The 115343-nt window shown below is 40.0% G+C and carries 97 protein-coding genes, 5 tRNA genes and 1 pseudogene (1 of these 103 only partly in view); 74 read left to right on the top strand and 29 right to left on the bottom strand.

What is annotated here, in order from left to right:
• From JWR61_RS12690 to JWR61_RS12670, 5 genes are all read left to right on the top strand, one after another.
• Positions 1-96 carry the final stretch of a GNAT family N-acetyltransferase gene (locus JWR61_RS12690; protein ID WP_301928217.1) on the top strand. 354 nt of this gene lie to the left of the window's left edge, so only the last 96 of its 450 coding nucleotides appear in the window; its start codon lies beyond the left edge, outside the window; it ends in the stop codon at positions 94-96.
• A gap of 167 nt (positions 97-263) precedes the next feature.
• Positions 264-1352 carry a chorismate mutase gene (locus tag JWR61_RS12685; RefSeq protein WP_301928155.1) on the top strand — a complete coding sequence of 363 codons (1089 nt, stop codon included), beginning with the start codon at positions 264-266 and terminating at the stop codon, positions 1350-1352.
• Between the two features lie 101 nt (positions 1353-1453).
• Entirely contained in the window at positions 1454-2506 is a 1053-nt protein-coding gene (gene aroB / locus JWR61_RS12680) for a 3-dehydroquinate synthase (protein ID WP_301928154.1), read from the top strand.
• A gap of 68 nt (positions 2507-2574) precedes the next feature.
• Complete coding sequence (gene aroA / locus JWR61_RS12675) at positions 2575-3855, top strand: 3-phosphoshikimate 1-carboxyvinyltransferase (protein WP_301928153.1); 1281 nt, start codon at positions 2575-2577, stop codon at positions 3853-3855.
• 74 nt (positions 3856-3929) lie between these two features.
• Positions 3930-4919 (top strand): chorismate synthase, encoded by a 990-nt coding sequence (locus JWR61_RS12670; RefSeq protein WP_301928152.1) that lies wholly within the window; start codon positions 3930-3932, stop codon positions 4917-4919.
• Between the two features lie 40 nt (positions 4920-4959).
• Here JWR61_RS12670 and JWR61_RS12665 read toward each other — a convergent pair whose 3' ends face one another.
• Positions 4960-6033, bottom strand: a complete 1074-nt coding sequence (locus JWR61_RS12665) for a bifunctional 2-polyprenyl-6-hydroxyphenol methylase/3-demethylubiquinol 3-O-methyltransferase UbiG (RefSeq protein ID WP_301928151.1) — start codon at positions 6031-6033, stop codon at positions 4960-4962.
• 633 nt (positions 6034-6666) lie between these two features.
• Here JWR61_RS12665 and JWR61_RS12660 point away from each other — a divergent pair.
• The 4 genes from JWR61_RS12660 to dnaK all read left to right on the top strand — a co-directional run bounded on the left by JWR61_RS12660 (position 6667) and on the right by dnaK (position 12211).
• Positions 6667-8250, top strand: a complete 1584-nt coding sequence (locus JWR61_RS12660; RefSeq protein ID WP_301928150.1) for a murein L,D-transpeptidase — start codon at positions 6667-6669, stop codon at positions 8248-8250.
• Positions 8251-8292: 42 nt separating this feature from the next.
• Complete coding sequence (locus tag JWR61_RS12655) at positions 8293-8721, top strand: septal ring lytic transglycosylase RlpA family protein (RefSeq protein WP_301928149.1); 429 nt, start codon at positions 8293-8295, stop codon at positions 8719-8721.
• An 83-nt stretch (positions 8722-8804) separates the two neighbouring features.
• On the top strand, positions 8805-10133 hold the full coding sequence (locus JWR61_RS12650) for an OmpA family protein (protein WP_301928148.1): 1329 nt from the start codon (positions 8805-8807) through the stop codon (positions 10131-10133).
• 218 nt (positions 10134-10351) lie between these two features.
• Entirely contained in the window at positions 10352-12211 is a 1860-nt protein-coding gene (gene dnaK / locus JWR61_RS12645) for a molecular chaperone DnaK (protein ID WP_301928147.1), read from the top strand.
• A gap of 4 nt (positions 12212-12215) precedes the next feature.
• Here dnaK and JWR61_RS12640 read toward each other — a convergent pair whose 3' ends face one another.
• From JWR61_RS12640 to JWR61_RS12630, 3 genes are all read right to left on the bottom strand, one after another.
• On the bottom strand, positions 12216-13175 hold the full coding sequence (locus tag JWR61_RS12640; RefSeq protein WP_301928146.1) for a hypothetical protein: 960 nt from the start codon (positions 13173-13175) through the stop codon (positions 12216-12218).
• Between the two features lie 3 nt (positions 13176-13178).
• A complete protein-coding gene (locus JWR61_RS12635) occupies positions 13179-14402 on the bottom strand; it encodes an MBOAT family protein (protein ID WP_301928145.1) in 1224 nt (407 codons plus the stop codon).
• A gap of 396 nt (positions 14403-14798) precedes the next feature.
• Positions 14799-16898, bottom strand: a complete 2100-nt coding sequence (locus JWR61_RS12630) for a hypothetical protein (RefSeq protein WP_301928144.1) — start codon at positions 16896-16898, stop codon at positions 14799-14801.
• A 28-nt stretch (positions 16899-16926) separates the two neighbouring features.
• On the opposite strand from JWR61_RS12630, the gene JWR61_RS12625 reads away from it, so the two are divergent.
• On the top strand, positions 16927-17625 hold the full coding sequence (locus tag JWR61_RS12625) for a class I SAM-dependent methyltransferase (RefSeq protein ID WP_301928143.1): 699 nt from the start codon (positions 16927-16929) through the stop codon (positions 17623-17625).
• Here JWR61_RS12625 and JWR61_RS12620 read toward each other — a convergent pair whose 3' ends face one another.
• Complete coding sequence (locus JWR61_RS12620; RefSeq protein WP_301928142.1) at positions 17626-18543, bottom strand: glycosyltransferase family 2 protein; 918 nt, start codon at positions 18541-18543, stop codon at positions 17626-17628.
• A gap of 86 nt (positions 18544-18629) precedes the next feature.
• Complete coding sequence (locus JWR61_RS12615) at positions 18630-19217, bottom strand: riboflavin synthase (protein ID WP_301928141.1); 588 nt, start codon at positions 19215-19217, stop codon at positions 18630-18632.
• Positions 19218-19315: 98 nt separating this feature from the next.
• Here JWR61_RS12615 and rpsU point away from each other — a divergent pair, with 98 nt between their 5' ends.
• The 15 genes from rpsU (at position 19316) to rplL (ending at position 26626) form a co-directional block, all read left to right on the top strand.
• Positions 19316-19513, top strand: coding sequence for a 30S ribosomal protein S21 (rpsU, locus tag JWR61_RS12610; protein WP_290336147.1), 198 nt, complete (start codon positions 19316-19318; stop codon positions 19511-19513).
• Positions 19514-19578: 65 nt separating this feature from the next.
• Entirely contained in the window at positions 19579-20481 is a 903-nt protein-coding gene (locus JWR61_RS12605) for a tyrosine-type recombinase/integrase (protein ID WP_301928140.1), read from the top strand.
• A 197-nt stretch (positions 20482-20678) separates the two neighbouring features.
• Positions 20679-20978, top strand: a complete 300-nt coding sequence (locus JWR61_RS12600; protein WP_290336145.1) for an HPF/RaiA family ribosome-associated protein — start codon at positions 20679-20681, stop codon at positions 20976-20978.
• A gap of 283 nt (positions 20979-21261) precedes the next feature.
• A tRNA-Thr gene (locus JWR61_RS12595) sits at positions 21262-21334 on the top strand.
• Positions 21335-21378: 44 nt separating this feature from the next.
• Positions 21379-21461, top strand: a tRNA-Tyr gene (locus tag JWR61_RS12590).
• Positions 21462-21574: 113 nt separating this feature from the next.
• Positions 21575-21647 (top strand) — tRNA-Gly (locus tag JWR61_RS12585).
• A 27-nt stretch (positions 21648-21674) separates the two neighbouring features.
• Positions 21675-21746, top strand: a tRNA-Thr gene (locus JWR61_RS12580).
• Between the two features lie 171 nt (positions 21747-21917).
• A complete protein-coding gene (gene tuf / locus JWR61_RS12575) occupies positions 21918-23105 on the top strand; it encodes an elongation factor Tu (RefSeq protein ID WP_290336144.1) in 1188 nt (395 codons plus the stop codon).
• Between the two features lie 70 nt (positions 23106-23175).
• Positions 23176-23247, top strand: a tRNA-Trp gene (locus tag JWR61_RS12570).
• A gap of 100 nt (positions 23248-23347) precedes the next feature.
• Complete coding sequence (secE, locus tag JWR61_RS12565; protein ID WP_290336143.1) at positions 23348-23548, top strand: preprotein translocase subunit SecE; 201 nt, start codon at positions 23348-23350, stop codon at positions 23546-23548.
• 2 nt (positions 23549-23550) lie between these two features.
• A complete protein-coding gene (nusG, locus tag JWR61_RS12560) occupies positions 23551-24135 on the top strand; it encodes a transcription termination/antitermination protein NusG (RefSeq protein ID WP_290336142.1) in 585 nt (194 codons plus the stop codon).
• 199 nt (positions 24136-24334) lie between these two features.
• Positions 24335-24778 carry a 50S ribosomal protein L11 gene (rplK, locus tag JWR61_RS12555; RefSeq protein ID WP_290336141.1) on the top strand — a complete coding sequence of 148 codons (444 nt, stop codon included), beginning with the start codon at positions 24335-24337 and terminating at the stop codon, positions 24776-24778.
• A gap of 25 nt (positions 24779-24803) precedes the next feature.
• Positions 24804-25493, top strand: coding sequence for a 50S ribosomal protein L1 (gene rplA / locus JWR61_RS12550; protein ID WP_290336140.1), 690 nt, complete (start codon positions 24804-24806; stop codon positions 25491-25493).
• 47 nt (positions 25494-25540) lie between these two features.
• Positions 25541-26128 (top strand): 50S ribosomal protein L10, encoded by a 588-nt coding sequence (gene rplJ / locus JWR61_RS12545; protein WP_301928139.1) that lies wholly within the window; start codon positions 25541-25543, stop codon positions 26126-26128.
• 126 nt (positions 26129-26254) lie between these two features.
• Positions 26255-26626, top strand: coding sequence for a 50S ribosomal protein L7/L12 (gene rplL, locus JWR61_RS12540; protein WP_301928216.1), 372 nt, complete (start codon positions 26255-26257; stop codon positions 26624-26626).
• A gap of 78 nt (positions 26627-26704) precedes the next feature.
• Here the strand turns inward: rplL and JWR61_RS12535 are convergent, their stop codons facing one another.
• Positions 26705-27565 (bottom strand): T9SS type A sorting domain-containing protein, encoded by an 861-nt coding sequence (locus JWR61_RS12535; protein ID WP_301928138.1) that lies wholly within the window; start codon positions 27563-27565, stop codon positions 26705-26707.
• A 419-nt stretch (positions 27566-27984) separates the two neighbouring features.
• Between JWR61_RS12535 and rpoB the strand changes: the two genes are divergently transcribed.
• From rpoB to JWR61_RS12500, 7 genes are all read left to right on the top strand, one after another.
• Positions 27985-31794, top strand: a complete 3810-nt coding sequence (rpoB, locus tag JWR61_RS12530; RefSeq protein ID WP_301928137.1) for a DNA-directed RNA polymerase subunit beta — start codon at positions 27985-27987, stop codon at positions 31792-31794.
• A 180-nt stretch (positions 31795-31974) separates the two neighbouring features.
• Entirely contained in the window at positions 31975-36267 is a 4293-nt protein-coding gene (gene rpoC / locus JWR61_RS12525) for a DNA-directed RNA polymerase subunit beta' (protein ID WP_290336136.1), read from the top strand.
• A gap of 236 nt (positions 36268-36503) precedes the next feature.
• Positions 36504-38258, top strand: coding sequence for an ABC transporter ATP-binding protein (locus JWR61_RS12520; RefSeq protein WP_301928136.1), 1755 nt, complete (start codon positions 36504-36506; stop codon positions 38256-38258).
• Positions 38239-39999, top strand: a complete 1761-nt coding sequence (locus tag JWR61_RS12515) for an ABC transporter ATP-binding protein (RefSeq protein ID WP_301928135.1) — start codon at positions 38239-38241, stop codon at positions 39997-39999. The genes JWR61_RS12520 and JWR61_RS12515 overlap by 20 nt, the downstream gene beginning before the upstream one ends.
• 355 nt (positions 40000-40354) lie before the next feature.
• The gene (locus JWR61_RS12510) at positions 40355-41464 is read left to right on the top strand and encodes an alkaline phosphatase family protein (RefSeq protein WP_301928134.1); all 1110 of its coding nucleotides are present in this window, start codon (positions 40355-40357) and stop codon (positions 41462-41464) included.
• Positions 41464-41838, top strand: coding sequence for a GtrA family protein (locus tag JWR61_RS12505; protein WP_301928133.1), 375 nt, complete (start codon positions 41464-41466; stop codon positions 41836-41838). The genes JWR61_RS12510 and JWR61_RS12505 overlap by 1 nt, the downstream gene beginning before the upstream one ends.
• 103 nt (positions 41839-41941) lie before the next feature.
• The gene (locus JWR61_RS12500; protein ID WP_301928132.1) at positions 41942-42577 is read left to right on the top strand and encodes a LysE family translocator; all 636 of its coding nucleotides are present in this window, start codon (positions 41942-41944) and stop codon (positions 42575-42577) included.
• 101 nt (positions 42578-42678) lie between these two features.
• Here the strand turns inward: JWR61_RS12500 and nudK are convergent, their stop codons facing one another.
• The 4 genes from nudK to JWR61_RS12480 form a co-directional block, all read right to left on the bottom strand.
• Complete coding sequence (nudK, locus tag JWR61_RS12495; protein WP_301928131.1) at positions 42679-43260, bottom strand: GDP-mannose pyrophosphatase NudK; 582 nt, start codon at positions 43258-43260, stop codon at positions 42679-42681.
• Entirely contained in the window at positions 43250-43606 is a 357-nt protein-coding gene (locus JWR61_RS12490; protein WP_301928130.1) for a hypothetical protein, read from the bottom strand. Before JWR61_RS12490 ends, nudK begins: the two co-directional genes overlap by 11 nt.
• 66 nt (positions 43607-43672) lie before the next feature.
• Entirely contained in the window at positions 43673-44254 is a 582-nt protein-coding gene (locus tag JWR61_RS12485; protein ID WP_301928129.1) for a Crp/Fnr family transcriptional regulator, read from the bottom strand.
• Between the two features lie 232 nt (positions 44255-44486).
• Positions 44487-45818 carry a Gfo/Idh/MocA family protein gene (locus JWR61_RS12480; RefSeq protein ID WP_301928128.1) on the bottom strand — a complete coding sequence of 444 codons (1332 nt, stop codon included), beginning with the start codon at positions 45816-45818 and terminating at the stop codon, positions 44487-44489.
• A gap of 319 nt (positions 45819-46137) precedes the next feature.
• On the opposite strand from JWR61_RS12480, the gene JWR61_RS12475 reads away from it, so the two are divergent.
• Positions 46138-47409, top strand: coding sequence for a serine hydrolase (locus JWR61_RS12475; protein WP_301928127.1), 1272 nt, complete (start codon positions 46138-46140; stop codon positions 47407-47409).
• Positions 47410-47613: 204 nt separating this feature from the next.
• On the opposite strand, the gene JWR61_RS12470 is transcribed toward JWR61_RS12475, so the two are convergent.
• The gene (locus JWR61_RS12470) at positions 47614-48285 is read right to left on the bottom strand and encodes a gluconate 2-dehydrogenase subunit 3 family protein (RefSeq protein WP_301928126.1); all 672 of its coding nucleotides are present in this window, start codon (positions 48283-48285) and stop codon (positions 47614-47616) included.
• Positions 48286-48428: 143 nt separating this feature from the next.
• Positions 48429-50168 carry a GMC family oxidoreductase gene (locus tag JWR61_RS12465; protein WP_290336124.1) on the bottom strand — a complete coding sequence of 580 codons (1740 nt, stop codon included), beginning with the start codon at positions 50166-50168 and terminating at the stop codon, positions 48429-48431.
• A gap of 436 nt (positions 50169-50604) precedes the next feature.
• Between JWR61_RS12465 and JWR61_RS12460 the strand changes: the two genes are divergently transcribed.
• Together JWR61_RS12460 and JWR61_RS12455 are read left to right on the top strand one after the other, a co-directional pair.
• On the top strand, positions 50605-51948 hold the full coding sequence (locus JWR61_RS12460) for an alpha-amylase family glycosyl hydrolase (protein ID WP_301928125.1): 1344 nt from the start codon (positions 50605-50607) through the stop codon (positions 51946-51948).
• A 245-nt stretch (positions 51949-52193) separates the two neighbouring features.
• Positions 52194-52487 (top strand): protease inhibitor I42 family protein, encoded by a 294-nt coding sequence (locus JWR61_RS12455; protein ID WP_301928124.1) that lies wholly within the window; start codon positions 52194-52196, stop codon positions 52485-52487.
• A gap of 96 nt (positions 52488-52583) precedes the next feature.
• On the opposite strand, the gene JWR61_RS12450 is transcribed toward JWR61_RS12455, so the two are convergent.
• A complete protein-coding gene (locus JWR61_RS12450) occupies positions 52584-54749 on the bottom strand; it encodes a M43 family zinc metalloprotease (protein ID WP_301928123.1) in 2166 nt (721 codons plus the stop codon).
• A 184-nt stretch (positions 54750-54933) separates the two neighbouring features.
• A complete protein-coding gene (locus tag JWR61_RS12445) occupies positions 54934-56082 on the bottom strand; it encodes a T9SS type A sorting domain-containing protein (RefSeq protein WP_301928122.1) in 1149 nt (382 codons plus the stop codon).
• Positions 56083-56439: 357 nt separating this feature from the next.
• Here JWR61_RS12445 and JWR61_RS12440 point away from each other — a divergent pair, with 357 nt between their 5' ends.
• From JWR61_RS12440 to JWR61_RS12425, 4 genes are all read left to right on the top strand, one after another.
• Positions 56440-58302, top strand: a complete 1863-nt coding sequence (locus JWR61_RS12440; protein WP_301928121.1) for a phosphoenolpyruvate carboxykinase (GTP) — start codon at positions 56440-56442, stop codon at positions 58300-58302.
• A 263-nt stretch (positions 58303-58565) separates the two neighbouring features.
• Positions 58566-60233, top strand: coding sequence for a putative transporter (locus JWR61_RS12435; RefSeq protein WP_301928120.1), 1668 nt, complete (start codon positions 58566-58568; stop codon positions 60231-60233).
• Positions 60234-60322: 89 nt separating this feature from the next.
• Positions 60323-61087 (top strand): DUF2490 domain-containing protein, encoded by a 765-nt coding sequence (locus JWR61_RS12430; protein WP_301928119.1) that lies wholly within the window; start codon positions 60323-60325, stop codon positions 61085-61087.
• A 96-nt stretch (positions 61088-61183) separates the two neighbouring features.
• Positions 61184-62296: a hypothetical protein gene (locus JWR61_RS12425; protein ID WP_301928118.1), complete on the top strand. Its 1113-nt coding sequence runs from the start codon at positions 61184-61186 to the stop codon at positions 62294-62296.
• A gap of 58 nt (positions 62297-62354) precedes the next feature.
• On the opposite strand, the gene JWR61_RS12420 is transcribed toward JWR61_RS12425, so the two are convergent.
• On the bottom strand, positions 62355-64553 hold the full coding sequence (locus JWR61_RS12420; protein ID WP_301928117.1) for a TonB-dependent receptor: 2199 nt from the start codon (positions 64551-64553) through the stop codon (positions 62355-62357).
• 70 nt (positions 64554-64623) lie between these two features.
• Entirely contained in the window at positions 64624-65082 is a 459-nt protein-coding gene (locus JWR61_RS12415) for a hypothetical protein (RefSeq protein WP_301928116.1), read from the bottom strand.
• Between the two features lie 229 nt (positions 65083-65311).
• Here JWR61_RS12415 and JWR61_RS12410 point away from each other — a divergent pair, with 229 nt between their 5' ends.
• The 3 genes from JWR61_RS12410 to JWR61_RS12400 all read left to right on the top strand — a co-directional run bounded on the left by JWR61_RS12410 (position 65312) and on the right by JWR61_RS12400 (position 66828).
• Positions 65312-66043: a sulfite exporter TauE/SafE family protein gene (locus tag JWR61_RS12410; protein WP_290336113.1), complete on the top strand. Its 732-nt coding sequence runs from the start codon at positions 65312-65314 to the stop codon at positions 66041-66043.
• Between the two features lie 222 nt (positions 66044-66265).
• Entirely contained in the window at positions 66266-66493 is a 228-nt protein-coding gene (locus JWR61_RS12405) for a DUF433 domain-containing protein (RefSeq protein WP_290336112.1), read from the top strand.
• Complete coding sequence (locus tag JWR61_RS12400) at positions 66493-66828, top strand: DUF5615 family PIN-like protein (RefSeq protein ID WP_301928115.1); 336 nt, start codon at positions 66493-66495, stop codon at positions 66826-66828. Before JWR61_RS12405 ends, JWR61_RS12400 begins: the two co-directional genes overlap by 1 nt.
• 139 nt (positions 66829-66967) lie before the next feature.
• Here JWR61_RS12400 and JWR61_RS12395 read toward each other — a convergent pair whose 3' ends face one another.
• Positions 66968-67819 carry a universal stress protein gene (locus JWR61_RS12395; protein WP_301928114.1) on the bottom strand — a complete coding sequence of 284 codons (852 nt, stop codon included), beginning with the start codon at positions 67817-67819 and terminating at the stop codon, positions 66968-66970.
• A gap of 180 nt (positions 67820-67999) precedes the next feature.
• On the opposite strand from JWR61_RS12395, the gene JWR61_RS12390 reads away from it, so the two are divergent.
• The 9 genes and pseudogenes from JWR61_RS12390 to JWR61_RS12350 all read left to right on the top strand — a co-directional run bounded on the left by JWR61_RS12390 (position 68000) and on the right by JWR61_RS12350 (position 80424).
• The gene (locus JWR61_RS12390; RefSeq protein ID WP_301928113.1) at positions 68000-69205 is read left to right on the top strand and encodes a phosphatidylserine/phosphatidylglycerophosphate/cardiolipin synthase family protein; all 1206 of its coding nucleotides are present in this window, start codon (positions 68000-68002) and stop codon (positions 69203-69205) included.
• Between the two features lie 202 nt (positions 69206-69407).
• A complete protein-coding gene (locus JWR61_RS12385) occupies positions 69408-69806 on the top strand; it encodes a hypothetical protein (RefSeq protein WP_301928112.1) in 399 nt (132 codons plus the stop codon).
• A 104-nt stretch (positions 69807-69910) separates the two neighbouring features.
• Complete coding sequence (locus JWR61_RS12380) at positions 69911-70261, top strand: heavy metal-binding domain-containing protein (protein WP_301928111.1); 351 nt, start codon at positions 69911-69913, stop codon at positions 70259-70261.
• 21 nt (positions 70262-70282) lie between these two features.
• Positions 70283-70915, top strand: coding sequence for a DUF3347 domain-containing protein (locus tag JWR61_RS12375; RefSeq protein WP_301928110.1), 633 nt, complete (start codon positions 70283-70285; stop codon positions 70913-70915).
• A gap of 24 nt (positions 70916-70939) precedes the next feature.
• Positions 70940-74164, top strand: a pseudogene (locus JWR61_RS12370) (efflux RND transporter permease subunit).
• A gap of 119 nt (positions 74165-74283) precedes the next feature.
• Positions 74284-75534 carry a TolC family protein gene (locus tag JWR61_RS12365; RefSeq protein WP_301928109.1) on the top strand — a complete coding sequence of 417 codons (1251 nt, stop codon included), beginning with the start codon at positions 74284-74286 and terminating at the stop codon, positions 75532-75534.
• An 11-nt stretch (positions 75535-75545) separates the two neighbouring features.
• Positions 75546-76931: an efflux RND transporter periplasmic adaptor subunit gene (locus tag JWR61_RS12360; protein WP_301928108.1), complete on the top strand. Its 1386-nt coding sequence runs from the start codon at positions 75546-75548 to the stop codon at positions 76929-76931.
• A 5-nt stretch (positions 76932-76936) separates the two neighbouring features.
• Entirely contained in the window at positions 76937-78139 is a 1203-nt protein-coding gene (locus JWR61_RS12355; protein ID WP_301928107.1) for an efflux RND transporter periplasmic adaptor subunit, read from the top strand.
• Between the two features lie 170 nt (positions 78140-78309).
• Positions 78310-80424 (top strand): copper-translocating P-type ATPase, encoded by a 2115-nt coding sequence (locus tag JWR61_RS12350; protein WP_301928106.1) that lies wholly within the window; start codon positions 78310-78312, stop codon positions 80422-80424.
• A gap of 155 nt (positions 80425-80579) precedes the next feature.
• Here JWR61_RS12350 and JWR61_RS12345 read toward each other — a convergent pair whose 3' ends face one another.
• Entirely contained in the window at positions 80580-81680 is a 1101-nt protein-coding gene (locus JWR61_RS12345; RefSeq protein WP_301928105.1) for a histidinol-phosphate transaminase, read from the bottom strand.
• Between the two features lie 161 nt (positions 81681-81841).
• Between JWR61_RS12345 and JWR61_RS12340 the strand changes: the two genes are divergently transcribed.
• Positions 81842-82039: a hypothetical protein gene (locus JWR61_RS12340; protein ID WP_301928104.1), complete on the top strand. Its 198-nt coding sequence runs from the start codon at positions 81842-81844 to the stop codon at positions 82037-82039.
• A 119-nt stretch (positions 82040-82158) separates the two neighbouring features.
• Positions 82159-82614 (top strand): CAP domain-containing protein, encoded by a 456-nt coding sequence (locus tag JWR61_RS12335; protein ID WP_301928103.1) that lies wholly within the window; start codon positions 82159-82161, stop codon positions 82612-82614.
• A 4-nt stretch (positions 82615-82618) separates the two neighbouring features.
• On the opposite strand, the gene JWR61_RS12330 is transcribed toward JWR61_RS12335, so the two are convergent.
• Positions 82619-82999 carry a DUF1801 domain-containing protein gene (locus tag JWR61_RS12330; protein ID WP_301928102.1) on the bottom strand — a complete coding sequence of 127 codons (381 nt, stop codon included), beginning with the start codon at positions 82997-82999 and terminating at the stop codon, positions 82619-82621.
• Between the two features lie 136 nt (positions 83000-83135).
• Positions 83136-83621 (bottom strand): hypothetical protein, encoded by a 486-nt coding sequence (locus JWR61_RS12325; protein ID WP_301928101.1) that lies wholly within the window; start codon positions 83619-83621, stop codon positions 83136-83138.
• Positions 83622-84594: 973 nt separating this feature from the next.
• On the opposite strand from JWR61_RS12325, the gene JWR61_RS12320 reads away from it, so the two are divergent.
• Positions 84595-85242 (top strand): fibrobacter succinogenes major paralogous domain-containing protein, encoded by a 648-nt coding sequence (locus JWR61_RS12320; RefSeq protein WP_301928100.1) that lies wholly within the window; start codon positions 84595-84597, stop codon positions 85240-85242.
• A gap of 12 nt (positions 85243-85254) precedes the next feature.
• On the opposite strand, the gene JWR61_RS12315 is transcribed toward JWR61_RS12320, so the two are convergent.
• Positions 85255-86460, bottom strand: a complete 1206-nt coding sequence (locus JWR61_RS12315; RefSeq protein ID WP_301928099.1) for a cytochrome-c peroxidase — start codon at positions 86458-86460, stop codon at positions 85255-85257.
• Between the two features lie 420 nt (positions 86461-86880).
• Between JWR61_RS12315 and JWR61_RS12310 the strand changes: the two genes are divergently transcribed.
• The 13 genes from JWR61_RS12310 to holA all read left to right on the top strand — a co-directional run bounded on the left by JWR61_RS12310 (position 86881) and on the right by holA (position 100302).
• Positions 86881-88020 (top strand): hypothetical protein, encoded by a 1140-nt coding sequence (locus JWR61_RS12310; RefSeq protein ID WP_301928098.1) that lies wholly within the window; start codon positions 86881-86883, stop codon positions 88018-88020.
• A gap of 17 nt (positions 88021-88037) precedes the next feature.
• Positions 88038-89468, top strand: coding sequence for an SET domain-containing protein-lysine N-methyltransferase (locus JWR61_RS12305; protein WP_301928097.1), 1431 nt, complete (start codon positions 88038-88040; stop codon positions 89466-89468).
• 92 nt (positions 89469-89560) lie between these two features.
• Positions 89561-90487 (top strand): ABC transporter six-transmembrane domain-containing protein, encoded by a 927-nt coding sequence (locus JWR61_RS12300; protein WP_301928096.1) that lies wholly within the window; start codon positions 89561-89563, stop codon positions 90485-90487.
• 152 nt (positions 90488-90639) lie between these two features.
• The gene (locus tag JWR61_RS12295) at positions 90640-91194 is read left to right on the top strand and encodes a hypothetical protein (protein WP_301928095.1); all 555 of its coding nucleotides are present in this window, start codon (positions 90640-90642) and stop codon (positions 91192-91194) included.
• 150 nt (positions 91195-91344) lie between these two features.
• Entirely contained in the window at positions 91345-91647 is a 303-nt protein-coding gene (locus tag JWR61_RS12290) for a hypothetical protein (protein ID WP_290336090.1), read from the top strand.
• Positions 91648-91868: 221 nt separating this feature from the next.
• Positions 91869-92153, top strand: a complete 285-nt coding sequence (locus tag JWR61_RS12285) for a hypothetical protein (RefSeq protein ID WP_301928094.1) — start codon at positions 91869-91871, stop codon at positions 92151-92153.
• 69 nt (positions 92154-92222) lie between these two features.
• Positions 92223-92690 carry a DUF805 domain-containing protein gene (locus tag JWR61_RS12280; RefSeq protein ID WP_301928093.1) on the top strand — a complete coding sequence of 156 codons (468 nt, stop codon included), beginning with the start codon at positions 92223-92225 and terminating at the stop codon, positions 92688-92690.
• Between the two features lie 163 nt (positions 92691-92853).
• Positions 92854-93549, top strand: a complete 696-nt coding sequence (locus JWR61_RS12275; protein ID WP_301928092.1) for a hypothetical protein — start codon at positions 92854-92856, stop codon at positions 93547-93549.
• A gap of 485 nt (positions 93550-94034) precedes the next feature.
• Positions 94035-97550 (top strand): chromosome segregation protein SMC, encoded by a 3516-nt coding sequence (gene smc, locus JWR61_RS12270; RefSeq protein WP_301928091.1) that lies wholly within the window; start codon positions 94035-94037, stop codon positions 97548-97550.
• Positions 97551-97833: 283 nt separating this feature from the next.
• On the top strand, positions 97834-98094 hold the full coding sequence (locus tag JWR61_RS12265; protein WP_290336085.1) for a GlsB/YeaQ/YmgE family stress response membrane protein: 261 nt from the start codon (positions 97834-97836) through the stop codon (positions 98092-98094).
• Between the two features lie 261 nt (positions 98095-98355).
• Complete coding sequence (locus tag JWR61_RS12260) at positions 98356-98613, top strand: hypothetical protein (RefSeq protein WP_290336084.1); 258 nt, start codon at positions 98356-98358, stop codon at positions 98611-98613.
• 87 nt (positions 98614-98700) lie between these two features.
• Entirely contained in the window at positions 98701-98949 is a 249-nt protein-coding gene (locus tag JWR61_RS12255) for a hypothetical protein (RefSeq protein ID WP_290336083.1), read from the top strand.
• A 354-nt stretch (positions 98950-99303) separates the two neighbouring features.
• A complete protein-coding gene (holA, locus tag JWR61_RS12250) occupies positions 99304-100302 on the top strand; it encodes a DNA polymerase III subunit delta (RefSeq protein WP_301928090.1) in 999 nt (332 codons plus the stop codon).
• 252 nt (positions 100303-100554) lie between these two features.
• On the opposite strand, the gene JWR61_RS12245 is transcribed toward holA, so the two are convergent.
• Positions 100555-101493 carry a bifunctional riboflavin kinase/FAD synthetase gene (locus JWR61_RS12245; RefSeq protein WP_301928089.1) on the bottom strand — a complete coding sequence of 313 codons (939 nt, stop codon included), beginning with the start codon at positions 101491-101493 and terminating at the stop codon, positions 100555-100557.
• Positions 101494-101574: 81 nt separating this feature from the next.
• Between JWR61_RS12245 and JWR61_RS12240 the strand changes: the two genes are divergently transcribed.
• Complete coding sequence (locus tag JWR61_RS12240) at positions 101575-102756, top strand: AIR synthase related protein (RefSeq protein ID WP_301928088.1); 1182 nt, start codon at positions 101575-101577, stop codon at positions 102754-102756.
• A 68-nt stretch (positions 102757-102824) separates the two neighbouring features.
• Here the strand turns inward: JWR61_RS12240 and JWR61_RS28260 are convergent, their stop codons facing one another.
• The 3 genes from JWR61_RS28260 to JWR61_RS12230 all read right to left on the bottom strand — a co-directional run bounded on the left by JWR61_RS28260 (position 102825) and on the right by JWR61_RS12230 (position 105882).
• A complete protein-coding gene (locus JWR61_RS28260) occupies positions 102825-103022 on the bottom strand; it encodes an energy transducer TonB (protein WP_367881800.1) in 198 nt (65 codons plus the stop codon).
• On the bottom strand, positions 103019-105403 hold the full coding sequence (locus JWR61_RS12235) for an N-acetylmuramoyl-L-alanine amidase (RefSeq protein WP_301928087.1): 2385 nt from the start codon (positions 105401-105403) through the stop codon (positions 103019-103021). The genes JWR61_RS28260 and JWR61_RS12235 overlap by 4 nt, the downstream gene beginning before the upstream one ends.
• A 122-nt stretch (positions 105404-105525) precedes the next feature.
• Positions 105526-105882: a BlaI/MecI/CopY family transcriptional regulator gene (locus tag JWR61_RS12230; protein WP_290336077.1), complete on the bottom strand. Its 357-nt coding sequence runs from the start codon at positions 105880-105882 to the stop codon at positions 105526-105528.
• Positions 105883-106202: 320 nt separating this feature from the next.
• Between JWR61_RS12230 and JWR61_RS12225 the strand changes: the two genes are divergently transcribed.
• A complete protein-coding gene (locus JWR61_RS12225; RefSeq protein ID WP_301928086.1) occupies positions 106203-106889 on the top strand; it encodes a cell division ATP-binding protein FtsE in 687 nt (228 codons plus the stop codon).
• 11 nt (positions 106890-106900) lie between these two features.
• Here the strand turns inward: JWR61_RS12225 and JWR61_RS12220 are convergent, their stop codons facing one another.
• The 3 genes from JWR61_RS12220 to JWR61_RS12210 all read right to left on the bottom strand — a co-directional run bounded on the left by JWR61_RS12220 (position 106901) and on the right by JWR61_RS12210 (position 110244).
• A complete protein-coding gene (locus tag JWR61_RS12220) occupies positions 106901-108034 on the bottom strand; it encodes a glycosyltransferase (RefSeq protein ID WP_301928085.1) in 1134 nt (377 codons plus the stop codon).
• Positions 108035-108036: 2 nt separating this feature from the next.
• Positions 108037-109182: a glycosyltransferase family 4 protein gene (locus JWR61_RS12215; protein ID WP_301928084.1), complete on the bottom strand. Its 1146-nt coding sequence runs from the start codon at positions 109180-109182 to the stop codon at positions 108037-108039.
• 69 nt (positions 109183-109251) lie between these two features.
• Positions 109252-110244 carry a Gfo/Idh/MocA family protein gene (locus JWR61_RS12210; RefSeq protein WP_301928083.1) on the bottom strand — a complete coding sequence of 331 codons (993 nt, stop codon included), beginning with the start codon at positions 110242-110244 and terminating at the stop codon, positions 109252-109254.
• Between the two features lie 101 nt (positions 110245-110345).
• Between JWR61_RS12210 and JWR61_RS12205 the strand changes: the two genes are divergently transcribed.
• From JWR61_RS12205 to plsY, 5 genes are all read left to right on the top strand, one after another.
• Positions 110346-110837, top strand: a complete 492-nt coding sequence (locus JWR61_RS12205) for a hypothetical protein (RefSeq protein WP_290336070.1) — start codon at positions 110346-110348, stop codon at positions 110835-110837.
• Between the two features lie 212 nt (positions 110838-111049).
• Positions 111050-111322, top strand: a complete 273-nt coding sequence (gene rpsO / locus JWR61_RS12200; protein WP_290336069.1) for a 30S ribosomal protein S15 — start codon at positions 111050-111052, stop codon at positions 111320-111322.
• A 129-nt stretch (positions 111323-111451) separates the two neighbouring features.
• Positions 111452-113581: a polyribonucleotide nucleotidyltransferase gene (gene pnp, locus JWR61_RS12195; protein WP_301928082.1), complete on the top strand. Its 2130-nt coding sequence runs from the start codon at positions 111452-111454 to the stop codon at positions 113579-113581.
• 185 nt (positions 113582-113766) lie between these two features.
• Positions 113767-114582: a 50S ribosomal protein L11 methyltransferase gene (prmA, locus tag JWR61_RS12190; protein ID WP_301928081.1), complete on the top strand. Its 816-nt coding sequence runs from the start codon at positions 113767-113769 to the stop codon at positions 114580-114582.
• Between the two features lie 84 nt (positions 114583-114666).
• Positions 114667-115314 (top strand): glycerol-3-phosphate 1-O-acyltransferase PlsY, encoded by a 648-nt coding sequence (plsY, locus tag JWR61_RS12185; protein WP_290336066.1) that lies wholly within the window; start codon positions 114667-114669, stop codon positions 115312-115314.
• Positions 115315-115343 lie beyond the last annotated feature (29 nt).

Raw genomic sequence — 115343 nt, 5'->3', positions numbered from 1 at the left:
CTGCAGGGCTGGAAAGAAACAGGATTGCACGGAACTAAAGAAATAAAATTTGAATTGAGTTTTAAAGATTGGAAGATCCGGCAGGCCGGAAGTTGAATCAGCGATAAGCAGAGTTACTATTATGGGAGAATGGTATTAATGAGGGAGGACACAAAGGGTATTGACTGTGAATTGACGGAGTTTACGATAAAAGAGAATGGTTACAATTAGAGTAACTGTACAAATAGGACGAATAAATGTTGGTAACAAAAACTAATTTTACAATGCAAACAGAAAACAAGACAATGAAACAGTTAATGCAGGAAAAATGGACCAAGCGCCCATTAATTATTAGTGGCCCGTGCAGTGCCGAAACAGAAGAGCAGGTGATTGAAACTGCTACCCGGCTTGCTAAAACAGGTAAGGTAGATGTACTACGTGCAGGCATCTGGAAACCCCGCACAAAGCCAGGTTTATTTGAAGGAATTGGCGCAAAAGGCTTATCGTGGATGGCCCAGGCGAAAAAAATTACGGGCATGCCAACTACTGTGGAAGTTGCTACCGCAAAACATGTGGAAGATGCATTGCATTTTGATACTGACATGCTTTGGATTGGTGCAAGAACAACCGTAAATCCTTTTAGTGTGCAGGAAGTAGCAGATGCCCTGCGTGGTGTTGATGTACCTGTGCTGATTAAAAATCCCATTAATCCTGATCTTGAACTGTGGACTGGAGCTATTGAGCGCATACAGAAAGCAGGAATTAAACAAGTTGGTATGATACACCGGGGATTTTCAAACTACGGAAACACAGAGTACCGTAACGCTCCTATGTGGCATTTGCCCATCGAAATGAAGCGTCGTTTTCCGGAAATGATTTTAATCTGCGATCCTTCTCATATCTGTGGTAACAGAACTAATCTGCAGTCAATTTCTCAAAAAAGTATTGACCTTGATTTTGATGGCGTGATGATTGAAAGCCATATTGATCCTGATAATGCGTGGAGTGATGCAAAACAACAAATAACCCCCGAACGCTTATCTGAAATGCTGGATGCATTGATCTGGCGTTCCGAAGCAACAGACAAGCAGGAGTTCATTACCGCCCTTGCCACACTTCGTGAGCAAATCAATCATGTAGATGATGAGTTGCTTGCATTGATTGCGCAGCGCATGAAAATTGCTGATAAAATTGGTGAATATAAAAGAGCGAATAACATAACCATTTTGCAAACCAACCGATGGAATGATATTTTGCAGAAGGCGATTAACAAAGGCGATAAACTGGGGTTAAGCCAGGACTTTATCACCAAATATTTTGATGCAGTGCATTTGGAAAGTATCAACCATCAAAACAAGGTGATGAATAGTTAAAAAGTTGGAGAAATTATTTTTGCAATTAACAAAGAATTTTTGATTTGATTGAGAGGAGTAAGACATTACTCAGGATGCTAATTTTTTATTAAGGTTGTTGTATGAAAATTATAAAGGTTTCCTCATTGTCAGGTTCTGCCGAGGCGTTACCCGCTGGTGGAAATTTTGATGGTGTATATTATTTTGACGCCACGTTTGCTCATCTTGAACAGGTTGTAAGCAGACAAAAAACTGTCTTAATTACAGATAGCAATGTTTTTCAGAGCCATCAAACATTATTTGATGGCTGGCAGACCATTGTGCTGCCGGCAGGTGAAGAGCATAAACAGCAGTCAACGGTTGATTTCATCGTGAAAGAACTGATAGCAAAAAATGCAGACAGAAACACTTTTATTGTGGGCGTTGGTGGTGGTGTGGTAACAGATATTACGGGCTATGCCGCCAGTATCTACATGCGGGGTGTAAAGTTTGGTTTTGTACCAACTACTATTCTTGCAATGGTTGATGCTTCAATTGGTGGTAAAAACGGGGTGGATGTTGGCATATATAAAAACCTGGTGGGGCTGATAAAACAACCAGAGTTTTTATTATTCGATTATGCGCTTTTGCAAACCTTGCCCACAGACCAATGGATCAATGGCTTTGCTGAAGTAATTAAACATGCCTGTATAAAAGATACCGCTTTATTTGAATTGCTGCAAAAGGAGTCAATCGAAAGTTTTAAATCCGATGCAAATAAACTGGCAGCACTTATTGAAAAAAATGTTCAGATAAAAACAGCCGTGGTAGTAAATGATGAGTTTGAACAGGGCGACCGTAAGCTCTTAAATTTTGGCCATACACTGGGGCATGCTATCGAAAATATGTACCAGCTTCCACATGGACATGCTGTAAGTATTGGCATGATGGCCGCTACAGATATTTCAGTATCTGTAAATAATTTTTCTACTTCCGAAGCCAACCAAATAAAAGAGTTGCTGGAACAATATCAGCTACCAACACAATTTGACTTTGATAAAGAAAAGATTTGGGAAATACTAAAAATGGATAAAAAGCGGTCTAGCAATACAATGAATTTCATCCTGCTGAATAAAATAGGGCAGGCTATGATTCAACCTATTGGCATGAACGAACTGGAAAATTTGATCCGTTAAACAGAACCTGTTATGGAACTAATTACACACATACGTTCCCTAACTTTTGCAAAGACTTAAGTATAATCATGACTGTAACCATTCAACCTTCTGCTGTTTCAGGAATTATTAGTGCGCCCACATCCAAGAGTTCTATGCAGCGTGCTTGTGCCGCTGCCCTGTTGAATAAGGGTAAAACAATTATTGAAAATCCGGGTAAAAGCAATGATGACCTTGCGGCGTTGGAAGTAATTCAACTACTTGGGGCCACTATCGCATCTGCTGCTGATAATTATATAACTGTTGACAGTAACGGAGTTCAGCCATCAGGCAGTGAAATAAACTGCGGCGAAAGTGGTTTAGGTATCCGTATGTTTGCACCTATTGCCGCGTTAAGCCAAAACCCAATTCGTATCAATGGCACTGGCAGCCTGTTGACGAGGCCAATGAATTTTTTTGATGACATCTTTCCGCAACTGGATATTGCCATTCAATCAAACAACGGCAAACTGCCCATTGAAATAACCGGCCCGTTGCAGCCCAAAGACATTACCATTGATGGATCGCTGAGTTCTCAATTTTTAACGGGCTTGTTGATGGCGTATGGAAATGCTGCCAGCGAGTCGGTAACCATCAAAGTAACCGGGTTAAAAAGCAAACCATACATCGATCTTACCTTGCAGGTGATGCATCATTTCGGGTATGATGTTGTTAACAACAATTATGAATCGTTTGTGGTGAACCCAGTAAGAAATGAAACCGGTAAACTCATTAAATATACGGTTGAAGGGGATTGGAGCGGCGGAGCTTTTTTATTGGTGGCAGGCGCAGTTGCAGGTAAGATAACCGTAGAAGGATTAGATACTCATTCTACGCAGGCAGATAAAGCAATTTTGAAGGCGTTAATTGATTGCGGTAGCAGCATTTCCATACAAGAAAAGCAGATAGAAATTGGTTTGCCGGCAACAGGCAGCAGCGGCTTAAAAGCTTTTCACTTTGATGCTAGCGATTGTCCCGATTTATTTCCGCCGCTTGTTGCATTAGCCGCGTATTGTAACGGTACTACTGCAATTGAAGGCGTTAGGCGTTTAGCACATAAAGAAAGTAACCGGGGATTAACCTTACAGGAAGAGTTTGGTAAAATGGGGATTAAAATAACATTGCAGGATGATTTGATGTTAATAGAGGGTGGTCATGGTGTTCATGGCGCTTCCGTTTATTCTCATCATGATCACAGGATTGCGATGGCCTGCGCAGTTGCGGGTTTAAAAGCAAGGGGAGTAACCACCATCAAGGATGCGGAGGCAATTGATAAATCCTATCCCGGCTTTTATCAACACTTAAGGCAATTAGGTGCAGCGGTTAATTAGCAGCGGTTCAATTAAGTTTAGTATAAACAATAAAGCCTGTTGAAATGAAGTGACAGGGTAACCAGATAACATTTATGAACAGTTTCGGAAGAATATTCAGGGTAAGCATTTTTGGAGAATCGCACGGCGAATGTGTGGGTATTAATATTGATGGGTGCCCTGCAGGTATGCCATTGGCTGTGGATGATTTTACCGCTGACATTGAAAGAAGAAAAGCAGGAGCTAAAGGAACCACACCCCGTAAGGAAGCCGACCTGCCGAGGATTATGAATGGCGTGTATAACGGTAAAACGACCGGCGCTCCCATCACCATCCTGTTCGACAATACCAATACCCGCAGCGGCGATTATGAAAAGCAACGGGCGGTACCAAGACCCGGACATGCAGATTTTGTTGCTACAAAAAAGTTTGGCGGCTTTGAAGATTACAGGGGCGGAGGCCATTTCAGCGGAAGGCTTACCGTTTGCCTGGTTGCTGCAGGCGTGGTAGCGAAGAAATTATTAACTAACATCAGCATCGTATCCACCATACTTGAAATAGGTGGCGAAACAGATATGGAAGCTGGTCTGCAAAAAGCCATTGATGCGAAAGATACTATTGGAGGCATTGTGGAATGTAAAGTAAATGGCTTACCCGTTGGTTTGGGCGAACCATTTTTTGATTCAGCAGAATCGATGATTGGCCACGCTGTTTTTGCAATACCTGCGGTAAGAGGGATTGAATTTGGAACCGGGTTTGCGGCCGCCCGCATGTACGGCAGTGAGCACAATGATGCCATTGCTGACAGTAGCGGAAAAACTGTGACCAATCACGCAGGTGGCATTGTTGGTGGCATTAGCAATAGCAACGAACTGGTATTCCGGATAGCTATCAAACCCACATCTTCCACTCCAAAAATTCAACACACGCTCAATATAGAAACTGGCGAAACTGAAGATTTTTCCGTAAAAGGCAGACATGATCTTTGCATCGCGTTAAGGGTGCCAGTTGTGTTGGAAGCAGTAACAGCCTTTGTTTTAGCTGATTTGATGATGCTGGAACAGAATATCCGCCGCATAGTTTAAAAAACTTACCCACCTTGCTGGCGCAATTGTTTCTTTCCCATTATTTAGGGGTAGGTATTGAATCATTGCGTAATTTAATTTGCCTGTTTATCGGGTAACCTACAATCACGATATATGGAGCAATTGTATTGCCTGCAATAGCGATAGCCGCATTCAGCATTTTTTTTAAATATTTTTTGATACCGCCGTCATATACATTGTAAAAGCCATTGTAGAATTGAATGCTAAAGCCGAAGGCGTTATAAATGCGGGTATACTCCTCCAGGGACAATATTCTTTCAGTCCAGCTGCCGCTGATGGGGTTACAGGTATTTGTACCTGTGGGTGGTAAAGGCATCTTTCCAGATACGCTGAATTCTTTAACTGCCCCTGCAATATCAAGTTCGTTTTTACCCCTTGTAGCTTTCGCCAGCTCCTTAACAATAACACAGTTTAAGCCACTGCTATATTTCCCGATAATTGCTTCCCGTATTTTTATAAAAGGTTGCAAGGCAGTTTCCCCAAATAAAACATCGTCATCGGGCGTTCCTCCTTCCAGTTCGTCTTTTAGCTGCAGCTTTTTTAAACTATTAACTTTTAAAAAATTAGCAGGGTTGGATGCAGTTGTAAAAACTGTGATCATCAATTGGTTCATTTGCTGAATACAGGCGAAGAATTCTTCCAGGCTATAGATATGTTCAATTACATCTGTCCCTGCAACCGCATCCGGCGCTTCATTTTTAAAATGGGCTTTTACAGCGTTGATATCGCCAGGTATATACCCATCCATTTTAATTTCCAGTTGCTCAGCAAGGCGTCTGGCAGCATGTACAAACTTCTCATCAATGTCGTTGACAAAAACTTTTTTAAATCCACAGAATTTTCCAAATAGGCCCAACAGCCCATTACCCGCTCCAAAATCTACCAATACAATATTTGCCTTGTCTTGTACACCATGCCGGACCACTTTTTGCAACACATCCGCATAAATGGACAGGTAATATTTTTTATGTTTTAAAAGATGCGCCAAATATTTTTTGCAGTACAATTCGGGGGAAATATCATTAATTATAACATGATCAAGCCTGGCTTCAAAAGCGGTAATGTATTCTTTAAAATTATCGGACTCCTTCATTAAAAGCGGGGATTAGATCACAATATAAACAAATATGCCGTGGCTATCATTTCAATGGTAACAGGCTTTTGCATTTTTTATAGTACCAAAAAACTTCTGCCTGAATACAATAACCCATGAATATTTTTGGCCCGGGTACAAATGTATTTTAAAGAATGGTGTACAGAGGTGATGCTGTGCTTGTATAAACGCTTGCAGGTACTGGCAAATTACGGGTGTGCAAAATCATCAATTGTAGGGTATTGCAGTTTAAGCTGTAAGGTTCTATCAATTTTTTTTATACTTTCTATTTTTAATGCAAGGATGTGTTACGTTGTAATATCACTACTTTATCACAGTTACAATAATTAGCTGCAGGCGCATTTTATACTACTGAATCTTGTGGGACACATAAAAAGGAGGCAGTAAACTACCGCTATATTAATGCTATTTGTTATCTTGTATCGCAATTATATGACTTTAGTTTTTCCTGAGAATATCCGTTTCCAAAAATTAGCAATATTTACCTTATATATGAACCATCTCAAGAATAACCTTTTATCACTTCTTTGTGTCTTCGTGTTTTTTTTCGTAAGCGGTTGTCACAATAGGAAAGCTCACAATGAGCCGATTATAGTTAGTACGCCGGAAAAAATGGATAAGCAAACCAGCCAGACTATTCAAGATGTGCTAGAGTATGCATTGCAGCACAATGGCGATATCGGCGACACTATTCATTTGCAGTTTACCGGACCCGTAAATAGTTTTTATGCAGGGAATGATTTTAATAATATATGGAGTCACAAAGAAAAGTGGGAGCCGCTGGCAGATTCATTGTATTATTTTATTGAACATGCTGCGTGGCAGGGCTTGTTTCCTAATGACTATCATTTTAAAAAACTCCAAAAAATCAAAGCTTCACTGGATAATGATTCCATGAAGCGAATGGATGCCAATCTATGGACAAAGGCCGACCTGATGCTGACCGATGGTTTTATACATCTTGTAAAGGATTTAAAGCAGGGGCATTTAAGCAAGGACAGTATTTCGTTTAATAAGAAAGAATTGACAGACACATTTTATTCAGCCACGCTTGCAAACTTATTATCTGCAGGGCAACTTACAAATGCACTGAATGCATTGCAACCTGCCAATGAGGGCTACCGGGCATTAAAGGACTGTATACCTCGGTTTTTAGACAGTATGGACAAGCGCACCTATACCTACGTTACATATCCTTTTAAAACCAACGATGAAAAAGATTCTTTATCTTTTATAAAAAAATTGCAGAAACGGCTTAGCGAAAGCAAGTGTATTGAACCTGGGACTTCCCTACCGGACACTGTGCAATTAAAGGCCGCTATTAAAAAATTTCAGCATCTTAAAGGAATCAAACAGGATGGAATGATTTCTGCCGGCCTGATCAAAACGTTGAACAACAATGATGCTGAACGCTTTAAAAGAATCGCCATTACATTGGACAGGTACAGGCAGTTACCTGACTCAATGCCTGAAAAATATATCTGGGTAAATCTACCTGCCTACTACATGCAGTTGATAGATCATGATACAATTGTGATACAATCTAAAATTATTTGTGGCAAGCCTGCTACCCGTACACCCTTGCTCAATAGCTACATCACAGATATGGTTACGTACCCAACATGGACGGTACCCAATAGTATTATTGTAAAGCAGTATTTACCCAAACTCAAAACTAATCCCAACTACTTAGATGGAATTGGGCTTCACCTGGTAAACGATAAAGGTGAAACTGTAAACGGCAGCGATGTAAAATGGAGCAAATACACCAAAGGCATTCCATATAAAATTATGCAGGGAAGCGGGGATGATAATGCACTGGGTATTATGAAATTTAATTTTAGTAATGCCTATGCCGTATACTTACATGACACCAATCAGCGTTACTTATTTAAGAATGCTACCAGGGCGTTGAGTCACGGTTGTGTGAGAGTACAGGAATGGCAGAAACTGGCTTTTTATATTGCAAGAAATGATAGCATGAATGTAAAGCCAGGCGAAACTTTACGTTACACTACCGATTCGATTATGAGCTGGCTTGACAGAAAAGAGAATAAAAGAATCGGGGTGAAGAATAAAATATCATTATTCATCCGGTATTTTACCTGCGAGGCCAGGAATGGTAAAATAAAATTTTATGACGATATTTATGGTGAAGACAAGATAATCAGAGAAAAATATTTTACTGATAAATAACCAATAACTCCAATCCCTTAACCAACGATTCAATTTCCTTGCATGAAAAACTTTTACCCTACAGTAAGGTCTGTTATTATTATGTTCTTTTGTCTGCATCAATATACTGGCACCTTCGCCCAGTCAACCGCAAAAGAAAGCAAGCCCGTTCATGCCTCCAGGCGGATTTTATATGGTACTGCAAGTTTTTATGCCAACAAGTTCAACGGCCGACAAACAGCAAGTGGCGAAATTTTTAGCCAGGACAAATTAACATGCGCTTGTAACATATTACCTTTCGGCACCTGGATAAAAGTAACCAATGTAAAAAATGGCAACTCCGCCATTGTAAAAGTCAATGACAGGATGCATCCGAAAATGAAACGTATTGTTGACCTTACAAGGGCAACAGCAATTTCACTTGGTTACAAATCACAGGGTATTGTAAAAGTAAAAGTAGAAGTGCTTGGAAAGACAAGGCCACAGCTGTAATAGCACAGAAACAAGTGTCGGTAATTAATTTTAAGATTTAATCCTAAGCAGTTACTTTTGTCTTCAGCAAAACTGCACTTCATATGAAAAAATTCATTGTATACTTGTCAGCCGTTATTTTGACTGCTACTACATACGGCCAAACGGATTACACCAGGCAACCTTCATTTGCAATTCATTTGTTGAAAAACGATTTTCAAACAGCTTCAGAAATCAGGTCTTCGGGATTGGCTACGGCATTAAAAAATTATTCTGCCAGTGGCAGGTTAAAAGGAGGTATCGGGCTTAGCTACATACAGGGCTTAAGTGAACACGCAGATTTTGTTGCAACGGCTGCCGGATCTTTTCTCAACTATCCAGTTCCCGGAGCGCCCGTTTCGATCAATGAAAGTTTTTTAATGGAAGTAGCTGCTACCGTAAATGTAAAACTGCTGACTGATAAATATTTTGTTTCTCCTTTTCTTACCAGTGGTGTGGGTGCATCTAAATATAGAGGTTATTACGGTGCTTTTATCCCCCTGGGAGTAGGTTTGCAGTTCAATATTGCCAAGGATGCTTTTGTTATTTTAAACTCGCAATACCGGATGCGGGTGACTGAAACAGTTAACTATCATTTCTACCATAGTATTGGAATTGGAGGTAATCTTTTTCCGAAAAAAGAGGTTGCCCCAAAACAATTGCCTGTTCCGGTAGCTGCGCCGGTGAAAGACAGGGATGGCGATGGTATTGTAGATTCCCTGGATAGATGTCCTGATGTAGCGGGCGTTGTTTCTTTGCAGGGATGCCCTGATAAAGACGGTGATGGTATTACTGATGCGGATGATAAATGTCCGGACGTAGCCGGTCTTGCACGTTATAATGGTTGCCCTGTACCCGATGCCGATCATGACGGCATCAATGACGAAAACGATAAATGCCCTGCTGTTGCCGGTGTAGCCCGCTACCAGGGTTGTCCTGTACCGGATACAGACGGGGATGGAGTAAATGATGAAGATGACAAATGTCCCAATGAAGTGGGTACGGCAGATAATTTTGGTTGCCCTGTAATTGATAAAAAGGTGATTGAAAAAATCAACGTGGCAGCGAAAAATATTTTCTTTTCTACCGGCAGTTCCAAACTGTTACCAAAGTCATTCAAATCATTGAATGAGGTGGCAAAAATTTTAGCTGATAATCCATCTTATAAATTAGCTATTGATGGGCATACAGATAATACAGGTAAGGCAGATAAGAACCAACTTTTAAGCGAAAGCCGGGCTAAAGCAGTGGCTGCGTATATAGAAAGTAAAAAGATTGATGCAGCCAGGCTAACAGCCAATGGTTACGGCCAGGATAAACCGGTAGCGGACAATAAAACAGCTGCCGGACGAGCTAAAAATCGCCGGGTAGAGCTCAGTGTCAAAAATTATTAAGCAATCAACGTACTAAAATAGAATTGGATCCCCTCGCATTTGCGGGGGGATTTTTTTGTACGGTAAATAGTTAATCCGTCACTCTGCAAGGAGATCTGTTAGGATGTCATTTTAAATTACCGATCTCGCAAATGAACAACAGTTCCTGATCAAATGAGCCCTTCATTATTTGTTACTTTTGCAGCAAATACATTTATTCAACCAGGCAGAAAAATATTATGGCAAAAATTGGTATCAATATAGCAACGGGTAGTTTGCAGCAGGAAGAAATAATAGTGGGGATAGATCTCGGCACTACCAATAGTTTGGTGGCAATCATACATCCGGAAACTAAACAGCCGGTTGCGTTGAAGGAGCACAACAGTAGTTCACTGGTTCCGTCTGTAATACATTTTGATGAATTTGGCAATGTTACTGTTGGAGAAGAAGCAAAAAAATATTTAATTACCGAACCTCAAAATACCATTTTTTCTGCCAAGCGGTTAATGGGTAAATCATATAACGATATAAAAGACAACGCCTCTTTTTTTTCTTATAAGGTAATTGATGATGCCAGCCAGGCGATGGTAAAAGTGCAGGCTGGCAGCAAGTTTTATACCCCCGCAGAGCTGTCTTCTTTTATTTTAAAAGAATTAAAAAAGCGGGCAGAGCACATTTTAAAAACACCTGTTAATAAGGCCGTAATAACTGTGCCGGCTTATTTTAACGATGCGCAAAGGCAAGCCACAAGAGACGCGGGAAAATTGGCGGGCCTGGATGTTTTAAGAATTGTGAATGAACCCACGGCCGCCAGCCTGGCTTATGGACTTGGTTTACATAAAGACAGTGGAGATAAAACAATCGCAGTGTATGATTTAGGCGGCGGAACTTTCGATATCTCGATTTTAAAAATAAGCAATGGAATTTTTGAAGTATTATCTACTAACGGTGATACTTATCTTGGGGGCGATGATATTGACAACAGCATTGTGCAATACTGGTTGCAGCAGGCAGGTGTAAGTGAAGATGAATTAAGAACCAACAGGGAGTTTGCCCAGGGCATTCGTTTGCAAGCCGAGGCGGCAAAAATATTTCTTTCGACCAATGGTGTTTTTGACACAACTTTTAATGGCGATTCGCTAACCATTACAAAGCAGGTGCTCGAAACACTTGTACAGCCATTGGTTGACAAAACAATTGTATGTTGTACAAATGCTTTAAAAGATGCTGGATTAAAAAAGGAAGCAATAGATGTCGTTGTGATGGTGGGAGGCTCTACCAGGGTTCCGCTGGTAAAGGAAAGCGTTAGCCGGTTTTTTGGCAAACCTGTAAACGACACTGTTAATCCGGATGAAGTGGTGGCACTGGGAGCCGCAATACAGGCCGATATTTTGGCGGGTAATAATAAAGATGTGTTGCTGCTAGATATCACACCATTATCATTAGGGATAGAGACAATGGGCGGATTGATGGATGTATTAATACCCCGAAATTCAAAAATACCCAATAAAGCTTCCAGGCAATATACCACGCATAAAGACGGGCAGAGCGGAATGAAAATTTCAGTTTACCAGGGTGAAAGAGATATGGTAAAAGATAATCGTAAATTATCGGAATTTAATTTAACCGGCATACCCGCTATGCCCGCTGGCCTTGCTAAAGTAGAAGTAAGCTTTTTGATAAATGCAGATGGTATTTTGGTAGTAAAGGCAAAAGAGTTAAGAAGCGGCGTTGAGCAAAGCATTGAGGTAAAAGCGCAGCAGGATTTAACAGATGCAGAACTGGAAAAAATGTTGCTTGATTCAATTACCCATGCCAGTGAAGATATTGCTACAAGAGCATTGGTTGAAGCAAGAACAGAAGGAGAGCAGCTATTGGCAACTACAGAAAAATTTATCCAAAAAAATATTACTCATCTTAGCAATGAAGAAATGGCTCAAACGGCTACCGCAATGCAGGCACTACAGTTAGCGCTTACTATGACGGATAAAGATTTGATTCATTCAAAAGTAGAAGAACTGAATGAGATTTCGAGGCCCTATGCTGAGCGCATTATGGATCAGGCTATTTCGATGGCAATGAGAGGAAAAACAGTATAAAATATTAAAGTGGAGATTGTCTGATATTTGGATAAAGTCTTGCGATAGAGTCAGCAAGTTGGCTTGAATAAATTCTTGTGCCTGGTTCATTCAGATGGATATCATCCACAAAATAATCATCCGTAAAATTGAGATCGTTTTCAAAGTGTATTATTTGCAAATGATTCTTTATAGCAATATTGTTGAAAATTGACGCTGCTTTTGCAGTAATGGGCTCTTTCCTGTTTGGAGAAGGTATTCTTTCCGGCGGATAAACAAACAGTATGTCACATCCCTTTTTTTGTAATTCCATTACGGTTTGCTGCAGGTAAATTACAGCAGGACACCAAACCTTCATTGCTTTCTTTTCGGTATTGTACAACCCATCTACAGTTGTTTTTGTAAACTGGTGAATATTTAAAAACCCCCGGTAAATATTATGGTCGAAGACGGGATAAGGCTTTCCCCGTACAAATAAGGATGTGCGGTTGTACTCGTCAAAGAAGCTGTATTTAGTAAACGGGAATATTTTTATTATGTCTGTCGGAAAGCCTGCCCTTTGCATGTGTTTATTGATGGTATCATTCTGCAGGTAAAAGAGATAGTGAAACCTTGTCTTTAAAATGGTGTTTTCAAATAGCATGCCCGCATCTAAAGATATAACCACCAGTTTAGGAGCTGCGTGTGTTTGCAAATAAAGATCTGAAGTTACCATAATATCTTCCGCATCTGCACCTCCGGTTCCAAAATTATAACTGTTCAGCTTTGTTACCGAATCAATATAATAAGGGTTTATACCAAAGTGAACCCTCGAATTCCCAAGGAATATAATATCATAATTAGTGTTTCCTTTTATCAGTTCATCGGTTTTGGCAAAGTACAATTGTAACCATCTTTTTTTATACATATTATCAAGGAGCATTCCTGTAAGGCAGGCTGTCAGCCAGGTGATGCAACACAGAATCAATATTTTTTTTAAGTACATTAATTAAAATTGAAAGTAGATAAAACTTGATTTTTGAAATATCCCAAAAAAAATGATCAATAAAATGGTGCCTGCAAATACCCCCGTCTCCACTATTGTTTTTGAATATGGGTTCAGTAGTTTTGGCGTTGTGAATTTTTCAATTATAAACATGTAAGTAATGACGCACATGGAAAATGCCATCGTAAAATTACCGAACTCTAAACCGGATTCGGGAACAGAAAGGATGTTACCAAAGGAAATGTCAGCGACTTTACTGCCGCGGGATATAACCGTTAATGCATTCGCTAGTGACGAAGCCCTGAAAAATATCCATGCAAAGCCAACGCAGCAGCAGGTAATAAACCATGCGATTCGGTCGGGTATTTTAATTGTTGAAAACCGGGCATTAAAAAAATCATATATCAACATGTAGGTGCCATGTAAAAAGCCCCATACAATAAACGTCCAACCTGCCCCGTGCCACAATGCACTAAGGATAAATGTTATTAATAAATTCAGATTTTTTCTGCGCTTTCCTTTTCGGCTGCCACCAAGCGGGATATAAACATAGTCCCGGAACCAGCTTGAAAGTGAGATATGCCAGCGCTTCCAGAATGCTCTTATATTGGTGGACTGGTAGGGCCTGTTGAAGTTGATGCAGAGATCAATGCCCATGCACCTGGCTGCCCCAATAGCAATGTCTGAGTAGCCGGAGAAATCGGCATAAATCTGTATGCTGAAAAAGAATACTGCCAGCCATATTTGCATTGGCTCCAGATGCGCCGGGTGCTTAAATACGGCATCGGCATATAACCCGATTCTGTCTGCAATCACTACTTTTTTAAAAAAGCCCCAGGCCATTAACCGCAGGCCTTCATACAATTTTTGAGAAGAAAATTTTTGGTGAATAAAAAATTGCGGAAGCAGGTGCTGGGGCCGTTCTATTGGTCCTGCTACAAGTTGCGGATAGAACATTACATACAATGCAAAGTACCCGGGGTGCCTCACAGCTTTTTGTCTGCCGTAATAAACTTCGATTGTATAACTGAGTGACTGGAATGTATGGAAGGAAAGTCCTATGGGCAGTATCAGGTTCAACATTATTAAATTGCTGCCCGTAAGCTCATTGATGTTGGTGACAAAGAAATTATAGTATTTAAATAATCCCAGCAATGAAATATTTGATAGGATACTTACTGTAAGCCAAAATTTTTTGTTCCTTTCCTTTTCTATCAGGATGCCCATTGTATAATCAATGGCAATCAGAAAAAAAAGAATCAGTAAATAAGATGGTATAAAGGCAGCGTAAAAAATGCAACTCGCCAGCAAGAGATGCGCCCACCGTAACTTGTGCGGGATTAAAAAGTACAGAATGGTGCAGAGCGGGAAAAAAATAAGAAATTCAAGCGAATTAAAAAGCATAGCTGTTAATACCGTTAGAGTTAGTAAACATAAAGAAGTTTTGTTACAGAAACCGAATAGAAAAATAATTTACATGATGAACACCGGCGCACAAATAAATAATTAAAACGACCGCAACATGCAATAGTGTAAAGCTAATTTATTATAGATACAAAACTACTTTCAGGCATCAAAGCTAACCTGCAGATGAAACCGCTTATTAAGGTTGTAGCAATGTAATCATGTTTTCTTTTTGTTTGGCTGAAATGGCAGCGGTAAAAGTAATAGCAAACACAAGGCAGTAAATGTTATGACACTTAGCAACATCGCACGTTTTACCAAAGTGGGTTCAAAAGTAAAAACAATATTATTTTCTCCTTTATTTAGTGGTGCTTTCATAAAATTTATTCCGGCACTATCAACCAAGCCTTTTTGCCGGCCATTTTTAAAGAACCAATGCGGGTAATAATTTTGCTGTAAAACAATGCTGGAAGGATTATCTGCTGTGACGCTTAAAGCGATCTTGTCAGGAGCAAAAGATTGTATAACTATTGACCTGCTATTTTGAGACCCGTCAACAAACAGGAAAGGATGGTTTAAAAAATTACGGCCAGGATAACGTTCATTCGTTTCAAAATATGCACGCATATTTTTTAAAACAATGGGGTAAGCAACTTCTTCCTTTACGCCGATTTGCTTGTTGTATATGCTCCAGTCGCCGATTATTTCTTTTACATTTACCTGCAGCGTATCAATTTTATTAATGGGTTGCAGGATTGGAATTGGGATTCCCTGAGGGGATTGATTTAACAGATTTTGTATAGTAGCAACAGAAGTTTTACCTACACCCGTAAACGGAATGTTTAGCAAACTTGCAATTATCAAATCTGCTACTACCAATGATCTCAGCAAATTAAAATTACGGGATATTAATGCCCGCCTGATAACCAACCAGATTATCAACTGGATACAGCCTTGTATCCAAAGCGTATCATAAAAACTAACGGCATCTACAAGTGTTTTTAATTTTTCGGCAAGTGTATACTGTTGCGTTATTCTGCTCAAAACAAAAACAAAAGAATCTTTGCCGCTTATTGCAAAGTATAAACCACAAAAAATACAGCCGATAAATATCAGGAATATCGCGTAATAACTCCATTGTATAAAGCCGGAAAAACTTTCTTTTTGTTGAATAAACTTATTTAAATGAATGGCAGCAACTATGATAAAACATAAGAGCGCAAAAATGCTAAATTCACCATTCAATCTTACATAGCCAATTAATGGGATGAATTTGTACGCAAAGGTTTTAAAAATACCACCAGCTGATAAAAAAGAAAATAAAACCCCGGCGACCAGTAAAAACTTTTGCCAGTTATTTTTTTTGCTAAAGCAGGCCTGCAGAAAAAATAACAAAAGTGCCAAACTAAAATAATTATTACGCATTGAAATGTCAGTCTGGTAAAGGCTGTCATTCTTTACAGTAGCCAGCGGCAGCAGGGCACTGATCCAACTTGGAAAACTGGTTGGGTTACCAAGAGAAGCCGTCACGCTAATCTTTTCTCCTCTTACAAAAAAAGGTAGTATATCCAGGTACCCTGCTATCATCCCTGCACAGAGTAATACAAACAATAACAACAATCCAGCATGCATCAGGAACAGTTGTTTAATTTGTTGGGTACGATTTATATTTTCTCTTTTATTTATAATATAAAAAACAAGCACAGCCGAAAAGAAATAAATGGCACTGATAATAATTCCCGGGTGGGCAGATGAAACCAAAAAATAAAAAAGAAGGACAGTCAGTACAAAGCGATTTTTTGAAAATTGTTTAAGCAATGAAAGGTAGCTCCATAAACACCAGGGTAAAAAAGCAGCACCACTGATCCAATTAAAATGTTGCAGGTGGCCAACGATATAACCACTGCACATAAATGCTACACCCGCAATCTCACGTACTCTTTTATCCATGTTCCAAAAGCCAGTTAGCTTATACATGCCGATGCCACCCAACAATATATAGAACAATACTTCCAACGTTAGAGTGTATGCGTTGTAGCCGGCAGTTGATGCGATTATCCAGGTTATGGGGCTCCAAAATCCGCCGCTCATATCTCCGTATTGGGGAAATCCGAAATTGATGTATGGATTCCAGAGTGGGAGATGGCCAGCATGAATACTTTCGCTCATAAAAAACTTGGGAGGGAAATAACCTGCAAAAGCATCATTCTTTAAGAAAAATAAAAAAGAAGAGATGGGTAAAAATGCAATCAAAAGAATAATAAAAAAAAAGAGAATCTTTTTTAAAGATGCCCAGTTTGAATTTGCGTAAACTTGCATGGATTAAAAATACACAATTCCCTAAAAAATGAGCCAAAGAACTTTTGATGACTTCGATGAGTTTGCAAATAACTACCGTGACATTCATAGCCAAAATTTGAAATTGGCAGGTGCCGATAGTTTTTATTTTGCGGAAATGAAAGTAAGGATGCTTCGGCCTTTTGAAAAGAATGAAAACCTGCAAGTGCTGGATATTGGATGTGGTGATGGCACAACGGAAGTATTTATGCAGCGATATTTTTCAGCCTGGCAGCTGGCAGGTATTGATGTTTCTGAAAAAAGTATTGTTGCAGCAAAAGAGAAGAATCTGTCGGGTGTTAATTTCTCATTGTACAATGGCTCAGCAATTTCGTTGATCGATGAAAGTGTAGATGTAGTTTTTATCGCCGGTGTGTTGCATCACGTTGCATTTAGTTTGCACTATGCCCTTATAAAAGAAATTGCAAGAGTTTTAAAGAAAGGAGGGCGGCTGTATGTTTTTGAACACAATCCATTAAACCCTTTGACAAGGCATTTAGTAAATACCTGTATGTTTGATTCAAATGCAAAATTGCTTCGAAGTAACTATGCCATGCGATTGCTTCGTCAAAATAAATTCAAAATTCAAAGTAAAAAATTCATCATTTTTTTTCCAAGGAAAAAAATATTTTCGGGTATGATTTTTTTGGAGAAGTATTTAGAATGGCTTCCGTTAGGTGGACAATATTTTATAAGGGCGCTGAAGTAATCAGGCAATATTTAATTTTTTTTCAACCAGGTAAAGCGGTCTGTGTTTGGCTTCTGTAAACAGACTGGCAATGTATTCTCCCAACAGACCGATCGCCAATAATTGGGTACCACCCAGGAACATGATTGCAATAATAATGGATGCCCATCCCGGTACAGTGTTTCCCTTAAAGTAGGAGATTAGGGCAAAAACCCCAAAGGCAAAAGCAAACAACGAAATAAAACTGCCCACAAGCAACGCCACCCGAAGTGGCTTAAAACTGAAAGAGGTAGTGCCTTTTAATGCCAGCTTAAGCATTTTTCCAAAAGAATATTTCGTCTTTCCAAACTTTCGTGCTGGTGCATCAAAATTGATGGTGGAAGTTTTATAGCCAATCCAGCTAAAAATGCCGCGAAGAAAAAGATCTCTCTCTTTAAATTGTAAAATACTCGTCAATACTTTGCTATTAAAAGCTTTAAAATCGGCGACATTGGCCTCTATTTTTGTGTCGGAAATAATGTTGATAAATGAATAAAACAGGGAGGCCATTATTTTTTTCACAGGGCCTATATTCTCTGTTTTATTTCTTTTGGTTACTACTAAATCAAATCCATTATCCAACTGTCGCGCCATTAACGGAATCAACGAAGGAGGGTGCTGAAGATCGCCGTCCATGATTATGATTTTTTGTCCTGCGGCGTGTGCCATACCTGCCATCAGAGCATTTTGGTGCCCGAAGTTTCTGCTCAATGAAAGGCATTTAAAACATTTATTATTATTGATTATTTTTTCAATTTCAGCCAGCGTATTATCTGTACTGCCATCATTTACAAAAATTACCTCATAATCGCCTCCGCAATGAAGCACCAGTTCAGTACACAAAAGATGTATGTTCTCTTCTTCATTATAAACGGGAATGATGATGCTTAGTAGTGTCACTTTTTGGTGTAGAAACTTTTGGTGAAGTTTAAAAGTAGAATTTAATTTTTAAAAGAGGTGTAGAGATCTCACTATGGATCAGTACATTACTTCAATTGTAAAAAGCGATTAACATACTTACCTATCATATCAAACTCAATATTTACGGCGTCTCCTTTTTTGAGGTACTGCATACAGGTATGGTGATAAGTGTAGGGAATAATAGCTACTGTAAATCCATTTTTTGTTACATTAAAAATGGTAAGGCTGGTTCCATTTAAAGCAATGGATCCTTTTTCTATTATCAGCGGGCCAAACTGCGGGTCAAACTCAAATTCGTATTCCCAGCTGCCATCTTTAGCAATTGTATTGATGCAGGTGGCGATGGTATCAACGTGGCCCTGTACGATATGGCCATCAATTCTTCCATTCATTTGCATACATCTTTCGATATTTACAGTGGTGTTCATTTTCCAGGATGATAGATTGGTTTTCTGCAATGTTTCGTCAATGGCTGTCACACGATGTGTGTTATTTTGAATCTCTTCTACCGTAAGGCAGACTCCGTTATGCGTAACACTCTGATCTATTGAGAACTGGTTCGACACCGGCGACTCTACCCAGAATGTTTTATTGGTTCCTGAAGCAATAATTTGCTTTATTGTGCCTGTAGTTTCTATTATTCCTGTAAACATGGATCAAAAATACTTTTTTTATCATTTTGAATTTTGAATTTTAAATAATTCTGTTATCTTTGCGCTTCTAAAAAAAACTACCAAAGGAGGTATATCAAATGTTAATAATAGATTCAAAAGATTGCGAAAACATCGACAAGGCGTTAAAGAAGTATAAAAAGAAATTCGAAAAAAGCCGCGTGTTGCTGCAGTTAAGGGAAAGACAGGCTTTTATCAAGCCATCCATCAGGCGCCGCACACAAGTGTTAAAAGCAGTGTACAAACAGAACATAGCAAGTGGTAAAATAGACGTTTAGTCATTTAACCAATAATTGATATTTTTAAAACTGATAACCATGTAACTTTGGTTATCAGTTTTTTTATGCCCATCCATCAACAATTTTATATACAGGGTTTCTTAGATTACCTTAAGTTTCAAAAACGGTATTCACAACATACCATTATTTCTTACGGGAATGATCTTACCGGTTTTTTTGATTTTATCCAGCTACAATTTGCAGCTGAATCTATTGGCGACATCACATCATCTTTTGTACGCAGCTGGCTGGCATCATTGAAAGAGAAAGGAGTAGATTCAAAAACTATCAACCGTAAGATATCATCCCTGAAATCTTTTTTTAAATACCAGCTAAAAGAAGGCGCCCTGCAAAAAAGTCCAATGGCTACCATTGTTTCCGCCAAAGTCAAGAAGAGATTGCCCCAGTTTGTCGCAGAAGCAGATACGGGAACTTTGTTTAATTACCTGGAATTTCCCGATGACTGGAATGGGAAAACTGATCGCCTGATATTTCACTTATTGTACAATACTGGTATCAGGCAAGCGGAACTCATCAGTCTCAGGATGGCCCATATTGATGCAGGAAATAATACCATTAAAGTATTGGGGAAAGGCAACAAAGAAAGGATATTGCCGGTAAGCAGTCAGCTCTCGCAAATAATCAAAAGCTACATCACCGACAAAAAAGCAAATTTACAGGGGACTGATACGGATGTACTGCTGGTAAATGAGAAAGGGAAAAAATTGTATCCCAAATATGTATACAGTGTGGTGAAAAAATATCTGTCCGGCGTTACAACAATAGATAAGAAAAGTCCGCACGTGATGCGCCATACTTTTGCCACCCATTTAATGAATAATGGTGCTGATATAAATGCGGTTAAGGAATTGCTGGGACATAGCAGCCTGGCCGCAACCCAGGTCTATACGCATAACACGATTGAAAAATTAAAAGAGGTATATAAAAAAGCGCATCCGAAGGCTTAAATCTGGATATTGAACAATAAAACAGCAGGTTATAAGTTTTACAAAACAACAGAGATTTATTTTGGAATTTACACCCGCAAGAACTAACTTGAATTTGAAAAATAACCTCACTTAAACCCCTGTAACTTTCGCCTATGAGTTAATTGTTTACCCGAATTTTTTCACATATTTGTTCACTGATTAAAAATTAGATTGCTATGAACGTAAACATTCAGACTGTGCATTTTGACGCAGATGTAAAATTGAAATCCTATATTGAAAAAAAGCTTTCCAAGCTTTTACAAGTTCATGACAGGATTACAAAAGTTGATGTGTATTTAAAACTAGACAATGTTGTACACACGATTAAGGATAAAGTAGCTGAAATAAAAGTGCATGTTCCAAAGTATGATTTTTTTGTTAAGCATTCCTCCAAATCGTTTGAAGAAAGTTTTGATGAAGCGTTGGATTCTGTGATATTACAGATAAAACGAAAAAAAGAAAAGCTCGCAGCTTAAACAGATATAAAACCCCCGAAAAACGGGGGTTTTTTTATTGTCTTTTGCGCTTATGCACATTTTTATTTTTAAAGTGTAAAAAAATCTTTTACAAAGTTTTTGTATTAATCAAATATACTTACCTTTGCCATCCCAAAAATAGTAATGCAACACAGCAGTGATATTTTTGAAAAAGTTCTTTAAATAAATAAACCAAAACAACTCCGTTGATAGAGCATCGCCGGTACCAATCGGAAAGGTCGAATGCCCCACATTCTATCAATGGTTGTTAATGGTGAAAAACGCCGAAATAGCTCAGTTGGTAGAGCAACTGATTTGTAATCAGTAGGTCGCTGGTTCGACTCCAGTTTTCGGCTCTGAACCGTTGAAATATATTGAAAATTATATTTCTTGTTTTTTTGGGTAGATGGCCGAGTGGTTAAAGGCGACAGACTGTAAATCTGTTCACGTAAGTGTACGTAGGTTCGAACCCTACTCTGCCCACTTTTAAAAATTAGCTGGTTAGCCAATGGGCTGATCAGCTAATTTTAAGTTCTTTTAATTTTTGGAGTGTTCTTTATTTCTTCATTTAATGAATTGTATAAACACATTTTTAAGCGGAAGTAGCTCATTTGGTAGAGCGATAGCCTTCCAAGCTATAGGTGGCGAGTTCGAGCCTCGTCTTCCGCTCTTTGTTGCCTTGGGGCAATGGTTTAAGCCTTTGTAGCTCAGGGGTAGAGCACTTCCTTGGTAGGGAAGAGGTCGTGAGTTCGATTCTCACCAACGGCTCTAAAAGAAGATATTTGGAAAGTTAGGAACAAGTAGCTCAATAATGAGATGATTGCTCAAGGCGCTAAAAATATTGAATGGTACAGGGAAGATAGAAGTAAATTAATAAGGTCGATGGTTACAGACAATAAATGAAAACCAATTTTCAAAACAATTATTAAAAATTAAACAATGGCAAAAGAATCTTTCAAGAGGGATAAACCCCACTTAAACGTTGGTACTATCGGTCACGTGGATCATGGTAAAACAACACTAACAGCCGCTATAACCGATGTTTTGTCAAAAAGAGGTTTAGCGGAGAAAAAAAATTATGATGATATTGATGGTGCTCCTGAAGAAAAAGAAAGGGGTATTACAATTAATACAGCACACGTTGAGTATGCTACCAATACACGTCACTATGCACACGTTGACTGTCCGGGTCACGCTGATTATGTAAAGAACATGATCACTGGTGCTGCGCAAATGGACGGTGCTATCCTGGTAGTTGCTGCTACTGACGGACCAATGCCTCAAACTAAAGAACACATCTTGTTGGCCCGCCAGGTAGGTGTACCTCAAATTGTTGTTTTTATGAACAAGGTTGATCTGGTAGATGATCCTGAATTATTGGAATTGGTTGAAATGGAGATCCGTGAGTTGTTAACTTCTTACGGTTTTGATGGCGATAACACACCAATTATTCAGGGTTCTGCAACTGGTGCTTTGGCCGGTGATGAAAAATGGGTTGCAAAAATCAATGAGTTGATGGATGCAGTTGACAGCTATATTCCTTTACCTCCAAGATTAGTTGACTTGCCATTCCTGATGAGTGTTGAGGACGTATTCTCTATCACTGGTCGTGGTACAGTTGCTACTGGTCGTATCGAAAGAGGTCGTATCAAGGTTGGTGAACCAGTTGAAATTGTTGGTTTAATGGAAAAAGCACTGACTTCTACTTGTACTGGTGTTGAAATGTTTAAGAAATTACTGGACGAAGGTGAGGCCGGTGATAATGCAGGTCTTTTATTACGTGGTATTGAAAAAACTCAAATCCGTCGTGGTATGGTGCTTTGCAAACCAGGTTCTATTACTCCGCACACTGAATTCAAAGGCGAAGTTTATGTATTGAGCAAAGAAGAAGGTGGACGTCATACTCCATTCTTCAACAAATATCGTCCTCAGTTCTATTTCCGTACTACGGATGTAACTGGTGAAGTTACTTTGAATGCTGGTACTGAAATGGTTATGCCTGGCGATAACACTTCATTGAATGTTGTGTTGATTCAGCCTATTGCGATGGAAAAAGGTTTGAAATTTGCGATTCGTGAAGGTGGCCGTACAGTAGGTGCTGGTCAGGTTACTGAAATTGTAAAATAAGATAATCATTAGTATCTTTGAGATAGAATTAGCTAATCGGCCAAATTTGCTGATTAGCTAATTCCTTTATACGGGCATGGTGCAACGGCTAGCATACGGGTCTCCAACACCCTTGATCTGGGTTCGAATCCTAGTGCCCGTGCTAATTAATTTAATGCGAAAATTGCTCAATGTGAAAAGGGCTCAGTTTGAGGGGCAATTAATTTTACATTGAGTAATTTTCAAATTTTCAAATTGGAATTATGAACAAGCTGACAGCATATTTAAGAGACTCTTACAAGGAATTGGTTGAAAAAGTAACCTGGCCTAACTGGGAACAGTTACAGCAATCCACAATGGTTGTGCTTGGAGCTACCTTATTAATTACTGCTGTAGTGGCTTTAATGGATTTTGTTGCCAATGGAAGTTTAAAATTTATTTACTCTTTATTTAAGTCAAACTAACAATGGAAGAAACTATCGTACAGGATAAGGAAAGTAAGTGGTATGTACTTCGTGTTGTAAGTGGCAAGGAGCGTAAAATTAAAGAATACCTTGATAAGGATATCGTACGCAATGGATGGGTTGATATTATTAAGCAGGTTTTTTTACCCGTTGAAAAAGTGTATAAAGTTCAGGCAGGTAAAAAGGTAATGAGGGAAAGAAACTTTTATCCTGGTTATGTAATGATAGAGGTGGCTGATAATAAGCTGAACGATGATATGGTGCAGCACATCAGCAATATTAGTAACGTAATGCATTTTTTAACCGATGGTAAAGGCAGTAAGGGAAATATTATTTCCTTGCGTAAAGCGGAAGTTAATAAGATGCTGGGTAAAGTAGATGAATTAGGCGAAGGTGGAGGAATGACAATGAGCGAGCCTTTCATTATTGGTGAAACAATTAAAATTATCGATGGACCATTTAATGATTTCAATGGAATGGTAGAAGAAGTAAATGATGAGAAGAAGAAATTAAAAGTACAGGTGAAGATTTTCGGACGGGCAACACCAGTAGAATTGAACTACATGCAGGTTGAGAAAATAGTTTAATGAAATAAAATAATGTAACAATATTCAAGCTACCTAAATTGGGTAGCTTTTTTGTTTTAAAGGATGATAATATTTACTTACGATGTTCAATAATTAAAAATTATTCTCTACCTTTGCCGCCCCAAATAGTTCTTTATAGAATTTATTGAATTGGGAGTTGTGCTCATTGGCCCAACGTTATCACCAAAAAAAATTAAACATGGCAAAAGAAATTACCGCCTACGTCAAGCTCCAGTGTAAAGGAGGACAGGCAAATCCGGCACCGCCAATCGGACCTGCATTAGGTTCCAAAGGTGTAAACATCATGGAGTTCTGCAAGCAGTTCAACGCAAGAACCCAGGATAAACCAGGGAAAATCCTTCCCGTTCTTATCACAGTTTATGCTGATAAGTCTTTCGAATTTATTATTAAAACTCCTCCAGCCGCAGTTCAGTTAATGGAAGCAGCAAAAATTACCAGTGGCAGTAAAGAGCCTAACAGGGTAAAGGTTGGCAAAGTAACCTGGGCACAGGTAGAAGATATTGCCAAAGATAAAATGGCAGATCTGAACGCTTTCACCCTCAATAGTGCAATGAGCATGGTTGCAGGTACAGCACGCAGCATGGGTTTAACTGTTGACGGAAAAGCTCCATGGGAAAATTAATTATCAACCACAAAAATTTTAGAAAATGATTACTAAAAAAAGAAAATTAGCAAACGCTAAGGTTGATGTTAATAAAACATACTCCTTAAAAGAAGCTTCAAGTTTAGTTAAAGAAATAAATACAACCAAATTCGACAGTTCTGTTGATTTGCATATCAAATTGGGCGTAGATCCAAAGAAAGCTGACCAGGCTATCCGTGGTACAGTTTCTTTGCCTCACGGTACAGGTAAAACCAAAAAAGTATTGGTGCTTTGTACACCTGATAAAGAAGAAGCTGCAAAAGGCGCTGGCGCTGATTATGTAGGTTTGGATGAATTCATTGCAAAAATTGAAGGTGGGTGGACAGATATTGATGTAATTATCGCAACTCCGGCAGTAATGCCTAAGATAGGTCGTTTAGGTAAAGTGTTAGGGCCACGTAACTTAATGCCAAATCCTAAAACTGGTACTGTTACCAACGACGTTGCAGGTGCAGTAAATGAAGTAAAAGGCGGTAAAATTGCTTTTAAAGTTGATAAGGTAGGAATTATTCATGCTTCTATCGGTCGTGTAAGTTTTAGTGTTGAAAAAATTGCTGAAAACAGTCAGGAATTGATCAATGCAATTATAAGACTGAAGCCACCAACTTCTAAAGGAACTTATCTTAAAGGAGTAAGCATGGCCAGCACGATGAGTCCGGGTATTATTGTTGATACCAAATCTGTTCAAAATTAATCAATGTAAAAAGGCAGGTCACTGCGGTTTTACTTAAAATATTTGTTATGACAAAACAGGAAAAAAACGACGTAATAGAAGTACTGAAAGGCAAGTTTAGCCAGTACAATAATTTTTACGTTACCAATACAGAAAGCTTAACGGTAGCACAGATCAGCAAGTTGCGCAGCCATTGCTTTGATAAGCAGGTTGAAATGCGTGTTGCAAAAAATACGCTTATTAAGAAAGCGCTTGAAAGTTTAGGAAGTGAAAAATATGCGGGTGTATTTGATTCTTTAAATAATGTAACTGCATTACTTTTCAGCGAAAATCCAAAAGAACCAGCGTTAATTTTAACAGGGTTCAGAAAAGAAAGTAAAGGAGAAAAACCTGAACTGAAAGCTGCATTCATCAATGGTGATGTATTTGTTGGCGACAACCAGCTAAAAGCTTTAACCCAGATTAAAACTAAGAACGAACTGATAGGCGAAGTAATTGGATTGCTGCAATCTCCTATACAGCGCGTGTTAGGTGCTTTGCAAAATAAGGATGCAGCAAAAGCGGCGGAAGCAGAAGTAGCAGTTGAAGCAGCTCCCGTTGCAGAAGCAGCAGCTCCGGCGGCTGACAGTGCAGCGCCTGAAGCTCCGACAGCTTAACAAATTAGTTATCCTTTATGGATTTACATAATTAACCTGGCCGGACGGTATAAATAAAGGCACAAACAATTTTTTTTAAACTCCGCCGGAGTGAAACACAATGAAGGCGGGAAAAAAGTAACTATTATGGCAGACGTAAAAGCACTAGCTGAAAACCTTGTAGGTTTAACAGTAAAAGAAGTTCAGGAATTAGCTGAATTTTTAAAATCAGAGTATGGTATTGAACCAGCTGCAGCTGCAGTTGTTGTAAGCGCAGGCGGCGGCGAAGCTGCTGTTGTTGAAGAGAAGACATCATTTAATGTTATCCTGAAAGCAGCCGGCCCTAACAAATTAGCAATCGTAAAGATTGTTAAAGAATTAACAGGATTGGGATTGAAAGAAGCTAAGGATTTAGTAGACGGAGCTCCAAAGCCAGTTAAAGAAGGTGTTGATAAAGCAACTGCAGAAGAATTGAAAACTAAGTTAACTGAAGCAGGTGCTGAAGTTGAAGTAGCTTAAGTTTAATGTACAAATAGTTTAAAGGCCGGAGAGAAATCTTCGGCTTTTTCTTTTGAAATGACCAAAAAATGCCAGGATTTATTTTATCAGCAAAGTCTGCGTGATTGAAGCATTGTTACTACCAGTAATTCTTACGGCATAAATTCCCTTTGTAAACCGGCGACTTACAAACATAGAAGATTGCAGGGTGGAAGCAGTGTATATTGCTTGTCCTTCAGCATTGTAGATAATAATCTTTGCCGGTAAATATGGAGAAGGAATAGTTATTTTAAAATCACCTTCGGCAGGATTAGGGTAAATGCTTGCGCCGAAATTACCCTGATTTTTTATCAATGCAATTTCCGAGTAACTGATTTTTCCGCTGGGTTCGGTAATTTTGATTCTGAAATATTGTGTTCCGGTTTCGATGTTGTTATCAGTCAAGGAATATTTGTTGGTTGCTTTTCCATAACCAGTTAACAAAGCGATATCCTTAAAGTCGCGGGAATTAGAACTTCGCTGAATGGTAAAAATAGTGCCGGGGTTCTCGCTGTAGGTAGTCCATTTTATCTGGCAGCTGTTGCTGCCATTTGTAGACAAAGACAAGTCTGTAAGCTTTACCGGCGTAGTAAAACCTCCTATAATTACACAGCCATTGGAAGCGTTAGGTGTAATAGAGGCGAAAATCAAGGGAATACTACAATTCACACACAAATAGGCACTTCCCTTACCTGGTCCGCCATACGTACCAGGAATTTTTACTGAGTCAATTACTTTTACAGGCGTAGCCCTGAATATGTATACAGTCACCCCCTCCGGCCAGTTATATAATAACACACCACAACCTTTTGGACAGTTGGGATCAGCATTTAAAAAAGCACCTGCTCCTGATGGACATTGGGATTTTACGGACTGTAAAAGGGCCGCTATTACCAAAACCAGTAGAAAATATTTTTTCATGTCAGAAGATATTGAGACTGTACTGCCTTAACGCTAAAGGGGCAGCTATTAGTATAAAAACTTGCAGTTAATCGTATATTAAATACTACCCCGCAGCAAATTTTGAAAAATGCATGTAAAATCAACATTCAGCGTCTTAAATGTGAGAGGATTAGCCCGGCAAACAAGCATAAATTGGGGAAACCAAAATAAGACAGGCCATCACTAAAAAGAGATAAACAATATTTCCCCAATAAAATTGTTAAAACCCTCTCTTTTATCAAAAATCAATCCAGAAAGTATAAAAAATGGTGACAATATGCTTGTAATTGAATAGTATGTCGTACATTTGCCATCCTTTAATTTCGGGTTAGTGGCATTAGTTCTATTTAGCCTGAAAATAGAGAACCTTCTCAGCTTTAAAACGTTTTAATTACAATATGTCTGCAACAAAATCACCCGCTGCCCAGCGTATCAATTTCGGAAAAGTTGAACTTCTGGCAGAACAGCCCGATTTGCTCGGAATTCAGATTCAGTCGTTTAAAGATTACTTTCAGTTGGAAACTACGCCCGATAAGCGTAACAATGAAGGACTGTTCCGTGTATTTAAGGAAAATTTTCCTATTACTGATACACGAAATATCTTTGTACTGGAGTTTTTAGACTATTTCGTAGATCCCCCACGCTACACCATTGATGAGTGTATTGAAAGAGGTTTAACTTACGCTGTTCCATTAAAAGCAAAATTAAGATTGAGCTGCAATGATGAAGAACACGTAGACTTTCAAACCATCGTTCAGGATGTGTTTTTGGGCAACATTCCCTATATGACTCCTCGCGGTACTTTTGTTATCAATGGTGCTGAAAGGGTAGTAGTATCCCAGTTGCACAGGTCCCCTGGTGTATTCTTCGGACAATCTGTTCATCCAAACGGAACAAAAATTTACTCTGCCAGGGTAATTCCTTTCAAGGGAGCCTGGATGGAGTTTGCAACAGACATCAACAATGTAATGTATGCATATATCGATCGTAAGAAGAAATTCCCGGTAACAACTTTGTTACGTTCTATCGGTTTTGAAACTGACAAAGATATTCTGGAATTGTTCGGTATGGCCGATGAAGTAAAAGTTGATAAAAAGTCTTTACAAAAATATATAGGCAAAAGGCTTGCTGCCCGTGTATTGCGTACATGGGTTGAAGATTTTGTAGACGAAGATACCGGTGAAGTAGTAAGTATCGAGCGCAATGAAATTGTGTTAGAACGTGATACGGTATTGGATGAAAGCAATATTGATATGATTGCTGACATGGATGTGAAGAGTGTGTTTGTTCAAAAAGAAGAGGTGAGTGGTGACTATGCGATTATTTACAATACCTTAAATAAGGACACTTCTAACAGTGAACTGGAAGCCGTACAGCATATTTACCGTCAGTTACGCGGTGCGGATGCTCCGGATAATGAAACAGCACGCGGTATCATTGATAAATTATTCTTCAGTGATAAACGTTATGATCTTGGTGAAGTTGGTCGTTATAAGATCAACCGTCGCTTAGGGCTGAATTTCCCGATTGAAAAGAAGGTATTGACTAAAGACGATATCATCGCCATCATTAAAACACTGGTGCAATTAACCAATGGTAAAAGTGAAGTAGATGATATTGACCATTTAAGCAATCGTCGTGTACGTACAGTGGGAGAGCAGTTATATGCTCAGTTCGGTGTTGGTCTGGCCCGTATGGCCCGTACCATCCGTGAAAGAATGAACGTTCGTGATAATGAAGTATTTACTCCGGTTGATCTGATCAATGCAAGAACATTGTCTTCAGTTATCAATTCATTTTTTGGTACATCGCAGTTATCTCAGTTCTTAGATCAAACCAATCCTTTAAGTGAGATCACGCATAAGCGTCGTATCTCCGCACTTGGACCGGGCGGTTTAAGTCGTGAAAGAGCTGGTTTTGAGGTGCGTGACGTTCACTACTCTCACTATGGCCGTCTTTGTACAATTGAAACTCCTGAAGGACCCAACATTGGTTTGATATCTACACTTTGTGTACATGCCAAGATCAATGACATGGGCTTTATTGAAACACCTTACCGCAAAGTAACCGACGGTAAAGTGGATATGAAAAAAACTATTTTCCTGAGTGCGGAAGAAGAAGATACTGCGAAGATTGCTCAGGCAAATATTGATATGGATGAAAAAGGAAACTTTATTGAAGATAAGATCAAGAGCCGCCAGACGGGTGATTTCCCGATCTTAGATAAACATGAAGTAGAATACATGGATGTGGCGCCAAACCAGATCGTTGGTTTAAGTGCTTCTATGATTCCATTCCTTGAGCATGATGATGCTAACCGTGCGTTGATGGGATCAAACATGCAACGTCAAGCCGTACCGTTGATTCGTTTGGAATCTCCGATTGTAGGTACTGGTTTGGAAGGAAAAGCAGCCCGTGATGCAAGGATTCAGTTACATGCTGAAGGAACCGGCGTTGTGGAGTATGTGGATGGTAATGAAATTCATGTTCGTTACAACCGCAGTGAAATGCAGCAGCTGGTTAGCTTTGAAGATGATCTGAAGATATATAAAGTAACTAAATTTATCCGCACCAACCAGGAAACATGTATCAACTTACGTCCGGCTGTTGTTAAAGGACAGAAGGTGGTTGAAGGCGATTTCTTAACCGAAGGATATGCAACCAAAGGTGGTGAAATGGCATTGGGCCGTAACCTGAAAGTGGCATTTATGCCATGGAAAGGGTATAACTTTGAAGATGCGATCGTGATTTCTGAGAAGGTAGTTAAAGAAGATTTATTTACGTCTATCCATATCAGTGAGTTTGAAACGGAAGTTCGTGATACTAAATTGGGTGAAGAAGAACTAACTCCGGATATTCCGAACGTTAGTGAAGAAGCTACCAAAGATCTGGATCAGAATGGTATTATCCGTATCGGAGCTCATATTAAAGAAGGTGACATCATCATTGGAAAAATTACTCCAAAAGGTGAAAGTGATCCAACTCCTGAAGAGAAGTTGTTGCGTGCTATCTTCGGAGATAAAGCAGGTGATGCTAAAGATGCTTCTTTGAAAGCGCCAAGTGGAACAGAAGGTGTTGTAATTAATAAGAAATTATTCCAGCGTGCCAAAAAGGATAAGAATGCGAAAGTAAGAGAGAAAGCAAGTTTGGATAAGATTGAGAAAACGCATGAGAAGAATGAAAATGACATCCTGGAAATGCTCGTTAATAAACTGCAGACTTTATTGAAAGAAAAGAGTTCTGCAGGTGTTAGCAACAATTTTGGTGAAACATTGATTGGCAAAGGAGCTAAGTTCAATCAAAAGAATTTATCCAATATTGATTACCTGAACGTGAATCCTTTGGGATGGACAGGTGATGCAAAAACTGATGATCTGATCAACGTATTACTGCACAACTATAGTATCAAGTTCAACGAAGAGTTAGGCCGTTATAAGAGAGAGAAATTCAACATTAGTATTGGTGATGAATTACCGGCAGGCGTATTGAAATTAGCGAAGGTTTACTTAGCTGTAAAACGCAAGCTGAAAGTGGGAGATAAGATGGCGGGACGTCACGGTAATAAAGGTATTGTTGCCAAGATTGTTCGTCAGGAAGATATGCCTTTCTTAGAGGATGGAACTCCGGTTGATATCGTATTAAATCCATTGGGCGTACCTAGTCGTATGAATCTTGGACAGATTTATGAAACAGTATTGGGTTGGGCCGGTGAAAAGCTGGGTGTAAAGTTTGCAACGCCAATTTTTGATGGTGCAAGTGTAGACCAGATTGCCGGATACATTAAAGATGCTAACCTGCCAACTTTCGGACATACTTATTTATATGATGGAGAAACTGGTGATCGTTTTGATCAGAAAGCAACGGTGGGTATTATCTACATCATTAAACTACATCATATGGTGGATGATAAAATGCATGCCCGTTCAATCGGACCATACAGTTTGATCACTCAGCAGCCTTTGGGTGGTAAAGCTCAGTTCGGTGGACAAAGATTTGGTGAGATGGAGGTTTGGGCACTGGAAGCATACGGAGCCTCTAACATATTGCAGGAATTGTTGACGCTTAAATCGGATGATATCATCGGAAGGGCTAAAACTTACGAAGCAATTGTGAAAGGTGAAAATATTCCAAGGCCAGGTGTTCCGGAGTCATTCAATGTATTGGTTCATGAATTAAGAGGTTTAGGATTAGACTTAACTTTCGAATAATATACTCAATGGTCAATGGTGAATAGTCAATATTTCACCATTGACCATTCACCATTCGTATGCTGGTTGCTCATAGCTGAAAATGTACAAGTGAGTGACACAACGATGTTGAGTTAAGGTTAAATGATCGTTCCAAAGGAATTATCAATTATCAATTAAAAAATTATCAATTAGCAAAATATGGCATTCAAAAAAGAAAATCGTCCCAGATCAACTTTTTCTCAAATCACTATTGGTTTGGCTTCTCCCGACAGCATTTTGGAAAAAAGCTTCGGTGAAGTGTTGAAACCTGAGACCATTAACTATCGTACCTACAAGCCCGAAAGAGATGGTTTGTTTTGCGAGAGAATTTTTGGCCCGGTAAAAGATTACGAATGTGCCTGCGGAAAGTACAAGCGTATCCGTTATAAAGGTATTGTTTGCGACAGGTGTGGTGTGGAAGTAACAGAGAAGAAAGTACGTCGTGAAAGAATGGGGCACATCAAACTGGTGGTGCCTGTTGTGCATATCTGGTATTTTAAATCTTTGCCAAATAAAATTGGTTATTTGCTGGGCATGAGTTCCAAGAAATTGGAAACTATTGTTTACTATGAGCGTTTCGTGGTAATTCAATCTGGTATCCGTGCTGATAAAGGACAGAATTTTGGTGACTTGTTAACTGAAGAAGAGTACCTGGATATCCTGGATACTTTGCCAAAAGATAACCAGTTTCTTTCTGATGAAGATCCTAATAAATTCATCGCCAAGATGGGTGCTGAAGCGGTGCATGATTTGTTGCAGCGTATCGACCTGGATCAGTTAAGTTTTGATCTGCGTCACTCAGCAGCCAACGAAACATCTCAGCAACGTAAAGCAGACGCCTTGAAGCGTTTGAGCGTTGTAGAAAGTTTCCGTGATGCTAATACAAGAATTAACAACCGTCCTGAGTGGATGGTAATGCAATACATTCCTGTTATTCCGCCAGAATTACGTCCATTGGTTCCATTGGATGGTGGCCGTTTTGCTTCTTCCGATTTGAATGATCTGTATCGTCGTGTTATTATCCGTAATAACCGTTTGAAAAGATTGTTGGAGATCAAGGCACCGGAAGTAATCTTACGTAATGAAAAACGTATGTTACAGGAAGCCATCGATTCATTGTTTGATAATAGCCGTAAATCCAATGCTGTAAAGGCAGAAGGTGGACGTGCATTGAAATCATTGAGTGATGTTTTGAAAGGTAAACAAGGACGTTTCCGTCAGAACCTGTTAGGTAAACGTGTGGATTATTCAGGTCGTTCTGTAATTGTGGTAGGACCTGAGTTGAAAATGCATGAGTGCGGTTTACCAAAGGACATGGCTGCTGAATTGTTTAAGCCATTTATTATTAGAAAATTAATTGAAAGAGGTATCGTAAAAACAGTGAAGTCTGCCCGTAAACTGGTAGATAAAAAAGAAGCTGTTATCTGGGATATCTTAGAAAATATTTTGAAGGGTCACCCGATCATGTTGAACAGGGCCCCAACACTTCACCGTTTGTCAATCCAGGCTTTTCAACCAAAATTGATTGAAGGTAAAGCGATCCAGTTGCATCCGTTGGTAACAACAGCTTTCAACGCGGATTTCGATGGTGATCAGATGGCTGTGCACGTGCCATTGAGTAATGCTGCGGTACTGGAAGCGCAGATGCTGATGTTATCTTCTCACAACATTTTGAACCCACAGAATGGCACCCCAATCACCCTTCCTTCACAGGACATGGTATTAGGTCTGTATTACATTACTAAGGGTAAAAAATCAACTGAAACAGAAAAAGTAAAAGGCGAAGGCAAGGCATTTTATTCTGCAGAAGAAGTGATTATAGCTTACAACGAACAGAAGTTGGATTTGCATGCACACATTAAGGTAAAGGCCAACTACAGAAATGATGACGGCACATTGACCTATAAATTAATTGATACTACTGTTGGTAGAGTTTTATTTAACCAGCATGTCCCAAAACAGGTAGGTTTTATCAATGCACTGTTGACAAAGAAATCGTTGAGAGAAATTATCGGTGACATCATCAAATGGACAAACGTTCCGATCACTGCTAAATTTTTGGATGATATCAAAACACTGGGATACCGCATGGCGTTCCGTGGAGGATTGTCATTTAATATCAATGATCTTATTATTCCCGATATTAAGCAAGAATTGATTAACAATGCTACAGTTGAAGTGGACGAAGTTTGGGAAAACTACAATATGGGTTTAATTACCAATAATGAACGTTACAACCAAACAGTAGATATCTGGAGTCGTGTCGATACAAGAATTACAGAAACACTGATCCGTGAACTAGCCGCAGATAAACAGGGTTTTAACTCTGTGTACATGATGCTTGATTCAGGAGCCCGTGGTAGTAAGCAGCAGATTAAGCAGCTGGCTGGTATCAGGGGATTGATGGCCAAGCCTCGTAAATCAGGTTCATCAGGAAGTGAGATTATCGAGAACCCGATTCTTTCCAACTTTAAAGATGGTTTGAATGTATTGGAATACTTTATCTCTACCCACGGTGCACGTAAAGGTTTGGCGGATACGGCTTTGAAAACAGCGGATGCCGGTTACTTAACACGCCGTTTGGTGGATGTGGCGCAGGATGTAGTGATTAAAGATGAAGATTGCGGAACATTGCGTGGTATTGCAACAAGTGCTTTGAAAGATAATGAAGATATCATTGAACCACTGAGTGACAGAATCGAAGGCCGTACATCCTTACATGATGTTATTGACCCGATCACTGAAAAATTACTGGTGAGTGCCAATGAAGAAATCACACATGAAATTGCACAGCGCATTGAAGAAAGCAGCATTGAAACCGTGGAAATACGTTCAGTGTTAACCTGCGAAAGCAAGCGTGGTGTTTGTGTAAAATGTTACGGTAAAAACCTGGCAACAGGTTATACAACACAAAGAGGTGATGCTGTCGGTATCATCGCGGCACAAAGTATTGGTGAGCCAGGTACACAGTTAACCTTACGTACCTTCCACGTGGGTGGTGTGGCAGGTTCTGCTTCTGTAGAATCTACAATGCCAGCAAGGTTTGACGGTACAATTCAATTTGACGGTTTACGTACAGTTGCAACTGAAGATGCTGAAGGTAAAAAAGTAAATGTGGTTATTGGTCGTACCGGTGAGGTTCGTATCATGGATGTAAAAAATGATCGTTTACTAATTACCAATAACGTGCCTTACGGTGCTACACTGAATGTAAAAGACGGACAGAAAGTTACCAAAGGAGAAGTTATCTGTACATGGGATCCGTTCAATAACGTAATTGTTTCAGAAATTGTTGGAACTATTAAATTTGAAGCTGTAATTGAAGGTGTAACAGTTCGTGAAGAAGCGGATGAGCAAACAGGCCACAGAGAAAAAGTAGTAATTGAAACAAAAGATAAAACCAAATTGCCTTCGATCATCATTGAAGGTAAGGAACACAAATCGTACAACTTGCCGGTAGGTAGCCATATTGTTTTGGAAGAAGGCGACACCGTAAGGGCAGGACAGGTACTGGTTAAAATTCCAAGGGTATTAAGTAAACTGAAGGATATCACGGGAGGTTTGCCTCGTGTAACAGAATTGTTTGAAGCACGTAACCCGGGCAATCCTGCGGTGGTGTGTGAAATTGATGGTGTGGTTACTTTCGGCAATATCAAACGTGGTAACAGGGAAATTATCGTGGAAGCAAAAGATGGTGTTGTAAGAAAATACTTGGTTCCATTGACACGCCAGATTCTGGTGCAGGATGGTGACTTTGTAAAAGCAGGCGCTGCATTAAGTGATGGTCAGACAGCACCGGCAGATATCCTGGCAATTAAGGGGCCTTTTGCAGTACAGGAATACGTGGTAAATGAAATCCAGGAAGTATATCGTTTGCAGGGTGTGAAGATCAACGACAAACACGTTGAAGTAATCGTTCGCCAGATGATGCGTAAAGTAACCATTGAAGATGCGGGTGATACTATATTCTTGGAAGGTGATACAGAAGATAAACTGGACTTTAATACAGAGAATGATAACATCTTCGACAAAAAAGTTGTTACTGAACATGGAGAAAGTACCAAATTAAAAACTGGCCAGATTGTTACACTGCGTGATGTACGGGAAGAAAACTCTATTCTGAGAAGAGCAGATAAAAAACTGGTTGAATTCCGTGATGCAAAACCAGCGACATCTTCACCGTTGTTACTGGGTATTACAAAGGCATCTCTCGGAACTCAGAGCTGGATATCTGCCGCTTCGTTCCAGGAAACTACCAAGGTGTTGAGCAGCGCAGCCATCAATGGTAAACTGGACCTGATGCAGGGATTAAAAGAAAACGTTATCACCGGCCATCCGATACCGGCAGGTACAGGTTTGCGTGAATTCGAAAACATGATTGTTGGAAGCAAGGAAGAATACGAATTGCTGATGACAACCAAGGAAGCGATGAGCTTTGATGAAGAAGAATAATTTATTCAGGTAATAAAAATGCTTAAAGGAGTAAGATGAAAGTCTTGCTCCTTTTTTTTTGACAATACGGTAAAAAGCATTCTCTTTTTTTTGTAACTACATTGGCAGTCCCCCAATAAAATATTTCACATAGCTGTTCGTCATCCGTTATAAAAGCCGTTGATAAATAAAAAAATATAGCAAAGCGGTGCTAATTTTTTTTTGATTATTTTTCCAAATTATTAACCCCCATCAATATGGAAAACAAAGCAGGTTCGCACGGTAAAAGTAAGCAGAAAGGTGCCAGCGTATTCAGCCTGCTTGGGCCTTACAAGGGTATGATCTTTTTACTCTTGCTGTTCGCCCTGCTAAGCAATGGTATCAATCTTTTTTTACCTAAAATAGTTGCCGGAGCCATTGATGCTTATCCCAGAAATTATGTGCTGCAGCAGGTGCTCGTTAAATTTTTATCTGCCGCGGTGATTATTTTTATTTTTACCTGGTTACAGGGTCTTGTTCAGATTTATGCTTCAGAAAAAGTTGCCAGGGATTTGCGTACCAGGCTGGCCCATAAAATATCTGTACAAAGCCACTCTTATATTGAAGAAAACAATCCGTCTAAACTGCTTACCAATTTAACGGCCGATGTAGACTCTATAAAAATGTTTGTATCACAGGCTATTGTGTCTATAGCATCATCTATCATTATTATCATCGGGGCATGTGTGTTATTGTTTTCTATCAACTGGAAACTGGCGCTCGCAGTTGTTGCCATTGTGCCCATTATTGGTGGTGCATTCTTTTTTGTATTGAAGAAGGTAAGGGTAATATTTTTACAGAGCCGTCAGGTAATTGACCGGCTGAATAAAGTAATAAACGAAAGTATTTTAGGCGCCGCTATTATAAGGGTCATCAATTCCCAACAACTGGAATATGAAAAATTTCTGGATGCCAATACCAAGGCGAAAACGTTGGGAATGAGTATACTTAAATTATTTGCCGGCCTGATACCCGTTATTATTTTTACTGCTAACATGGCTGGTCTTGCGATACTGACCATGGGAGGTCATTTTGTTATCACCGGTTCTATGTCGCTGGGAGACTTTGCGGCATTTAACAGTTACCTGGCCCTGCTGATTTTCCCCATCCTGGTGATAGGGTTTATGAGTAATGTAATAGCCCAGGCTACGGCCAGCTATCAACGCATCAGCAGTGTGCTTAATACGCCGGAATTACCAGATACTACTTCTGTAAAAAGTGTTTTGCTGGGCAGAATTGACGTGGAAAAGGTATCTGTTTTGTACGGGCAAAAACCTGTATTAAAGGAGATTAGTTTTTCGGTGCCTGCGGGTTCATCGCTTGCGGTAATAGGCCCTACAGCTGCAGGCAAAACACAGTTGCTATACCTGCTTACCGGTTTAATACAACCTGCAACAGGCGTTATCAGATTTGACGGAACAGCTATTGAAAAATACAACAAGGAAAATTTTTATAGCCAGGTTGGTTTTGTTTTTCAGGACAGCATTCTTTTTAACATGAGCATCAGGGAAAACATTGCTTTTAGTAATTTGGTTACAGATGAATCTCTAGCCAAAGCGATTGAAACAGCAGAGTTAAAAGATTTCATTGATACACTGCCCAACAAACTAGATACTGTAGTGTCGGAAAGGGGCACCAGCCTTTCGGGCGGGCAAAAGCAACGTATTATGTTAGCGAGAGCCTTGGCGGTGAACCCTAAAATATTATTGCTGGATGATTTTACGGCAAGAGTGGATACCAATACAGAAACAAAAATTTTGAATAACCTGCGCAACAATTATCCCGGTATCACTCTCATTTCTGTTACTCAAAAAATATCTGCTGCGGAGGAATACGATCAGATAATTGTATTGATGGAAGGTGAAATTGTTGCCACAGGTATTCACAGCGATTTAATGAAACAGAGCCCGGAATACATCCAGATTTTCAATTCACAGCAGAGCACCAGCAATTATGAACTACAACCTCAATGATATTTCAGAACAGCAGCCAAAGGCATCCACGATGGGTGCGCTGAAAAAACTGTTGAACCTGATTACGGAAGAACGCCGGAATATGCTGGGTGCACTGCTGGCTATTTTTATCAATTCCTGTCTTAACCTGCTGGCACCATTTATTGTTGGTCATGTAATTGATACTTATGTTGTGCATAAGGATTTTCATGGAGTGATGGTTTGGGCCGGCATACTGTTGGGGATGTACCTGGTGGCCTTTGTGGCCAGTTACCTGCAAACAAGAATGATGGGCGGTGTAGGCCAGCGGATGCTGTTTAAATTGCGCAATACGGTTTTTAATAAACTGCAGGAATTGCCTGTGGGTTTCTTTAACCAGAATAAAGCCGGTGATTTAATATCGCGGGTTAATAATGATACGGATAAGATCAACCAGTTTTTTTCGCAGTCGCTGATGCAGTTTATCGGCACCATTACTACCATGGTTGGCGCAGGAATATTTTTGCTGATCATCAATTTTAAACTCGGCGTGGCTACTTTGTTGCCGGGTTTGCTGATATTTATTTTTACCAAATTCAGTTCGCCGTGGATAAAGAAGAGAAATGCGCTCAGCATGCAGCGCACAGGCGGACTTAGCGCAGAGATACAGGAAAGCCTGCATAATTTTAAGGTAATCATTGCTTTTAACCGGAGAGACTATTTTAAAAACCGTTTTGAAGAAGCCAATAATAAAAATTATACCAGCGCCATTGCTGCCGGCATCGCTAATAATGTTTTTATACCTGTGTATGGCTTTTTTGCCGCTGTTGCTCAACTGGTGGTATTAACATTTGGCATTTACCTGATCAGTACCGGCCAGTTTTCAATCGGTCTGTTGGTAAGTTATCTTGCCTATGCGGTTAACTTCTATAATCCACTACGGCAACTCGCAGCGTTGTGGGCTAACTTCCAGGTGGCGATGGCAGGTTGGGACCGGATTTCTTACATACTAAATTTAGAAAGCGACCTGCCCGTGTTATCTTCCGAAACAATTGAAAAACCCAGCGATGCTATAATGGAATTCCGGAACGTTTCATTTGGCTATGACGAAGGAAAAGAGATTTTGCACAATATCAACTTCAAACTTGAGCAGGGAAAGACGTATGCTTTGGTTGGCCCTACCGGTGGCGGCAAGACGACCACGGCTTCACTTATAGCCCGCTTGTATGATCCGGTAAAGGGAGAGGTGTTGCTGGAGAACAGGGATATCCGTACGTATGCGGCATCCGAACGGTCAAAAAAAATTGGTTTTATTTTGCAGGAACCCTTTTTGTTTTCCGGCACGGTTAGAGAAAATATTTTGTACAGCAATGAAGCCTATGCTGGCTTTTCGAATGAGCAACTGGAGGCGACTATTAAAGCCGCTGGTCTGCAAAGTCTGCTGAATATTTTTGAAAAAGGATTGGATACAGAAGTGAATTCCGGAGACAGCATTAGCATTGGGCAAAAGCAGCTGATTGCTTTTATGCGGGCCGTATTGCGCAGCCCGGCGTTACTAATTTTGGATGAAGCCACCGCTAATATTGACACCATCACCGAACAAATATTGCAGGACATTTTAAATAAACTACCTGCTACTACCACACGTGTTATTATTGCACACCGCTTAAACACGATTCAAAATGCGGATGAAATATTTTTTGTAAATGCGGGCGAGGTAATCCGTGCCGGCTCTTTCGATCATGCAGTGAATATGCTGTTGCATGGTGAGCGGCAAAGTTGAAATTTTCCGAAGAAGTGATAACCGGACGCATCAGTCGATTTCCTCTTTTTTGTAACGAAGTTGAAAAGATGAAATAATTTTTGCCAGCATACAGATAGCATTATTTTTTCATTTCTACACAATGAGGAATATTCACCTCTCGAAATTTATAAATCGGATTGCATACACTTATAAATGCAGCAAAGAAGGAATAGTTCTAAAAACGAATTTATCTTTTTTTCAAATGGTATACTTGTTGAAGGATGTATTAAAGACCTTTCCGGTAGCAGGTACGCATTCAAAACAGATAACCATTAATTAATCTTCTCTTTATAACCTGTTTACATTAGAAAGGTTTCTTTGTAAAACCTTTGTTATGAAACTACTTTGCTGTGTTTATTTTCTGGCTGCATTTACTTCTGCTTCATTTGCGCAAGCACCCGCACAAAATATTTTTCTCATCACACTGGATGGCACGAGGTGGCAGGAAATATTTAAAGGAGCCGACGAAGCCTTATTACGCAATAGCGAATATGTAAAGGATTCTACGTTGATGCTGCAGCAATATGGGCAGGGCAATGCAGAAGAAAGACGACGCAGGCTGATGCCATTCTTTTGGTCTGTACTGGCGCAACAAGGCCAACTGATGGGCAACCGGGATCTGGATAATAATGTGAATGTAGCCAACCTGTATAAGATATCTTATCCTGGTTATAGTGAAATGTTTACAGGTTATGCCGATAAACTTTTAATACCCAACCTGCAAGTGAATAACCGCCACAGTAATGTGCTGCAGTGGCTAAATGATCAGTCGCAATATGAAGGACAGGTAGCTGCCTTTTGTTCATGGCAGGTAATGCCGTTTATATTAAATGAAAAAAATGGATCGCTCCCGGTAAATGGTGGCTATGAAGTGCTGGAAGAAAGTGACAGCATCAGTGCAATAATTAATGGTGTGCAACAAGGCATATATTCCAAGGGCAATACAAGGCACGATCTGCTTACTTTTGAATGCGCTAAAAATTACATGCAGCAACATCACCCTAAAATAATGTACCTGGGTTTTGGAGAAACAGATGAGTTTGCGCATGAAGGTGAATATGACACCTATCTTCAAAAAATACACCAGGCCGATGCCATGATTGGTGAATTGTGGTACGCTGTTCAAACAGATCCGGTGTATAGGAATAATACTACTTTCATTATTACTACAGATCATGGACGAGGGAATAAAAATAGCACCTGGTCTGCACATGGATTTTGGGTAAAAGGATCAGGACAAACGTGGCTTGCTATGATTGGAGCAGGCGTTAGCCCGTTGGGAGAGTGCAGCGAAAAGCAGCAGGTATATCAAAAGCAACTTCCAGCTACTATTGCAGCCCTGCTCGGTGTTACCTTTACAGCGAAACATAGCGTAGCTGCAGCTTTGCCCGTTCACATAAAAGATCAACCTACTGTAGCCGGACTAACAGCAAAAGGTAAGTAATGTATCACTTCCTGAAAACCCAGCTTGCCCTGATAGCTGGTTCTATGGCTGATTTCACAATGACTGTTTTACTGGTAGAAGCTTTTCATTGCTGGTATATTGCGGGAAATGCAGCTGGTAATGTAACAGGCGCCCTGGCCCAATTTTTACTTTCCAGAAACTGGGTGTTTACCCAAAGTAAAAATCAAAACACTTCATTACAGGTTATTAAATTCATATTGATGTGGATTGGTAATATTGCGTTAGCCGCCCTGGGCGTTTTTCTACTCACCAATTTTCTGCATTTGCATTATTTGCTTTCCAAAATAATTGTATCGGTATTACTGGGACTTAGTTATACTTATTTTGTCTCCAAAAAATTTGTGTTTGTTTGATTTTTCAGGCTATCATAAAATAAAATTCTTTTCTTTGTTGAATTGTAAAAGATGCATGTTTTGCGACAGCAGTAAAAGATTGCTACTTATCAACAAAAACATTATGACCGGCATTGTACATTTTACAACTTTTTTAATGACGGGTATTTTATTAAACTTAACCCCCGGCAACGATACTATTTTTATTCTAACCAAAAGTATCGGGCAAGGTAGAAAGGCTGGTATTATGTCTGCTCTGGGCATTGGTACCGGAAGTGTCATTCACACTTTGCTGGCGGCTTTGGGGCTCTCTGTTATCATCGCTAAGTCCATCCTGCTTTTCAATATTATAAAATATGCGGGGGCGGCCTATTTATTATACATTGGCTATAAAATGCTAATCGACAGAAGCCAGCTGAATACCAACATGGCCGTAAAAAATGGCCGGGCAAACTATCTGAAAATATACCGGGACGCAATTATAACCAATGTGCTCAATCCAAAAGTGGCGCTGTTTTTTATCGCTTTTCTGCCACAGTTCATCGATCCTGCTGTAAAAAATACGGTGCTCCCTTTTTTATTGCTCGGCCTTACATTTATAACAACCGGAATGATCTGGTGCCTGGTGCTGGCAATTTTTGCAGCGGCCATTTTTTCCAGGTTAAAAAATAATACGGCGGTATCAAACTACATCAACAAAATTTGCGGCCTTGCATTGGTAGCGCTCGGTATAAAAGTGGCGTTCGCAACTCAAAAATAGGTTGCCGTTTCTTTCGTAAATCGCCTTTCCATAAGTGGCCAATTGTCAGTGAATTATTTCAAAAAATTATTTGCATTACAGCAGGGCAAGATATGGCCCAATTATAAAATATGCTTCAGCCGTAAATATTGCAACAGCATTATTGTTTTGGCATCTTTAATTTCCCCGGTATCAATCATTTTAAGGGCGTTTTCGATGTGCATTTCCAGCACGTCAATTTCTTCCTGTTCCTGTGCAACGCCACCACCTTCGGCAAGCTTCATTGCATGCGAATATTCGGCGATAAAAAAATACAGCATTTCAGTAACCGAGCCGGGGGACATATAAACTTCCATTATTTTTTTAACCGAATTAATTTTGTAGCCCGTCTCTTCTTCCGTTTCTCTTTTGATGCAATCTTCCGGATTGTCTTTGTCCAGCAAACCGGCACAGGCTTCAATCAGCAAGCCGTCTGCGTTGCCATTGATAAATGTAGGCATGCGAAACTGTCGGGTTAGGATGACTGTTTTTAACGAACTGTTGTAAAGCATAATGGCAGCGCCGTTACCCCTGTCATAAGCTTCGCGGCTTTGGGTCTGCCAGGTACCGTCTTTTTTCAAATAATCGTAAGTTATTTTTCTAAGCGTGTACCAGTTGCTGGATAATACTTCCTTGTTAATAATTTTTACCTTATTATTCTGCATGGGGAACATCTTCTAAACGGTAATAAATTTTAAGACCACTTTCTTTCGCAATCCTTACATCTTCGTCAGCACCTTTGGAGGCGCCTTCAATGCGAAATACAGCATCGCATTTTAATAGTAAGCGGTGAGCCACAGGATATAAAATTTCTTCATAGGCAGCATCTCCCACCTTTGCCGAACCTGCAAGGTTTAGCAAAGGCAAGGCAACCCATTCACCAATCATCGGGGTATGACCTAAACGAAACAAAGGCAATGAGACTGCTTCCAGGTTAGCCAGGTTTTGGCGCATCAATTCCGGATCATCGTTGGTGCCACTGCGGTAGGGGCCTGCAATTAATATCAGCATAACGTGTCTATTTTTTTACAAAGAAAGCAAGTGAAATTTGCAAAGGAGTTAAGGTATATTAAGAATCTAATTTTTTGTCTTGTTTACTTTCAGGCTGCTTAAAAATTCCGGTGTAATTCCCAGGTAAGAGGCTATTTTTTTTTGTGTAACCTGTTTTACCACTTGCGGGTATTTGGTGAGAAAGCTATGGTATCTTTCTTCTGCTGAAAGTGACAGGTTTTGTATAACCCTTAACTGTTCCCGGATATAAGCATTCTGCATTATGATCCTGAAAAATCTTTCAAATTTCGGCACTTCAATAAGTAGCTGATCCAGGTCTTTTTTCTGCAAGCCCACAATGGAACTGTTTTCTACCGCTTCAATAAATAACATGGCTGGTTGGCAATTGATAAAGCAAAACATGTCCGTAATCCACCAGTCTGATAAAGCAAACATGATGGTAGCTTCTTTGGCATCTTTGTCAAGATGATAGGCTCTTAGTATACCACTGCTTACATAATAAATGTTGTTGCATAACTGTCCTTCTCTTAAAACAAGCGCCTTCTTTTTTAGCTCCTCCGACTTAAGCATTGAAGTGAAATACTGTTTCTCGGCAGGTGTTAAACTGATATGTTTGGCTATATTTTGTAAGATAAGATCGTAAGCCATATACTATTTTGGGATGAAAATTAAAAACTCAAATGATTCTAAAGTCAACTGATGTACACCTTATTAAGACGAATTTTATCCCTTTAAAGTTAACCGTACAGATTCGGTCTCAAAAAAGAATTGCCGGCAATTTGCAAATGCCGGCAATCATAAAAGAGTAAAAATAATCAAGGTGCACTTTCAGTAATAAAGCAGTAAAATATCACAACGCAATCCTACAATCTTTTGGCCATTACACTTTTGGAAGCGTATAACCATTGTGATATTCCTTCATTAAATATTCTTTGTTGATGGCTTCATCTGTGAAAGCGCTCTTTGTTCTGTCCCACAATAACTTTTTGCCACTGCGGTAAGAGATGTTACCCATTTGCGCCACCGTTGCAACATGCGCACCAGCTTGTATCGGGCAGTGCAAATCAGCAGCATTGCGGCTTTTGATAGCGCCCACCCAATTCACCATATGCATGTCAAGGCCGTTGTCTGATGGTTTTTTAAATGGCATGATAACTTTGCTCTTGCTTTGCTTTTCTTCTATTACTTCCCAGCCGCCCCGGTTTAGAATCAGCGTTCCGTTGTTGCCAATAAAAGCAATACCATGGTCGCGGTCATACGAGCCGTTATCAATGCCCATTGCAGAATCCCATACCAAATTGAATTTATCAAATTCATATAAGGTTGTCAAAGTATCCGGCGTTTCTTCATACAAATCCGGGTAAGCAAAACGTCCACCAAGACCAACTACACTGATGGGCAAATCAGCCTTCATTCCGAGTAATCCGTAGTCCAGCAGATGCACGCCCCAGTCGGTCATCAACCCACCGGCATAGTCCCAAAACCAACGGAAATTAAAATGAAAACGGCTGCTGTTAAATGGCCTGATGGCAGCTGGTCCCAACCATTGTTTGTAATCTACACCTGCGGGTGGCGCACTGTCTGGCACAACTGGTCCGGGTTTCATCCAGCCCTGGTAGCACCAGACTTTTACGGTGCGTATGTTACCTAATTGCCCGCTCTGTACAAAGTCAACCGCATCTTTAAAATGTTTCTGACTGCGCTGCCACTGCCCCGCCTGTACAATCTTTTTATAGCGTTGCTGTGCGGCTACCATCGTATTGCATTCAACAATGGAATTGCCCACCGGCTTTTCAACGTACACATCTTTACCGGCTTCACAAGCATGAATCATTATCAAAGCATGCCAATGATCAGGCGTACCAATAATTACGGCATCAATATCTTTTTGTTCCAGCAGTTTGCGGTAGTCATCGTATCTTTTTATTTTGGAAGCATCTATCTTCAGTTCACCCAGTTCGCCAAGGCGTTTATCAATGACGTTTTTGTCTACGTCGCAAACAGCCACCAGGTTTACGCCCGGCACTTTCAGCGCCGCTTTAACGTCAGCCCAACCCATACCGTTGATGCCTATGGCACCGATATTTAACTGATCACTGGGCGCTATGCGGTTCTTAAAAAAAGCATAGGCTTTGTTATCAAATACAGAGGCTAATGCACCTGCAGCAACCAGCGCAGATGATTGGTTTAAAAATTTTCTTCGTGATGACATATTCGTTTTTTTAGAAAGAGAAAAGAATTGTTTTAATCGAATTGAAAGAAGAAGTGTATTGGATATTTACAAATGTCCGTTTGACTTTTCTGCAATCGTTTTTTGAAACATAAACTTACTAAAATTCTGTTGTAGTAACTAAATGTTTGTTTGGGTCAGCGCATTTTTTTGATTCATTCATGTCAAATTGATCTGCAAAGAAAAAATTCCTTAGTTTTATTTCAGACCCTTGCGCAGGATATATTGTTTATCGGCGATACAGGTGTAAGATTGCTTAATACTTTTCTTTATCTTAAAGCACAACTGTAAAATGAAACTTATGACATTAAGAACACGATTCCTGGTGATGGTATTGTTGATTGCCTGTACGGCAACCGCACAAAAAATTGAACCTGCCACCAATGTTACAGCTATTGGATTTTCAACAGACAGGTTAAAAAGAATTGATGACCAGATGAACGACTGGGCTAAAAAAGGCTGGGTAAGCGGTACAGTAGGCCTGGTGATACGCAATGGCAAAATAGTATATTATAAAGCTGCAGGTTATAATGATATTGCAGGTAAACAAGCGATGAAAAAAGACGATATCTTTCGCATTGCATCACAAACGAAAGCCATTACCAGTGTGGCGGTAATGATGTTATACGAAGAGGGGAAATTTTTACTGGATGATCCGATTTCACAATATATCCCGGCGTATGCCAGCGAAACAGTGCTGGATAAATTTAATGAAGCAGACAGTTCTTATACCACTGTGCCAGCCAAAAGACAGGCGACTATTCGTGACCTGTTGACGCATACTTCTGGAATCGGTTATGCCCAAATTGGTAGTAAAGAAGCCAATGCCATTTATGCAAAAAATAACATAACGGCCGGGCTTGACGTGAGTGGCGATAAATTAGCGGATGCCATGAACCGGTTAGGAAAGTTGCCTTTAATGCACCAGCCGGGCGAAAAATTTACGTATGGGTTAAATGTAGATGTGCTGGGCGATTTGGTTGAAATCTGGTCGGGCATGAGCCTGGAAGATTTTTTCAGGACAAGAATTTTTGAGCCGCTTGGCATGAACGATACCTGGTTTAATTTGCCCGCATCCAAAGCAGCCAGGCTGGTGAATATGTACAGTGAAGATTCCACCGGCACTTTGCAAAAGCTAACAGGCGAAGCATTGGGCGGGCATATTGACTATCCCCTGCGTAAGAAAACTTATTTTTCAGGTGGCGCCGGTCTGTCTTCTACCGCCTATGATTATGCAGTGTTTTTGCAAATGATGCTAAACGGGGGTATTTACAATGGTAAAAGAATATTGAGCCGTAATACGGTGAGAATAATGACAATGAACCAGATTGGCGACGTGCCATTTGGCAATGATAAATTTGGTCTCGGTTTCTCGGTGGTTACAGAGAAGGGGAGTGGGACTAACCCGTCGCAGGTCGGAACATTCAGCTGGGGCGGCGCTTTTAAAACTTCTTATTGGGTAGACCCCAAAGAAAAGATGGTGATTGTATTTTACAGGCAATTACTTAATACCAGTCATGGAGAACTGGCAGATAAATTTAAAGTAATGGCTTATTCGGCGTTGAACGATTAACGCCAGGAACACGGATGACTTGAATTAAAGCTGCCTTTCACTGACAAGTTTTTACAGAAAAGAAAATGGGGAATAATCCAACAAAGGTCATTCCCCGTTTTTATACTTTATTATTGAAGTGCTGACAACAATACGAAAAAATATCAGCTTTCATGATTGCCAGGCCTTGTCATCAAGTTCCCCTTATTCATGGACTATTCTACGCTAGGCCTTATCAAAACTTACACATTCCTTCAGTTCTTTCTCCGTGTAAGCCACATTGTACTGTTTTAATACATCATCCGGTACACCGTTCCATTGGTTGGGTTTATTGCCCTGGTAACCGATGTCTGTAACTCCAATTTCTGAAGTATAAAACCCGGTACAAGTAAGGTCTCTCATCAAATTAAAAAACGAAACACCTGGTTGCATGCCCGGCTTTACTTTGTTCGGATAGGCAATATCATCCACAATGGCTAAGCGTTGTTTTTCGTCAATATCGTTGAACGATTTTTCAAAGCGTTTCAGCGATTCAATCTGCAACCAACGTAATCCACCCCGCATGGGTACCTGGTGTTCAGGCATATCTTTTACAATAAATTCAATAAACTCTGGTACTTTGGCATCCGTAGCGCTGCCACTTACGGCATCTTTTGGTATAATAATATCTGAAAGAATGGTGATGGTAGCCATTTCTTCTTTAGTAAAAAAGATTTGCTCATTCAGTTTTTTTATTACTTCCAGTTCTTCCTTTGTACGGCTCAAATCTACTGCTGCTGCGGGTTCTGTTATCGTAGCCGTAGCCGCTTTTTTATCGGTTGGGTTACAACTCTCTATTAACACACCGGTAGCTGCCGTGCCGACTAATAAAGCTTTGATCGATTTACGTCTGTCCATAAAAATATTTTTATAAATTATTTATGCAGTATTAAAAAAAATTGTCCGGGCTGATCAACAATCATCATTATCGTTGATCAGCCCTCTTGTACTGTATTATTTCAATTGAACTTCAGCCCTCAAATTGAAGTACTTGCCCCAATTTAAATATTCTGTTTTTTCAACTGATCAACAATATATTCACTTGCTCTCATAGATAAAGCCAGGATAGTCCAGGTAATGTTTTTATCTCCCTGCGATACAAACTGACCCCCATCCACATTGAATAAATTTTTGCAATCATGTGCCTGGCTCCATTTATTTAGAGCGGAAGTTTTTTTATCATCTCCCATGCGTATGGTACCGGCTTCGTGAATGATATTTCCAGGGTTGGCAAGGCCATATTGATTGTCGGCATTGTCATCGCCCCAGGTAATTACAGCGCCCATCTTATGCATAATTTCCCTGAAAGATTCTTTCATGTGCTTGGCCTGGTTCACTTCCTGGCTGCTGTATTTGGTATTAAAACGCAATACAGGAATACCAAATTTATCCACCACATTAGGATCAATTTCGCAATAATTGCTTGCCAGCGCTAAAGCCTCGCCGCGACCAGCCATACCAACAGAAGCGCCATATAAGTAACGCTGGTCTTCTTTTAAGGAAGCGCCATAGCCACCGGCTTCTTTTGTTTTGCCATTGATCGGCACTTTACCATTCTGGCCTTGTACGCCCATACCAAAACCGTATGCAGGTTGTTCCATACCTCCCCAATATTCAATGTGGTAACCGCGGGCAAAATCCAGCTTTTTATTATCTCCCCACCACGGCGTATATACATGCATTCCACCAACACCGTCTTCATTGTAGCGTTTACGGCCAAACAATTTTGGTAAATAGCCACCCATTGCAGCACCAGTTGAATCATGCAAATATTTACCCACCACGTTACTTGAGTTACCAAGGCCATTGGGGTGTGCAGCAGATTTTGAGTTCAGCATCAGCCTTGCACTTTCGCAGGCGCTGGCTGCAAGAATCACCACTTTACCCTGCACCTGGTATTCCTGCATATCATCTTTCAACACATATGAAACACCGGTGGCAAGACCTGCCGCATTGGTCATAACCTCTCTTGCCATTGCGTTGGTAATAAGGTCCACATTACCGGTAGCAACGGCTGGTTTTATTAAAACAGACGAAGAAGAAAAATCGCCATATACTTTGCAGCTACGGCCACATTGGGCGCAAAAAAAACATGCCCCACGATCCTTATTAATTGGTTTGGTGAGAATTGACAAGCGGGAAGGAATAACCGGGATGCCAGCGCTGGTAGCCGCATTTTTTATAAAAATTTCGTGCAACCTGGGTTTGGGAGGTGGCAGAAAAAAACCATCCGGATCGTTGGGCAATCCTTCATTGGTGCCAAACACACCGATCATTTTATCAATCTTATCGTAATAGGGTTTTACATCTTCATAGCTAATTGGCCAGTCATCACCCAAGCCATCGATACTTTTGTGTTTAAAATCATTGGGTCCAAAACGCAACGAAATTCTTCCCCAGTGATTGGTACGGCCACCTACCATGCGTGCACGCCACCATTCCCATTTATCGCCGGGGGCATGGGTAAAGGGTTCGCCCTCGATATCCCAGCCATGGTAACAGCCATCAAAATCGCCAAATGGGCGGAACTTGGTGCTTGCACCACGACGGGCAGATTCCCATGGATTTTTTAATTGTGAGGAATGGATGGCAGGATCAAAATTAGCGCCTGCCTCTAAAAGGCAAACCTTTAAACCTGCATTGGCAAGCACATAAGCCGCCATGCCGCCACCGGCACCTGAACCAACAATAACTGCATCGTATTGTTTGGGTTGTTTTTTAATTTGCAAACTATCGCCCATGTAAAGAGTTAAATTTTTTTAACAAGCTTAAAAAGTAAAATACTAAAAGGAAAAATACAAAAGTTTTGTGTGATAGCATCGGACAGGTTGATCTTTTTATGTTTTTATTGGATAATTGGAATGTTTAGCGAGCCATGTTGGATTAAGTATAAAAAAATCATCGAATTTGTTACACAGGCAGCATCAATTTATGTCCGGGCCAGGCGGAATAATTTGAATTTGCTGTGTTTTTATAAATTAATAAAATAAGCTGCATCATTGTATTTGTTGCAAAAAAAATCTATGTTAGTATTCAGATTTTTTTCTGCGACTTTTCAGTTTTGCTTCTGCCATTTTAATTTATTCTTTATTGACCATTGTTTTCATTTGCCTGGGCAATGGCAGTTACAACAGGTAACAAGTTGGCATTGTAAGTATAAAAATAAAAAACAATAGTATGGGCGTAATGATGCAGGCTTTCTACTGGGATTGTCCACGGTTGGAAAACAAAGAATTTGAATGGTGGAATTTCATAAACGAAAAAACGGCAGAACTTAGCAAGGCAGGTTTTTCAGCTCTATGGTTGCCTCCTGCATGCAAGGCTGCCAATTTAGGTGGTTTATCTATGGGTTATGATCCGTATGATTATTACGACCTGGGAGACATCAATCAGAAAGGATCTGTACCTACCTGGTTTGGTACAAGAAATGATTTGGAAAAGCTGATAAAAGCTATTCATCAAAACGGCATGCAGGTATATGCTGATATGGTATTGAACCATACCAGTGGCGCAGATGAAGAGGAAGTAAATTTGTTCGACGGGCAAAAACGCTGGACAAAATACGATCCCGGCAGCGGGAAATTTTCAAGAGATTGGTCTTGCTATCATCCATCTTATTTTGAAAGATGGGACGGAGAAGTGTTTGAAGGCATGCCCGATTTATGCCATCACAATCCCTATGTATACAGTGAGCTGATGGAATACGCCCGCTGGGTGATAGAAGACATAGGTTTTGACGGATTGCGGTACGATTTTGTAAAAGGCTATGGTGGCTGGATGATAAGCGCCATTCTTGACAGGTTGTATAAAAAAAATGGCGAGACCAATTTTTCACCTTTTGGTGTGGGGGAGTACTGGGATTCTGATGGCAATATTTCGGAATGGCTGAGAGAAACCAATGTGTTTACCGACAATCCTGTTGCAGCGTTTGACTTTCCCCTTCGCGGCAGGTTGAAAAGCCTTTGTGATAGTTATGGTTTCAGTTTACAAACCCTTACACAAGCAGGCACATTGCTGACAGACGGAACAGCTTCCTGTGCAGTTACTTTTGTGGAAAATCATGACATCATCAGGCAAGATCCCATCGTCAGCGACAAGATACTGGCTTATGCTTACATACTTACGCACGAAGGATATCCCTGCGTGTTTTGGCAGGATTATTTTAATTACGGCCTGGCAAGAACTGGAAGTAAAAATGGAATTGAGGCACTTGTTGCAATACATGAATTATATGCCGGTGGAAAAACAGCCATATTGTATTGCGATAATGATTTGTACATTATGCAGCGGCATGGTAATGCGCAGCAAAAGGGATTGGTATTTGTGTTAAATAATTCCGGACGTTGGAACGGAAGGCAGGTTAATACACAATGGGCGCAAACCAAATTTATTCCGGAAGCTTTTTGTGGAAACGATGATGCTGCCGGATTGCCCATTGCGAAATGGAGCGATGGATATGGCAACGCTGATTTTTGGGCGCCGCCAAGAGGATATGTTGTGTATGTGCCTGCTGCCGACTAACAGCCATAAAATATGGGGAAATTCATTTTTCACTCAAATGATATTCAGCACCATATTACATATCATTTTGAAAAGCTGCTAATTTTTCATCTGCAAAATAGATAAGCCTTTCCATTTTTTCCGCGATGATGCCAATTACCAGGTGACACAATTTATGCCTCGTAACAATGGCAGCTTTTATCGTGCAAAATTTTTTTCTGCACCATTTTTGTGCCTGTACATCTACACTTTAAAATGATATATATATGCCTGCGATAAAATTGTCTGTTAACGAAAAAAAAGATTTGCGCTTTGCCGGGCTGGGTACAGCAGGTTATTTGTGGAAATGTAACCTTGATGATGACTCAAAAGTGAAAGTTGAAAAAAGAATGGATACTGAGCCGATGCGAAGCAATGCAGTTGGTGCCAGCCATGATGAAATATTTACTGTTACCGCTTTAAAGAAAGGTATTGTACATGCCAGTTTTATTCAATATCGTAATTGGGAAGCTGAAACTTCGGCCATAAAAAAAATGGATTATATAATTGAAATTAACTGACAGATTGCCTGCGCAACAACACGCGTGAGATAGTGCACAAAAAAAGGATACTGCTCTGGAGGATCCTTTTTTCTATTTTATGTGAATGCTTTGCATTTATTGTTTAATGACCTTTTTAACCAAAACCCTGTCTCCCAAAATAACCCGAACTATATAAGTTCCTGCAGGATACCGGGCTATGTCGACGTTGTACAACGAAGCCCCTGCACCCGAAATATTTGCCTGATATAGTTTTTGTCCGAAAAGATTAAATAGCTGGATGCTTTTCAGGTCGGCTGGGTTAGGATAAAACTGCACGGCAATGTTGCTTTTTGCAGGATTGGGGGTTACCAGGAAGCCGGCTGCTTTAAGATTGGGATTGATCGTGATGGTACGCACATTGATGTCATCCAGGTAAATGTTATTTTCAAATCCATTGGTATTCCTAAACGCCAGCAAAACTTTTCCATCATTTACATAAGGAGTAAGGTTGATAGAATCTCTTCTCCATTCGTTGGCACCAGGCCTGAACGATTCGGTTGTTTCACTGGCTGTTGTTACCAGGGTTGCCCCCCACTTTTTATACAAACTGGTATAGGTTAGGCCACAATCCTTACTGATCAGTACTTCCAGCGTATCCCAGTTATTACCCGCCGTGCTTACCGGTGTATAGGTAGATGCAGCTACCTGGAAAGTGAGAAAAGCAGAGTCCACCGTTGCAAAATTAAGTTCAGGCAATCTCAGGTAATCCTGCTCATCTGTATTGGTATAATCAAAATTATTGATGCCCACACTCGCATTGCCGGTTTTGGCAACACCGGTTACTTTTTCCCAGGTAATTGACTGATCGGGGTTAACAATATCCCAGCCTGCCGGAGGAAATACCGATCCTTCAAAACTTTCGGAAACAGACGCAACGGCATCTGCATATTGTACAATGTTAGTAAGTGTATCGTTGCCTGTAAACTGATCGGTTCCGGCGTTGGGTGCTGTTACAAATATTTTTATTTGATGTGTACCCGATCCGATCGTGACTGGTTTCAGCGTAACAGCACTGGTGGCCAGCGATGCCAGGGATCCTGTCCAGTTATTAATAACAGGGGCGCCATTATCAATAACAGTTTCAATGGTCAATGAGGTGAGCGTTTGTGTTCCCTTGTTCCTGATGGTTACCTGTGGTGTAAATGAGCTGGTGCAAATGCGCTGAACCGGAGCGTCAATTGTTTTTAGCTGTGCGTCCAGTGTTTTAAGAACAACGGGCGTGCAGCCATCTGAAGTAGTTAATGAAGAGCGGTAGGTAAGCAGGGCAGTTTGCATTCTCACGGCCTGCAATTTTGTAAACAGCAGCAGGCATTGATCAAAACTGTAATCCATAAAATTTTGGTACATAATGCCGTTACCGGTCTTTGTGCAGCTATCCAGTTTTATACCTGTAAAACAAGCAGTGGACGCATCTCCCTGGTTGGGCGTATCGTCTACAAAATCGCTGCCGGTACAGGCACCGTTATCATCGCCCCATATATGGAACAAATTAAAGTAATGACCGGTTTCGTGGGTAAGTGTTTTACCACCATTGTAATTAGCGTATGATCCGCCCGGCAGGGAATGATAGTCAATTACAACACCTTGTTCCAACGGCGCGCCGTCATTGGGGAAAGTACCATAGCCGAGTAAATTATTGGCCAGTACACACACCCAAACATTATAATATTTATCTCCATTCCAAATGTCGGCCCCACCTGAGCTTGTGTGCTTTACGCCATCATCCGAATTTGAAAAAGAAGTCTTTCTTGTAACGATTCTTTCAATTCCGTCTGTAATGTCGCCGGTCGGAGTACGTTGTGCCAGGCAAAACTGAACAGATGCCTGACCGATCAGGGGTTTAAAATAGGCAGGAACGCTACTAATGTCAGTATTGGATGCATTATATGTTTTATTCAAAACGTCCAGTTGCGATAATATTTGCGCATCTGTTACCTGCGCAGGGTTAGACATCACAATATGAAATACAATAGGAATGGTGTATACAGCCGTGGGCTTTTCAACTCCAGTAACATTTTGCTCTTTTTGCCTGGCCACCTTGTCAGCGACCGCTTTGTTAAAAACATTCAGTTGCTGATAAAACCTGGGTTTAAGGGAGGGATTGCGTTTAAATTTTTCTTCCAAACGCACCATGGTAGCGCACTGCTCCTGTTTTGCAGGCTGCTTGTTTTTTTGAGCAAATGCTCCTGAAAAAAGTCCATTTATCAGCAGCAGACAAAGCACTACCCGTATATTTTTCATTACTAAATTTTATATTTTAAAATTACTACAGCTTACAATTACTAAAAAAAACAAAAGGTAAAAGGTTCATTTGTATCGGTTATTCTAACGGCCGGATGACGATTTAAGTATTGATATTAAAACAGTAAATATACGCCAATGAAATTGTTTTACTCCTGCGGTTAACAATGCATTAAAGAAAAAGTTAGTTGGGTACAACCAGTTTTCTGAAAACAGTTGTCTTTCCACTGGTGAATCGCACGAAATACATCCCGGAAGGTAAAGTTGAAATATTAATTTTCGCTGTTGGCGTAACAAGAATGACCCTTTCAACTATTTTACCATTGGCATCAATAACATCAAGGGTTCCAGTCGATTTAGCTCCGCTGATAGTAAAATAATTTTTTGCAGGGTTAGGCGATAGCACAATTAATGGCGAAACCGTACTGGAAATATGAATAATTGGGCTATAAGTGACTGCATTGCCATCCGTTATTTTCAAACGGTAATATAAGGTACCCATATTGTGTGTCTGGTTCTTATCAACATAGTTATAAGAAAGCCTGCCTCCCGCTAAGGCAGCTATAAGTCTAAAGTCAGTACCATTATAGCTTTGCTCTATTTCGTATTTCTGCAGGTTAACCTCATTATTTACTTTCCAGTTTAAGTAGATGCTGCCTCCATTTTCATTTGCAGTAAAGGAAGTCAGTTTTACCGGTAATGCTACAGGCTTTACCAGCGTAATGTCATCAAAATAAACATTGATAGCCGGAGGATTGAACAATATTTGTGTTTGCATTCTAATTCTTATGGTGCGGGTGCCGGCTGGCGCAACTCTTGTATCGGTATAACCCACCCAACTGCTGCCGGAGCCGCCAAAATAAGATTGCCAGCTGCTGGTGTAACTGGACCCTAATACGGAATTGGTTCCATCAAGATATTCTACAATAAAACGGCCCTGGTCAGTTTGGTTGCTAACGGGTGTTTGAATATAGCCGCTAAACACATAGGGCATAGTACCGGCATCAATATTAATTGCGTCTGCTGACACATTAATATCTTGTCTCAACTCAAATGGGCCCTGCAAAAACGGACTGCATCCTGAGTAAAATACCGTACCTCCGGCTGTACCTGTAGTATGATCATAGGGATAGTTGACGGAGCCATCCGGGATCATAGTCCAGTTAAGAAAATTATTTGTTGGAACCAACAGGCAGGTGGAAGCACCCTGGCTTATGATCGTCCATCCGGTGCCGCGGGGAAGATCCTCTGCATAAGAATTTACGACCAGGTTTTGAGCATGCGCTAGATTAAAATAGCATATGCTAAAAAGTAAAAGTATAAATCTCTTCATGCAGCAAGTTTTTACTAATGTACAGTAGTTTTTTGGATTATGCCTATCTGCCCCAAACCGTTTAATAAACAAGGTAAATACCTGACTAATATATTTCGTATTATTTTCATAGCAATCGGGCTCAGGTTTCATAGTGTGCAAGTGGTTGTTGTAATATATTATAAATCTTACTAAATTTTAAAAAATGCGGGGCATTCCGGGCATTTTAAATATTAAGGTTTAAAAGAAAACCTTTTTGTAAAAAAACATGAGTATTAATCATGTAAGGAATAGATAATAATCATATTCCGGTAAATAATTTTAGTGAAAATTTGTGGCATCATTTCAAAGTAATTATTCAAAGATTAAATAAAATTTATGATCAACGTAGAAAGTAAACCAAGATTAAATGGGGCATCTGACATAAAACCAGAATTAAAGTCATGGGTAACGAATATAGCCAGGCAATGCAATGCAAAAAATATTCATTGGTGTGATGGTTCTAAAGAGGAGTACGACGCTATTTGTGCTTCATTGGTAAAAAAGGGAACATTTATAAAATTAAACCAGGAAAAAAGACCAAATAGTTTTGCCTGCTTTTCTGACCCAAGTGATGTGGCAAGGGTAGAAGACAAAACATTTATATGCAGCAGAAGAAAAGAAGATGCCGGCCCAACCAATAACTGGATGGAACCGACTGCCATGAAGCAAATTCTGAATGGCCTGATGGACGAATCTATGAGCGGCAGAACTCTGTATGTTATTCCATTTTGTATGGGGCCCGTTGGCTCATCATACTCACGTTACGGTGTTCAGTTAACTGACTCTGAATATGTGGTTGTAAATATGTACATCATGACAAGAATGGGCGAAGCAATTTATCCTTACCTGAAAAAACATGATTATGTAAAATGCATTCATACCGTAGGCGCCCCGCTAAATGCTAACGAGACAGACAGCAAGTGGCCCAACAACCCAACAACAAAATACATTTCTCATTTCCCTGAAGAAAGACTGATTATTTCTTACGGCAGTGGTTACGGGGGTAACGCCCTGATGGGCAAAAAATGTTTTGCCCTGCGTATTGCGTCTGTAATGGGAAGGGAAGAAGGATGGCTGGCAGAACACATGCTGATACTGGGAGTAGAGTCTCCGGCAAAAGAAAAGACCTATATCGCTGCAGCATTTCCAAGTGCATGCGGTAAAACAAATTTCTCTATGATGATACCTGCACAGGGAGTGGATGACTGGAAGGTGACAACCGTGGGTGATGATATTGCGTGGATTCATAAGGGCAACGACGGTAGCTTATATGCCATCAATCCTGAAGCTGGTTATTTCGGTGTAGCTCCGGGTACCAACTATCATACCAACCCCAACGCAATGGAAAGCATTAAAGCCAATACTATTTTTACCAACGTAGCGGTTACAAAGGATGGTGATGTATGGTGGGAAGGTATGACCAAAGAGATACCGGAACGCTTAACCGACTGGCATGGTAAACCATACGACCCCAAAAGCGGCACACCTGCAGCCCACCCAAACAGCCGGTTTACAGCACCTGCATATCAAAATCCCGCCATTGACAGTGATTGGGATAATCCCAAAGGCGTGCATATCGCAGCCTTTGTTTTTGGTGGAAGAAGAACTACCGCTGTACCGCTGGTTTGCCAGGCTTTCAACTGGAGCTTTGGTGTATATGCGGCTGCTACTATGGGTAGTGAAACTACCGCCGCCGCGTTTGGTGAAGTCGGTAAGGTTAGACGTGATCCATTTGCTATGTTGCCGTTTATGGGTTACAACATGGGCGATTATGTAAACCATTGGTTACAATTTGGCCGCGACCTGCCAAATGCGCCCCGTATATTCAGCGTGAACTGGTTTAGAAAAGATGAAAATGGAAAATTTTTATGGCCGGGATTTGGCGAAAATATGCGTGTGTTAAAATGGATTGTACAAAGAGTACATGGCGGCGCAAGTGCAGTAGAATCCCCCATTGGATGGATGCCACGTTGGGAAGACATGGACTGGACCGGAATAGAAAATTTCACCAAAGATGATTTTGCAAAAATAATGACCTTAGACAGGGAACCATGGAAGCAGGAACTATTATCTCACGAAGAACTGTTCTCTAAATTGTATGATAAACTTCCGAAAGAATTTTATTTCATCAGGGAGTTGTTATTAAGTGCTTTATGGCGTTCTCCTGAACATTGGGGACTTGAACCTGAACATGTGTAAGAATAAAAAATAACGGGTAATTGTTACCCGTTATTTTGATTTTAAAATAATCTGTTTTTCTTGTCTTTACTGATTTTATCAGTGTAACCGGTTGCACACATGAAGTGCAATTTCGAACGATTGATTGTTTTTTAGCGATTGCCTGCTATATGTAAAATCCGGATCAATGAGTTTATTCACTGTATAGTGTTTCCGGCAATATCCTCCTATCACATTCATTTTAATCTGCGATAGGTTTATTAAGATGAGTTTAAATTAATTTTATGAATTGGTTTGTAAAGTTGTTCACAGAGCCTTCTGTAGCACAGGCAGTCATAGTTTATTCACTGGTCATTGCTTCCGGCATAGCGTTAGGAAAAATAAAAATTCTCGGTATTTCTTTTGGTATTACCTGGGTACTTTTTATCGGGCTAATCTGTTCATATGCCGGCATCTCAATTCCAAAAGAAATGGAACATTTTGTGAAAGAATTTGGGCTGATACTTTTTGTTTATGCCATCGGGTTGCAGGTTGGGCCAGGCTTTTTTTCATCACTTAAAAAAAGTGCGTTGGGCAATAATGCCCTGGCCGCTTCAGTAGTAGTACTCGGCGTGCTGATAACGATTATTTTCTTTTATACAACCGGCAATCACATGGCCATCATGGCAGGAGTAATGAGTGGTGCGGTTACCAATACACCTGGCCTCGCAGCGGCGCAATCAGCCGTTAAAGATTTGCAGGTTCAGGGGGTTGATAATTCTACCATCACACTGGCTTATGCCGTGGCTTATCCGTTTGCAGTGATGGGGATTATTTTTTCGCTGATACTGCTGAAAAAGATTTTGCGGGTTAACATTGAAGATGAGCAGGAGTTGCACCGCAAATTAAATTTTATACAATCAAACCGGCCATTATCTATCCACATCAAACTGGAGAACAAACAACTCATCGGGCAATCGGTCAGAAAGATTTTTAAAATGGTAAATGAACCGGTGATAATATCCAGGATGTTTCACAACGGTACCACCATAACGCCAACACCGGATACGGTTTTATCTGATGGAGATGTGATGCAGTTTGTAGCTACTAAAAGAATAATGGAAAAGGTCAAGCTATTGGTAGGTACAGAGAGTGACATGAACTTAAGAACAGAACCATCCAGCAATTTAATATCCCGTGCCATTGTTGTAACAAGAAAAGAAATTACACACAAAAGGTTGGGCGATATTCCTGAGATACAGCATGAAGTGTTAACGCTTACCCGCATTAAAAGATCCGGTATAGAAATGGTTGCGCATGGCAATATCTTTTTACAATTGGGTGATACCGTAACCGTAGTTGGTACGGAAGAAAGTGTAAAGGCTTTTGCCGAAGTAGTTGGTAACTCTTTAAAAAGACTGGAAGCGCCGGACCTTGGACCCATTTTTATGGGCATTGTGTTGGGCGTAATTTTAGGGAGTATTCCGTTTTATATTCCATCAATACCTGTACCGGTAAAAATTGGGATGGCTGGCGGGCCGCTGATTATAGCGCTTTTTCTCAGCCGATTTGGTAATCATTTGTACCTTAATAATTACACCACAAACAGCGCTAATCTTATCGTGAGAGAACTGGGCATTGCTCTTTTTCTTGCCAGTGTAGGCTTAAGCAGTGGCCATAATTTAGCAGCTGCGTTTACCGACGGAAGTGGTTACCGCTGGATTGTAATGGGCATTACTATTACCATGATGCCTCTGCTGATCATGGGAATTATTGCAAGCAAATTTTTCAGAAAAACTTATTTTGAAATATGCGGACTGCTGGCCGGTGCCTGCACAGATCCACCAGCTTTGGCATACGCAATTAAAACTGCCGGCAATGATATTCCATCTGCTACCTATGCAACAGTTTATCCGCTCATAATGATTTTGAGAATACTGGCGGCTCAGTTACTGATTTTATTTTTTACCTGATGTTGATTTGTGCTTCTGTAACCTGCATAGTAAAAGCAATTAACCTGTAAGCATAGGCAGTTGCCTTTTTTCCACCTCAACTAATAAAAATGAATACAAAATATAAACTCCTTATAACAATTGGCTGCTTTATTGTTCTGAGTTTTTTAATACAGTTTCAGTCAAATGCCCAAACAAAAACTAAAGAAGTGAATATACAATCGCAAAGCTGGGTAAGTGAAAACGGAACATTCAGGTTTAGTAAAAGATTTGGTATGATCGCTGATTTGCACATGCGCAGAAATAATTTTTTAGCAGACCCCGGTTTTTATTTTGCGAGAACGGGGTTGGACTATTGGATTAATGAAAATATAACCGCCGTACTCGGCTACGGACAAATGTGGGTAGCACCAGCCAATCCTGCCTGGCATCATTTTGTCCAGGAGCACCGAATATACCAGCAGTTGCAGCAATTTTCAAAAATCGGTAAAATAATTGTGCTCAACCGTATAAGGAACGAGCAACGCTGGCAGGAAAAAATTGTGAACGATAAGTTTACGCATGATTATAAATTTACTGACAGGGTAAGATATTTATTGAGTTTCACCATTCGTGTTGCTGACAATAAAAAACTGCCATCATTGGTTTTATCCGATGAACTGGCTATACAATTTGGTAAAGAAGTGGTGTACAATACATTTGATCAAAACAGGTTTTTTATTGGCATTAAACAACCCGTTTGTAAAGCGCTGAGTTTTGATTTGGGCTATATGCTTTTCACACAGGAAAAGTCAACAGGCTACCAGTATGATAAGAACAATACGTTGCGGTGTTTTTTTTATTACACACCTGATTTTAGAAAAAAGACAAAATAAAAATGCATTTATTCATTTATCAAAGCAGTAAGAGTTTGTATTAATTTTACTTCGTCAAAACCATTGCTAATTACCATAAATTTACCGGGTATCTCAATGAAAAAAACTTCTTTTAAATCCGGCATACAGTTGTCTTCCCGGTCAATAATGATCTGGCGAATTGTGCAAACTGCTGTCTGGCTCATCGGTGCCATCATTGTTTTTTGCCTGCTATTTTATCCGGACACCGGCATTAATTTATTCTGGAACATGTTAATTCCTTCAGCGCCTTTACTGCTGGTAGTTTTTACCGGCGTATGGCGAAACGTTTGTCCCATGGCCACCAATGCCTTGCTGCCAAGGCATTTCGGACTGTCTAAAAGAAAAAGATTATCTACCAGGCAAACTGCAATCCTGAATTTGGTGGCAACTGTTTCATTGCTTGTTATTGTACCCTTACGGCATACTTTTTTTAATACCAACGGGCCTGCTACGGCTATTTTAATTCTCACGATGGCTGCATTGTCATTTGCGTGCGGTTTTATTTTTGAATGGAAAAGTGCATGGTGTTCGGGCCTTTGCCCTGTTCACCCGGTTGAGAAATTATATGGTTTAAAAACAATGGTGTCTATACCAAACGCACATTGTACGCAATGCAGAAATTGTGTAATTCCATGCCCGGATAGTACACCTGATGTAAACCCTTTAACGACCTCTAAAACAGTTTACCAAAACATTGCCGGTCATTTGATGATTGGTGGTTTCCCCGGGTTTGTATGGGGTTGGTTTCATGTACCGGATCATAGCACACTAACAGGTTTGCAGTTAATTGCAGCCATGTATAACTTTCCCTTATTGGCTGCAGCTGCAACGCTTGTATTGTTTATACTGTTGAAGAAAATAGTTGGCAAAATAAATCAAGCAATACTCATCAGCATTTTTGCAGCCGCTGCAGTTGCATGTTATTACTGGTTTAGAATTCCCTCGCTTATTGGCTTTGGCATGTACCATACAGACGGCATGCTTATCAACTTAAGGGGTGTGTTACCGGAGTGGATGGTCGATGGCATGGTGGCAGCGAGTACGCTGTTCTTTTTTTGGTGGATTGTGTTCCGGAAAACAAATCAGCAAAGCTGGGTAATAAGGCCACAGTATGCCCTTCATAAGGAAGATGACAAAAGAAATTCTGCGGTAACTGCCACAAAATTAAACCATACACCAGGTAAATAATTTAATGGTAAAAAAGATGCCGGCACTTAAATACCGGCATCTTTCCTACTAAATCTTTCTATAAAAAATTGATCGGGAAACTCAGTTTAATACTAAAATTCCTGCCCATGTTATATACCCCTGTTCTGCCGGTAGCATTGTTGATGTCTGCATATTTCAGCCTGCTCATATTGCTCAGGTAAGCAACATCTGCTAAATTATTCGCCAGGAAGTATATTGAAACAAACTGTTTTTTCTTTGTATAAAAAGAAGCACCCGCGCCAATATTAAGTAAAGTGTACGCAGGTGTTATGGTTTCATTATTGAATTTATAAAACACTTTATTTTGCTCAAAATAGTGATCTATTCCCACGCTTACAAAAACATCTCTGATACATTTTTCATTATTGGTGAAGGAAAAAACGAATTTAGTTTGCAACTTGCCCGGAGGAGTATAGGGAAGATATTTTGATGAGTCACCCTGGTTTTTTTGAATGGCGCTGATAAAGGAAAAAGCATTTTCCCATCGCAGCCATTTTAACTGTTGCGGATGAAAATGGGCGATTATTTCACCGCCTTTTAATATGGCATCGCCTGCCACGAATTTAAACGTGGGTGCGCCTTCCCGCAGTGAATCACCACCCACCGTGCTGGCTAATTTCAATGGAAAAATATAGTTGTTGATGCTATTGATAAACAGTGTGGCTTCTGCAGTAAAATCAGCGGCGTGCAATCCAATTGTTCCGTCCAGTTGCAGACTGTTTTCAGGTTTTAATTTAGAGTCGCCAATTTCATAAAACGGCGTGCCGTCATGAATACCGTTTGAGCCGCTTTCAGCAACGTTGGGTGCCCTATATCCCCTGGCAATATTTAATTTACCATACAACAGTTTTGAAAAATCGTACGCAGCGCCAATGCTTCCTGATACTCCCGAGAAGTTGGATCTGTACGCGGTGAACTGTTGTGTTGCATCAGCGGCAGGCCCTGTAAGCCTTTCGCCATCCGGGCCAACATATAAATCATCGCCTTTAAAATGTCTTGTATCAAAACGGAGGCCCCCACTCAGCGTAAGTTTATCGATTGTTTTTTGCGCCAGTGAATAAAGGCCAAAATCAAAAGAATGATATTCAGGAAAAAGAAAAGCAGTCCCTTTGTTTTTAAAAGACTGAGCCATACCATTTGCACCAAAAGATACCTTCCAGTTGTTGATTTCAGCCACCTCATAACTTACATCATAATTGAGCGTTTGTTGCAGGAAATCAAAATTATATACGTCACCCAAAACAATGTCATTGGCTTCCTGCCGGTGGTTTTGCTGATACCCAATTTTCAGGCCCAGCTTGCCACTGCCGAGGGCAATACTATTATCCCAAACCGCTTTGTAATGGCGCACGTGCTGGTGAATAATGTTGTATTGGTTGTATTTAAGCATTTCATCTTTTGTAGCTACTGCAGCACTGTCTGATGTGCCATCAAAGTTCAATATGCTTTTAGTGAAGGCACCGGTCACCTCATCTCTTGCGCCTTCTATAATGCCTGTTTTTAAATTGAAACTGCTGAGTGTGACGGTTGAAAATCCCCATTTTTTTTGTACACCAAACATGCCTTTCAAATTGCTTTCGCCATAGTTGGAATTCCACACGTAGCCATCATATTTGTTCTTGTAATCGTGTGCTGTTTTGTAAGTATAATTTACATTCCATACAAACCCTTTTTGATTACCTCCTAAAAAAAGATTGCCTGCAATGAGGCCATTGTTGGATTGGTAGTTGGTTAAAAAACGACCCGCTGTTTCGCCTTCGGATGAAAATGATTGCGGCAATAAATTGATTACGCCCGCCATCGCATCTGATCCGTAACGCAGGCTACCGGGGCCTTTCAATACTTCGGCACGTTGTACGGTATATTCATCAATTTCTATCCCGAACTCGTCGCCCCATTGCTGTCCTTCCTGGCGAATACCATCATTCATTACTACAACACGGTTGTATCCTAGGCCGCGGACCACAGGCTTTGCAATCGCAGGTCCAATGTTGATCAGCGACACACCTGGTATGGCTGACATCGCATCAATGATATTGGTAGCTGAATTCTGAAGCCAATCTTTTTGATTTAAAATGCCAACCGGCATCGGGAATTTTTGTTTGTCTGTAGCTGTTTGAACGCCGGTTACAATTACTTCAGGTAAATAGGTTGCTTTGTTCACAGTGTCTTGCTGAGCCATCAATTGTGTGTTGCACAAAATAGCGGTCACAGCAATGAATATTTTTTTAGTCATAATCATTTAATAAGTAAAGAATACAGTTAATAAAAGTCAGGTGGTCGTTGTACCTCCCTTTGAAAAAATATTAACTGTACTTTGGTGGAGGTCCGGCTGGAGCTAAAAAGTGAGATGTAAAACAACTAATGGTAAACAGGTGATATTTTTCCTGTTCACAATTTTCCTGTAATTGTGAACATTCAGTTTTGTATTCAGTAAACAAAAAATGGGAAAGGCTTTTGGATACCAACAAATGGATTGGTCTGTTATAAGGAGATTCCTGCTGAGATTTTTTGATGGTTTTCAGCAGGGCTTCTTCTTTTTCATCAAACAGGCCTTTAACGATACAACTATCTCCAATTGTTGACATGTTCTCTACATCAAAGAGGCTGCCATTTATTTCCATCTCTTTGCCAGCTCTTATCCAATGAACGGCACTTTTGTTAAGAACAACGGTTGTAAAGCTGGCAGATTCCAGTTCTTCCATCATTTGCCACTGTATTAATTGCTGCCATGCTAATAACCACAACGACGCTATCATGGGCATAAAAATGACCAGTATAAGTAATACTGATAAGTAATTTTTGCTATTCCTTATGCACCGGGTCATTCAGCAACTTTAATTCAGGCAAATGTACTAAAATTTGGCGCAGGTGAAACGGCTGAAAGTGTACATTTACCTTCAGGAAAAAAATCGCCAGGCTTTTGTAAAGGTGGGATGTAAAATATTTTCACTATCCTGATTATTTGAATGCTTGCAATACCTTTAACGCATTATGGATTTACTTCAGTGGACACTTATTTTGTTGGGCACATTTATCCTGGGACTTTCCAAAGCCGGGCTTAAAGGTATTGAGATGATGAACATCACGATCATGGCGCTGGTGTTTGGTGGAAAATCCTCTACCGGTGTGGTGCTGCCATTGCTTTGCGCTGCAGATATTATGGCGGTTACCTATTACCGGCGGCATATGCAGTGGCCACAGTTCTGGAAAATTATTCCCTGGATGATGGCGGGCGTTTTAATTGGAGTGTATGTAGGTAAAGATCTGGATGAAAAGCTGTTCAGAAAAATGATGGCGGTGATCATTGTTTTAACAGTCATCATTATTGTGGTGATGGAATTCAGAAAGACAACTGTCATGCCGCAGAATAAATTGTTTGCTGCTGGTACCGGACTGGCCGCGGGTTTTACTACCATGCTCGGTAACTTAGCTGGCGCTTTTGCCAATATTTATTTTTTGGCATTGCGTATGACCAAGAACGATTTTATCGGCACCGCTGCCTGGGTTTTCCTGGTGATTAATTTTTTCAAACTGCCTTTTCAGATTATCTACTGGAAAAATATTTCGCTATCTACTTTACAAACAGATCTGCTTTTACTACCTGCACTGATAGCAGGTTTTTTTGCAGGATTAAAAGTTGTTGCACTTATCAGGGATGATAGCTACAGAAAGTTCGTTATTGCACTCACATTCTTAGGCGCCATCGTTATTTTCTTTAAATAATTCATAGAAAAATCAGATAAAAATTTCTGATCTCGGATTTTTATCTGCACTTATAAACACAACAGAAAGTACTGGCTTGTTTCACAAAAGCTTATGGTACGAATTTTGACCTCATTTACACTCATTTTCGGCTTTCTGTACACACAATTTCATTGCATTTTGGTGCCATTAATTTTGCGCTGAATTCCGCCATTTAAAAATAAAAAACAGTAACTTTAAAAGATGAAAGAATTCTCTTTATACATCGCTGTCAACCCGGAGATCCGTTTTGGCAAACCTTGCATCAAAGGCACACGGATTACGGTGTGTGACATTCTTAAGTGGCTTGCTTCGGGCATGAGCTACTCCCAGGTGCTGGAAGATTATCCCCTGTTAAAGAAAGAACATATCATGGCCGCCCTGGGCTTTGCAGCCAACAGGGAATCTGTCATTAAGATCATTACCGCCTAATGAAACTACTGCTGGACGCCAATATATCAGGAAAGGTAGTCAACAGATTAAAAATCCATTTCAGGGATTGTCTGCATGTGGATGAAATTGGTTTGCCTGTCCCACTGAAAGACATTGATATTTGGAAATATGCTCTTCTCAATAATTGCACTATTGTTACCAACGACAAAGATTTTTTGAACCTCCTGATAGAAACACCCATACCTCCCAAAGTCGTCTTAATACGTACCAGCAATCAGAGTACCATGTACCTGGTTGGGTTGATGATTAAACGTGCAGACGATTTCAGCGCCCTGGGGAATTCGAACGAATATAGTTTTTTGGATATTATCTGAGTGCAGGTTTGCAACCTTCCTTTATCAGCAACATTTTTTGTGCTGGTATGTTTTCGCCAGGCTAAAAAAATGCTTAAAAATACATTTTGTCTAAGCTGTTGTTAACTGGCAGGTAAGCAGGATAATACCAGTAAACAGATTATCCTTCTTTTGCAGGGACAGCGAGCAGGGGAACTTTTAAGTGATAGCTCATTCGTTTTGTAATGCTCGGGTGAAATATTTTATCTGCAAAACTTCTTTTGTAGGGTATCATTGCCAGCATATCCACCTGGTTATGGTTGATATAATTTTGCAGTACCAGTTCGAAATCTGTTCCAAAAAGGTGATCCACACCAATCATCGTATGCTTGTATCTATCTTTCAGCATTTGTTCGTAAGCAGGTATTTTGCGGTCCTGCTCTAAAAATACCAATGCAGTATCGTGTGCTTCATTGGTAAACACTACTACCTGCACCTGTGCGCCATAGCAATTAGCCAGGTCAAATATCGCGTCAAGTATCGAGGGCTCTGTTTCAAAGTGGTTAGTTGACAATAAAATTTTCGCCGGCTTTTTCCATTGATAATTCACAGGTATAGCCAACACAGGCACCTTGCTTTTTCCAATAATGGCAGAAGTTGTGCTGCCCCATAATTTTTGTAATAAGCCGTTAACGCCTGCGGTTCCCATAACTACCAGGTCACTATTTTTTTCGCTGGAAGTTTGAAGAATACTTTCTTTTACACTGCCGGTAAACACCATGCTTTCAACGGAAAGTGTATCTTTTTTCTCTATGCTTAATTTTAACTGTGTTAATTTATCGGTTGCTTCATGTAACTGCGATTGGTTATATTCTTTATTAACGCCCAGGTAATCCGTATATACATCTCCGTTCAGTTCAAATGCATGCAGTAACGTAATTGTCGTAGGAAAAATCCTGGCGGATTCAACAGCAAAGTTGACCGCGTTTTCGGCACAGGCTGAAAAATCGGTTGGCACTAATATCTTTTTCATGATGATTTTTTTTTCAGATCAGGAAGGATTTAAAAGAAATGATCAATAAAACTACCACGGGACACTACTGCCTGCAATGATTTATATCAGCCTTTATTATGATCTTAAATTTTACAAGAACAATTTAATTTCCGGGTTGTATTTTTATTTACTTTCAGTTTACATTATTTTAAAAAATCAATGCCAGCCCAGCAAACAGCAAAATATCTTGCCGGTACAAAAGCATCAGCAGCCTTTTCTGATAACAATAAAGTGAAATTAATTCGCGGTGGCCGGGTTTATTTTGAAATGTTGTTATCAATGATTGAGCAGGCAAGCGAAAACATCCACCTGCAGACCTATATTTTTGCAGAAGATAAAACCGGTACGATGGTGGCCGATGCTTTAATGGCCGCCGCTAAAAGAGACGTGCAGGTATATTTACTGGCAGATGGATATGCATCACAAACACTGTCTAAAAAATTTATTGATAAGTTGCAACGGGCTGGTGTTCATTTTCGTTTTTTTGAACCATTGCTAAAAAGCCGGCATTATTATTTTGGCAGAAGGCTGCATCAGAAAGTTTTTGTTGCCGACGGGAGATGCGGCATGGTAGGGGGTTTAAACATAGCAGACCGGTACAATGATATGCCCGGAATACCTTCCTGGCTTGACTTTGCCGTTTTTATTGAAGGTGAAGTTGCACGTCAGCTGTGTGTTTTATGCTGGAAAACATGGAATGGATTTCCGGTTAAAATGGAAGCTACTTCCTGTGATGATGCCAGCCGAAAATTTGATATTGTAAAAGACGAGGCCAGCAGCGTGCGGATGCGGCGCAATGATTGGGTGCGGCGGAAAAATGAAATTTCAGCAACCTATATTGAAATGCTGCGCCACTCCAAATCGCATATTACCATAATATCCAGTTACTTTTTGCCCGGTAAAATCATCAGGCGCTTATTACGAAATGCAACCAAAAGGGGCGTTAAAATAAAAGTGATAACTGCGGGACCATCTGATGTGATGGTCGCAAAGCACGCTGAGCGCTGGATGTATGACTGGTTGTTGCGCAATAATATTGAGTTGTACGAGTACCAGCCTGCGGTACTGCACGCCAAGGTTGCGGTATGTGACAGCGAATGGTTCACAATAGGTTCTTATAACATCAACAACATTAGTGCTTATGCCAGTATTGAACTAAATGTGGATGTACGGAATAAAGCCATGGCAACAGAAATGGAAAATATTATGGAAGACATTATCCAAAATAAATGTTTAGCAATTACCGCAGACGGGCATGTGTACACAAAAAATATGCTCATCCGGTTTATCCGCTGGTGCTCATACCAGTTTATCCGCATGGCATTCTATATGCTTACTTTTTATTTTAAACAGAGAAGAAGATAGGTGCCCGAAACCTGCAGATGTTTTAAACAAAAATCATTCATCATCCGTGCCGGTCTCTATTCCCATGGCGAAGAATACCATATGGTGATGTATATCCAATCCGATTTTATCTGCCACTTAATCTGGTATTTTGCTGATTCCTGGCAGCCGCTAAAAATAAAACAACAATATTTTACAGAATAATCTGTTTACTTTTACAGTAGTGAAAAAAATAGTAGTAGCCATATTAGCGCTTTTGTACATCAGCACATCTGTTGGTGCAACGGTGCATGTGCATTACTGTATGGGCAAACTTGCAGGGTGGGAGCTTGGGTTTGCCGAGACCAAAACCTGCAACAAATGTGGCATGCAAAAATCTTCACAAAAGCAAAATGGCTGCTGCAACGATGAGAGTCACCTGATACAAAATAATACTGATCAACGGATCGCAGAGCCTGCTTTCAATTTTACCCAGTCCGTACCAGTTGCCATGCCGGTTTCATTTTTTGAGCTGCGGGCTCCTGTTATTTTTTCTGTAACAACAGCAAACCCCGGTGTGCATTCTCCGCCACCAGTCAGCACCGTAGCAGTGTATGTCCGCAACTGCGTTTTCCTTATTTAGAATTTATTTACGGTATTAATGCCCGGCGGTTATCGCCAGGCTATTGGCATTAGTATATGCCCTGCTTAGTCAATTTCATCCATTCACATAAAAATCTACAAACAATGCAATCATTAAAAATGCTGCTGATGGCGGCTTTCACCATCCTGTCTGTCAATCTTTTTGCCCAGGAAGTAAAACTGGATTCTTCAAAAAAGCACATGCATAAAGACGGGCAAAAAGCAATGTACACGTGCTCCATGCATCCGGAAGTAATGAGTGATAAACCCGGTAAGTGCCCGAAGTGCGGGATGGATTTAGTGAAAGTAAAAAAAGAAAAAAGCAAACCGATGGCCATGAAAATGTATAGCTGTCCTATGCATCCGGAAGTTACCAGTGATAAGCCCGGCAAATGTTCCAAATGCGGGATGGTATTGGTTGAAAAGAAAGAAGACCATTCAAAACACCAGCATTAATCAATACAATATTTTACAATAATGAAAAGAGTAATGTTTAGCCTGTTTGCATTTGGTACCGTGCTGTTTACGGCCTGCAACAGCAATAATAAAAGGGAAGCGGAACCAGCGGCTGCGGATAGTTTAAAGAAGGATACAATGCAACATGCAGCTGCAACAGAAGATAAAGCGCCAACGGTTATACCCATTATGTTTACTGATGTGGATGCAAAAGCGGCAACGGCTATAAAGAAAATTGTTGACTATTACCTGCAGATAAAAAATGCATTGGCAAATGACAATGGAAGCGAAGCCGCCACAGGTGGAAAAGCAATGAATGAAGCAATCGGTAAGCTGGATAAATCCTTGTTGACGGCAGTGCAAAAAAAGGTATTTGATAACACAGAGGAAAGCCTGAAAGAAGATGCGGAACATATCGGAAAGAACGGCGATAAAGTGGAACACCAACGGGAGCATTTTGCAACCATGAGTGAAGCAATGTATTTGCTGGTAAAAGCTTTTGGCGGTGGTAAAACCATTTATCATGATCATTGCCCGATGTACAACCAAAGCCAGGGTGGTGCCATGTGGTTAAGCGAGACTAAGGAAATCCGCAATCCTTATTACGGTAACAAAATGATTACCTGCGGTAGTTCAGAAGAAGTGTTTAAATAATTCATGGTTTTAAAATAAACCTACATGATTCCATCAATAATTTCCTGGTCGTTAAAGAACAGGTACATCGTTTTGCTTATTGCAGCCGGGTTATTTGCGCTGGGCATCATCAATATACAAAAGAACCCCATTGATGCCATACCCGACCTGAGCGAAAACCAGGTAATCGTTTTTACAGAGTGGATGGGCCGTGGTCCGCAGATTATGGAAGACCAGGTAACATATCCGTTGGTGAGCAATTTACAGGGTATTCCCAAAGTAAAAAACATACGGGGGTCATCTATGTTCGGGATGAGTTTTGTGTACGTGATTTTTGAAGATAATGTGGATGTGTATTGGGCCAGAACAAGAGTGCTGGAACGGTTGAATTATGCACAACGTTTGTTACCAACAGGTGTTACGCCAACCTTAGGTCCCGACGGAACGGGTGTTGGACATGTTTACTGGTACACACTTGATACAAAAAATATGGACCTTGGCGAACAAAGGGCTTTGCAGGATTGGTATGTAAAGCTTGCGTTGCAAACAGTTCCCGGTGTAGCCGAAGTGGCTTCGTTCGGAGGCTTCGAAAAGCAATACCAGTTGATCATTGATCCGGTTAAGCTCCAGTTTTACAATGTTTCCCTGATGGATGTGATGAATAAAGTGAAGGCTAATAATAATGATGTAGGCGGAAGGAAATTTGAAATGAGCGACATGGCGTATATCATTCGTGGCCTTGGGTATATAAAAAATAAAGGAGACCTGGAGAGCATTGCTGTCGGTAATTTCAAAGGGATACCGGTACGGGTAAAAGACATTGGAACCGTGCAGATGGGTGGCGATCTTCGCCTCGGTATTTTTGATGAAAACGGCGAAGGCGAAGTGGTAGGCGGTATTGTGGTAATGCGCTATGGAGAAAATGCCAACAATGTAATTACCGCTGTTAAGGCGAAAATGAAGGAAGTAGAAAAAGGTTTACCTGAAGGCGTGACGTTTAAAACAGCTTACGACCGCAGCGAATTGATAGAAGCAGCTATCAGTAACATTAAAAGCAAGCTGGTGGAGGAAATGATGGTGGTTGCTTTTATTGTACTGCTCTTTTTGTTTCACTGGCGTAGCGCCCTCAGCATCATCATACAAATTCCCATCACCATTGCAATAAGTTTTATACTGCTGAATTTGTTGGGCATTTCTTCCAACATCATGTCGCTGACGGGGATTGCGCTGGCAATCGGTGTGATTGTAGACAACGGCATTATCATGAGTGAAAATGCTTACCGGCATTTATCCGACTGGCAAAATAGTCACAACCCTAAACCGTGAATCATGACAAAGTTATTCAATAAAATTAAAAGGCAAAATGACTATTACCGAATACCGGAACCAGAACGGATGAGCCTGATTGAAAAGGCCTGTAACCAGGTGTCAAGAGGCGTGTTTTTTTCTACCATCATCATCATCGCTTCTTTTTTACCGGTGTTTTTATTAACAGGGCAGGAAGGAAAATTGTTTCATCCGCTGGCGTACACTAAAACATTTATCATGGTGGTAGATGCACTGCTGGTGATTACATTGGCACCAGTGCTGATTTCATTTTTTATGAAAGGCAAGTTCAGGTCTGAATCAAAAAATCCCATTAACCGGTTGCTGGAAAAAATATATGAACCGCTTATCCGCACCTGCATTAAATGGAGAAAGACAACGCTGGCCATTAATATAATTGCGTTGGCAATCAGTATTCCGATGCTCTTTAGTTTAGGCCGGGAATTTATGCCACCGCTGGATGAAGGCTCCATTCTTTTTATGCCGGTTACTTTACCGGATGTATCTAACAGTGAAGCAAAAAGAATTTTGCAGGTGCAGGATAAACTAATCAAGTCGATACCCGAAGTGAAGAATGTATTGGGTAAAGCCGGCAGGGCCAACACGGCGACAGACAATTCCCCTATCAGCATGATTGAAACAATTGTACTGTTGAAGCCCCAAAATGAATGGAGAAAAAATCTTACAAAAAATGATATCATCAATGAGCTGAATGCCAAGCTGCAGATACCCGGTGTCACCAATGGATGGACACAGCCCATCATCAACCGCATTAATATGCTTTCAACAGGTATCCGTACAGATGTAGGTTTAAAAGTGTATGGGCAAAACCTGGATACCATCTATTCTTTCTCGCAAAAAATAAAAAATCAGCTTGAAGGAATTAGTGGTGTAAAAGATTTATATGTGGAACCCATTACAGGAGGGAAATATATTGACATCTCCGTTAAGAGAGATGAAATAAGCCGCTATGGTTTAAGCGTGGATGATGTAAACAGCGTGGTAGAAATTGCATTGGGAGGGATGAAGCTAACCACCACCGTAGAGGGGCGCCAAAGGTTTTCTGTTAACGCCAGGTTTGGCCAGGATTTTAGAAACAATATCAGTGCGCTAAAACAACTGCAGGTACAAACCATGCAATACGGCCCCATACCTCTGGATGCAGTAGCTGACGTACAAATTACAGAAGGTCCGCCGATGATCAATTCAGAAAACGCCTTGCTGAGAGGTACTGTTTTGTTCAATGTAAGAGAAAGAGATTTGGGTAGTACGGTAAATGAGACAAAAGAAAAATTAAACAGCCTGCTCACCAAATTACCCAAAGGGTATTTTATGGAATGGAGCGGACAGTATGAAAATCTCATCAGGAGCGAAAGAACACTCAGGATGATTTTGCCTGTGGTGTTGCTCATTATTTTTCTATCCATGTATTTCGCTTTTCATTCTGCGAGAGAAGCTATCCTTAGTTTGGTATCTATTCCATTTGCCTTAATCGGCGGTGCTTTTATGATTTATTTCTGGGACGTGAATTTATCTGTTGCCGTGGCAGTTGGCTTTATCGCCTTGTTTGGCCTGGCGGTAGAAACAGGTGTGGTGATGGTTATTTACCTCAACGATGCCATGCAGCAGTTGGTGAAGAAAAAAGGAAATTCAAAAGAAACGATTACAAAAGAAGACCTGCGTGAATATGTAATTGCAGGTGCGGCAAAACGGTTGAGGCCGAAACTGATGACAGTATGCGTTTCATTATTTGCATTAATACCAATACTCTGGAGCCATGGCGCAGGAAGCGATGTAATGAAACCGATTGTGCTGCCAATGGTAGGTGGTGTGCTGACTTCTGCAACGCATATTCTATTGGTAACGCCACTGATCTTTTTAATGTCGAAAGAATATGAATTAAGTAAGCATGGAAAAATTGATGTGCTTGAAACAAAACATTGATGTTAGGGAGGTGAATGGTGAGTAGTCAATGGTCAATCGTCAATGGTGAAGTGGGGAAGAACTCAATGGATAAGTTATTGCTAACAAAATAAGCAGGTAAAGAAATTAAATTATCAGGTATGAAACGAATTATCATCATGGCGGGGCTGACGTGTTTTCTGCATGCAGTGAATGCACAACAGGTACTTCGGATGGATGAAATAAAAGTCGCGATTGAAAAAAATCATCCTTCTTTAAAAATGCTGGATGCAGAAGCCCGTTCAATGAATGAGGCTGCCAAAGGCGCTTACAGCTGGATGCCACCCGAGCTGGGAGCAGGTTTTTATATGACACCTTATAATCCGGAAAAATGGAAAGTGATGGATGGCCAGCCAGGTATGGGAGCTGTGATGTTATCCGGGCTACAGATGTTTCCCAGTAAAAAAAAGCAGGATGCGGAGTATGCTTTTATGAATGCACAGTCATCTGTCGAGTTGCAAAAAAAAGCAATGCTGGAGAATGAGTTGCTGTATACGGCAAGGAAAAATTATTACGACTGGATTGTGCTGGAGAAGAAGCTGAAAGTGTTGGATGAGAATGAAAGGCTGTTGAATTTTATGATGCAGAGTGCAGAGATCCGGTATAAGAATGGCTTGGGTAAAATAAACGCCTACTACAAAGCCAAAGCGGCAATAGCAACTGTTGGTAATATGAAACTGATGCTGAGTAATGAGATCAGTCAAAAAAAGATTATGATCAATACGGTGATGAACCGGGACGTTGCAACTTCTTTTTCTATTGATTCCAATTATGAGTGGGTCGGTTTTAACAGCGACATGTTTACCAACACCGCTTTGATGGACCAACGCAGCGATATAAAAGTGATCAACAAAAACATTGAAGTAAATAAGCTGCAACGGGTAGCTGAACTGGCAAAATTAAAACCTGAGTTCGGAATTAAATATGACCACATGATGGGCTGGGCTAAGCAACCCTGGCTGTTTTCCGCCATGGTAATGATGAAATTACCGCTTGCAAAATGGTCATCTAAAATGAACAAAGCAAAAGCAGAAAGCCTGGTGTGGCAAAACGAAGCATTGGTTAACCAGCAGCAAATGATCGTGAACGAGGCGGGTGGCATGGCTGTTTCAGCCTTAAGCGAACTGGAGTTGAAAAAGAAACAAATGAATTTGTATGAACAACAAATTATCCCGGCACTCCGCAAAAATTTTCAAACCATGCAATTGGGTTACGAACAAAATACAGAAGAACTATTTGAATTATTTGATGCATGGGAGGCCCTGAGCATGACACAGATGGATTACTTTGACCAGTTGCAAAAAGCATTGCAGATGCAGGCCGAATTGATGAAAATACTGGAAATAAAATAAATAGCTTCAGCATGAAAAAAATCAAAATCAACAGGTGGTTATTTGTTTTACTAATGCCGGTGTTCTTTTTTGCCTGCAATAATAAAAAGATACAGCCACAGGTTAAAGCAGCGCTTTATACCTGCCCCATGCCGGCCGATTCTTTCTTCAGTGATAAGCCGGGCAAATGCCCTAAATGCGGTATGGAACTTATTAAAGTAAATGATACGGTGGCGCAGGCAAATCATGAAAACGCAGCACTTTCAAAAGAAGAAGTTGCCGGTTATACCTGCCCGATGCATCCGCAGATTCATAGCGATACAGCAGGCGCCTGTTCTATTTGCGGCATGCAACTGGAGAAAATTAAATCGGCCACAGAACCCAACGCCGTTTCAATGGAAGCTTTGCTGAAGCCCGCTAATGAGCAGGTAGTAGCATCCGTACCAATGGTGCACATGGTTGACAGGGAAGAGAATATTGAAATGGAGGCGTATGGTTTTATAACTTATGATACAAGACAGGCCGGCGTTATCGCAGCAAACGTTGCCGGCCGGATTGAAAAGCTATATGTTTCCTATCGTTTTCAACATATCGATAAGGGGCAAAAGATAATGGATATTTATAGTCCGGAATTAGTAACGGCTCAGCAGAACCTGTTGTTCCTGCTAAAAAATGATCCGGTAAATACGGTTCTGATCAATGCTGCCAAACAAAAATTATTACTGCTTGGTATGGGGAACCAACAACTGAACCAGGTAATGCGGTTGGCTAAACCGGCATTTACTATTACGGTGTATAGTAACTACAGTGGTCACATTCATGAAAGCAGCAGTGATGCGAAAATGATTACTGCCAGTACTTCCGCCATGAAGGATGCGGCTTTGGTTACAGAAGAACTGCCACTGAAAGAAGGAATGTATGTACAAAAGGCACAATCTCTTTTTTCTGTATTTAATCCAACCAAAGCATGGGCCGTCATTAATATTTTCGCCGGCCAGGCCGCTATGGTGAAATTGGGCGATAAAGTACGCATTACCCCGGAAACGGCTCCGCAAAAGGATTTCAGGGCAGCCATCAGTTATATCGAACCTTTTTACCGGGCGGGCAGTAAAACACTGTCTGCCAGGGTTTATTTTGATAACACCGCTTTAAAAATACCAATAGGCAGCCAGGTGAAAGCAGCCATATTTGCAGGTAACAGAACCGCCAGCTGGTTACCGGAAGAAGCAGTGCTGTCATTGGGTTTAGATAAAGTTGTTTTTGTAAGAAGCGGAGAATCCTTTGCCGCAAGAAAAATTGCGACCGGCATTGTCAATAAACATTTAATACAGGTATTAAGTGGTCTTCAGGAAAATGAAGCCGTCGCAGCAAATGCGCAATACCTGGTAGACAGTGAAAGTTTTATAAAAACAAATTAAGCATCATGAAAAAAATATCCGTTATCATCTCTTTACTTTTAGTGGTGTTTGTTTCCTGTAAAAATAAGCAGCAGGCTAAAATCAGCAAAGATGAATACTATACATGCAGCATGCATCCGCAGATAATGGAAGATAGGCCTGGCAACTGCCCCATTTGCCACATGGAGCTGATTGTTGTAAAAAAAACAAACACAACGGCGGATGAAATTATGCTGAATGATGAGCAGGAGCGATTGGGAAATATACAGGTTGATACTATCCGTAGCGGAACTATAGGCGATAAGGTAGTATTAACCGCCACACTCAATACAGATGAAACAAAAGTAAGTAGCATCAGTGCCCGCATTGCCGGCCGCATCGACAGGTTGTACTTTAAAAATACTGGCGACTATGTAACAAAGGGAACTCATTTATATGACCTGTATAGCGAAGAGTTAAACAACGCCAAGCAGGAATATATTGCCACCCTGGAGAGAAAGCAATTGCTTGACAATTCTATAATTGATTTCGACCGGTTGATAGAAAGTGCCAAAACAAAATTGCTGTTATGGGGCATGAGTGAATCACAAGTGAGCGACCTGGCAAAGTCTGGTAAAACTTCAACACTGACTTCTTTTTACAGTACCGCCTCGGGTTATATCACGGAGTTACCAGTGACGGAAGGACAGTTTGTGATGGAAGGCAGCACGATCATAAAACTGGCTGGTCTTTCTTCTTTGCTGGCCGAGGCACAGGTATACGCTTCGCAACTGTATGCGATTGATAAAGGCGGCGATGCTACCATACAAATACCAGATTTGCCCGGCAGGGAGTTTACAGGAAAGATTGAATTTGCCAATCCCGAAATAGCCCCTGATACAAGGGTGAATCTGATTAGGGTTAGCATACCAAATAATAACGGCCTGCTAAAGCCGGGAATGCCTGCCTATGTAATCATCAAAAATAAAATGATCAATGCATTAACACTCCCCATTGATGCCGTATTACGCGATGGAAAAATGAATGTTGTTTGGGTGAAGTCAGCAAAGAATGCATATACGATAAAAATGGTTACAACCGGTTTGGAAAGCGGTGATCGCATTGAAATAAAATCTGGGTTGAAAACGGGAGATGTGGTAGTAACTGGTGGCGCTTACCTGATCAACAGTGAATATATTTTTAAGAAAGGTGCTAATCCTATGGCGGGCCACGATATGAATAAAATGTAAGAATGACGTGCATTTTCTTTACCGTAGCCATCATTCGTTTCTCCCTTTCAGAATCTGTGAATAATGTAACTTATTTACTGAATCATGTAACAATTACAGGGCAGATATTGTGATCTTTAGCTTCTGCATATTTTGATTAAAAATAATGGTAGTCCCTAAATAATTCAACAATGGAACATCAGCACGAACAAAAAAAATATACCTGCCCAATGCATCCACAAATAGTGGCAGAAAAGCCGGGGACATGCCCAGTTTGCGGAATGACATTAGTGTTGGCGAAAGTGTCCGTTAATGATGCCGATACACATCACCACCACGGAAGTAATCCGCCAATGGGCCATGAAGGACATGATCATAATAGTATGATCGCTGATTTTAGAAAGCGCTTTTATGTAGTGCTGGCATTGACTATTCCCATTATGCTGTTATCGGAAATGATACAACATTTCATGGGCGTTGACTGGCAATTTACCGGGTCAAAATATATCTTGTTCACTTTATCAACCGTTGTGTTTTTATATGGTGGCTGGCCTTTCTTAAAAGGATTGGCAGATGAAATGAAAGCAAAAAATCCCGGCATGATGTTTTTAATAGGCTTTGCTATAACAGTTGCCTATAGTTATAGTGTAGCCATTGTATTTGGTTTGCAGGGCATGGATTTTTTCTGGGAACTGGACACACTTATTTTGATTATGCTATTGGGGCATTGGATTGAAATGAAATCTGTGGCAGGTGCGTCAAAAGAACTGGAATTGCTGGTGCAGCTAATGCCCGCCGATGCCCACATGGTAATGCCGGATATGGTACATGATGTAAAAACAAATACCTTAAAAGCCAGCGATATCATTCTTGTAAAACCCGGAGAAAAAGTAGCGGCCGATGGAATAATACTGGAGGGAGAAAGTTACCTGAATGAATCTATGCTTACAGGCGAATCAACACCGGTACAAAAAGTAAAAGGGGATAAAGTAATTGCAGGCGCTATCAATGGTAATGGAGCGATTAAAGTAACGGTATCGCACGCAGCAAAAGATTCTTATATATCGCAGGTAGTTAAGCTGGTAGATGATGCACAAAAATCGAAATCAAAAACACAATTGCTGGCGGATACGGCTGCAAAATGGTTAACCATTATAGCGATTGTTTCAGGTATTGCCACTTTTTTGTATTGGTATTTAACCGGTCAATCGCTGGCCTTTGCCATGGAAAGAATGGTAACCGTAATTGTAATTTGTTGCCCGCATGCATTGGGATTGGCGGTGCCATTGGTAGTGGCAAAATCAACAGCGCTGTCAGCAAAAAATGGTTTGCTCATTAAGAACCATACTGCATTTGAAAATGCCAGGAAAATTACCACGATTGTATTTGATAAAACAGGGACACTAACTGTTGGTAAGTTTGAAGTATCCAAAATTGTGTCACTGCAAAAAGGACTGAATGAAAATGAAATCATTCGTTTGGCAGCTGCATTGGAACAACAATCAGAGCATCCTATTGCAACAGGTATTTTGCAAAAAGCAAAAGATTCAGCTATCACCGTTCCTGATACAGAAAATTTTAATGCCATTACAGGAAAGGGTGTGGAAGCCTCAATAGAGGGTAAAAAAATATTGGTGGTAAGCCCCGGTTATTTAAAAGAAAATAATATATCATTTCCTGAATGCTTTACTGCTAATGACACAGAAACAGTGGTGTTTGTAATCATCAACAATGTCCTGACAGGATACATTGCTTTGTCAGATGAAATACGTCCTGAGTCAGTAGGGGCTATAAAAACCCTGAAAGAAAATAACATCAAATCCATATTGCTTACAGGCGACAACAATAAAGTAGCAAAAAGTGTAAGTGACAGTTTGGGCATGGATAGTTTTATTGCCGAAGTATTACCGCATCAAAAATTACAAAAAATAAAAGAACTGCAAAGCCATGGAGAATTTGTTGCCATGACGGGCGATGGTGTAAATGATGCACCTGCGCTGGCCCAGGCGGATGTGGGCATTGCAGTTGGCAGCGGCAGCGATATTGCTGCGGAAACAGCTGGAATTGTTTTGGTAAATAGCAATCCAAAAGATATTGTGAGTTTAATTTTATTTGGAAAAGCCACTTACCGTAAAATGATACAAAATTTAATTTGGGCAACGGGCTACAACGTAGTGGCATTGCCACTTGCCGCCGGCGTTTTGTACCAGCAGGGAATTTTATTAAGTCCTGCCGCGGGTGCAGTGCTAATGACAGTGAGTACTGTAGTGGTGGCTATTAATGCGGGTATGTTGAAAGTAAAATAATATGTACAGCTTATATACACGTATATCGTATTGAGAATTTTTCTGCCTTAGCTTTGCTGGCAGAAAAATTATGTCCCTTGCTCGTTCACGTAAACAATCCTTAAAAACCCATCAAGAAATTTTTAAAGGATTATTTGGCAGTCACTTTTTTAAATTTATACAATTCCTTTCAGCGCTTCACAAAATATTTTCATTTCTGCAATTGTACCCATACTTACCCTGCACCACCGGCCATTAAAATGATTGCGGCTTTGCACCTGGATATTTTTTGCTTCCAACTCTTTTATGCAGTCTTTTTTTATAGTATCAATATTGAACAATATAAAGTTTGTGCTGCTGGGAATGTATTCCAGCGAAAGCTGCTGAAATGTTTCTGTACACATCGTTCTGGCCCTGGCTGTTTTTAAAAGAATGTCTTTTACGTAAGCTTTATCATCCAGCGAAGCCATGGCAGCAGCGGCAGATACGATACTGATAGCGCCATCCGCCCATGGCTGACGTGCAGCAAGTTTCGCGATTGTGTCGGGGTGTGCAATTGCGTAACCAATTCTGGCGCCTGCAAGTCCGTACACTTTGGAGAATGTTTTGGCCACCACAATGTTGGGATTGGTTACGGCAAGGCCCGAAAGTGATTCGATGTCCGCATATTCAGTATAGGCTTCATCAACAAACACCATCGTTTTTTTTGCCGCCTCTCCGGCAAAATCTTTCAGGCTATTTACAGCAACAAATGTGCCTGTGGGGTTATTGGGGTTGCAGATATATACCATCGCGGTTTCGTTATTAATCTTCGCCTGCATGGTTTCAAGATCTGTTTTTTTATCATTGGTTAAAGCAATCTTGTTAAACTCAAGACCAAACGAAGCAGCCTGGCCATTCCACACTTTGTAACCCGGTTCGGCGGTAATAACTTGTTTCTTTTTTTGTGAAACAAGCAAACAGGTAAGACCAATTATTTCAGAAGATCCGGCGCCCAGTAAAATGTTTTCCGCATTAACATGCCAGTGCGTTGCTATCTTTTTTTTGAGCGACAAAATATAGTCATCAGGATAGCGGTTACTTGACAGGTAATGTTGCAACATAGCTTTCTGTGCCAAGGGCGAAGGGCCGTATGGGTTTTCATTGCTGTTCAATAAAATGGCATGCGCAGCAGGAAGCAAAGAAGAATTTACTCCTGCAATTGTATCTGTTGAAATTACGGTTGCAGCCAGCGCTGTAACCGCTTGTTGCAACCACAAACGACGATTGTATAACATAAAAATGATTTTAAGAAAGATACTTCTTTTTTAACTTTTCGTCAAAATAGAAAGTGGCTGTCAAGCTGTAAAGTGAATTGCATTTTTACATGTTTGGGCTTGCCTGGCAACTTACCTAATTGGGTGGATTTTTGTTTACATTTTACTCATTAACTTCAAGTATGAAAATTGTTTACGGAATAAGCGGTTTTGCCGCAGGCGTACTGGCTGGGCTATTACTGGCCGTGCTGGAAACTAAACTGCTCATGCAGCTTCACCGGGAAACAATAACTCCTTTTGTAATAGGGGCAACCGTACTGATCTGCATTATAACAGGCATTGTTACCGGAGTGAAACTTGCTGCCAAAAAGATGCGCTAAAATATTTTATAGGAAGCATATTTTATTTACAATCCTGTTAAGGAGTATTTATTGATCAGCATTGTTTGGTAAGTTTTGTTGGTACAAAAATTGCTTTTTCCAGCCAAACTAAAATATCCATGAAACCAACCGTCTTGTTTATCAGCCTCGCTTGCTTAATTGCTGTAGTAAGCCTTAGTTCATTTGTTACCCGGGGTGAAACCGGAATTGTTGAGGATGTTTTCAGCCTCACCAATCAATTCAGAAAGTCAAAAGGGTTAAACGGATTAATTATGCAACAACAATTAAATGCCATTGCGCACCAACATAGCATGGATATGGCAAAAGGTAAAGTAGCATTCGGGCACGATGGTTTTGCAAAAAGAAATGCAATGGCAAGCCGGCAAATTCCACAGCTGCACAGCTTTGCAGAAAACGTGGCTTATGGCGCAACGTCCGGAAGCCAGGTGGTTAGTTTATGGAAAAATTCTGCCGGGCACAGGCGCAATATGCTAGGGCACTTTAAATACATCGGTATCGGTATTGCGCGTGACAGGCAGGGCCGTATCTTTTATACTGAAGTTTTTGGTGGATAAGTATTCAACAAAGGTTTTTTAACCGGTTCAAAAATTGTTTCGAAAATGATTCGTCTAGCCGGATAGCTTCCAATAACAATTTCTTGATGGCCTGTTCGTCAATTTCTTCAGGCGTTAAAAATATTTTGTAAAATACCTGTTTATTGGTTCCGTGTTCTAAATAATTATCTGCATCTTTTAATTTGTTGCCATGCCAAAACCCCAGCAACACACCCTCTTTAATTCCTCCCTTTGGAATAGTGGCTGGCCATACAATACAAATGCCTTTATATCCAAAGAAAAATGGAACATTATATGAAATTTTCTCCCGGCAATATGCAGGCAAATTTTCAGCAATGATTTGCCTTAATACATCCACAATGATCCGCTCATTTTCAGGAAGCAAAGAAAATAATTCAATTACGTTTTTGATTTTTATCCTAATTTTTATACTGAACAAAGCGCAATCATGGGATAACACACTTGCATAATCCCGTTGCTGCTAAAGTATACAATTATTTATCACTGGTTGTAATACAACGTTAGTTGTGCAGATTGGTAAAAGTAAGTTCAAAGGAGAGGTGCTGGATGATTAAAGGAAGGAGTATTTTTTTAAAAACGATGACTTTCCACCGGTCTCTTTTATTATATTTTTGAAGATCGCTTTTTATATCCCAGGTATTTAAAACAATACCGGTAGTTAGAAATCCTTTGTCAATAGTGTTGGTCAGATGAAAGGCATCAGTTGTCCAGACCAGGAACGTTGTACTTCCGAAATAAGCTTCGCTGAAATCTCCATCATCGAAGTTTTTATACTTTCTTTTGTAACTTCTGCTGATATCGGTAAAGTCGTTTCCCAGGCCATAACTGTGATGCTCAATAGCCTGGTTAAAACCGTACGATACACCTGATAGTGCAAAAGCTCCATAACCAAAAAATTCTTTTTTAGTCGGTTTCCACCATTGTTGTGCCTGCGTGGTAAACAACAAAAGCAAAGCCAACGAACTTAATAATATTTTCTTTTTCAAATGTTATTGTTTTCGGCTCCTGGGGGTAGTCTTTGGCTAAAGGAGATATTAATTATATATATCAAACGGATATGGGCTAATAACGGATAAACTGCTTTTTTATTTCTATATACCTTTATTCCGCGGAACCTGTTGAACCACTTATAATTCCTTGGCCCATGAGCAGGTAAATTGTACTACAGAAGCGGCCGTTAATGCTATATGAATTTTGAATAAATAGTTTTAACTTTAAGAAATGGCTGCTATGCAAATCTTTGAAATTATTTTCCCCGTTTATATTTTATCAATCGCCTTCGGCATAACAGCAAGATGAAGCTTACCGGAATTAGATAGTCAGTTTTGTTTAGTTACTGATCTTGACCGGGAGTCATTACTGGATGACAAGTATAGTCGGGATTGCTGTACGAAGCGGTTACTGTTTAGCAATACTTACAAACAATTAAAGTGAATTTCAAACAGTCGGATTCAAAAGCAGTTAGTTAGTATAAGATGATATATTGGTTTCTAAAACTTTAGTGCTCTAATTCTGGAAAAGCTAATTGAAGGGTTTTCATTGCAGTAAAATATAACGTTTGTTGTTGCTGAATAAATGAATTTCGAATGGATACACACTTTTTTGGAATGATGTAATAGTTAAAGCTGAAAAATGACATGGTTTTTGCTGGGAGGTATAAAGTATACGAGTTTGATAAATTTTAGATACAATATTCGTTTACAAAGTTTACAATACTCTAAACTTAACGATCGTAATCTGAAGCTAAATGGGCATAAGTTGGTTTGGTATTAAGGAAATAAAGATGAACTTTGTTCTAAGGGCTAAAAATTTTCAGTAAAAAATCGTTATAAAACAATAAAATGTTGGTTAAGCGAATGAGCAGTCTGTTTAAGCTAAATTGAAACGTCGAATAAATTTAAATAAACTGCTTATATTTCAACGATAACCTGAATACTAAGGAAATAATTAAAACCGTAAATGAAAAATCTGCAATCCTTTTCTGTGTTACTTTTTTTATTGGCGTCGCTGGCGAGTTGTCAAAAAGAACTAAGTTTTAATTCTGATATACCAGGCATCAAAATATTTGAAAAAACCTGGATGCAGAAAAACCTGGATGTGACCACTTATAGAAATGGCGACCCAATACCGCAGGTTACAGACAATGCAACATGGGACCAACTGAAAACAGGTGCCTGGTGTTACTATAATAATGATACAGCCAACGCTCAATACGGAAAGTTATATAACTGGTATGCCGTAAATGATCCAAGGGGATTAGCTCCTGAGGGATGGCATATTCCGACTAAAGAGGAGTGGGTTATGTTGGTGGACTCCCTTGGTGGAGATCCCGTTGCCGGTGGAAAATTAAAAGCTACACGATTATGGCAAAGTCCCAATACAGGAGCTACCAATGAAAGTGGTTTTGGTGCACTCCCCGGCGGTGTCAGAAATGTTATGGGCGAATTCGGAGGAATGGGTACAGATGGTTACTGGTGGACAATTAAAGAACACGATGCAACCACGGCTGTCGAAAGAAATATGGCGTACAATCTCACCGACTGTTATATGTATTTTCTTGAAAAGCAATTTGGAATGTCTGTTCGTTGCGTTAAGAATAGCAATTAGTAGTATTATCGATTATTTCTTCAATTTGATATTTCCTCCCACAGGCAGTTTGCTGGGCACAGATTCAGGAATGGAATGATCATATCCTGCATCGTTCAGTGTATTTAGAAATTCAACAATTCTCGGTATGTCTTTAAACTCAATCCTCACTTGTTTTGCAAGGGAGTCAAGTTGTTCTTCCGGCACATACTTTGTTTTTAAAGGTTTGCCTCTCAGGTCTTCATAAAAAGTCAGCACATTCTCCAGGTTAGTAATTTTACCACTATGCATGTACGGCCAGGTAAAGCGTAGATTTCTCAGCGAAGGTGTACGAAATGCAAAACTGTTATGATAGCCTGAATCAATATCTTTTCTTTTATCAGCATCCGGGGCGCCCATAATATGTACTTTAAAATCCGAAAACATAGGGCCGCTATGGCACCTTGCACAGCCTGCATTCATAAAAAGGGTAAAGCCTTCTTTTTCGGATGATGAAAGTGCCGCCGACTGTCCACGCATATAAAGGTCAAACCTGGATTGATTGGCAATGAGTGTTCGTTCAAAGCAGGCTATCGCTTTTGCAAGATTAGTGGATGTTATCGATGTGTCACTTCCAAAAACGCTTTTAAATAGTGTACGGTAAACAGGTATGGCACCCAAGCGGCTTATTATTGTATTTAATACTTCTTTTTCTTTAACTGCTGTCCCTCTCATTTCTTCAAACTGCCGGATAGGATGCAGTGACTGGTCTTCAAGACTGGTGGCACGCAGATCCCAGAACATGGGTGCTTTTTCAGGATCATAATCCCCGTTTATATCAATGCCATTGAAGGCGGTATTCAAGATTGATTGAGAATTTCTTTTGGTAGGTGGCACAATGTCCGCATGGCGAAAATACCTGCTGGAACTGAGCCCTACGCCGCCTACACCAATAGACAAGTCAATATTTTCCGCGTAGCCAAATTCAGGATGGTGACAACTGGCACAACTCACATCCTTGTCGCCGGACAAAATTGGATCATAAAACAGCAAACGCCCCAAAGCTGCTTTTTCATTAGTAAAAGGATTTTGCCTGGGATGAATAACAGTCAACGGCAACGCACTTACAGAGCCGGGATCGGAGACAGCCTTCTTCGGGTGCGATGCTTCAGTTTTGTCTCCGGCTTGTAAACAGGCAGTGCAAAACAGGATTACTAATCCGGTCAATAATATTATCACAAATAATAGACGACTTGGCATAATAAGGTTTGCAGCAAAAGTTATAAGCTAAGTTAATTGATATGTTGAAATGCCAGCCGGTCAATTGAAGAAAGATTGAGGAAGAAATGCTGCGGTGAAGCACTATACAGATTTTTTAGGTAACAACATGTTACTAAAAATCAGATTTTATTTTTACCGGAGTTTTCATGCAACCATTAAATTTAATAGCTAGATTGGTTGCTTAAATACCATTTTTTACCTCTTGTAAATTGTATTGCACCCGATTTATTTTCAACTAACTTAATTCAATAGAGCCGCAGAAGAAGTGCGTCAATAACATCTTATTCACAATTATTAAGCGAAGTTTCGTAAAGTGTATTTTGATTGCCTGCAACAACTAATTTAGCTATCGGAGAATAATCCTGAAATACTGACTGTCCATCAGCATATACTATTTTTATGACCGCACTTAATTCATTGTTGGAAGCTTACTCAATACATCAAATCAAAGTGTGGGTATTGGCACCGCTTGTTGAAAGCAACGATACCAATATTGATTACTATTATGATTTTAGCCAGAGCATTGCTGAATATGATACAGTTTTTACAGCAATTGGTATCGAATGGAAATGGCAACCCGTTACGATGAAAAATTACATCAGCATTGTCAACCTGATTGAAAAGGAAAAAGATTTTGGTGATAAAATTCCGGTGGTGTTCAATCTTTGTGATGGGGATGAAATAAATGGAATCCCGGGTTTATCTGTAGTGAAATTATTGGAAGAAAAAGGACTGATTTATACAGGTGCAGATGAATATTTTTATCGCATTACCACTTCCAAAATTCCAATGAAACTGGCGTTCGATAATGCAGGCGTACCTACCGCAAATTGGGTGGCCATCCATGATAACGAACAGGATTGCGGTGGAATTTGTGAAGCATTTGGCATACCGGTAATTATAAAGCCATCTGTTTCGGCAGGTAGTATGGGCGTGGGCATTCAGAATGTGGTGCATAATTCAGGAGAGGTGAAAGAACAGGTTGATAAAATGTTTTTCGGTTATCGCGGATGGAATCTTGCTGCAGATGGCCTGATCGCCGAAGCATTTATTACCGGCCCGGAATTTACTGTGCTCATTTCCGGCTCATATAACTATCCCGAGACTGCTAAAATTTATACGCCGGTAGAAAGAGTATTTCATCCATCATTGCCCGAACAGGAAAAATTTTTATCGTTCGACAGGCTGTGGGAAATTTATGAAGATGAAACACCTATGCCTGGCGAAGAAAATTTTTATGAATATCAGTTACCGGATCCGGGTTTGATTGACGAAATAAAAAGAATATCCTGGGATGCATATGTTGCTACAAAAGGATGTGGTTATACCCGTGTGGATTTAAGAATAGACAAGGCAACCGGTAAAATATATGTACTGGAAGTAAATGCGCAATGTGGTCTTAGCGAGGATGAAGATTTTACTTCTATCGGCGCTATTCTTCGCCTGAGCAGTAACACGTTTACTGAACTTGTTGCGGAAATTATTAATGATGCTTTTTTACGCCATTCAGCCAAGCAAATTAATATACGGCTGGCTTAGCCTTAACCATATCAACAATGAAAATTTGCGTTCTTCAACCGGATTATGCTACTTCTGACGTGGATTATCAGTATTATGATCCTGCAAGGGATTTAAGTCATTTGTTGCCAGATGCGCTGTTTCATCATGTGCTACTAAATAAACTTTCAGTTTACAAGCAATTGAAAGAACTGAAGAAAAGCAACTATGATATTTTTGTAAATCTTTGCGAAGGTTACCTGGAATGGAATGTGCCATCTATAGACGTTATTTATTTTATGGAGATGCTGAATCTGCCTTTTACAGGTCCATCTTCAATGTTATATGATCCGCCAAAAAACCTGATGAAATATGTCGCCTATACAGAAGGCATACTAACACCTGCATTTGCGTTGGTTGAATCTATTGCTGACATAGAAAGAGAATGCAACCACTTAAAATATCCATTGTTTGTTAAGCCTGGGAAAGCGGGCGATAGTTTAGGAGTTGATCAACAATCCCTGGTGTATGATAAAGCTGCGTTGCTGCAAAAAAGTGAAGATATTATTGAAGAGTACGGGCCACTGCTGGTAGAAGAATATATTGGAGGTCGGGAGTTTACAGTTATGCTTGTGGCTGATGCGGATAACAAAAAAAAGTGCACGGTTTTTAAACCGGTTGAATATATTTTTCCAACAGGTTTTCAATTTAAAACCTACGCTTTAAAAACTTCTGAACTGCATCCCGAAGCAAATATTCCCTGCGATGACCAGGAACTGGAGGCGAAATTGAAAGATGCCGCAGTAAAAATTTTTCAGGGTTTTGATGGTGTTGGTTATGCAAGGCTTGACTTTCGGGTGAATGATAAACAAGATATTTTTTTCCTGGAGATCAATTTTACCTGCTCTGTTTTTTATAAAGACGGGTACGAAGGCTCAGCGGATTATATTCTGAAAGCCGATGGAGTCGGCCAGGCCGGTTTTCTGCAAAAAATAATATCCGAAGGAATAGCACGCCATAAAAGGAAGCAGAAAAAATATATCATGAAAGGCAATTCCATCGCCGGTTATGGCATTTATTCTACCCAAAATATAGCAGCTAATGAGCTGATTTTCAAAGGGGAGGAGCTGGCCCAGCGCATCGTTACCCGTAACTATGTAAACGGTTGCTGGGAAGAAAAAGAAAAGGATATTTTTAAAAAGTATGCATATCCACTGAGTAAAGAGGTATTTTTGCTGTGGGATAATAACCCGGCAAACTGGGCTCCTCAAAATCACAGTTGTAATCCGAACACCACTTATGAAGGTTTAAACGTAATTGCATTACAAAATATTCCGGAAGGCGAAGAACTAACCCTCGACTATTCAACCTTTCTTGATGAAAATATGGAGCCTTTTGACTGTCGTTGCGGTTCGCAAAATTGCCGTGGAAGGATTACAGGAATGATTAATAATTCTGTAACCACCAGGGAAATTTCACGCAACGGATAAAGCAACGCCGGGTGCCCACTTACTAACCCCAACAAATTCTATTTCACAGGCGATTTTCATTTAGTTGATTTAAGCATCTAAAGAACCAAGCAATGGCTAATTTTAAAATACTGCGTAATCTCATTATGAAGCACAGGTATCAGCTGATACTTACGTATTCATTGTTCTCCCTCGAAATGCTGGGGAGCCTGTTGCGCTTTTATTTTTTTGGCGAGGCTATCAACGAGTTGATAAAAGGCAGTTATCGTGGTTTGATTATATTAACATTAGTGCATCTTGCTTATTTAATCATTGGTACGGTGCGGCACATGTTTGATACCCGGACGTATTCAGCCATCTATACATCTATGGTTACCGGCATTGTGAGCAGAAAATACCGTACGCCGGATGTGTCAAAATTAACAGCGCACTCAACACTCGCCAGGGAATTTGTTGATTTCCTGGAGCATGACCTGGTATATGTTATTGAAGCAGCTTATAACATTTTTGGTTCTTTAATTATTTTGTTTTTCTATGATAAACTCATTGTTAGTATCTGTCTGATTATGATGGTCCCGGTAGTGCTGATCAGCAGAGTGTATGGTAAAAAAATGATGCGGTTGAATAAAAGCAAAAATGATGAACTGGAAAGGCAGGTAGATATTATTTCAGCCGGAAACCCTGTTCATATTCATCGTCATTATACCAATTTGCGTAAATGGCAGATTGGTATTTCTGATAAAGAAGCCTGGAATTTTGGATTTATGGAGCTGATGGTATTGCTGGTAATTACGGTTTCGCTGATAGCATCAAAAAGTTTACATAGTGCTACTATTATGGCCGGAAGCCTGTTTGCTGTTTATAGTTATATTTTAAAATTTGCCTCTGGTCTCGATACGATTCCATATACCATGGAACGTCTTTCGTCCCTGAGCGATATTACCCGCCGGCTGGAATCTGAATCTGTAAATGTGCCGGTAGAAAAAGACATCGATGTTGAAATCGCCGCCATTTTTTTGGCAGAGGAAGATGTTATGTAGACTATCTCTGCTGGAAATTTGTCCTTTAACTTGCTATATCTGATAATGGTTATTTCTCTGCTCTATCCGGGTCCCTTAATTTCAATATTGTTGGCACGATTTTACAACCTGATTGGGATGAATCATTTCACAACATTTTAAAATCAGGAATTATGTCAATCAATCTTTTAGAAACAGTACAACAAAACTTAGGATATCCTGCATTACAAAAAATAGATCCAAATACACAGGAAGTAGTGCTGGGTGCGGATACGCCCAATGAAGACAGATTCAGCCAGGCTGCAATACCTGCGGTACTAACTGCTTTTTATAAATATGTTCAGTCTGACGATGGTGCTGCCGAATTTTTGCAAGGTAATTTGAATACAAACTGGTTGGATAAAATTTTCCCCGATAGTAGAAAAGAGGCGGTTCAAACTATTTCGTCCTACGCCCACCAGTCAGGTCTGGATCCGGTTAAAAAAATAAATGAAATTGCAAGTGAAACTGTACAGGTGGTAAAGGCAAATCTTCCAGAAGATGGGGGGATCAAAGAAGTAAAATCTTTTTTCAAAAACCAGCGCAATACCATTTTACTGTATCTGCCAGCAGCTTTGAACATGGGTGAATTGCTGCACGATACCACTTTGGATGATAATACCAATAAAATGGAAGGGCCCGTATCGAGTTTAATGCACAGCATTGGATCTGCGTTTAATAATAATTGAGATAATAGCATGCAGCCTGGAAACATGGAATTTCTGGCTTATAGCAGTTTGTAGTTTTATATTACCCGCATACGGCTAAAACAAAAAGTGTTTAAATGATAGGATTTTGCCGGGCAAATTATTAAATTTGATTACACTAAATATACAATTATGAAAAAGTATCTGTTGCTTGTAGTATCATGTTTTTGCCTTGCTGTTACCTATGCATTTGATAAAGGAAAATGGACGGGTTATATCAGTGATTCTGATTGCGGCGTAAAAGGAAATAAAAAAGATCATGCCGCCTGTGCTAAAAAGTGCATCGCCGCAGGAGCCAAACCAGTTTTTGTTGTTGGAGAAAAAGTATACACCATCAACAATCCTGAAAAAGTCGCCAATTTTATTGGTCAGAAAGTAACGATCAGCGGCACCATTACAGATGATGCGCTGGAGATTGAGAAGGTTGGAAAATAAAACAGGAAAGAAAATTAAGTTGTAACAGGCTAAGACAAAAAAAAGTCTTAGCCTGTTTTTGTATAATGTATGCATTTAACCAACTTGTTCAACATTTATTCGGCTTTATCTTCAGTTCGCTTTTACCTCCCTCTATAGAAAAATTATTAATCACAATTTTTCTATATCTTTCATGTCAGTATTTTGTCCAAATAAATTGCTTTACACAGAATTATGCTGCCATGAAAACACTTTTTTGCTTCATCGCCCTCACATTTTTTTGCTTACAATCATTCACTCAGGATTTTGACTTCCCTTTAGATCTTCAGTTGTTTACAAGCGAAAATTATACCCGCTACGAACAAGATATAACCAATGCAGAAAAATGGCTGGTAGCGACACCACTAAATAAGAGAAAAGCTGTTGCTGCATGTGTACTTCAAGAGGGAAGTGGAAACGTCATGGTGAATTGTAATATCACTGCTGGTCTTCTGCAAATTTTTGCATTACCTGGTCCGCATCTATAATTCTTTAAAAAAGTTTTTAAGGCTATTTAAATACGTTCATTATCATTTTTAAACACAAAAAACATCGACATGGAAAAAGAAGAATCAAATTACAACATGATTGACTGGTGGAAAAAAGTAGTTTTTAAAAACTATGCAAATTTTCAGGGCAGAGCCAGGCGGGCCGAATATTGGAATTTTGCTTTGGTTAATTTTCTTTTGGTCATTCCTTTTTATGCTATTGCCCTTACCGGGCTTTTAAAGGGAATGACGGTTTTATCCGTATTGGGTTCTACGGTCTATATGGTCGTAGCTATTGGTACTTTAGTTCCTGGCTTGGCTGTTGCTGTCAGGCGTTTGCACGACCTGAACAAAAGCGGATGGTATTATTTCATTGCCCTTATTCCTCTGATCGGCGCCATCATTTTGCTGGTATGGTTTTTTACCGATGGCAACCGGTCTGCAAATAACTATGGAGAGGATCCTAAAAACCCGGCAGGCCCTGAATTTGATTTTGAACAAAAAGCAGTGTCGGCGGATGGTAGGTTAAAGAATTGATATTTTCCATAATCAAATCCCTCTTGCTTTGTTAGTAAGAGGGATTTCTTTTTTGTTGACTTAAGTTGACCAAGATAAGAAAGTCAAAAGATTGAAATAAAACAATTAAAGAAAAATCACTAACCTATTAACATTAACCACCATTCTATTTAAATTAATTACAATGAAAAACCTGTTGCTTCTTTTATTGGCCTGCTTAATTTTCGAGAAAGATTTAGCTCAGGTAAAAAACTGTAAAGATGTAAATGAAGGAGTGTTTTACTCTTATCCTAAAAATACATCCAAACAATATCAGTTAAATCGTAAAGATGATATTCAAAAAGAGACAGACTTGGCTACAGGAGACAGTAGCTTATGGAAAGTGAGTTGGCTAAATGATTGTACTTATAGCCTCACTTATATTTCGGGAAGTGCAAAATTAACCGAAGAAATGAAAAGCTTTTCTGGGGCACATCATTTGGTTACCAAAATAGAGACCGTAACGAATGACTTTTACAGTTACCAAATATTTATTGATAAAGTGGCGGGTAAATATCTTTTGGCGGATACAATATGGACTCAAAAGAAATCAGGCCCAACAAATAACACTTTATTTGAGGCTATACCAGCAAATGTATCTGGCAAAAAAATAAATTTTACCTCTAAGTCTCCTTTTGCTTTACTGTATGTATACAGGCCTGCTAGATTTGCGGGATCCAAGGGAGAGTATAATTTATATTTTGATGATAATATTATTTGTTCATCAAAAAATGGCGTGGCATATGTTTTTAAAGTTTTCAAAGAGGGGAACTTTAAATTATCAGCCAAACTATTTAATCAAAAAGAAACAACTCAAAATATAAATATAAAATTTGGGTGACAAATTTACCTAAAGGCTGGCGTTAAATTTATTTTTGCTAATGCGTCTGGTTGGCGACCGGATCTTTTAACTATGGATACGGAAAAAGGTAGTGAGGAATTTTCAGCAATTGAAGTTGAGTAATATTTTCGGTACGTTATTGGGCTGTTGTACAAAAGTGTAGCAGCAGCTTTTCTGATTGGATGAGTTTTAATTTAAAATGTAAAACCAAAAAAGGCAAAAATTACTTTTGATAATCTTCAAAAGATAAAGACCTTCACGTGATTCTATAAAGTTCTCAAAGCATTAAAAGTAAAAGAGGAAGATGGAACAATTTTCCCTAAAGTTGTCGCCGCCCGGACCAAAAGACCATTTTAATAAATAGGCATTATTTATAATCTGTATGGTAGAAACCTGTGAATAACCGTGAATAACTCGTGCATACATTCAAATTCACTTTCTAAACCATTGGGCTATATTTGCCCTCTTACTTAAATTATAGAACCGTGCGTTTAAAGAGTCTTGAAATAAAAGGATTTAAAAGTTTTGCTGATAAAACCGTACTCAATTTTGATGAGGGTATTACCGGTGTTATCGGGCCCAATGGTTGTGGCAAAAGCAATATCATTGATAGTATCCGCTGGGTAATCGGCGAGCATAAAATAAGCAACCTGCGAAGCGAAAACCTGGAGAGCCTGGTGTTTAACGGTAGCAAAAGCCGCTCTGCGAGTGGGCTGGCAGAAGTGAGCCTCACTTTTGAAAATACCAAAAACCTGTTGCCAACGGAGTTTAATATGGTAACAGTTACCCGTAAATATTATAAAAACGGGGAAAGCGAATACCGCCTGAATGATGTGGCTTGTCGCCTGAAGGATATTCATAATTTGTTTATGGATACCGGCGTTAGCACGGACAGTTATGCCATCATTGAACTGGGCATGGTGGATGATATTATCAAGGATAAAGAGAACAGCCGCCGTAAAATGCTGGAACAGGCAGCGGGGATAACTATTTATAAAACCCGTAAAAAAGAAGCCAAGTTAAAACTGGATGCTACAGAGCAGGATTTGGCCCGTATTGAAGATTTACTGTTTGAGATCAATAACCAGCTGAAGAGCCTGGAAAGCCAGGCAAAAAAAGCAGAGAAGTATTTTGAGATAAAGAAGGAATATAAGGAAGTGAGCATTGAGCTGGCCAAGGCAGCGCTGGAGGGATTTAACATTACCTACCGCGACCTGAATCACCAGCAGCAAACCGAAGTAGATAAGCGCCTGGAATTGGAAGCTGCCATTGCATTGGAAGAAGCGGGGCTGGAGCAGGAAAAACTGGGCTTTATTACACAGGAAAAAAATCTGCAGGATATGCAGCATGCCTTTAACGATATGCTGGGTGCCGTGCGTAGCAAGGAAAGTGAAAAAAGCTTAGCGGCACAACGCCTGCGATACTTAAGAGAACGGGAAACCAGCCTGAATGATTTTTTACAGAAAGCAGGCGGACAATTAAAGGGGTTGGATGAAAGTATCCAGTTTACCAGTGTGCAGATTGGTGAAGACGAACAGAAGCTGGAAGAACTGGAAGGCCGGTTGGAAGAATTGAAAAATGCGGTGGAAGACAAACGCAAAACGTTTGATGAAAAACGCAGCAGCATTGATGCCCTGCGCCGGGAAAACCAGGCCATACAACGTAACCAGTTTGACGCAGAAAAAAAAGTAGCGGTGGCCGATACCAGCATTCAAAATGTACAACGTACCATTGTTCAGATACAGGATGAAAAGAGTCAGCGCCAAAGCCAGTTACAACAACTGGAAGCCGACCGGAAAGTGAAGGCGGATGAGCTGGAGCAAAAGAAGGTTGACTTGCAGCAATTGCAGGATCATCACGAGTTTACAAAAGAACAGATTTTTCAAACGCAAAGTATGCTGGAAAAACTGCGTGGAGAACTCGCAGAAGAAAATAGAAAATTCGATAGTAAGAAAAACGAATACGCCTTGCTGAAGAGCCTGGTGGATAGCATGGAAGGCTACCCTGAGAGCGTAAAGTTTTTGCATAAAAATCCTAACTGGAATCATGAAGCGCCGTTGCTGAGTGATATCATTTATGTACAACCGGAATATCGTGCGGCGGTAGAAAATGTATTGGAGCCTTACCTGAATTATTACGTGGTAAATAATTTAGAAGAAGGATTGAAGGCGATCCATTTGCTGGATGATAATAAAAAGGGCAAAGCCAATTTCTTTTTACAGGATAAATTTACCGGTTTTGAAGAAAGTCACCAGCCGGAAAGAACAATACCTGCGCTAAGTGTAATCGAAGTGGATGGGAAATATGCTCATCTTGCCAAACACTTGCTGGGCAATGTTTTCATAGCGGAAGATGAAGACGCACTTACCAACAGCAACGGAGCGGTGGTACTGGAAAAAACGGGTAAATATGTAAAAGGCAAATATTCCCTTACCGGCGGCAGCGTTGGTTTGTTTGAAGGTAAGAAGATTGGCCGTGCGAAGAATTTAGAAAAGCTGGTAGAAGAAATCAGTGCGCAGGAAATTGTGGTGAATGAACTGAAAGCAACCATACAGGCCCGCCACAATGAAGTGATTGCTTTTAATGAGCAGCTGAAAGAAAATGCTATTAAGCAAACACAGCAGGACATAAATAATCTTACGAATCATGTGTTTAGCCTGCAGAATAAAATTGAGAACCTGCACCATTTGGAAGAAACGAGCAGCAAAAGAATTGATGACTTGCAGGAACAATTGGAAACAAGTCACGATGCAATTGCCAACACCAGGGAGGAACTTGAAAAGCTGAATACCCAATTGGAAGAACTGGGCGATACAATGCAGGGAGTAGAACAGGATTATGCTTCGGCCGAGCAGGAATACAATTTTGCTACAGCTACTTACAATGATGGCAACCTGCAGTTTACCCGCCAGCAAAGCAAAGTGGTGTCTTTAAAACAGGAGTTTGAATTTAAGAGCCGCCAGTTAAATGATTTGAAAATTCAGATAGAAAGCAGTACAGTTCAGTTAACTGAAGCTGCCGCCAGCATTGGTGAAACCGCCGCCACATTGAGTGAACTGGAAACATTGGTGAAGGACTTGCTGATGAATAAAGATGTGGAAGAAAAGAAATTAAATGAAGCCGACCAGGCTTATTATAATTTACGCAATGCCCTGGCAGCAAAGGAAAGCGAGCTGCGCCACAAACAAAAATCCAAGGAAACGATTGACCATTTATTAAGTGAAATAAAAGATAAACTCACCGAATTAAAACTGCAACTGGCAGGTATGAAAGAAAGGCTGCAGGTAGAGTTTAAAATTGATCTGGATACCATCATTGATGAGCCAAGAACTGGCGACGTTCCATTGGAAGATTTACAGGAGAAGAATGACCGCATGCGCAAACGCCTGGAAAATATTGGTGAGATAAACCCGACTGCAATTGAAGCGTACACCGAAATGAAGAAGCGCTATGAGTTTATCATGGAACAGAAGAATGACCTGGTAACGGCTAAAGACAGCCTGATGCAAACCATACAGGAAGTAGAAGCCACGGCCAACCAGCAGTTCCTGGATACGTTTAATAAAGTAAGAGATAATTTTCAGAAAGTATTTAAAGCGCTGTTTACAGAAGATGATACAGCAGATATGGTATTGGTTGATCCGACCAATCTGGCCGAAACAGGAATTGATATCGTGGCCAAACCAAAAGGTAAACGGCCGTCGTCGATAGGGCAGTTAAGTGGTGGAGAAAAAACATTAACGGCAACTGCTTTATTGTTTGCCATCTATTTAATTAAACCTGCACCTTTTTGTATATTGGATGAAGTAGATGCGCCACTGGATGATGCGAACGTAGGCAAGTTTACAAAGATGATCAAACAGTTTAGCGAGAATAGCCAGTTTATCATTGTTACACATAACAAACAAACGATGAGTGCCGTAGATGTGATTTATGGTGTAACCATGCAGGAGCCAGGCGTAAGTAAGCTGGTTCCGGTGGATTTCAGATCATTAAATTAACAGCACGAATTTTTAATCACGAATTACACGAATTGAAATATACCCCGGCATAGCGCGGGGTTTTTTCGTAGGTTAAGGTCGGGGCCTGATCTGAAGAGAAAATCAATGAAATTTGATCCTGTATTAAAACCCGCTTCCAAAAAATAGCTTACACTGTAGAAATAATGACCCAGCATTTAGATTGAAAACAAATAAAACGTGTTAAGCATAAGGTAATTATTACTGGCAGGCAGATTGCATTTGAATGGAGGAATTGTATTTAAAAACCTTTAAACAAAAAATCATGGAAGCACAGGCAATTATCATCACACTTATTTTAGGCGCAATCGCCGGCTGGCTGGGGTCACAATTATTCCAGGGAAGCGGACTTGGGTTGATCGGAAATATCATAGTAGGAATTTTGGGAGGCTTTGTCGGATACTGGTTATTCGGCTTGCTGCATATTAGCCTTGGAGGCGGATGGATAGGTTACATTTTAACCGCAGGTATTGGGGCCTGTATCTTGCTAGCAGTACTGAATTTAATTATTCCGCGACGAATTTGATAAAGGAAAAAAATGATCACAAGGCGCTTTATTAAAGGCGTCTTTTTTGTGCCTGTCCGTCAGCCGTCTAGTTGGTCCAAAGGATACTGCATTAAAATAAAATGACCATTTGTTCGTTACATATCAATACCTGTAGAATCCGATACCCGATTTCCCCTATTTTCCCTTGTTTTCATTCGTATTGTGAATAGATAAAATTGGCAGGCGGATTGCAACTCATACAATATTCGTTTTATTATTTAATCCTTTAAGGAAAACAGTATGGAAGCATTAGCAATTATAATTGTATTAACGTATGGCGCACTGGCAGGCTGGGTAGGAAAATTATTTAAAGGCAATAACCTGGAATTAAATGCAAGCGTATTGGCAGGTATTTTCGGTGGCTTGATAGGATACGTGGTTTGTGCTGCAACTGGCATTAATTCCGGACAGGATTGGCAGGGATATGTTTTAACGGCAGCCTTTGGTGCATTCTTTTTATTGACCTTGTTGAATATGATTATTCCAAAAAGAATTTAATTTTATTGCAAAATTATTTGATAAGATACCTTGTAAAGAGGTATCTTTTTTTATGCCTAATGTTTTAATTTTATACAAATCTTTTTTATGACAAGCATTGAAATAGTAAAACAGAAAATCATAAACATAGTGATGGGTATGGACAATGAGGCAGCATTGCAGGTATTGCATGATGTGGTAATCAAATTTAACAACCCTTCTTCGGTAGTGGAAGACGAATTGACAGATGAAGAATGGAACGAAATAGAAGACGATATGAAAGAAATTGAAGCCGAAGAATTAAAACGCCAGGAAGAAGTGGTGGAACATTTGAAGCAGTGGAAGAGCGGTAAATAAATTTTATGTCTGATGTCTGATTCCTTCGAATCGTTTGATCGTTAAATTACACGTTAGATTCAAAAATTTACAGGGTTAATTAGAATTTCTGTTTGTTGTTTGTGCTATTAATAAACATTCTGCAAAACCCAAATCATATAACTTGCATCCTCAACACGTAATTAACTTAATGGGGAACGAAAAAACAAATAAATTTTTTGCGAGAGAGAAAGCTGCGAAGCAATTTCCGAAATTTTTAATTTATGTTGTTTCTACATCAGGCAAGTAATTCACAAAAAGAAAAAAATCAGGCATCACAAAATCAGCCATAAGCCATCCGTATGGGTGTAACTGAAATAAAACTTTATAACTCACATGTCTGCAGAAAAAATTTTAGGCGATTGGAAAAAAAGATCATTTAAGCCGGTGTACTGGCTGGAAGGAGAGGAAGATTATTACATAGATAAAATTATGAACTATGCCGAGCATCACCTGTTGCCGGAAAGTGAGGCAGGTTTTAACCTGTCTGTATTTTATGGCAAAGATGCCAACTGGAGCGACATTGTAAATGCCTGCATGCGCTATCCCATGTTTGCCGAAAAGCAGGTGGTGCTGCTGAAGGAAGCCCAGCAAATGAAAGACATTGATAAACTGGAAAATTATATCGAACATCCGCTTGCATCCACCATTTTTGTAGTAAGCTATAAAGAAAAAACGCTCGACAAACGTACCAAGTTATACAAGACCATTAAAAAAGATGGTGAAGTATTTACCTCAGAAAAGATCAAAGAATACAAACTGGTGGAATGGGTTACGGAGTATATCAAAGCGCAGGATTTCAGCATGTCGCAGAAGGGTGTTTTGTTGCTGGTAGATCACCTTGGCAACGACCTGAACCGTATTGTAAATGAGTTGGAAAAGATTACGGTCAACCTCGGCCAACGCAAAACCATCACTGAAGATGATATTGAAAAATATGTTGGCGTAAGTAAAGAGTATAATGCTTTTGAGCTGCAGGCCGCCATGAGTAAAAAAGACCTGGCAAAAGCCATCCGCATCATCCAGTATTTTGAAGGCAATCCCAAAGCCGCACCCATACAATTGGTGTTGCCCGCGCTGTATGGTTATTTCAGCAAACTCTACATTATTTTTGGTATGACGGACAAAAGCGAAAATGCAGTCAAGCCATTTTTTTACAACAATCCCTTCGCCGCAAAAGAAGCCATCGCCACTGCAAAAATATATGGTTATGAAGGAGTAGAAAGAGCCTTACTTTTATTGCACGAATACAATTTAAAAAGTGTTGGCGTAAACGACAGCGGCACATCAGATGGCAGTTTGCTGAAGGAAATGGTGGTAAAGATGATGGGATGATAACCTGTCTCCGCCGCGCCGGACAATATCGGCTGATGAATTTTAGTAAATCGCTCGGATATAATTTAGTTCGCTTTTTATTTTTTTTGAAGCCCGGCAGATGTACTGCTATTAAGCTTGACAGGCGTCGCACTCTTTTACAAAATAACATTATTGGACCATACCCGAACACCCAAACGCAGTGAAGAAATATCTAAGCAGGAAATAGCAGAAGCTGAGATATTAATACACCCATAACTTATAATTCATAACTCATAACTCAGGAAGCGCTTCCATTGCCGCAATCTTATCCAGTGCCAGCTGAGCTTTCAGCGCATCCAGCCCGTTAAATTTTACTTCGCTCCGCAGATGTTTGATCAGTGTGATGGTCAATGTTTCTCCATAAATAGCTTCATCAAAATTAAAAATATTTACTTCAATCACCCGGTTGGTTCCATCCACGGTAGGGCGAACACCAATATTCATCATCCCCGCTTTTTGAATGTTGAATGTTGAATGTTGAATTATAACAGCATATACTCCGTTACCAGGTACCAGTTTATTTTCATTGTTTATCTGCAGGTTGGCAGTGGGGTAGCCAATGGTGCGGCCGAGCTGATTGCCTTTAATTACAATGCCACTGAAAAAATAATCGTAACCTAAACAATTGCGTGCTGTATCCACATCGCCCTGTAAAATGGCTTCTCTGATTTTGGTTGAGCTGATGGTCACATCTTCCAGCATGTACACCGGTATTTCTTTTACTTCGTAATTATATTCGGCGGCCTTTTCTTCCAGCAATTTGTAATCGCCGCTGCGGCCTTTACCAAAACGGTGATCATAGCCAATGATAATCGTATGCGGATGAAAAGTATTTACTAAAAAATCGCTGATATAGGCTTCTGCAGTTTGATTGGCGAAGGCTTCCGTGAAAGGAATCACTACCAGGTGATCAATATTTAATTTTTCGAGCAGGCTGATTTTTTCTTCCGGGGTATTAATCAAAAAAAGTGGTGCCCTTTCTTTAGCCACAATTTGTCTTGGGTGTGGATCAAACGTAATAATCACTGTTTCGCCATTTACTTTGGCTGCCTCGCTTTGCATCAGTTCAATGATCTTGCGGTGGCCATTGTGCAGGCCATCAAATGTGCCGATGGTGATGACGGCGTTGCGGAACGGGGGTAAGTGCTGTATATCGTAGTGAACTCTCATTTTTAGTGGTGCAAAACTACCTGAAAATTTATTAATGGATAATTGCAAATTGAAATTTAGTTTTGCGGTTCAAATATTTTTATGAGTCTTTACAGTAAAAGGGGCGTTTCAGCACAGAAAGAAGAAGTACATGCGGCTACAAAGCACCTCGACCAGGGATTATTTGCCAACGCGTTTTGCAAAATTTATCCTGACTATTTAGGTGGTGACGATGATTATGTGAGCGTAATGCATGCAGACGGTGCCGGTACTAAAAGTATCCTGGCATATTTGTACTGGAAAGAAACAGGCGATATTGCAGTGTGGAAGGGAATTGCACAGGATGCTATTGTGATGAATTTGGATGATCTGTTATGCGTTGGCGTGTATGATAATATCGTTTTTAATTCAACTATAGATCGTAACAAAACTATCATTCCCGGTGAAGTGTTGAGCCAGGTGATCAATGGCTCACAGCAGCTGTTTGATGAATTAAAAAGCTTTGGCGTGCATATCCATTACCTCGGAGGTGAAACGGCAGATGTAGGCGATGTGGTGCGTACGATTGCGGTAAATGGCACCATGACTTGCCGCTTCCTGAAAAGCAAAGTGATCAGCAATGATAAAATTAAAGCAGGTGATGTAATTGTAGGCCTGGCGAGTTACGGACAAGCCACCTATGAAACAGAATACAACAGCGGCATCGGCAGCAATGGCCTTACCAGTGCAAGACATGATGTACTGAGTAAATATTACGCCGATAATTTTAAAGAAAGTTACAACACCAGTCTGGATGAAGCGGTAGTGTACATCGGAAACAATAAACTAAGTGATGCCATTACATTCACCATTGACAATTCACCATTCACCACAACGGTTGGCAAATTGATTTTATCACCCACCAGAACTTACGCACCGGTATTAAAAGTGTTGCTGGAAAATGAGTTTGATAAAATACATGGCCTGATCCATTGCAGTGGTGGAGGCCAGACCAAATGCATGAAATACCTGCCGGAGACGTTCAGGATTGTAAAAGACAATTTGTTTGAAGCGCCGGAAATTTTTAAGCTCATTCAAAAAAGCAGTGGCAGCAATAACCGGGAAATGTACGAAGTGTTTAACATGGGCTGCCGGCTGGAAATTTATTGTGCGGCTCAAGATGCGGAGTTAATGATTTCTACTGCCAAGACATTTAATATTGATGCGCAGGTAATCGGCAGGGTAGAGGCGAATGATAAAAAGGAACTGGTTATAAAATTGAAAGACGAGACAATTGTTTATTGAGTTGTACAATAAGAGACGATACCTTTTCAAAAGGTGTCATCTCTGAGGAAGAGCTTGTTGATCAGTAGTTATTGCTCCTCTAAAACAAATGTGATTGGTTGCTTTTTGTAAGCAGTTACAGTATGGTTGTTTTGTATTGCAGGCATCCATCTGGGACCTTTTTTTATAAGGTCAATACAGGCCAATGCAGTTTTACTATCCTTGTAATTTTCAGTTGTAATGTCTGTCAGGCTGCCATCTTGGTTTACTACAAATGAAACTATCACTTTGTATTGCCCGGCTTTCCATCCTTCTGTAAGGGTATTGTAGGATCGAGGTGCTTTTGGAGGTAGTTTTTCCACGCAGAATCACCGCCGGGAAATTTTGGCTGGTTTTCTACCTGGCTAAAAATTTTGTCGCTTTTTAATATTGCTACCTGGTTTTTTCCTTCGGGGGCTGAGTAATTATTTTTCTTGGTAATAATAAATACTACGCCTTTCTTTGCTTTTTCACCATAGGTTGCTTTTATCTTTTCATTATTTAGCACTTCTATTTTTTCTATATTTTCAGGAGGAATGGCATTCATTGCTTCCTCATTTTTTTCTTCGCCATCAAAGATGTACAGGGGAGTGATCAAATTGCCATTTTTGTCTTCTACTGACGATATTATTTGAAGAGGAGCAACAGTACTCATTTCTTTATTTTCCTTTTTTATGGCCGCTTCATTGTTTAGCTCGTGTTTGACAGCATTGTCCTTTTTGACTGCTACATCGGTAAGTTTATTAGATTGGACCTCCTTAACAATTTTGACCCCATCATCAATAATAAGTGCCTCGTCGATATTTAGTTTTGTTTCATTATCGATTGTATTTTCATCAATAGTGGCATTTTCAAAAATAAGGACGCCATTCGCTCCAGCCTGGCCATATTTGCTAATAGCTTCCTTGCTTTTTACTTTAAAAATTGTCAGGTGCTTTGCTGTTATAATCTTATTTTTTAATGCGCCAAAATTCATTATTTTACTGTTCACTATTATCAATAGTGAGGCGCTGGAATTTGTAACAAGATTTTTTTCTGCTGTTTCAGCCATCATATCACTCACCTTCCTGGTTACTTTATTCACTTTAAATGAAATTGTTGAGGGTGTAGAATCGACCTTTGCAGTTGGACTATCGTTATTGTCACTTTGCACAAGTGCATATTTTTCAATCGCCGACAATACATTTTTAGCAATGGTTTCTTTTGCCTCCTCTGTTTGCATGTAGGCCAAATCTTTATTGTTTGTGATGTAACCAGCTTCAATTAAAACAGCCGGACAAATAGTTTGTTTTAAAACCCAAATTCCCGTTTCTTGCTGAGCCGGTAATTTATTTACCGGTATTTTATAATCATTCGTAAACTCATTGATGATTGCCGAAGCGAATAATTTGCTGGGGTATGTATTTCCATCGCTTTCCCTGGCGACAAAAACACTCATACCACTTTTTATATTGGCTGAATCTTTTGAAGCCGCATCAATATGGATGCTGATAAAGAGGTCCGGGTTTTGCGCTTTACTAAAATCAGCCTTCTCTTTAGGACTTTGATAAATGTCCGTTTCCCTGCTTAGCACAAGGTTGATATCCTGGTTGAGGTTCAGCGCTTTTATTTTTTTTGCGATAGAAAGGTTGAGGTCTTTTTCTAAAATTTTTCCGTCTGTGCTGGCTGCGCCAAAGTCTTGTCCACCATGGCCTGCATCCAACACTACCGTTATTTTTTTACCGTGGTACACAGGAGCATTGGTAATGGTTTTTGTTTTTAATGTAAATGCTGCGAACAATAAAGCAGCCACAGGCAATACAAGCACACGCCCGATGTAGCCCGCTTTGGGATTTTTGTTTTTTGTCAACATAAGTAATCTTCGTTTTATGGGTGAATAGAAAAAAGGATTGGTCAACGGAAAACGGTGCTGCGGGTAAGTGGCCTGCAAAATCATGGCAGCAAAAGCTTCAGTGTCGCTTTCTTCCACGGCTATTTTGTCGGCCATAAATTCGTGGATCATGTTTAGTTCTTTACGTATCATCCAGAAGAAAGGATTGCACCAGAAAAAGATCAGCACTGCATTGATAAATAATTTATCGTAGCTGTGTTTTTGTTGTACATGCGCCAACTCATGTTTAAAAATCTGGTTGCCGGTGGTGGTGGTAATATCAATATAATCGTTCCAGAAAATGTATTGCAAAAAAGAAAAAGGCGTTCCCTTTGCTGTTGTATTTACAAAGTGAATATTGTCTATAACCGTTTGTCGGTGCTGTTTTAAGAGGGTGCGGATTTTTAATAACACCTGTATAAATAGTATAAAGAAGACGCAACATACCAGGCTATATAACAGGTATGCAAATTGTTCGGCAGTGAAGTTATCACGGCGGACGGTTAATACAATTTCATCCAGGTATTCGTTGCTGCTGCCGACCACCTGTAATAATGTAATGCTTGTAGCTGGTGCATCTGCATGATGCTGGATATTGATTTGAACAAGCGGTGCCAGTAAAGACAAGACAATGGTGGCCAGCAAATAAAACCGGTTGTACTGGTGAAATATTTTGTTGCGTAACAACAGCCAGTAATACCCAAACAAAACACCTGAGCAAATAATAACTTTCAACACGTAAAATGCGAATACAAGCATGGGAAATAGTTATGAGTTATAAGGTATAAGTAGTAGGTTCTAAGTTGTAAGTAAGTGTTACCTGGTTGAAAGAATTGTTAATTATTAATTATTAATTTTTAATTCTTAATTAATTAAGGCGCTTATTTCTTTTTTAGTTGCTTCAGTAACAGCTCCAGCTCATCAATACTTAAATTGTTTTCTTTTACCATAAAGGAAACGGCATTGCTGAAATTGCCTTCAAAGTAGCCTTTTACCAAACTCTTCATACTGCTTTTACTGTAGGAATCTTTGCTTACAAGCGGATAGTACTGGTGCATGCGACCAAACACTTTCAGGCCTACAAAATCTTTTTCTGTCAAAATTTTTATGATAGTGGCAACTGTATTGCTGTGCGGTTTGGGGTTGGGCAGTTCTTCAATGATCTCTTTTAAAAATGCTTTCTCCAGCTTCCAGATCACCTGCATAATTTGCTCTTCTGCTTTGGTTAATGTCTTCATTTAAAATCGGTTTTAATTTTGTGAAACAAATCTATAACTAATAATTTAGTTTTACAACTATTTATTTAGTTATTAAACAGATTTAACATTTACCTTTGGAAAAATTAATTTTTATTGCAGGGATTCATTAGGTTAAATTTGCATCCGCGGCGGTCGGCACTGAAGGTCAGACCGCCTGAGTAGTAAGCTGATTGCAGAAAGCTTTTACGAATTGAGGAGGGTGCCAAAAGCTATAAATGTACACGTGAGTGACACAACGATGTCGCCATGAAATACAGCTGCCGGTAAAATAAATAACAACTACAAAACACAAACAAACCATGTCTCAGGCCTTAATTGAACTAAAGAACGCAAATATTTACCAGGGTGCTAACCTGATTTTAAGTGATGTAAATATTACCGTGGATAAAGGAGAGTTTGTATACCTCGTTGGCAAGACCGGAACCGGTAAAAGCAGCCTGCTAAAAACAATGTATGGCGATCTTGATTTTAAAGAAGGTGAGGGAACGGTGGTGGGCTATAACCTGAAAGAACTGGACTGGAAAAAAGTGCCCTTTCTGCGCCGTAACCTGGGTGTTGTGTTCCAGGATTTTCAATTGCTTACAGACAGAAATGTAAACAACAACCTGAAGTTTGTTTTAAAAGCTACCGGATGGAAGGATGAGAAGCTAATGGATGAAAAAATAAATGACGTATTGGAAAAAGTGGGATTGAAAACAAAGGGTTTTAAAATGCCTTTTGAGTTGAGTGGTGGCGAACAACAGCGAATTGATGTGGCGAGAGCTTTGCTGAATTCGCCGAAGTTAATACTGGCCGACGAGCCTACCGGAAACCTGGATCCTGAAACAAGTGACGAGATTATGCAGTTGCTGTTCAGTATTTGCAAAGACTATAATACTGCCATTGTAATGGCCACGCATGATTATATGGTGATCAACAAATTTCCTGCAAGAACGATTAAAACCGAAAGAGGTAAAGTGCTGGACAATGCCAGTATTACTATGTAAAAAGTATATTCTTACTGCTGACTCCAGAAAATTTCGATTAGCTTGTCTGCATTTTTTTGATTGTTATACAATCGCTTCAACACCTGTTGCCTGTTCTCATTTTCCTCCAATGCATAAGGCTTTGTGTACAATTTTTTGATAGTGTTTTTAAATTCCTCTGCCGTTTCTGCAATGGTGCAAAGGTTGTCCAAACCAGATCCTGTTACCCCGGCTTGATTCACCAGGCAATGCCTGCCGTTGTAAAGTGCGTTTAGTAATTTTAGTTTTACACCGGTGTTATTAAAAGAAGGTAAAATATTTATCTGCGCTTTTGCAATCATGTCATGCAGCTCCTTGTCGGATGGATTTGATACGAGACAGGTATGCGCATGCTGGTGGGCCATAAACTCCAGTTTTTGAGATGGGTTTTTACCGGCAATTACAAATGGAATTTTGAGATCCTGAAAAACTTCCTGCAGTAACCAAATCGCCGCAGCTTCGTTTTCATTGATGGCGAGGTTGGCATGGTACAGGCAAAAGCAGCCGTTACCTTCCCTTCCCGCCGCCTTTTCATACGGCAGAAAAACGGGCAGGTGATCGATGTGTGTGGCTTTAAAATTTTGCTGGTACAAGGCTACATCCTGCGCACTAACCGCATTGATATTTACTTTACCGGCCAGTTTGTTTTCATATTTTTTTAGCAGCGAACTTTCATGCTGGTAATACATTTTTTTCAATGGGCTGCTTTCATGCAGGGCCAGCTGATGATAATATTCAAACTCGGCATTGTGCAGGCGTAATAAAACAATGCGGTTGCGCAGCTGACCTGTATATAAATGCCAGGAACAATGTACGCCTTCAATTAAAACGGGGTAGTTGTCTTGTTGTAAGTTCTTTAACAATTCTGCTGATTTTCTTGTACTAACGATAAACGGTACACTAAAAGAAAACCGGGTCCAGCTTTTTTTGCGTTGATAATAATACACCTTAGCGCAATATTTATTCAACTCTTCCTGCTCTGGCCTTTCATTTACAAAACAGTGCAGGTAAATTTTAACATCGTTCTGGTGCAGGGTTTTTATTTTATAGAACAGGTCCATAACGCCGCCAAAGTCTGCCGGCCAGGGCACATCGTGTGTAATGATATGTAAATGTCTTTCCGCCATTGTTAATTTGCCAGCAACCTGTTATAAAATTCAACCAACTTTTTTGATTCCCGCTGCCAGTTGTATATTTCCCTTGCTTTAAGGCAATTGGCTCGCAGCTCACTATGTAAAACTTCGTTGTGGAGTAAATTGTTCAGTTGCCGGGCAAGGTTTGTAATACCGGTATCATCCACGAGCATAGCAACAGGTAATTGCTCATTGATTTCCCTGTAAACGGGATAGTTAACGCACAATTGCGGAGTACCGGCATGCAGGTAGTCGAAAAAGCGGTTGGCAAGGGAATAATAGTTGCTTAATCCGGCATCATCAAAAAGTGTTACACCAATATAAGCCTGCTGTGTGATGGTCCTTAGTTCGGCTGGTGTTATCTTCCCTTTAAAAATTACTTTTTGCTGCAGGTTATTTTTTGCAACCAGTTGCCTTGCCTGCTCCATAAAATTGCCATCACCGCAAATGATTAATTTGCTGTCTACCAATTTCATTGCAGGTATCAACGTTTCAAAACAACGGCCTTCGTTTACCGCTCCCTGGTACAAAATAAATTTTTCAGTTTTTGTTTGTAATGGCAGGGTTCTTACCAATGCAATATTTCTTATCACTTCGTATTGTACGCCATACATTTTGTTGAATTCCCCGGCAATGGGCTGGTTCACAGTATAGCCATGCGGAAATTTCGGTACGGCAAATTTTTCTATTCTTTTCCACGTTGCATAGATCGGCGGGCGGGTGGCAATTTCTTTCATCTCACAAAACAACTCATGTGCATCATATACCCTTTTTATAGTTTTTATCCGGGAGATAAAATAGCAGGGCAGAATGGTATCCAGGTCGATAGATACAATGCAATCCATTTTTTTGAATAACAGAAAAAAGAACAACCTGAAGTTATAAGCTGCATAAAACATTTTACCTTTTTCAACAAAGCAGCTTATTCTTTTTTGCGCAAAAGGCTGTGGTGTTAGCGGAATGGAGTTTTTCATTTGGCGACCTACCAGAGTAACATCGTATCCGGCTTCGGCAAGGGAAGTGCAAATGCGGATCATACGCTGATCGTACGTAAGGTCTGTAGTTACGGTACAAAATATCCTTTTTGCTTTTTGGGGAAGCATAGTTTTGCCTGCATGGATATTAGACTTGTTATTGTTCATGAAAATAGCTTTGGCATTGACGCTGCATCAGCTGACAACAATTTCTTTATTGCCTGCGCAAATTACTGTTTATGAAGCATTATAGATGCGTTCTATTATTTCAACCGTTTTAAGTCCTTCGGCGGCACTGGCAAAAACGTGGCTGTCATCATCCAAAGCCATCAGCAGGTTTTGGTATACTTTATCGTGGTTGCTCATACTGCCCTGGTAGTACCCATAGCCATTGGCCGGGCTGCCTTTTTCAAGAATTGGTGTTTCCATACCTGCGACATTAAAATACTCTAATTTGTTGAGGTATTGCCCGCCAATTTTTACAGTTCCCCTCTCTCCAAAAATAGTAAAGGAACCTTCCATATTTTTTTCGAAGCTATTTACGGTATAATTTAACGAACCAATAGCACCATTGGTCATATTGAACAAAACCGCGCCACAGTCTTCAAACTCAATTGCGGGGTGTGCTTTATTGGCGGTAATTTTTTTTACAACTTCCACATCTCCCAACAGCCAGTATAATAAATCAATAAAATGACTGAACTGCGTAAACAAGGTACCGCCATCCAATTTTTTAGAACCTTTCCAATCCGTATAATATTCAACCGGCCGGTTCCAGAAGCAATTAATTTGGAAACTATAAATTTCACCCAGTTTTCTTTCGTCAAGCAGCTTTTTCAACACAATTACAGGAGGATTGTATCGGTTTTGTTTAACTACAAATAATTTTCTTTTAGCGATTTTGGCTGCCTGTAACATTGCGTTACCTTCGGTTACCGAAATACATAAAGGTTTTTCGCATAATACATGAAGGCCTGCATGCAGAGCCTGTATTGCGTGGGGAGCGTGCAGTCCGTTAGGCGTACAAATACTGACAAGTTCAAGGTTTTGTTCTGCTGCCAGCAATTCTTCAAATTGATGATATGGAGTAGCTTTGTAATGGGTTGCCAGGTCATTTGCCTTTGCCGGGACAATATCGCATACTGCTTTTACGTTTGCCAACTGGCTAATTTGTTCTGCGTGACGCCAGCCAATTCTTCCACACCCTATAATAGCAAAATTTTTGTGCATATAATTATGGCAAATATGGCAGATTATTGAATAATTTTAAAGAAAAATATAAATACAATATCAATAAAAACAACTAACCTTAACAACTAAACAATCAACTTATGCCCCAAGAAGTTACCAATGCAGCGCAAGTACATCCCCCAAGGCCCTTGTTTTTAACCGTTCTATGTGTACTTGGCTTTATCGGGAGTATCACCAGTATCGTTGTAAATGCCATTGGATTTTTTAATGCTGAAACCGAAGTAGTGCAGATAAAATCCGGTACCCAAAAAACTCAGTTGAGAAATCTATTTGGTAAAGCCGACGCCTCCCAGTTGTCGCTCAGTAATCTTACCCCCGAAAATTTTCAAAAATTTTCCGTAGGTGGTATTGTATCGGCTTTATTGTGCCTGATTGGTGTTGCACTGATGTGGAATTTTAAAAAATCAGGCTACTACTCTTATGTATTAGGTACTTTTTTTACATTAATCACCCATTTTTTATTATTTGGTGAAGAAGTCGGGGCTATGAGCCTGTCGCTTATTTGGGCCTTGATACAATTATTGATTGTGATTTTATTAAGCAGATTTTTAAGTGCCATGGACAGGGATTAAAATTTGGCGAAAATCAGCTTTTTACATTTTATATAAATATTTCTAACCTACTGAAAAGTGCTGCAACCGGTAAAAGCCATTGCGGCACTTTCATTAACACCCTTTATTATTCAAATAACTTTGCTATCGTAATAAAATCAAATATTTTTCCTACTTTTGCATCCGAATAAAAAAAGAGATAATTTAACAAAGACGTTATTAAAAACAAAGAAATGCCTTATTTAACAATCGAAAAAAAAGCGAAAATTTTTACAGACTTTGGTGGTAAAGCCGCCAACACAGGATCAATTGAGGGTCAGGTTGCACTGTTAACAGAGCGTATCAACCATATTTCTGATCATCTTAAAACCAACAAAAAAGACTTCTCTTCTCAGCGTGGACTGATGATGATGGTGGGTCAGCGCAAGCGCTTACTTACTTATCTCAGCAAACACGATTTGACAGGCTACAGAGGTTTAATTGAAAAGTTAGGTCTACGTAAATAAAACAACTACAATGTTTAAATAAATTAATTCCCAACTATAGTTTTACAGTTGGGAATTATTGTTATTTATACCCGTTTTTCAAACGGGAAATTGCATGCCTTTTCTAAATAATTTTATAAAATAACAATAATGAGTTTAACAACTAAATCAGTAACCTTTGATATAGGTGGCGGCCGTATGGTAACCATTGAAACAGGTAAAATGGCCCGCCAGGCAGATGGTGCGGTTACAGTGCAGCAGGGAAATTGTATTTTATTGGCTACCGTGGTGGCAAATAAAGAACCAAAAGAGGGGCAGAATTTTTTCCCTTTATCGGTAGATTACCAGGAAAAATTTTCGTCAGCGGGTCGCGTACCTGGCTCTTTTTTCAAAAGAGAAGCCCGCTTAAACGATTACGAAATATTAACCAGCCGTTTAATTGACAGGGCGCTTCGTCCTTTATTTCCGGAAGATTATTTATGTGATGTACAGGTATTGATCAGTCTTGTATCGAGTGATGCGGAAGTTTTACCGGATGCATTGGCTTGCCTCGCAGCTTCTGCAGCATTAGCCGTTTCTGATATTCCTATCCAGGAAATTATTTCTGAAGTGCGTATCGCAAAAAAGAACGGCGCATTCATTATCAATCCAAGTCGTAGCGAACTGGCAGAATGTGATCTTGAATTCATCATTGCCGCTACTGAAAAGAACATCATGATGGTGGAAGGTGAAGCCAAAGAGTGCCAGGAGGAAGACCTGGTAAAGGCTTTGGAACTGGCGCATGACGCCATCCGCATCCAGATCAAGGCTCAGGCAGACTTAAGGGCAGCATTGGGGATTACGGCAAAAAGAGAATACACCAAGCCTTACCGCAACGAAGAGTTGAATGAAAAAATTATCGCTTTTGCAAAAGATAAAATGTATGCCATTTCATCAGCTGCCTCTGCAAAACATGAAAGAAGCGATGCTTTTGATGCTTTGAAAAAAGAAGTAAAAGAATTTCTGGGAGAAGAATTGCCTGCTGAAGATAAGGGCCTGATAGGTCATTATTTTGGTGAATTGCAATACAATGTTGTAAGGGACATGATCCTGAACGACAGAAAGCGTTTAGATGGAAGGGGTACTGAAGATATTCGCCAGCTGGATATGGAAACCAGTATTTTGCCAACACCACACGGATCTGCATTGTTTACCAGGGGAGAAACCCAGTCACTGACTACAGTAACTTTTGGAACACCTTTGGACGAGTTGCTCGTAGAAAGCGCTTTCAAATCTGACTATACTAAATTCATCCTGCATTATAACTTCCCTCCGTTTTCTACCGGTGAAGTAAAAATGATGAGAGGCGTAGGCCGCAGGGAAGTTGGTCATGGTAACCTGGCTATGCGTTCATTAAAACAAATGATGCCCGGTAAAGATTATCCATATACTGTAAGGGTTGTTAGTGATATTCTGGAATCAAATGGTTCTTCTTCAATGGCTACAGTTTGTGCAGGTTCACTGGCATTGATGGATGCAGGTGTTCCCATTAAAAAGCATGTTAGCGGGGTTGCAATGGGCCTAATTACCAAGGAAGGAAAATTTGCCGTATTGACAGATATCTTAGGCGACGAAGATCACCTGGGAGATATGGATTTTAAAGTTACCGGAACACGTGATGGTATTTGTGGTGTACAGATGGATATAAAAGTAGATGGTTTAAGCATGGATATTATGCGCCAGGCATTGGAGCAGGCACGTAAGGGACGTTTGCACATACTGGATGCAATGTATGCCTGTATGCCTGCGCACAGGGAAGATGTGAAACCACATGCTCCGAGAATGGTTAAACTTACAATTGATAAGGAATATATTGGCGCAGTGATAGGGCCGGGTGGTAAAGTGATACAGGAAATGCAGCGTGAAACTGGCGCTACCATTAATATCGAAGAAGTAAACAATGTTGGTGAAGTAAGCGTATTCTCCGCCTCCAAAGAAAGCCTGGATAAGGCTGTAAACTGGATTAAGGGATTGGTAGCTGTACCGGTAGTAGGGGATACTTATGAAGGGACTGTGAAAAGTATTAAAGAGTTTGGTGCTTTTGTAGAGTTTCTTCCTAAAAAAGAAGGGTTATTGCACATCAGTGAAATAAGCTGGAAGCGCCTGGAAACAATGGACGGCATCTTTAAAGAAGGCGACAGGGTAAAAGTTAAATTGCTTGAAATTGATCAGCGTACCGGCAAATTTAAATTGAGCCGTAAAGCGCTGATGCCAAAACCTGAAGCACAGCCCAAAGGGTAGGCATCAACCGGCATTAATTCACATTGAAATATATTTAGTACTCCGGAAATCAAACTCCGGAGTTTTTTTTATTTAATCAACGCAAGCCGGGCAGTATTAAATCGGCTTACCTGTATTCATTTTGCCTACATTGCAGGCTCATCAAATTATCTTTCGCACCAGCGATATAAGCCCCCAATTTTTACATGCAGTATTTATCATTTGATTTTGAAATAACAAACTCCGGCGAATCCGAACAATTGGTTGCCTTATTGAGTGACCTGGGATTTGAAGGTTTTGAAGAGACCGACACTTATTTACATGCTTTTATTCAGCAGGAGAAATTCAGCGACACGGATTTTGCAGGTGTTATCCAATTGTTTGAGACGGTTGCGTACACCGCTGCAACCATCGAAAACACTAACTGGAACCAGCAATGGGAAGAAAGCTTTGAACCTGTTGTGGTAAATGATTTCGTTGCCATACGGGCGCATTTTCATCAACCCATTAAACAGGTAAAGTATGAAATTATTATCACGCCTAAAATGAGTTTTGGCACAGGCCACCATGCCACCACCCATTTGGTTATTGAACGAATGTCATCAATTGATTTTGAAGGCAAACAGGTATTGGACTTTGGTACCGGAACAGGAATTTTAGCTATCCTGGCGGAGAAGCTTGGGGCTGCTGCCGTGCTCGCAGTTGACAATGATGAATGGAGTATCAACAATGCCACGGAAAATATCATACAAAATAGTTGTACCAACGTTGTGATTGAGCAACATAATAGCATTCCGGTCGTTAAAAAATATGACATTATTTTGGCCAATATCAATCTCAATGTAATCACAGCTAATCTTGACGCCATTAAATTGGTTGCATCGCCTGGGTGTCAGATTATTTTTAGTGGTTTTTTAAAAGCAGATGAGGGTACCATGAAGGAAAATGTTGCCGCTCGTGGGCTTCAGTATGTTTCCACCCATCAAGATGGCAACTGGATTACCATGGAAGTTATAAAATAGCGTTATGGTTTAATGTGATGATTAAAAATGACTGCTGAAAAGGATAATTCAATATATTTGTAAACTCAACTCACTAAAGAAACGATGAAAGAATTATTATTATTAATCATTGCTTACTTTATTGGTTCTATACCAACCGCTTTAATTGTTAGCAAAAGCTTTTTTGGCGTGGATATACGCGATTATGGAAGCGGAAACATGGGCGCTACCAATACTTTCAGGGTATTGGGTTCGCAGTATGGAACGATTGTAATGATCATAGATATAATCAAGGGTGTAACGGCTGTTTGCCTTTTCTACTTTTTACCTTCTTATTTACATGACGAATGGGCGAGAACCAATTTGATGGTTGGACTGGGACTATCTTCAGTATTGGGACATGTATTTCCCATTTTTGCTCAATTCAGAGGCGGTAAAGGTGTAGCAACCTTATTCGGAATGATGCTGGCAATACAACCTGTTATTGCTGCCAGCTGTGTAGGTGTGTTTTTGCTGGTGTTATTTTTTACCAGATACGTCTCCCTTAGTTCGATATTAGCGGGTCTTTTTTTACCCATATGCGTTTTGTGGATTTGGAATGATGATGTGACTATATACAGAATATTCGCCGTACTGGTAGCCGCTATGATCATTCTTACCCACCAGAAAAACATAGTGAAAATCCTTCGTGGTAACGAAAGCCGTATTCCCATCTTAAAGTACCGGGACAGACGTCGTGCCCGGCGAAAATGAAGCCTTTCCAAATCTTCGTCATATTGATA

This window comes from Ferruginibacter sp., assembly GCF_028288465.1.
In the GTDB taxonomy this organism is placed as follows: Bacteria; Bacteroidota; Bacteroidia; order Chitinophagales; family Chitinophagaceae; genus Ferruginibacter.
Note: the sequence above shows the minus strand (reverse complement) of the source record. Positions and strands in the feature narration are given on the sequence as shown.

Excerpts from the sequence above, each read along its gene's own strand:
- pnp (WP_301928082.1), top strand. The coding sequence starts at position 111,452 with ATGAGTTTAACAACTAAATCAGTAACCTTTGATATAGGTGGCGGCCGT.
- JWR61_RS12605 (WP_301928140.1), top strand. The coding sequence starts at position 19,579 with ATGCCCATCCATCAACAATTTTATATACAGGGTTTCTTAGATTACCTT.
- JWR61_RS12380 (WP_301928111.1), top strand. The coding sequence starts at position 69,911 with ATGCAATCATTAAAAATGCTGCTGATGGCGGCTTTCACCATCCTGTCT.
- JWR61_RS12660 (WP_301928150.1), top strand. The coding sequence starts at position 6,667 with ATGGATAAGCAAACCAGCCAGACTATTCAAGATGTGCTAGAGTATGCA.
- JWR61_RS12510 (WP_301928134.1), top strand. The coding sequence starts at position 40,355 with ATGAAACTACTTTGCTGTGTTTATTTTCTGGCTGCATTTACTTCTGCT.
- holA (WP_301928090.1), top strand. The coding sequence starts at position 99,304 with ATGTCTGCAGAAAAAATTTTAGGCGATTGGAAAAAAAGATCATTTAAG.
- rplL (WP_301928216.1), top strand. The coding sequence starts at position 26,255 with ATGGCAGACGTAAAAGCACTAGCTGAAAACCTTGTAGGTTTAACAGTA.
- JWR61_RS12455 (WP_301928124.1), top strand. The coding sequence starts at position 52,194 with ATGCCTGCGATAAAATTGTCTGTTAACGAAAAAAAAGATTTGCGCTTT.
- JWR61_RS12600 (WP_290336145.1), top strand. The coding sequence starts at position 20,679 with ATGAACGTAAACATTCAGACTGTGCATTTTGACGCAGATGTAAAATTG.
- JWR61_RS12235 (WP_301928087.1), bottom strand. The coding sequence starts at position 105,403 with ATGCTTGTATTCGCATTTTACGTGTTGAAAGTTATTATTTGCTCAGGT.
- JWR61_RS12320 (WP_301928100.1), top strand. The coding sequence starts at position 84,595 with ATGAAAAATCTGCAATCCTTTTCTGTGTTACTTTTTTTATTGGCGTCG.
- JWR61_RS12640 (WP_301928146.1), bottom strand. The coding sequence starts at position 13,175 with ATGTACTTAAAAAAAATATTGATTCTGTGTTGCATCACCTGGCTGACA.
- rplA (WP_290336140.1), top strand. The coding sequence starts at position 24,804 with ATGATTACTAAAAAAAGAAAATTAGCAAACGCTAAGGTTGATGTTAAT.
- JWR61_RS12635 (WP_301928145.1), bottom strand. The coding sequence starts at position 14,402 with ATGGGCATCCTGATAGAAAAGGAAAGGAACAAAAAATTTTGGCTTACA.
- JWR61_RS12280 (WP_301928093.1), top strand. The coding sequence starts at position 92,223 with ATGGAAAAAGAAGAATCAAATTACAACATGATTGACTGGTGGAAAAAA.
- JWR61_RS12310 (WP_301928098.1), top strand. The coding sequence starts at position 86,881 with ATGACCGCACTTAATTCATTGTTGGAAGCTTACTCAATACATCAAATC.
- JWR61_RS12420 (WP_301928117.1), bottom strand. The coding sequence starts at position 64,553 with ATGACTAAAAAAATATTCATTGCTGTGACCGCTATTTTGTGCAACACA.
- JWR61_RS12350 (WP_301928106.1), top strand. The coding sequence starts at position 78,310 with ATGGAACATCAGCACGAACAAAAAAAATATACCTGCCCAATGCATCCA.
- JWR61_RS12655 (WP_301928149.1), top strand. The coding sequence starts at position 8,293 with ATGAAAAACTTTTACCCTACAGTAAGGTCTGTTATTATTATGTTCTTT.
- JWR61_RS12405 (WP_290336112.1), top strand. The coding sequence starts at position 66,266 with ATGAAAGAATTCTCTTTATACATCGCTGTCAACCCGGAGATCCGTTTT.
- JWR61_RS12440 (WP_301928121.1), top strand. The coding sequence starts at position 56,440 with ATGATCAACGTAGAAAGTAAACCAAGATTAAATGGGGCATCTGACATA.
- JWR61_RS12450 (WP_301928123.1), bottom strand. The coding sequence starts at position 54,749 with ATGAAAAATATACGGGTAGTGCTTTGTCTGCTGCTGATAAATGGACTT.
- JWR61_RS12275 (WP_301928092.1), top strand. The coding sequence starts at position 92,854 with ATGAAAAACCTGTTGCTTCTTTTATTGGCCTGCTTAATTTTCGAGAAA.
- JWR61_RS12255 (WP_290336083.1), top strand. The coding sequence starts at position 98,701 with ATGACAAGCATTGAAATAGTAAAACAGAAAATCATAAACATAGTGATG.
- aroB (WP_301928154.1), top strand. The coding sequence starts at position 1,454 with ATGAAAATTATAAAGGTTTCCTCATTGTCAGGTTCTGCCGAGGCGTTA.
- prmA (WP_301928081.1), top strand. The coding sequence starts at position 113,767 with ATGCAGTATTTATCATTTGATTTTGAAATAACAAACTCCGGCGAATCC.
- rplK (WP_290336141.1), top strand. The coding sequence starts at position 24,335 with ATGGCAAAAGAAATTACCGCCTACGTCAAGCTCCAGTGTAAAGGAGGA.
- JWR61_RS12650 (WP_301928148.1), top strand. The coding sequence starts at position 8,805 with ATGAAAAAATTCATTGTATACTTGTCAGCCGTTATTTTGACTGCTACT.
- JWR61_RS12430 (WP_301928119.1), top strand. The coding sequence starts at position 60,323 with ATGAATACAAAATATAAACTCCTTATAACAATTGGCTGCTTTATTGTT.
- JWR61_RS12305 (WP_301928097.1), top strand. The coding sequence starts at position 88,038 with ATGAAAATTTGCGTTCTTCAACCGGATTATGCTACTTCTGACGTGGAT.
- plsY (WP_290336066.1), top strand. The coding sequence starts at position 114,667 with ATGAAAGAATTATTATTATTAATCATTGCTTACTTTATTGGTTCTATA.
- JWR61_RS12215 (WP_301928084.1), bottom strand. The coding sequence starts at position 109,182 with ATGAACAATAACAAGTCTAATATCCATGCAGGCAAAACTATGCTTCCC.
- nudK (WP_301928131.1), bottom strand. The coding sequence starts at position 43,260 with ATGCAGAATAATAAGGTAAAAATTATTAACAAGGAAGTATTATCCAGC.
- JWR61_RS12375 (WP_301928110.1), top strand. The coding sequence starts at position 70,283 with ATGAAAAGAGTAATGTTTAGCCTGTTTGCATTTGGTACCGTGCTGTTT.
- rplJ (WP_301928139.1), top strand. The coding sequence starts at position 25,541 with ATGACAAAACAGGAAAAAAACGACGTAATAGAAGTACTGAAAGGCAAG.
- JWR61_RS12335 (WP_301928103.1), top strand. The coding sequence starts at position 82,159 with ATGAAACCAACCGTCTTGTTTATCAGCCTCGCTTGCTTAATTGCTGTA.
- JWR61_RS12415 (WP_301928116.1), bottom strand. The coding sequence starts at position 65,082 with ATGCCCATGATAGCGTCGTTGTGGTTATTAGCATGGCAGCAATTAATA.
- JWR61_RS12240 (WP_301928088.1), top strand. The coding sequence starts at position 101,575 with ATGAGTCTTTACAGTAAAAGGGGCGTTTCAGCACAGAAAGAAGAAGTA.
- JWR61_RS12460 (WP_301928125.1), top strand. The coding sequence starts at position 50,605 with ATGGGCGTAATGATGCAGGCTTTCTACTGGGATTGTCCACGGTTGGAA.
- rpsU (WP_290336147.1), top strand. The coding sequence starts at position 19,316 with ATGTTAATAATAGATTCAAAAGATTGCGAAAACATCGACAAGGCGTTA.
- JWR61_RS12475 (WP_301928127.1), top strand. The coding sequence starts at position 46,138 with ATGACATTAAGAACACGATTCCTGGTGATGGTATTGTTGATTGCCTGT.
- JWR61_RS12520 (WP_301928136.1), top strand. The coding sequence starts at position 36,504 with ATGGAAAACAAAGCAGGTTCGCACGGTAAAAGTAAGCAGAAAGGTGCC.
- JWR61_RS12410 (WP_290336113.1), top strand. The coding sequence starts at position 65,312 with ATGGATTTACTTCAGTGGACACTTATTTTGTTGGGCACATTTATCCTG.
- JWR61_RS12490 (WP_301928130.1), bottom strand. The coding sequence starts at position 43,606 with ATGCTGATATTAATTGCAGGCCCCTACCGCAGTGGCACCAACGATGAT.
- JWR61_RS12685 (WP_301928155.1), top strand. The coding sequence starts at position 264 with ATGCAAACAGAAAACAAGACAATGAAACAGTTAATGCAGGAAAAATGG.
- JWR61_RS12365 (WP_301928109.1), top strand. The coding sequence starts at position 74,284 with ATGAAACGAATTATCATCATGGCGGGGCTGACGTGTTTTCTGCATGCA.
- JWR61_RS12260 (WP_290336084.1), top strand. The coding sequence starts at position 98,356 with ATGGAAGCATTAGCAATTATAATTGTATTAACGTATGGCGCACTGGCA.
- JWR61_RS12400 (WP_301928115.1), top strand. The coding sequence starts at position 66,493 with ATGAAACTACTGCTGGACGCCAATATATCAGGAAAGGTAGTCAACAGA.
- JWR61_RS12290 (WP_290336090.1), top strand. The coding sequence starts at position 91,345 with ATGAAAAAGTATCTGTTGCTTGTAGTATCATGTTTTTGCCTTGCTGTT.
- JWR61_RS12625 (WP_301928143.1), top strand. The coding sequence starts at position 16,927 with ATGAGCCAAAGAACTTTTGATGACTTCGATGAGTTTGCAAATAACTAC.
- JWR61_RS12210 (WP_301928083.1), bottom strand. The coding sequence starts at position 110,244 with ATGCACAAAAATTTTGCTATTATAGGGTGTGGAAGAATTGGCTGGCGT.
- tuf (WP_290336144.1), top strand. The coding sequence starts at position 21,918 with ATGGCAAAAGAATCTTTCAAGAGGGATAAACCCCACTTAAACGTTGGT.
- JWR61_RS12265 (WP_290336085.1), top strand. The coding sequence starts at position 97,834 with ATGGAAGCACAGGCAATTATCATCACACTTATTTTAGGCGCAATCGCC.
- JWR61_RS12505 (WP_301928133.1), top strand. The coding sequence starts at position 41,464 with ATGTATCACTTCCTGAAAACCCAGCTTGCCCTGATAGCTGGTTCTATG.
- JWR61_RS12360 (WP_301928108.1), top strand. The coding sequence starts at position 75,546 with ATGAAAAAAATCAAAATCAACAGGTGGTTATTTGTTTTACTAATGCCG.
- rpoB (WP_301928137.1), top strand. The coding sequence starts at position 27,985 with ATGTCTGCAACAAAATCACCCGCTGCCCAGCGTATCAATTTCGGAAAA.
- JWR61_RS12205 (WP_290336070.1), top strand. The coding sequence starts at position 110,346 with ATGCCCCAAGAAGTTACCAATGCAGCGCAAGTACATCCCCCAAGGCCC.
- JWR61_RS12515 (WP_301928135.1), top strand. The coding sequence starts at position 38,239 with ATGAACTACAACCTCAATGATATTTCAGAACAGCAGCCAAAGGCATCC.
- JWR61_RS12425 (WP_301928118.1), top strand. The coding sequence starts at position 61,184 with ATGAAAAAAACTTCTTTTAAATCCGGCATACAGTTGTCTTCCCGGTCA.
- JWR61_RS12445 (WP_301928122.1), bottom strand. The coding sequence starts at position 56,082 with ATGAAGAGATTTATACTTTTACTTTTTAGCATATGCTATTTTAATCTA.
- JWR61_RS12345 (WP_301928105.1), bottom strand. The coding sequence starts at position 81,680 with ATGTTATACAATCGTCGTTTGTGGTTGCAACAAGCGGTTACAGCGCTG.
- JWR61_RS12295 (WP_301928095.1), top strand. The coding sequence starts at position 90,640 with ATGTCAATCAATCTTTTAGAAACAGTACAACAAAACTTAGGATATCCT.
- JWR61_RS12615 (WP_301928141.1), bottom strand. The coding sequence starts at position 19,217 with ATGTTTACAGGAATAATAGAAACTACAGGCACAATAAAGCAAATTATT.
- secE (WP_290336143.1), top strand. The coding sequence starts at position 23,348 with ATGAACAAGCTGACAGCATATTTAAGAGACTCTTACAAGGAATTGGTT.
- aroA (WP_301928153.1), top strand. The coding sequence starts at position 2,575 with ATGACTGTAACCATTCAACCTTCTGCTGTTTCAGGAATTATTAGTGCG.
- rpoC (WP_290336136.1), top strand. The coding sequence starts at position 31,975 with ATGGCATTCAAAAAAGAAAATCGTCCCAGATCAACTTTTTCTCAAATC.
- JWR61_RS12470 (WP_301928126.1), bottom strand. The coding sequence starts at position 48,285 with ATGGACAGACGTAAATCGATCAAAGCTTTATTAGTCGGCACGGCAGCT.
- JWR61_RS12670 (WP_301928152.1), top strand. The coding sequence starts at position 3,930 with ATGAACAGTTTCGGAAGAATATTCAGGGTAAGCATTTTTGGAGAATCG.
- JWR61_RS12300 (WP_301928096.1), top strand. The coding sequence starts at position 89,561 with ATGGCTAATTTTAAAATACTGCGTAATCTCATTATGAAGCACAGGTAT.
- JWR61_RS12395 (WP_301928114.1), bottom strand. The coding sequence starts at position 67,819 with ATGAAAAAGATATTAGTGCCAACCGATTTTTCAGCCTGTGCCGAAAAC.
- JWR61_RS12245 (WP_301928089.1), bottom strand. The coding sequence starts at position 101,493 with ATGAGAGTTCACTACGATATACAGCACTTACCCCCGTTCCGCAACGCC.
- JWR61_RS12225 (WP_301928086.1), top strand. The coding sequence starts at position 106,203 with ATGTCTCAGGCCTTAATTGAACTAAAGAACGCAAATATTTACCAGGGT.
- nusG (WP_290336142.1), top strand. The coding sequence starts at position 23,551 with ATGGAAGAAACTATCGTACAGGATAAGGAAAGTAAGTGGTATGTACTT.
- JWR61_RS12220 (WP_301928085.1), bottom strand. The coding sequence starts at position 108,034 with ATGGCGGAAAGACATTTACATATCATTACACACGATGTGCCCTGGCCG.
- JWR61_RS12500 (WP_301928132.1), top strand. The coding sequence starts at position 41,942 with ATGACCGGCATTGTACATTTTACAACTTTTTTAATGACGGGTATTTTA.
- JWR61_RS12485 (WP_301928129.1), bottom strand. The coding sequence starts at position 44,254 with ATGGCTTACGATCTTATCTTACAAAATATAGCCAAACATATCAGTTTA.
- dnaK (WP_301928147.1), top strand. The coding sequence starts at position 10,352 with ATGGCAAAAATTGGTATCAATATAGCAACGGGTAGTTTGCAGCAGGAA.
- JWR61_RS12355 (WP_301928107.1), top strand. The coding sequence starts at position 76,937 with ATGAAAAAAATATCCGTTATCATCTCTTTACTTTTAGTGGTGTTTGTT.
- JWR61_RS12480 (WP_301928128.1), bottom strand. The coding sequence starts at position 45,818 with ATGTCATCACGAAGAAAATTTTTAAACCAATCATCTGCGCTGGTTGCT.
- JWR61_RS12285 (WP_301928094.1), top strand. The coding sequence starts at position 91,869 with ATGAAAACACTTTTTTGCTTCATCGCCCTCACATTTTTTTGCTTACAA.
- rpsO (WP_290336069.1), top strand. The coding sequence starts at position 111,050 with ATGCCTTATTTAACAATCGAAAAAAAAGCGAAAATTTTTACAGACTTT.
- JWR61_RS12465 (WP_290336124.1), bottom strand. The coding sequence starts at position 50,168 with ATGGGCGATAGTTTGCAAATTAAAAAACAACCCAAACAATACGATGCA.
- JWR61_RS12230 (WP_290336077.1), bottom strand. The coding sequence starts at position 105,882 with ATGAAGACATTAACCAAAGCAGAAGAGCAAATTATGCAGGTGATCTGG.
- JWR61_RS12315 (WP_301928099.1), bottom strand. The coding sequence starts at position 86,460 with ATGCCAAGTCGTCTATTATTTGTGATAATATTATTGACCGGATTAGTA.
- JWR61_RS12435 (WP_301928120.1), top strand. The coding sequence starts at position 58,566 with ATGAATTGGTTTGTAAAGTTGTTCACAGAGCCTTCTGTAGCACAGGCA.
- JWR61_RS12390 (WP_301928113.1), top strand. The coding sequence starts at position 68,000 with ATGCCAGCCCAGCAAACAGCAAAATATCTTGCCGGTACAAAAGCATCA.
- JWR61_RS12630 (WP_301928144.1), bottom strand. The coding sequence starts at position 16,898 with ATGCAAGTTTACGCAAATTCAAACTGGGCATCTTTAAAAAAGATTCTC.
- JWR61_RS12665 (WP_301928151.1), bottom strand. The coding sequence starts at position 6,033 with ATGAAGGAGTCCGATAATTTTAAAGAATACATTACCGCTTTTGAAGCC.
- JWR61_RS12340 (WP_301928104.1), top strand. The coding sequence starts at position 81,842 with ATGAAAATTGTTTACGGAATAAGCGGTTTTGCCGCAGGCGTACTGGCT.
- JWR61_RS12535 (WP_301928138.1), bottom strand. The coding sequence starts at position 27,565 with ATGAAAAAATATTTTCTACTGGTTTTGGTAATAGCGGCCCTTTTACAG.